This window comes from Stappia sp. P2PMeth1, assembly GCF_900185735.1.
GTDB lineage: Bacteria > Pseudomonadota > Alphaproteobacteria > Rhizobiales > Stappiaceae > Stappia.
The window spans coordinates 1-115343 of the sequence record NZ_FYAW01000021.1; the positions used below are offsets into that span (position 1 = coordinate 1).

Sequence of the window (115343 nt, forward strand, 5' to 3'; positions counted from 1 at the left end):
ACCGGGATGCGGGAACCGGCGGCTTGGCCGTCGCCGGGAACCTGATCGCGCGGCAGTTCGCCACCGATGGCCCGAACCGCAAGTGGGCGGCAGACATCACCCATCTGTGGACCGGTCAGGGCTGGCTCTATCTGGCCGTCATCCTCGACCTGTACGCCCGGCGGATCGTCGCGTGGGAGGCTTCCGACCGGCTGCATGCGGGCGTGGCCCTGTCGGCCCTCGACAAGGCCATCGCCTTGCGCGGGGTGGCGCCCGGCCTCATCCACCACTCCGACCGGGGCAGCCAGTATCGCGCAACCGCCTATCAGGCCAGGCTGCACGCCAACGGCATCGCCCCCTCCATGTCGGCCAAGGGCAACGCTTACGACAACGCCATGGTGGAAACCTTCTTCAAGACCTTGAAAACGGAACTCGTCTGGCGCACCCGGTTCGAAACCCGAAAAGACGCCGTCAACGCCATCGCGCGCTACATCGACGGTTTCTACAATCCCTCAAGACGCCACTCGGCGCTTGGATACATCAGCCCCGTCCAGTTCGAAAAAATGGGCGGATAACAAAACCCCTCTCCACTTTTGCGAAGCAAGTCCAGTGCCCATTGGCTGCCAGAGCGGCTACGAGGGCACACCCGCCCCTCCCGCGTCCTCCCGAACGTCAACCGCTCTCGCGCACCCGTCGCCCGGCACGCACCACCCTCCCGGCGTCCTCCCGGACGGCGCGCAGCGCCGAGCCGGGATCGGCGAGCCGAGGGCCTGTCGGCCGCGCTCCCCGAACGACGCCACACGCACCGTGCCTCTCCGGTTCCGGCTCGCGGCTTCGCCTTGGCCGGAATGACGCCAAGAGAGGTTGGGGCAAAGGAGGGAACGGCGGGGATGCCGACCGCCCCACCCTCGGCCGTCACACCGGGCAAGCGCAGCGCGACCCGGTGCCCATTGGCTCCCAGAGCGGCGGCGAGGGCACACCGCCCCTCCCGCGTCCTCCCGGACGGCGCCCGCTCTCGCGCACCCGTCGCCCGGCACGCACCACGCTCTCAGTTCGTCTTCCCGGACGGCGCGCAGCGCCGAGCCGGGATCGGCGAGCCGAGGGCCTTTCGGCCGCGCTCCCCGAACGACGCCACACGCACCGTGCCTCTCCGGTTCCGGCTCGCGGCTTCGCCTTGGCCGGAATGACGCAAAGAGAGGTTGGCACGACGGGAGGGACAAAGAGCGAAGCAGCTACGCGGAAGAAATCCCCGGGGCGGCAGCGCGAGGCCGCCGCCTCACCCTCACCAAGGTTATCCCCGCGCCGGACACGCCGGAGCGCGGCGCGGGGACGGCCCGCCGGCCGTATCCGGGGTTGACGCGGCTTGAGACGCAAAAATCAAAAAAACGCGATTTTGAGACGGAATTTCGCAAAATCCGTCTCAATTTCAGATCAACACATAACTAATTGATTTAAAATACAAAACCTCAATTCACCTCAAGTCTCGCGCCGCTGTCGCGCTCGAAATAATGTAGGTCCGCAAGATCGTAATCGAGGCTTATCCTCTCGTTGCGGCGCAGCGCCACGGTCGGCGCCAGCCGCGCCGTCAGCTCCTGATCGCCGAACCGGCAGATCGCCATCGTGTCGGAGCCGAGCGGTTCGAACACCTCAACCACCGGCGCGATGGCGCCGTCCCTGTCCCCGGCAAACGACAGGTGCTCGGGACGGATTCCCACGTCGATCCGCGCCCCGTCGGGCGCCGCCACCTCGCCCAGCCTGAGCGCCGCATCTCCCACCCTCAGCACTGGCGAAGCCCCTGATCTGTCGAGGTTTCCGCTGAAGATGTTCATCTGCGGCGAGCCGATGAACTCGCCGACGAAGCGACAGTTCGGCCGGCTGTAGAGCTCGATCGGGTGGCCCTGCTGCACGATGTTACCCCCGCGCAGCACCACCACCCGGTCGGCCAGCGTCATCGCCTCGGTCTGGTCATGGGTGACATAGACCGTCGTGGTCTTCAGCATCGCATGCAAGCGCTTGATCTGCGTGCGCATTTCGACGCGCAGCTTGGCGTCGAGGTTGGACAGCGGCTCGTCGAACAGGAACACCGCCGGCTTGCGGACGATGGCCCGGCCCATCGCGACGCGCTGGCGCTGGCCGCCGGAAAGCTGGCCCGGCTTGCGGTCGAGATAGGGCTCGATCTGCAGGATACGCGCCGCCTCGCGCACCTTCGGCGCGATCTCGGCAGCCTTCAAGCCCCTCATTTTCAAGCCGAATCCGATGTTTTCGGCAACGCTCATATGCGGGTAGAGCGCATAGTCCTGGAACACCATGGCGACGTCCCGGTCGCGCGGCTCGACATTGTTGACGACCCGCTCGCCGATCTTCAGCACGCCGCCGGAGATCTCTTCCAGCCCGGCGATCATCCGCAGCATGGTCGACTTGCCGCATCCCGACGGCCCGACAAAGGCGACAAACTCGCCATCGCGCACATCGAGATCGACGCCATGGATCGCCCGCACCGAGCCGTAATTCTTGACGATCCCTTCCAGCCGGATTTCGGCCATGGCGCTCTCCCTGTTCGCCGCCCTCGTTCCGGGGCTTGCATTATCGATAATTTGGATGTTATCGATATCGATAATGAAGCGCAAGCCCGGTCGGGAGAGCGGATATCCCCGCCGGGTCCCGCCACCGACCTTCCAGCCACGCCGGCAATCTCGGGCCGGCGGACGGCGGCAGCGGGGCAAAAAAGCGCGGAAAAGCTGGGCCGGCGCGGGTCCGGCCGCAGGAAGGAGCCGATGTTCGATGGCCGTTGAGAGTTTCTCGACCGCGTCCGTGATGGATCTTGTCCCCCGCCAGTCGAGCCGGCGCAGCCATGCCGTCTTCGTGGCGCTGCAGCGGGAAATCGTGCTCGGCGACCTGCCGCCCGACTCCGCCCTGACCGAGATGGAACTGGCCCAGCGCTTCCACTGCAGCCAGAGCACCGTGCGCGAGGCCCTGATGCAGCTCTCCGAGGAGGGCCTGGTCAAGCGCCTGCCGCATCGCGGCACGCTGGTCGCCCCCTGCCGCACGGAGGATGCCCGCGCCCTCATCAACATCCGCCGCGAGGTCGAATGCGGCTATCTCGAACGGGTGCTCGGCAATGCCGGACGCGGCCTTGTCGGCCAGCTTCGCGACGAGCTCGACGCCATGCGCAACGCCGCCCGCGACGGCGACGAATACCGCCTTTCGGTTCATGACCGGGCGTTTCACACCGCCCTCTTCGCCGCCGCCGACCTGCCGCTGGTGGTGCCGATCCTGACCCGCTGCCTGATCCACAATCACCGCTACAAGATCATGAATTCGCAGCCGAACCGGGCGCTTGAAGAGACAGCCGAACGGCATGTCCCCATCGTCGAGGCCTTGCGCGCCGGCAATATCGACCATCTGCGCGCGGTGCTTGCGCACCACATCTCGACCATCGTCGACTTCGGCCCGGACCTCACCGGGAGACCCTGCGGATGACCGCCCGCCAGCCCAGCCCGGCGATGCGTGCCCTGCTCGACCGCCTCGCGCGGGAAGATCAGGGCCTTGCCGACCCGACCACGCTGGAGCCGCAGGCCGGGCGCTCGCTCGCCGCGCTCACCAACATCCGCTGGAACGAGGACCTGCCGCCGGTCGCCGAAAGCCGCAACCTGATGCAGGCCGGCCTGCCCGCCCGCCTCGTCGTGCCGAAAGGCGACACGGGGCGCGACGCGATCCTGCATGTCCATGGCGGCGGCTGGGCCTTCTGTTCCGCCGCGACCCACGAGGCCGCCGCCCGGCGCCTTGCCGATGCGACCGGCGCCCGCGTGCTGACGGTCGAGTATCGCCTGGCCCCAGAACACCCCTACCCTCAAGGACTTGAGGACGTGCTGGTGGCCTGGGCCGCGCGCGATCCCGGCTTTCGCTGGTCGATCGCCGGCGACAGCGCCGGCGCCAATCTGGCGCTCGCCGCCATGCTGCGGCTGGTCGAGGACGGCGGCGCGCTGCCGGCCCAGGCGCTGCTGTTCTATGGCGTCTATGGCGCCGACTTCGCCACGCCCTCCTACGAGGCCTACGCGGACGGGCCGGGTCTCACCCGGGCGAAGATGCAGCGCTACTGGAACTGGTATGCGGCGCGCGACCTGCGCGGCCGGCCGACGGTGTCGCCGCTGGCGGCCAGCGACGCGGCGCTCGCCGCCCTGCCGCCGCTCTATCTCAACGCCGCCGGGATCGACCCCCTGTGCAGCGACACCGAATTGCTGGTCGCGCGCCTGCGGGCGCTCGGCCGCGACGACCCTTTCGATCTCATCGAGGGCGTCGTCCATGGTTTCATGCAGATGGGCTCGGCCCTGCCGGAGGCGCGCGGCGCCTTCGAACAGGCCGGCACCGTCTTCAGAAAACGGGCCGCCTGAGGAGCGGCCCATCATCCAGGGAGGAACCAACAAGATGAAAATACTGAGGAAACTCGCTGTCGCCGCCAGCGCGCTGACGCTGATGGCCAGCCTTGCCCATGCCGACAGCACCGTCCGCTTCTGGTATCATTTCGACAATGCCGACAACCCGATGGACGCCCTTGTCGCCGAGTTCGAGGCCCAGAATCCGGGCATCAAGGTCCAGGCCGAGAACATTCCCTGGAACAGCTATTACGACAATCTCTACACCGCGATCGTCGGCGGCAACGCGCCCGACGCGGCGATGGTCAAGATGTTCGCGCAGCCGCGCCTCGTCGAAATGGGCGCGCTGGAGCCGATCGGCGCGCAGATCGACGCCTGGGACGGCAAGGATCGCCTTGAGGACAATCTTCTCGACCTGACCCGCGCCGCCGACGGCAACACCTACTACCTGCCGGTCCAGTATGTCGTGCTCTATCTCTACTATCGCCAGGACATGCTGGACGAGCTCGGCCTCCAGGTGCCCGCCACCTGCGACGAGTTCCGCAGTGTCGCCAAGGCCCTGACCCGCGACACCGACGGCGACGGCCGGCCCGATGTCTACGGCTTCGGATTTCGCGGCGGCAAGGGCGGCCATGACCACTGGGCGAGCTTCGTGCTCGGCCGCGAGGGGGTCGACCTCCAGCAGGGGCTGACCTCGGAGGCGGGGATTGCCGGCAGCCAATACGTGGTCGACCTGTTCCGCGAGGACGGCGTCTTCCCGCCCTCCGCGCCCAATGACGGCTTCCAGGAAATCCTCGGCGCCTTCAAGGCCGGCAAGACGGCGATGACCATCCATCACATCGGCTCGGCCAACGGCCTTGTCGAGGTGCTTGGCGACAAGGTGTCGGCCGCGCCGGTGCCCGAATGCGGCGGCGGCCGCTGGACCGCCTTCGGCGACGAGAGCACCGCCATCCTGTCGTCGGCCTCCGACAAGGAGGCGGCCTGGAAGTGGATCTCGTTCCTGTCCTCGCCGGTCAACAATGCACGGTTCAACGAGGCGACGGGCCAGCTTCCGGTGGTCCGCTCGGATGCGGAACGCTGGTCTCTGCACCCGCGCCGCTTCGTCAAGGCGACGGTGGACTCGCTTCCTCACGCTCACCTGCTGCCGAATGTCTCGCAGACCTCGGACTTCGTGAACACCGTCTGGCCGGTCAACATGCAGCGCGCCCTGACCGGCGAGATCTCGGCGAAAGAGATGAACGAAAAGATCGCCGAACTCTACGCAAACTAGCCGGAACAGGCCCCATCGCCGCCGGGGAGGCTTGCCGCGCGCAGCCTTCCCGGGTCTCCCGCACCCTGGAATCGATCAGCCACGGGACGGCCGGGCGTTTTCGCCCGACCGTCCGCTGATCCAGCCGACGGCCAGACAGACCATGACCGATATCCCCGCTTCCGACGCCGGGCCGACCGGACGGCCGCTCGGCCGGCGCGTGCTCCCCTACGCCATGTTGTCCCCGGCGGTGCTGGTGACGCTCGCCATCGTCTTCTTTCCGATGCTGCAGACGGCCTGGATGAGCCTGCACGACTATGTGCTGTTCCGGCCGCACCGCTTCGAGTTCCTCGGCCTCGACAACTACCGCAAGGCGCTGGCCGACGAGGTGTTCTGGATCTCGCTGCGCCACACCGCGATCTGGATCGGCATCACGGTTCCCGCCCAGTTGCTGCTCGGCCTTGCCACCGCCCTGCTGCTCAATCAGGACTTCCCCTGGCGCCCGCTCGCCCGCGCGCTGATCATCATTCCCTGGGCGCTTCCCTCCGTCGTCATCGCCCTGATGTGGGTGTGGATCTACGACAGCAATTACGGATTGATGAATGATTTCCTGCTGCGCCTCGGCCTGATCGAGCAGGCGATGCCCTGGCTCGCCCGGCCGGACACCGCGCTCGGCGCCATCATCCTGACGCTGACCTGGCAGGGCTTTCCGTTCTTCGCGGTGATGATCCTCGCCGGCCTGCAATCGATCCCGCGCAGCTATTACGAGGCGGCGGCCATCGACGGGGCCAGCGCCTGGCGCCAGTTCTGGCACATCACGCTGCCCGGCATTTCCGGCGTCCTGGTGACGGCGGTGCTGCTGCGGATGATCTGGGTCGCCAATTCCTTCGACGTCATCTTCGTGATGACCGGCGGCGGACCGGGCTACAGCACCTACACGCTGCCGCTCTACGCCTTCGTCAAATCGCGCACCAATCTCGACTTCGGCTACGGCTCGGCGCTCGCCGTCCTGTTCACCCTGCTGCTGATGGGGGTCGTGCTGATCTACCTGCGCCGCACCGGAAAGGCGGTGAGCCGATGAGACTGCGCAAGCCCCCGCTGTGGCGGCGGATCCTGACCGTCGACCTGCCGATGCTGGCGATCCTCGCCTTCACGCTCGGACCTTATGCCTGGATGTTCCTCACCTCGGTGACGCCGGAGGCCAGGCTTTTCGTGGAGGGGCCGTCGATCCTCGGCGCGACCTTCGAAAACTATGCCCGCCTGTTCCGCACCGTCGGCTTCGGCCGCAACCTGCTCGACAGCCTGATCGTGGCGGGCGGCACGGTGGTCGTCGGCCTGTCGCTGTCGATCACCGCCGCCTACGCGTTCTCGCGCTTCGAGTTCAAGGCCAAGCGCCTGTTGATGATGCAGTTCCTGCTGATCAACATGTTTCCGCTGGTGCTGCTGATCCTGCCGCTCTTCGTGCTGATGCGCGTGCTCGGCCTGCTCGACACCCATGCGGCGCTGATCATCGCCAACTCGACCATCGCCATCCCCTTCTCGGTCTGGATGATGGTCAGCTACATGAACGGCATTCCCCGCTCCCTCGACGAAGCGGCAATGACCGACGGCTGCACCCGCCTCGGCGCCCTGCGCCGGGTGATCCTGCCGCTCTGCGCGCCGGGCATCGTCGCGACCGGCATCTATATCTTCATCACCGCCTGGAACGAATATCTCTACGCGCTGACGCTTGGCGGCCGCAACGTGCGCACCATCACCGTCGCCGTGCAGACGCTGATCGGCGAATACGAGGTCCAATGGGGCCTGCTCACCGCCGGCGGCATCATCGGCGCCATGCCCGCCACCGTTCTCTTCCTGCTCGTCCAGAAACGCCTCATCTCCGGCCTCACCCAGGGCGCGGTGAAGGGCTGAGCTTCGAAAGGACCTTCCCCTTGAAGAACCCGATTGGCATCATCTCGATGCAATTTGTCCGCCCCTTCACCGGTGCCGACCTGCATCATTTCGCAAGGGCCGCGAAGCTCGGCTTCGACTTCGTCGAACTGCTGGTGCCCGAGCCCGAGGACGGGCTCGACCTGGCCGAGACACGCCGCGCCGCCGAGGATGCCGGTCTCTTCCTGGTGCTCGCTGCGCGCGTCTCGCCGACCCGTTCCATCGCCTCCGACGATCCGGCGAACCGCCAGGGCGGGCTCGACTACCTCAAGCGCTGCGTCGAGGTGGCGGACGGGCTCGGCGCCCGGATGATCGGCGGCCCGCTCTATGGCGAGCCGATGGTCTTTGCCGGACGCCCGCCGGTGCCGCGCAGCGATGCCGACATCGCCGCGCGCGCCGAGCGCACCATCGAGGGGCTGAAGCAGGCCGCCGCCGTTGCCCGCTCCGCCGGCAAGGTACTGGCGCTGGAAGCGCTGAACCGCTTCGAGACCGACGTGATCTCCACCACCCGGCAGGCGATCGAGGTCGTCGACGCCGTCGGCGATGCCGGCCTCGCCCTGATGCTCGACACGTTCCACATGAACATGGAGGACCGCTCGATCCCGGACGCGATCCGCGCCGCCGGCAGCCGCATCGTCCATTTCCAGGCCAACGAGAACCATCGCGGCCATCCCGGCACCGGTCATATCGACTGGCCGGCGGTGATGCGGGCGCTGCATCAGGTCGGCTACAAGGGGCCGATCTCGCTGGAGCCCTTCCGCCGGGCCGACGACCGCGTGGCGCTGCCCATCGCCCATTGGCGCGCGCCGCGCGAAGACGAGAGCGACAAGCTGATGGCGGGCCTCGGCGTCATCCGCAACGCGCTGGCGCTGGCGGAGGTCGACCAATGATCAACATCGGCTGGATCGGCTGCGGCCGCCACGCACGGCAGATGCTGCTGCCGCAGCTCGGCCGCAACGGCTTTCGCATCGCCGCCCTGTGCGATCGCGATGCGGCCGCCCTTGGCGAGGCGGCGGCGAATTACGGCGTCACCTCCCTGCATCAGGACTACCGCGATCTGATCGCCCAGCCGGGATTGGACGCCATCGGCATGGCGGTCGGGCCGGAGCTGCACCGCCTCGCCGCCCTCGCGGCGCTCGATAAGGGCCTGCCGGTCTTCATGGAAAAGCCGCCCGCCGCCGATGCGGCCGGCGCCCGCGAAGTGGCGGCGGCCTCGCAGAAGGCCGGCAAGCCCGTCATCGTCGGCTTCATGAAGCGCTATTCGACCGGCAACAGGATCGCTCGCAACGTTCTGGACGGGGGCAGCTTCGGCACGGTGCTCGGCATCACCGGCAGCTACATGACCGCGCCGACCTATTTCGTCGGCGAGCCGGACTATACCGGCTTCTTCCTGCATCACTGCGTCCACTACATGGACCTCATCCCCTGGTTCGTCGGCGAGGACTTCGGCGACATGCTGGTGCGCTCGGTCTGCCCCGCACCGGGCAAGCTGCTGCTGCATGTCAACTTCACCACAAGGGGCGGGGTGATCGGCAATGTGGTGATGGGCACGGTGCAGTCGCGCGGCACGCCGATGGAGGAACTCCGCATCATGGGCGACCATGCGCGGCTCGAAATCGACAACATCATCCATGTGCGGCTCTACCGTGACCCGCCGTTCAAGGCGGACGATCCGGCAGCGACCTTAGACCCGGCCTGCGACACGCTGTCGTGGACGCCCAACTTCACCGCCGCCGCCAACGAGGACCACAAGGGCTATGCCGCCCTGCTGGCCGACACGGCGCGCGCCTTGCGCGGCGAAGCGACCGATGCCCCCGGCATCGAGGCCGGCGTGCGTGCGATGGAGCGGCTGGAGGAGATGATCGCGCAGATCAAGGCGTGAGGCCCCGGGCTCCCGGCCGGGCCCACGGCGCCACGACGGATGCCGGCGGCGAAAATGGTGGGCGGTGAGAGACTCGAACTCCCGACATCCTCGGTGTAAACGAGGCGCTCTACCAACTGAGCTAACCGCCCGCTTGCGGCAACGTTCCCGAAAAGTCCGGGATCAGCCGCCTGGGGATGGCCCTGCGGCCCGCCGCAAGGCTCGTGCCTTGTAAGCCGAGCCGCAGGCGAATTCAACCGGTCAGATCCGCTTGAATTCGCCTTGTCACGGCCTGACAGATGAGGCCCGTTCGCAGCCGTGCGGGATCAGTCCGGCGCGTCGAGCGAGCGGGTGATCTTGCCGAAGCGCGGGAAGACCGGATCGGACAGGACCGCGACCTCCTCCTCGTCAAGCGCCGGGTGCCAGGTGTCGACCGACAGAATGACCCGGTCGCCGCCGCTGCGATGCTCCACCGAATGGGCATAGGCGTCGTCGAAGGCCATGCAGCGCCCGGCAATCCAGGGGCGCGACACCCCGTCGACGGTCATCGCCGCATCGGTGTCCTCGGCCACGGCGAGCGCCAGATGCCGCCGCAGCCGCAGATTGGTCGAGCCGGAATGGGCGTCGATCGACGTGCCCGCCACGGTTCCGGCGAAGAAGACGAAGCCGAAATTGCCGCAGACCGGCAGCGCGTCGATGAGCGGCATCAGATGCGGCAGCCGCGCCCGCAGGCCGGGCGCCTCGCCGCCTGCGCCAATGACGATGATCGCCGGCCAGGCGCCACGGCTGACGATCTCGCCGCTGTCGGGATGCGGCTGCATGGTCTCGCGAATGCCGGTGAAATCGGCGAGGATCTCGGCATGCGCCGCCTCTAGCCGGCGGTCGATCGCATCCGGCTCGAACCAGGGCCGCGTCGGCAGGTCGGGCAAGTGCCAGACGCTCGGCGTCACCTCACCGGCGCGCAGCTCCGGCGCCGGCTTCCAGCCGATCCGCCCGAAGCCATGCGCATCCTGGTGGACGCCGCTCGAGGCGATCAATTCCTCCTGCAGAGCCCGCGAGGAGGCGACCTCCAGCACCGGCCGGCCGAACCAGCGCAGCCCTGCAAGCCGCGCGCGGCCAGGCGCCCCGAGCAGCCGCGCCACATGAGCGCAATCCTCCCGAAAGGCCTCAGCCCAGCCCTCGGCACCGCGCCCTTCGGGCGCCCTCTCCACCTGTGCAGACATCTGCTTTCCTCCGATCCTGTGCGCGGAGCGTAAAAGACAGCCCGCAGCGCCGCAAGCGATCCGCGTGGGTCGCGCAAGGCAGAGCACGGGCGATCAAACGCAAAACGGCCCCGGCGGGCATCCCGCGGGGGCCGTCAGCGGAAGGGTTCGAACGGCCGCGCCAATCAGGCGTTGACGGCGTCCTTGAGGCCCTTGCCGGCCTTGAACTTCGGGGTCTTCGACGCCGGGATCTGGATCGTCTCGCCGGTGCGCGGGTTGCGGCCCTCGGAGGCGGCGCGCTCGGAGACGGAGAAATTGCCGAAGCCGATGATGCGGACTTCATCGCCGCTCTTCAGCGTACCAGTGATCGCGTCGAGCGCCGCGTCGACAGCCTCGCCAGCCTGCGCCTTGGTGAGGCCCGTCTTCTCTGCGACAGCGGCGATCAGGTCGTTTTTGTTCATGGCAGTCCCTTTCCTCGAAACAGCAAGCCCGACGATTCGTGACAGGCTTCGGGGAGGGACACTCTTGCGAAAACCCGCTCGTGGCAAGCTGAAAAGCGCAGAAATCCGCGATTTTCCGGCTTTTCTCATGACAAAGGGGCGCCTGCTTCCGCCGGCGCCCCTTTTCCTGTGAATAAGCGGTGGATCAATGGGCGACGAGCTTGGCCGCCTCATCCTCCTGCACCACCGACTTGGCCGCCGCGGCAGCCGCCGCCTCGTCCCATTCGATGGGCTCGGGGGTGCGCACCAGCGCGGTCTTCAGCACATCCTCCATCCGCGACACCGGGATGATCTCCAGCCCGTTCTTGACGTTGTCGGGGATGTCCGCGAGATCCTTGGCATTGTCCTCCGGGATCATCACGGTGGTGATGCCGCCGCGCAGCGCCGCCAGCAGCTTCTCCTTCAAGCCGCCGATCGGCAGGATCCGCCCGCGCAGGGTGATCTCGCCCGTCATCGCCACATGGCGGCGCACCGGAATGCCCGTCATCACCGAGATGACGGCGGTGGCCATTGCGATGCCAGCCGACGGCCCATCCTTCGGCGTCGCGCCTTCCGGCACGTGCACGTGGATGTCGCGCTTGTCGAACAACGGCGGCTCGATGCCGAAGTCGACCGCCCGCGAGCGGACATAGGACGCCGCCGCGGAGATGGACTCCTTCATCACGTCACGCAGGTTGCCGGTGACCGTCATCTTGCCCTTGCCGGGCATCATGACGCCCTCGATGGTGAGCAGCTCGCCCCCCACCTCGGTCCAGGCAAGACCGGTGACGACGCCGACCTGGTCCTCCAGCTCCGCCTCGCCGTAGCGATAGCGCGGAACGCCCAGGAACTCCTCGACCACCGCCTCGTCGACCTTGATGGCCGGCTTGTCGGACATCAGGATCTCCTTGACCGCCTTGCGTGCCAGGGTCGCCAGTTCGCGCTCCAGGTTCCGCACGCCCGCCTCGCGGGTGTAGCGCCGGATCACCATCCTGAGCGCCGCGTCCGACACCTCGAACTCGCCGGCGCGCAGCCCGTGGTCCTTCTCGGCCTTGGGCAGCAGGTGACGACGAGCGATCTCCACCTTCTCGTCCTCGGTGTAGCCGGCGATGCGGATGATCTCCATCCGGTCCATCAGCGGCGCCGGGATGTTGAGCGTGTTGGCCGTGGTCACGAACATCACGTCCGAAAGGTCGTACTCGACCTCCAGATAGTGGTCCATGAACGACGAGTTCTGCTCCGGATCCAGCACCTCCAGCAGAGCCGAGGACGGATCGCCGCGGAAATCCATGCCCATCTTGTCGATCTCGTCGAGCAGGAAGAGCGGGTTGGACTTCTTCGCCTTCTTCATCGACTGGATGACCTTGCCGGGCATCGAGCCGATATAGGTGCGGCGGTGACCGCGGATCTCGGCCTCGTCACGCACGCCGCCGAGCGACATGCGCACGAACTCGCGGCCCGTCGACTTGGCGATCGACTTGCCGAGCGAGGTCTTGCCGACGCCCGGAGGGCCGACGAGGCAGAGGATCGGCCCCTTCAGCTTGTTGGCGCGCTTCTGCACGGCGAGATACTCGACGATACGGTCCTTGACCTTCTCCAGGCCATAGTGATCCGCGTCCAGCACCGCCTGAGCGTGCTTGAGGTCGTGCTTGACCTTGCCCTTCTTGCCCCACGGAATGCCGAGCAGCCAGTCGAGATAGTTGCGCACGACGGTGGCTTCCGCCGACATCGGGCTCATCTGCTTGAGCTTGCGCAGCTCCGCATTGGCCTTTTCGCGCGCTTCCTTCGACAACCGGGTCTTGATGATCCGATCTTCCAGTTCGGCCACCTCGTCGCGGCCTTCCTCGCCGTCGCCGAGCTCCTTCTGGATCGCCTTCATCTGCTCGTTGAGATAGTACTCGCGCTGGGTCTTCTCCATCTGGCGCTTGACGCGCGAGCGGATACGCTTTTCCACCTGCAGGACGGAGATCTCGCTCTCCATCAGGCCGAGAACGCGCTCGAGCCGACCGGCAACCGAGGTGATCGCGAGGATCTCCTGCTTCTCCGGGATCTTCACCGCCAGATGCGAGGCGATCGTGTCGGCCAGCTTGGAATTGTCGTCGATCTGGCCGATCGCGCCGAGCACCTCGGGCGAAACCTTCTTGTTGAGCTTCACATAGTTGTCGAACTCGGCGACAACCGAGCGCGACAGCGCCTCCACCTCGACCGTGTCGGTGTCGGTGTCGGGCAGCACCGTCGCATGCGCTTCGAACAGGTCGCTGCGCTCCGTGAAGGAGGTGATGCGGGCACGCGACACGCCCTCGACCAGCACCTTGACCGTGTTGTCCGGCAGCTTCAGGAGCTGCAGAACGGTGGCCAGCGTGCCGACCTCGTAAATGTCGGAGGACGAGGGCTCGTCGTCGGAGGCGTTGATCTGCGTCGCCAGCAGGATCTGCTTGTCGGCGCTCATCACCTCTTCGAGCGCGCGGATCGACTTCTCGCGGCCGACGAACAGCGGCACGATCATGTGCGGGAACACGACGATATCGCGCAAGGGGAGGACGGCATGGAGGGTGGTATCGCCCTCGGTCCGCGCATCGAAATCAGTCATGGATCTTCCTTTCCTTGCGAACCCGCCGCCCCGGGGAGTGGCAGACACGACGGGTGCATGCGGAAGCGGTGTCGGGATCATCTCGCCCCGCGCCGGTCGCCGAAGACCGCCGGAAGCTGGCGTCCAGACCGGCCGACCACCCCCGCCCCGTTGGGCACGTTGGCGGTCGCCCCGCTTGCCTGTTATGCCAATAGGTGGCGAGCCCCCTGCAACGTGTCAAGGCACGCTGACCGAACGGCCGCCCCGCGTTGATCTGAGTCTAAGCGCAAACGGCCTTGATTCGCCGAAAATCTGCGCCTCCCACCAGGGCAAACGGTGGAAATCCGGGGAAATCCCCCCATCGCATCCCCCTAAGCAAGATGCTTGCCGCCGCGCCGGATCCTTTGACGGCAAAGGCCCCGATCCGTCGCCGGACCGGGGCCTTCAGCATCATCAGGCAGATATGCGTGGCCTCAGGCCGAGGTGGCGGACGTCTCGGCCCGGTCCTCGTAGATGTAGAGCGGGCGCGCCTCGCCGGTGACGACCTCGGCCGAGATCACCACTTCCTTGACGCCCTTCAGGCCCGGCAGCTCGTACATGGTGTCGAGCAGGATCGCCTCGAGGATGGACCGCAGGCCACGGGCGCCGGTCTTGCGCTCGATCGCCTTGCGGGCCACCGCCTTCATCGCCTCGTCGTGGAATGCCAGCTCGACATTCTCCATTTCGAACAGGCGCTGGTACTGCTTGACCAAGGCGTTCTTCGGCTCGGTCAGGATCTGCACCAGGGCCTCTTCGTCGAGATCGCCCAGCGTCGCGATCACCGGCAGACGGCCGACGAACTCCGGGATCAGGCCGAACTTCAGCAGATCCTCCGGCTCCAGTTCCTGGAACAGTTCGCCGGTGCGCCGGTCTTCCGGCGCCTCGACATTCGCCTTGAAGCCGATCGAGGTCTTGCGTCCGCGCTCGGAGATGATCTTCTCCAGCCCCGCGAACGCGCCGCCGCAGATGAACAGGATGTTGGTCGTGTCCACCTGCAGGAACTCCTGCTGCGGATGCTTGCGCCCGCCCTGCGGCGGCACGGAGGCGACGGTGCCTTCCATGATCTTCAGCAGTGCCTGCTGCACGCCCTCGCCCGACACGTCGCGGGTGATCGACGGGTTGTCGGCCTTGCGGCTGATCTTGTCGACCTCGTCGATATAGACGATGCCGCGCTGCGCCCGCTCGACATTGTAGTCGGCCGACTGCAGCAGCTTCAGGATGATGTTTTCCACGTCCTCGCCGACATAGCCGGCCTCGGTCAGCGTGGTCGCATCCGCCATGGTGAAGGGCACGTCGAGGATGCGCGCCAGCGTCTGGGCCAGCAGCGTCTTGCCGCAGCCGGTCGGGCCGACGAGCAGGATGTTCGACTTGGCCAGTTCCACGTCGTTGTTCTTCGACGCATGGTTCAGGCGCTTGTAGTGGTTGTGCACCGCGACGGACAGAACCTTCTTCGCAGGCCCCTGGCCGATCACGTAATCGTCAAGGACGGCGCGAATCTCCTGCGGCGTCGGAATGCCGTCACGAGACTTGACCAGCGAGGATTTGTTCTCCTCGCGGATGATGTCCATGCACAGCTCGACGCACTCGTCGCAGATAAATACGGTCGGGCCGGCGATCAACTTCCGCACTTCGTGCTGGCTCTTTCCGCAGAAAGAGCAGTAGAGCGTGTTTTTCGAGTCGCCGCCGCTGGCCTTAGTCATCAGGTAAACCCCGCGTGCTTCGGAAGGATCTTGCCCTTCCGCTGTGTCTTGCGAGAAGAACGCATTCGTTCTCCTCTTTTCCGGAACCGGACCAGAGACCCGCCCGCACTCGTCCCGTAAATGTCATCATGCTTCCACCTCAAAAATCAATATACGTTTAAGGCGAAGCCATGGCGCCGGCCTTGACGGTCCGGAGGGACGCCGCACGCCGCCCTGAGGCGGGTCCGGCCTTGGCACCGTTACGTCACTTCGACTTGTCGTCCCCGGCGAGGCTGGTCCGGCTGGAGATGACACCGTCGATGATTCCGAACTCCTTGGCCATCTCCGGCGTCAGGAACTTGTCGCGCTCCAGCGCTTCCTCGACGGCGTCCAGCGACTGGCCGGTGTGCTTCACATAGATCTCGTTGAGCCGCTTCTTGAGGCTCAGGATTTCCTGCGCATGCAGCATGATGTCCGCGGCCGTACCGCGGAAGCCGCCGGACGGCTGGTGCACCATGACCCGCGAATTCGGCAGCGAGAAGCGGCTGCCCTTGGCGCCGGCCGCCAGCAGCAGCGAGCCCATCGAGGCGGCCTGGCCGATGCACAGCGTCGAGACTTCCGGTCGGATGAACTGGATCGTGTCGTAGATCGCCAGGCCCGAGGTCACGTAGCCGCCGGGCGAATTGATATAGATGGCGATCTCCTTGCTCGGATTCTCCGCCTCAAGATAGAGCAACTGCGCACAGACGAGCGTCGCCAGATGATCCTCGATCGGTCCGGTCAGGAAGATGATGCGCTCCTTGAGGAGCCGCGAATAGATATCGAACGCGCGCTCGCCCCGGTTCGTCTGCTCGACGACCATCGGCACGAGTGAGTTCACGGCGAAATCGACTGGATCCTTCATGCCTCGTCCATGCTTTGGAGGAACGTTCCCGGGCTCCGCCGCTCTCGCGGAGCCGCCACCCCTTCACTCAGGTCGCCGCTGGCAGGCGGGCAGGAACGGTCTCTGTCTCGGTCTTGAGTCGAAAAAGCGACACCCATTCATAAGGGATGTCGCCGCGTATCGGAAGATAGGTGCTGACGGGCCGCGAACAAGGGTTAAAGCGCGAGTGATAAGGCTGCCTTTCCTTGCGAATCCGGCCCCGGAGGTCGTCCGGGGCCGGTCCGTCAAACCGTCATGACACCGCGAGGATCAGGCCTCGTCCTCGTCATCTGCCATCAGCTCGTCCTTGGTGACCGTCTTGTCGGTAACCTTGGCAAGCTCGAGGATATAGTCGACGACCTTCTCCTCGTAGATCGGCGCCTGCAGGCTGGCGAGCGCCGTCGGGTTGTTGCGGTAGAAGTCGAAGACCTGCTTCTCCTGGCCGGGGAACTGGCGAACCTTCTCGTAGAGGGCGCGCTGCACCTCCTCGTCGGTCACCTTGACCTGATTCTGCTCGCCGACCTCGGACAGGACCAGACCGAGACGAACACGTCGCTCGGCGATCTTGCGATACTCGCCGCGCGCCTCGTCCTCGGTCGTCTCCTCGTCCTCGAAGCTCTTGCCGGAGCGCTGCATGTCCTGCTCGACCTGGCGCCACACGCCGTCGAACTCGGACTGCACCAGCCGCTCGGGCAGGTCGAACCGGTAGACCTCGTCCAGCTTGTCGAGAAGCTGGCGCTTCACCTTCTGACGGGTCATCGCGCCGTACTGGCTCTCGATCTGGCCGCGGATGATCTCCTTCAGCTTGTCGAGACCCTCAAGGCCGAGACCCTTGGCGAAGTCGTCATCGATCGCCACCTCGCCCGGCGCCTGGACTTCCTTGACGACGATGTCGAAGGTGACCGGCTTGCCGGCCAGGTGCTTGGCCGGATAGTCCTCGGGGAAGGACACCTCGATGACCTTCTCGTCACCGGCCTTCAGACCGACGAGCTGCTCCTCGAAGCCGGGGATGAACTGCTTGGAGCCGAGCACCAACTGGCCGTTCTCGTCGGCGCCGCCGTCGAACGGGGTGCCGTCCAGCTTGCCGAGATAGCTCATGAGGACGCGGTCGCCCTCCTCAGCCGCGCCGTCCTTGGTCTCGAACGGCTTGTTGCTCTCGGCGATCCGGGCGATCTGCTCGTCGATCTCCGCATCGGCGATCTCGACCACCGGGCGCTCGATCTCGACCGTCTTGAAGTCGATCAGCTCGAACTCCGGCAGGATGTCGTAGCTCATCTTGAACGAAATGTCGGCGGAGCCGGACAGGATCGCCTCGGCGTCGCCGTCCGGCAGATCGATCTCAGGCTGCAGCGCCGGCTTCTCGTTGCGCTCCTCGACCGCCTTGCGGGTGGTCTCGTTCAGAAGCTCGTTGAGGATCTCGGCGGTCGCCTGGCGCCCATAGAGACGCTTCAGGTGCGCAGCCGGCACCTTGCCCGGCCGGAAGCCCTTGATCTTCACCTTGTCCTTGAGGTCGTCAAGGTAGGTTTCGAGGCGGCTAGCAAGCTCAGACGCCGGAATGACGACTTTCAGTTCGCGTTTCAGCCCCTCGGCCAGCGTTTCGATTACCTGCATGGTCGTGTGCTTCGTCCTTGATCGAGAACGTCTTTCCGACTGCTCTTGTGATTGTATGGCCCGCTTCGGGATTGCCTGACCGGTTTCGCTGCCAAAACGGGAGCGCATCGCCTGAGGCCTGACGTGGTGCGGGCGGAGGGACTTGAACCCCCACGGCTTGCGCCACCAGAACCTAAATCTGGCGTGTCTACCAGTTCCACCACGCCCGCGACATGCTTTCAAGCGCCCGAAGTCAAGGCGCGGCCTCTATAGCACCCCGCCCGGCGCGGTCAAAGAAAAAACGGGGTCTGTCGACAGGCTTTGCAACGAACTTACGGCCGACTGCAACGACCTCTCAGCGCCCGGCGGAAAAGAACTCCACAAGCGTCTGCCGCAAGGCCGGCTCAAGATCCTCCGCCGTCAGCGCCGCGCCGGCCAGCGCCCCGGCGCGGCCATGCAGCCAGACGCCCGCGCAGGCCGCGGCAAAGCCGTCCAGTCCCTGCGCCAGGAGACCGGTAATGATGCCGGACAGCACATCGCCGGAGCCGGCGGTGGCGAGCCAGGCGGGAGCATTGTCGTTGATCGCCGCCCGCCCGTCCGGCGCGGCAATCACCGTGTCCGCCCCCTTCAGCACCACCACGGCGCCGGCGGCCCTGGCGCCGGCGCGCGCACGGGCCAGCCGCGAGGCTCCGGCATCGGCTGCGGTGCCCTCGCCGAAAAGGCGCGCGAACTCCCCGTCATGCGGCGTCAACACCACGTCCGCCGCCCTCTCACCCGCTCTTGCGGCGACAGCGCCGGCAAGCCTGTCCGCCTGCCCGGCGAAGGAAGTGATGGCATCGGCATCGAGCAGCACCGCGCGCGCGCCGGCAAGGCAGGCAAGCGCAAGCGCAAGCGTCTCCTCCCCGACCCCGGCGCCCGGTCCCAGCGCCACCGCGTTCAGGCGCCGGTCGGCCAGCATCTCGCAGAGCCCCTCGCCGCCCCGGAAGGATCGCACCATCACCGCCGTCAGATGGCTGGCATTGACCAGCGCGGCCGAGGGCGGAGTGGCAACCGTGACGAGCCCGGCCCCGGACCTCAGCGCGGCACCGGCCGCCAGCCGTGCCGCGCCGGTCGACAGCGCCGGCCCGGAGACGACCACCGCATGGCCGCGCGCGTATTTGTGGCCGTCGAGCGCTGGCGGGCGGATCGCCCCGCCCCATAGCGCCGGATCATTGCGCCAGACCTTTCCGTGCTCAGCGCCATGCCCCTCGGCAAGGACCGAAGCCGGGATGCCGATGTCGGCAAGTTCCACCCGGCCGGCGAGCAACCGCCCCGGCAACAGCAGATGGCCGGGCTTGAGGCGGAAGAAGGTCACCGTCCGGCTCGCGCGGATCGCCGCGCCCGGCGCCCCGCCGCTCGCCCCGTCCACGCCGGACGGCAGATCGACGGCCAGCACCGGCAGTCCGGACGCATTGACCCGCTGGATCGCCTCCGCCGCCAGCCCCTCCGGCGCGCGCGAAAGACCGGCGCCGAACAGCGCGTCGACCACCAGCGACGCCTGCCCCGGCACGAGATCCAGCGTGTCATGGGAAAGCACCGCGGCGCGAAGGCCGGCGGCGGTCATATCGGAGAAGGCAAGCCGCGCGTCGCCCGCGAGCCGCTCAGGATCTCCAAGCAGCAGCACCTCGACCCGATAGCCGCGCTGGCGCAGCACCTTCGCCGCGACGAAGCCGTCGCCGCCGTTGTTTCCGGGGCCGGCCAGCACCAGAACCTGGCCGGAATGGCCGACGATCCGGCTGCAGGCATCCGCGACCGCCAGCCCGGCCCGGCGCATCAGCTCGATGCCCGGCACGCCGCCGGCAATGGCCAGCGCATCGGCCCGGCCCATTTCCTGTGGGGTCAGAAGCTCGATCAAGCCCCCCCCCCCGCCGTAGGCGCCGCGCCGGCAATCACCACCGCTTGCGGTTCGGAAAGTTCGATCAGATTGCCGTCGGGATCGCGGACATAGACGGACCGCAGCGGCGACAGCGCGCCGGTGCGCGACACCGGCCCTTCCTCGATCGGCACGCCGGCCTCATGCAGCCGGGCGATGGCGGCGTCCAGCGAGGCAACGAGAAAGCACAGGTCGCCCGCCCCCGGGGTCGGACGCTTTGCCGCCGGCGAGAACTCGGCGCCCGCCAGGTGCAGGTTGATCTTCTGGGCGCCGAAGCGCAGCGCCCGCCGGCCGCCGCCGAACACCACCTCCTCCATGCCCAGCACGCCGCAATAGAAGCCGACGGTCTCGTCGATATCCGCGACCGTCAGAACCAGATGGTCGAGCGCCTCGATCCGCATTCCCCTCTCCCCGTGTTTGCCGACCTCATGCCATGCAGGCTGTGCCGGCACGAGTTTCGCCGATTGCAGCAGCCGTGCAAGCCGCTTTCCACATCCGGGCGGCGACCAGGGCCTGCCCGCGATTTGAGCGGTGCGATCAGGATTGTGGCAGGTTCCATCCCCGCCGCCCTCGTCTCACCCCCCGTCGAACGCACGGAGATTCGCATAAATATTGGGCAATCAGACCAATATTTGGTCATACTCAGATCGACGGTCGCCGGGCCATCGCGAAAACCCTGCGGAGACTGCCCGATTTGCAGGCTCTTTTTTCGGCAGGCAAACTTGGCACGGGGCGTGCTAGTCAGGGGATGGCACAGGCCCGGAACGGCCGGCATTTCGAAACCGAATGACGCGAAGTGGCGGAGGCGATGAAAAAAATCGAGGCAATTATCAAGCCGTTCAAGCTCGACGAGGTCAAGGAAGCCCTCCAGGAGGTCGGCCTCCAGGGCATCACCGTGACCGAGGCCAAGGGCTTCGGCCGCCAGAAGGGCCATACCGAGCTCTATCGCGGCGCCGAATACGTGGTCGACTTCCTTCCCAAGGTGAAGGTCGAGATCGTGCTGACCGACGACCTTGTCGACAAGGCCGTCGAGGCGATCCGCAATGCCGCTCAGACCGGGCGCATCGGCGACGGCAAGATCTTCGTCTCCACCATCGAGGAAGCCGTCCGCATCCGGACCGGCGAGACCGGCACCGACGCGATCTGAGGCTCCGGTCGAATTTTCGGCCACACTTCCGGGCAGCCCGGCCGGCCCTTGCGGGCCTCATGCCACAGCCGCCCTCTGCAAGACCCCCAACGGGACCGACCCCAAGGAAAACAGGGAACATCTTAAATGACGAGCGCCAGCGACATTCTCAAGCAGATCAAGGACAAGGACATCAAGTTCGTCGACCTGCGGTTCTCCGATCCGCGCGGCAAGCTGCAGCACGTGACCATGGATGCGGGCCTGGTCGATGAGGACATGTTCGCGGAAGGCGTCGCCTTCGACGGCTCGTCCATCGCCGGCTGGAAGGCGATCAACGAGTCCGACATGATGCTCGTGCTCGATCCGGACACGGTCCACGTCGATCCGTTCTTTGCCCAGTCGACCATCTCGATCATCTGCGACATCGTCGATCCGGTCTCTGGCGAGGCCTACAACCGCGACCCGCGCACGACCGCCAAGAAGGCCGAGGCCTATGTCAGCTCGCTCGGCGTCGGCGACACCGTCTTCGTCGGCCCGGAAGCCGAGTTCTTCATCTTCGACGACGTCCGCTTCACGGCCGACCCGTACAACACCGGCTTCAAGATCGACAGCATGGAACTGCCGTCGAACATGGGCTCGGAATACGAGACCGGCAACCTCGGCCACCGTCCGCGCACCAAGGGCGGCTATTTCCCGGTCCCGCCGATCGATAGCTGCCAGGACATCCGCTCGGAGATGCTGACCGTCCTGACCGAGATGGGCGTCACCGTCGAGAAGCACCACCACGAGGTGGCCGCGGCCCAGCACGAGCTCGGCATCAAGTTCGACACGCTGACCCGCAACGCCGACAAGATGCAGATCTACAAGTACGTCGTGCATCAGGTCGCCCATGCCTATGGCAAGACCGCGACCTTCATGCCCAAGCCGATCTTCGGCGACAACGGCACCGGCATGCACGTGCACCAGTCGATCTGGAAGGATGGCAAGCCCGTCTTCGCCGGCAACCAGTATGCGGATCTGTCCGAGACCTGCCTCTACTACATCGGCGGCATCCTCAAGCACGCCAAGGCCCTGAACGCCTTCACCAACCCGTCGACCAACTCCTACAAGCGTCTGGTCCCGGGCTACGAGGCGCCGGTGCTGCTGGCCTATTCCTCGCGCAACCGCTCGGCCTCCTGCCGCATCCCCTTCACCTCCTCCCCGAAGGCAAAGCGCATCGAGGTCCGCTTCCCGGATCCCTCGGCCAACCCGTATCTCGCCTTCGCGTCGATGCTGATGGCCGGTCTCGACGGCATCAAGAACAAGATCCATCCGGGCGACGCGATGGACAAGAACCTCTACGACCTGCCGCCGGAGGAGCTGAAGGAAATCCCGACCGTCTGCGGTTCGCTCCGCGAGGCTCTGGAGTCGCTCGACGCCGACCGCGAGTTCCTGAAGGCCGGTGGTGTCATGGACGACGACCAGATCGACGCCTATATCGACCTGAAGATGGAAGAGAACATGCGGTACGAGATGACGCCGCATCCGGTCGAGTACGACATGTACTACTCGGTCTGATCCGCAAGGCTCCGGCCAAGCGATCATCGCCTCTCGAAGCCCCCGGCGGTCATCCGCCGGGGGTTTTTCGTTTCGCGGTCCTCAAGGGCCAGATCACACCAGCGCGAAGACCCGGCTCGGCCCGCCGGTCGCGCCCTTGATCTTCGGGGCTCCCAGAACCAGCGTCGCGCCGGTGGCCGGCACCTCGTCGAGGCCGGCAAGGCATTCCAGCCCCCAGCGGCCGGACGGCAGCCAGGTGTAGTGCACATCGAAGGTCTTGGACGCGCCGTGGTCCAGCGACAGCGTGTCGACCGCCATGCCGACCACGCCCTTGTCCATCATGTAGAGGCAGGCCTCCTTGGAGAAGCCGGGAAAGTGCATGCCGCCGTCGGCATCGGCATTGCGGTAGCGCTCGCTCGCCACATGCTGCGCCCAGCCCGAGTTCATGGCGACGCAGCCGCCGGCCGGAAGATCGCCATGCGCTGTCTCGAAGGCCCGCAGGTCGCCGATGGAGAGCTGGTAGTCGGGATTGGCCTCCGCCTTCTCGCGAATGTCCACCACCACGAGCGGCACGACCAACTGGTCGGTCGGGATCTCGTCCGCCCCCACCCCATCGGCGGAGAAATGCAGCGGCGCATCGAGATGGGTACCGGTGTGCTCGTCGAGATGCCACTGATACATGTTGAAGCCGTCCTTGGAGAACTCGGCCGTTCTCTCCATGCGCAACTGCGGCTTGCCGAAGAAGGTCGGGAAATCCTCGCCAAGCGCATGAGTGAGGTCGACGACCCGGCTGAACGAGATGTCCGAGGCAAGGGCGGGACGCGGCGGCGGAAAGGCCGCGAACGCCGCGGCGCCCGCCGTCGTGCCGACGAGCCCCTTCAGCAATCCGCGGCGGCTCAGCCGGCGGGCAACGACTTCCTGGCATCCTGGAACGCACATGTCTGTTTCCCCTCTTCTGGAACAGGTTGCCGTCCATGCTAGGCCGCGTTCGCGCCGGCTTGCAATCGACCTTTCGCCGACCTGCCCTTGCCCTCTCCTCCCCCTTGCGCAGGCAGGCATTTCCGGCCATTGATCCGCCCATGCTGCAGATCACCGACCTCACCTACAGGATTGCCGGACGCACGCTGCTGGAGCGGGCGAGCGTCTTGCTGCCCTCGGGCGCCAAGACCGGCTTCGTCGGCCGCAACGGCGCCGGCAAGTCCACCCTGTTCCGCCTGATCACCGGCGAGGCCGCGCCCGAAAGCGGCGAGATCCGCGTTCCCAAAGGCCTGCGCATCGGCCAGGTGGCGCAGGAGGCGCCGGGCACGGAGCAGACGCTGGTCGAGGTGGTGCTGGCCGCCGACACCGAGCGCGCGCGCCTGCTGCAGGAAGCCGAGACGGCAACGGACCCGCTGCGCATCGCCGAGATCCACACCCGCCTTGCCGATATCGACGCCCACACGGCGGAGGCACGCGCGGCCCGCATCCTCGCCGGCCTCGGCTTCGACGCCGAGGCGCAGGCCCGGCCCTGCTCGTCCTTTTCCGGCGGTTGGCGCATGCGCGTGGCGCTGGCGGCCGTGCTATTCTCCGAGCCGGACCTCCTGCTGCTCGACGAGCCGACCAACTATCTCGACCTGGAAGGCACGCTCTGGCTGGAAAGCTACATCGCCCGCTACCCGCACCAGGTGCTGCTGATCAGTCACGACCGCGACCTGCTCAACAAGGCGGTCGATTCCATCGTCCATCTCGACCAGTTGAAGCTGACCTTCTATCGCGGCGGCTATGACAGCTTCGACCGGCAGCGGCGCGAGTCGCTGCTGCTGCAGGAGAAGAACCGCGAGAAGCAGGAAGCCCAGCGCAAGCACATGCAAGCCTTCGTCGACCGCTTCCGCGCCAAGGCGACCAAGGCACGCCAGGCGCAGTCGCGGCTGAAGATGCTGGAGAAGATGGAGCCGATCGCCGCGGTGGTGGAGACGGACGCGCTGCCGATCTCCTTCCCCGATCCGGACGGCCGGCTCGCCCCGCCGATCATCCGGCTGGAGAATGTCGCCGTCGGCTATGGCGACACGACCATCCTGTCGCGCCTGTCGCTCAACATCGACAATGACGACCGCATCGCCCTGCTCGGCTCCAACGGCAACGGCAAGTCGACCTTCGCCAAGCTGATCGCCGGGCGGCTGGAGCGGCAGTCCGGCGAGATCACCCGTGCCACCAAGCTGAAGGTCGCCTTCTTCGCACAGCACCAGCTCGACGAACTGGTGCCCGCCGACAGTCCCGTCGCCCATGTCCGCCGGCTGATGCCGGACGCGCCGGAGGCCAAGGTGCGCGCCCGCGTTGCCCGCTTCGGCCTGCCGACCAGCCGCATGGAGACGCCGGCGCGCGACCTGTCGGGCGGCGAGAAGGCGCGCCTGCTGCTCGGCCTGGCGACGTTCCATGGACCGCACCTCCTGATCCTCGACGAGCCGACCAATCACCTCGACATCGAGAGCCGCGAGGCGCTGATCCAGGCGGTCAACGCGTTCGACGGGGCGGTGATCCTGATCTCGCACGACCGCCACCTGGTGGAGGCCTGTGCCGACCGGCTGTGGCTTGTCGCCGACGGCGGCGTGCGCAGCTTCGACGGCGACATGGAGGACTATCGCCGCCTCATCCTGCAGAAGGACAAGGCCGAGCGCGGCAACGGGCGCGACGCGGCAAAGAGCGCTGTCCCCGCCGAGACCGAGGACGAACGCAAGGCCCAGGACAAGCGCCGCTCGGCGGCCGAGCGGCGCGCCCGCCAGGCCCCGCTGCGCAAGGAGATCCAGGCGGCGGAAAAGGAAATCGCCCGTCTGCAGGAAAAAATCGGCAAGCTCGACGAGGCGCTGGCCGATCCCGACTTCTTCCGCAAGGATGCGGAACGGGCAACGAAGTTCGCCAAGGAGCGGGCCTATCTGGAGAAGAAGCTCACCCGCACGGAGGAGCAGTGGCTGGAACTGTCGACCGAACTGGAAGACGGCTGAGGGCTGCGCGAGGAACGATCATGGTGACGCTGACGACCATCGGCTTCGATGCCGACGACACGCTCTGGCACAACGAGCGGAATTTCCGCCTGACGGAAGAGCGGTTCACCGGCCTGCTTGCCGACTACAGCGATCCGGAGAACCTGACGGAGCGCCTGCTGGCGGCGGAGCGCCGCAACCTGCGCCTTTACGGCTATGGCGTGAAGGGCTTCACCCTGTCGATGATCGAGACCGCCATCGAGGTGACCGAAGGCAAGGCACCCGCCTCGGTGATCGGACAGATCCTCGAGGCCGGCCGCGACATCCTCTCCCACCCGGTGGAACCGCTCCCGCATGTGGAGGAGACGCTGGCCGCCCTGTCCGGCAATTTCCGCCTCGTCCTGATCACCAAGGGTGACCTCTTCGACCAGGAGCGCAAGATCGCGGAATCGGGACTGGCCGAGCATTTCGATGCGGTCGAGATCGTGCCGGAAAAGACCGTCGACACCTATCGCACGCTGTTTTCCCGCCACGGCGACGGCGCCGGGCGCGCGATGATGGTCGGCAATTCGCTGAAGTCGGACATCGTGCCGGCACTCGATGCCGGCAGCCACGGCGTCCATGTGCCTTACGAGATCACCTGGGCGCTGGAACAGGCCGACACGCCGGCCGGCCGCGACCGCTTCCACCAAGTGGCGCATCTGGGAGAGTTGCGGGCACTGCTGTCGCGCCTGGGGTGACATACGGCGCCGCGCGAACTCAACAGGGCGGCGGCTGGCAGGTCTGCTCCATTTGCGGATGATATTCCAGCGCCCGGAACTTGCCCGCTGCCTTGGCCCGGTACATCGCCACATCCGCACGACGCATCAACTCGGCCGGATCGATCGGTTCGGTGATCGAGGCGTGCCCCATGCTGGCGGTGACGCGCAACTCGCGGCTACCGACGGTGAAGGGACGGGCGAAGGCATCGACCACCCGCTGCGCCAGCATCTCCGGCGGCATCGGCTGCGTCTCTGCGTCTGTCTCTGTCAAAGCCTGGGCCGGTTTGCGTTTCGGTACCTGTACGGGCATCTGCGTCTGGGCCAGCGCGAACTCGTCGCCACCCAGCCTGCCGGCGGCGACGAAGTGTCCCCCGAACCCGGCAAGCCTGACTGCCACGGCCGCGATCAGCATGTCCCCGACCGCATGCCCCCAGGTGTCGTTGACCTGTTTGAAGCCGTCGAGATCCAGCATGTGAAGGGACAGCGGCCGGGTCGGCGAAGCTTGCGCCGCCAGCGTATCCAGCATGTCCAGAAATCCGCTGCGATTGAGCGTGCCGGTGAGCCTGTCGCGCTTCGCCTCGTATTCGGCCGCGGTTGCAATCCGCCGCAGGCGCAACGATTCCAACAAACCGGCCGCCAGCACCATCGCCAGGAATACGACCAGCGTCGCGCCGGCCAGCGCAAGGAGCGAGCGGTGATCGTCGAACGCCTGATCGCCGGGCTTACGGCTGGGCCATGAGAGATAGCCAAGCACCTGCCCGGAGCCATCCTCAAGGGCAAGGTTGAGACTGTCCGGCGCCCTCTCCTCTCCAAGGGTCAGACCGGCGATCTGATAGTCGTTGGACATGATCGAGAGGATCGACGCATCGACGAGCTTGAACAGGATAAGGACCGGCCCGGGTCCCTCGGGAGCTGGCGCCGAGAACGGGCGTATGGTCATCGCGGCTGCCGCGGCGATCTCGTCGCCGACGCGCATCAGACCGGTAACGGCCGCGTCCGAGCGCTGCGCGCTGATCGCGTACTCCACCATCGTCCGATCCGCACCACCTGGCGGGGCGAAGGCCGCTCCCTTGAGGTAGGCGGACATCATCGACAGATCTCTGCCGAATACGACCACCCCATCATAAACAGGATAATCGGTACTCGGCCCTCCCCAGTTCTCGCGGATCCAGTCATGACCGCGCTCGGAAAGGACCGCGTCATACGCCTCGTCCCACTCCGCATTGTCGAGCGCAATCAACGAAAGGCGCCGTTCCAACGCCGCGACCGCGGCGCTCGCCGCAGCGATGGCGCGCTGATCGTCTATGTCGTTGGTGGTCTGGCGCATCGACAGGACAACATGGGACACGATGAGCACGAGCCCCAGCGCAACGGCGAAGAAGAGACCGGTCGCGGCAGCTATCGACCAGATCTGACCACGCGTGACGAGCGGATGCAGAACCCTGCGTGGCTTAACAGCGTTCCGAGCCTCACCCTGCCCCATCATCTTGATCCATCTGGCGCCGTCGTCTCAGCCGTCATCAACAGCTAGATAGATGCAGGATCTTGAGGCCGGACGGCAAAACATAAAGCCCTGACACTAATACCTAGTGCGATTCGGCAGGCTCGCCAGCGCCGGCTGGGCGCCGGGAGAAAAAGACTTATCCCACCCGCCGCCAAACGTCGCGGACATGCGGAATGACGCGCTCGCCCTTGCGGATGTCGTAAGCATGGCGGTCGATATGCTCCAGTCCGAGCGATGAGAAGCGCTCCAGTTCGGAAAGCGCCAACGGCCAGGGCGGCCCATCGGGCGTGCTTGCCTCTGGTGCTGTCCGCGTCAGCAGCAGCAGCCGGCCGCCGGGAGCAAGGAGAGAGGCCACGGCGGTGAAGGCGCGCACGCGCAACTCGCCCGAAAGCGCCTGCAGCGTGTAGCACTCGTGCACCAGATCGAAACGGCCGATCCAGTCCGCCGGCAGGTCGAAAAGATCGGCGGCGCGGTAGTCGACGGCACTGTCCGGGAAACGCTGCCGCGCCCACCCGACCGCCTTCGGCGACAGATCGAAACCGGTGGTGCGGTAGCCGGCCTGCGCCAGCGCCTCGGCATTGTCGCCGAGCCCACATCCGACGTCGACGGCGAGCAGCCCCTCGCCCGGATGCGCCTCCAGCCAGTCGACCAGTTCCGCCTTGGGAGCAAGGTCCGCCCAGGGTACCGCCGCCGCATCGCCGCCGGCGGTCTCGTAGACCGCATCGAACCAGGCGGAGCGATCCTCCCGCTTGCCGCCCTTGGCGCCAAACAGCCCGTCGAGCCGCTCGCGCGCAGCATCGCGCCGGTCCATGAAGCCCGCCTTGTCCGGACCTTCCCCGCTCATGCCTTCTTCTCCCATCGGCCGGCCTCGTTCTGCTGCCAGTAGGTGATGTCGTGGCCGGCGTCCTTCATCGCCTTCCAGTGCCGGCGGGCGTCGGCGACCGCCTCCGGGTCCTGCCCGTCGAACAGGAAGACCCCGCGTTGATAGGGAGTGAGGTCCGGCGGGCTCGCCCGGTCGACGAGGAAGCGCACCACCGCGCCGTTCGGGTTCTCCTCACCGTCCGTCAGATAGATCGGCTGCGCTGCGGCATGGCCGTCGGCGGACGTCCCATGCGGCAGGAACGCGTCGTCGCGATAGGTCCACAGCCACGAATCGAGCGCCTCGCAGCGCTCCCGCGAGCCGGTCTGGACGACACAACGCCAGCCGCGGGTCAGGCAGGTTTCCAGAAGCCCCGGCAGCACCTCTTCGAGCGGCCTGCGGGTCAGATGATAGAATAGGACTTCGCTCACGCGGCCCCCCATGTGTGCACTGCGGCACCCATGCAACAGCCCCGGCGCGAAGTGCCGTGGGACGAGAAACGGGCTTTGATTTGCCAGTGATTCACGATTAACGGTTTCCCAACTTCGGCCCGGCAGAGTGACGAGCGGGCCGGACCCGGCCGATTCGGCCGTCGCCGTGTGCGCCTCCGACCCGTCCGTCCTGTGGTCGCCATCACAGTGGAACCGGCAGGACCGAGTTTAGGTTGGGTCTCATGGAAGCGACAGGCGGGACGGTAGAGCCGTAACGGAGCCGGGGCAACGGGAGACATTCGATGGCTGTGCGGATTGCTTTGTTTTTCGGTCTCGTGCTCGGATTGGCGGGCGTGACCACGGCGATGGGGACGGTGGTTGTCGAGCCGACTGCCAGTGACTGCGAAGCCTACAAGACCTGCTGACATCCGACCTGCTTCTGCCGGTCGACAAAGCCCGCCGCAAGGCGGGTTTTTTGTGTCCGCCACTGCGGCCCCCGCGCATCCTCTTGCAGCACCTGCGGCAGGGCCTGGGACCACGGAAGGCTTCTCCCGCGGCCCCAGGCAGCGGCCTTAGCCTTCGTAGTGGTCGCGGACCAGACGATCGAGCAGCCGCACGCCGAAGCCGGAGGCCCAGCCCTTGCTGAGATCGGTCTTCGGGCTGCCCATGGCGGTGCCGGCGACGTCGATATGCACCCACGGCACGTCGTTGACGAAGCGCTGCAGGAACTGCGCGGCGGTGATCGAGCCGGCGGAGCGGCCGCCGGTGTTCTTCATGTCCGCATTCGGCGTGTCGATGAGCTTGTCGTAATCCTTCGACAGCGGCAGGCGCCAGACCTTCTCGTCGGTGGCGAGCCCGGCCTCGGTCAGCCGCGCGGCCAGTTCGTCGTTGTTGGAGAAGATGCCGGCGTGATGGTTGCCGAGCGCGATGATGATCGCGCCGGTGAGCGTCGCCAGATTGATCATGAAGGCCGGCTTGAACCGGTCCTGCGTGTACCAGAGCGCGTCGGCCAGCACGAGGCGGCCTTCCGCATCGGTGTTGATGATCTCGATGGTGGCGCCCGACATCGCCGTGACGATATCGCCCGGCCGCTGCGCCTTGCCGTCCGGCATGTTCTCGACGAGGCCAATGACGCCGATGGCATTGACCTTGGCCTTGCGGGCGGCCAGCGCGTGCATCAGGCCGGTGACGGCAGCGGCGCCGCCCATGTCGCCCTTCATGTCCTCCATCGAGGCGGCCGGCTTGATCGAGATGCCGCCGGTGTCGAAGACGACGCCCTTGCCGATGAAGGCGAGCGGAGCCGCATCCTTCTTGCCGCCGTTCCAGCGCATGATCACCAGGCGCGGCGGGCTTTCGGAGCCCTGCGCCACGCCGAGCAGCGCGTGCATCTTGAGCTTCTTCATCGCCTTCTCGTCGAGGATCTCGATCTCGACGCCGAGCTTGGAAAGCTCGCTGGCGCGCCGGGCGAACTCGACCGTTGTCAGCACGTTGGCCGGCTCATTGACCAGGTCGCGGGCAAGCAGCGTGCCCTCGCTCACCGCATCCGCATCGGCCCAGGCCTTCTTCGCCGCCTTGGCATCCTCCACCAGCAGCGACACCTTGACCGAACCGCTCGCCTCCTCGTCGTCGCCCTTCTTGCTCTTGTAGCGGTCGAAGACATAGGCGCGCAGCTTCATGCCCATCGCGAAGGCGGCGGCGTGATCGGCCGCAACGGTGCCGGCCGGCACCTCCAGCAGCACCTCGGCCACCTTCGCCTTGCCGAGCTTGCCCATCACGGTGCCGCCGAGCGCCGCCCAATCGGTGTCGCCGAGCCCGGAGACCGCATCTGCCTTGCCGAGGCCGACGACCAGCAACCGATCGACGCCGAGGCCGGCCGGAGCGAGCAGGTCCAGCACCGTCTTCGACTTGCCGGAGAAGCCGGCGGCCTCCGCCGCGCGCCGGATGAGGTCCTGCAGCCCCTCGCCGAGGCCGGCCGCGCTGGCGCCGGTCGCCAGCGTGTCGTCGGCGAGGAGGACGGCCACGCCCTTTTGCGGCGCGGCGGACTTTGCGAAAGAGATCTTGGGGAGCAAGGGGAAACCTCATGTCTGGCGGGATGATGGATATCCGGGCCGCCGGAAATCGCGGAATGCGCCTAGAATGGGACCTGTTTCTCCGCTCGGCAAGCGTCCTTGCCCGGCACCGTCACCAGGTAATCTCCGGTTAACCCTTTTTCTTCTCGGAGTATTTACCTAAACTGCTGCCTAATCGGATGCGGACCGGCGCCCGGCCGGCCGCACGATGACGCGGGCCGCGGCTGCCGCCCCAACACCAACGCCTCTGTAGCGGCCGACGACTTTGTGGCAGAAGCCCCCAGGGGCTTACGTGACGCGGACCTGATGACAACGTTCGAGCGGTATGTTTTCCGGCGGCTCTCAGCCGTCTTCCTGGTGACGCTGGCGGCACTGGCCGGCGTCGTCTGGGCAACGCAGGCGCTGCGCCAGCTCGACCTCGTCACCGCCAAGGGCCAGACCATCGTCCAGTTCATCGGCATGACCATGCTGGCCATGCCCTTCCTGGTGCAGGCGATGGCGCCGTTCGCGCTGCTGATCGCCATGCTGGTGGTGCTCAACACCCTGTCCAACGACAGCGAACTGATCGTCATCAACGCGTCCGGCGCCTCGCGCGCGGTTCTGCTGCGCCCGATTCTGGTGTTCGCCACCGTGATCAGCCTGTTCAGCGCCTCATTGTCGCTGCTGCTGGCTCCCGCCGGCCTTGCCGCCCTGCGCGACGAGATCACCCAGGTGCGCGTCGACCTTGTCGCCAACATCGTCCGGCCGGGCCGCTTCATCGGCATCGAGGACGGCCTCACCTTCCATATCCGCAACCGCGGCGGCGACGGCCAGTTGGAAGGCCTCCTGATGCATGACGAGCGGGCCGAGGACACGGTCTTCACGTATGAAGCCGCGCGCGGGCGAATCGTCGAAGCCGCCGACCGCACACTGCTGGTGATGCAGGACGGCACGATCCAGCGGCGCAATCGCGGCAACGGCAGCATCTCGATCGTCCGCTTCCAGTCCTATGCCTTCGACCTGTCGAGCATGGTGCCGACCAGCACCGTCTCCACCTACAAGGCGAGCGAACGCTCCACCCTCGACCTGCTGTCGCCGGACCCTGAAGACGTCTACGCGGCCGAGAACCGCACCCGGCTGATCGCCGAACTGCACGACCGGCTGAGCCAGCCGCTCTATCCGCTCGCCTTTGCGCTCATCATCTTCCTGTTCGCCGGCGAGCCCAAGACCACCCGTCAGAACCGCCACGCCGCAACGCTGGCCGCGCTGGTGTCGGCAATCCTCCTGCGCACCGGCGGTTTCGGCATCCTGACTCTCGTTCCCAGCATGCCGGCGGCCCGTTTCGCCCTCTATCTCCTGCCGCTCGGTGCCATTGTCCTGGTCGGCTGGATGGTCGCGATGGGTCGCAAGCCTCGCTGGATGGCGGCGATCGGCAGCCTGGCCGAGCGCATCGGCGAGCGGATCGAGGCCCTGGTCGCCCGGCTTCAGGGCCAGCAGCAGGGGGGCGCCGCCTGATGCTGTCGTCCCTGCGCTCCGGCCACACGCTCGCGGTCTATTTTGCCCTGCGCTTCGTCAGCGCGATTCTCGGGCTGTTCTTGCTGGCCGCGGTGCTGATCTTCATCTTCGACGCGCTGGAACTGCTGCGCCGGGCGGGCGACCATGAGGGCGCCGGGTTGCTGCGGATCGGCGCCATCTCTCTGCTGCGCGTTCCGCAACTGATGGAACAGGTGCTGCCCTTCACCGTCCTGTTCGGCGCGATCGCCGCCTTTCTCGGGCTCAGCCGCAAGCTGGAACTGGTCGTCGCCCGCGCCGCCGGTGTCTCCGTCTGGCAGTTCACGGCCCCTGCCCTTGTCGTCGGCCTGCTGATCGGCATCAGTGCGGTGCTCGTTTACAACCCGCTGGCCGTCACCCTGCGCACCCAGTCGGACGAACTCGCCTCCGGCATCTTCGGCCGCGAGCAGAACTTCCTGCTGCAGACGACCGGCGACATCTGGCTGCGGCAGGACGGTTCCGAGGGCGAATCCGTTCTGCACGCCAAGCAGATCCTCAACTCCGGAGAGCGGCTGCTGGGGGTGACCCTGTTCACCTTCGATCGGAAGGGCCGGTTCCAGGAGCGCATCGAGGCGGCGGAGGCGACGCTGGGAGACCGGACCTGGCGCCTGGCGGACGCGACGGTCTATACGACCGGCAGCGATCCGAGCACCCATGAGAGCTACGCGGTCTCCACCTACCTGACGCCGACAGAGGTCCGCGAGAGCATCGCGGCACCCGAATCCATCGGTTTCTGGGACCTTCCGCGTGTGATCGAATTGTCACAGCGCGCAGGATTGCCCGCATATCGGTATTCGCTTCAATATCAGACACTTCTGGCAAGACCCGCACTTTTGGCCGCAATGGTGCTGATCGCGGCCTGCGTTTCCCTCAGGGTTTCCAGAATGGGCGGTATCGGCCGCCTGATTCTGGGTGGAATCCTCGCCGGGTTCGTGCTTTACGTTCTGTCGGAGCTCGGCAAGGACCTGGGTGGCGCGGGAATCGTGCCTCCGGTCATTGCCGCGTGGGCACCTGGAGTGTTTGGAGTCTTGATGGGGATCACGATCCTCCTGCACCTGGAGGACGGCTGATGGTCTTGGCCGTTCCTGCAAGCATGACCGATCGGCAGATCTGCCCGCGCCGCACCGGCCGGGCGGGCGCATCCCCGCGTGCGCGCTCGTTGCGCGCCTCCATGCTCGCCGGCACGCTGCTGTCGGGTACGGCGCTGGCACTGGCCCTCGGCCTCGCCGTCACGCTGCCGCCGCGTCCCGCCCTTGCCCAGAGCAGCGCCTTCGATTCGCTCGGCGCGCAGGTCGATTCGGCAGAGCCGCTGCTGCTCGAGGCGGATGAGCTGCGCTACGACTTCGACCGGGACATCATCTCGGCCGTCGGCAATGTGCAGATCTATTATGGCGGCAACACGGTAGAGGCCGAGCGCGTCGATTTCGATCGCCGCAACAACCGCTTGCGCGCCAGCGGCAATGTCCGCCTGACGGAGCCGACCGGCAATGTCCTGCGGGCCGCGTCCATGGACCTGTCCGAGGACCTGCGCGACGGCTTCGCCAGCGCGCTGCAGCTCGACACGCCGGAGCGGACTCGCTTTCTGGCCGATGGCGCGCGGCGCGAGGACGGCAACCGCACCACCTTCGACAACGGTCTCTACACGGTCTACACCAGCGACCAGAATCCGCCGGAAAAGCCGCCTCTGTGGCGCATCCGGGCGCAGACCATCGTCCACGACCAGCAGGAACAGACGATCGAGTTCGAGAAGGCCTCCTTCGAGTTCTTCGGCAAGTCTCTCGTCTACCTGCCCTATCTGTCGCTGCCCGACCCCAGCGTGAAGCGCAAGTCGGGCCTGCTGATCCCCTCCTTCGTCTATGGCAGCCGGGTCGGGGCCGGCATGCGGATTCCCTATTACTTCGCCATCGACCAGTCCCGCGACCTGCTGCTCTCCGCCACACCGCTGACCAAGCAGGGCGTGCTCGGTCAGTTCGACTGGCGCCAGAAGCTGATCGACGGCGCCTATTCGATCCACGGCGCCGGCATCTTCCAGGCGCAGCCCGGCGAATACGTCACGACCAGCGGCGATCGCCGTTTCCGCGGCGTGATCGCCTCGGAGGGCGAGTTCGACATCAACGAGCGCTGGAAATGGGGCTGGGACCTGTCCTGGCGCACGGACCGCTCGTTCCTGCGCGACTACAAGTTCGCCTCGCTCGGCAATGCCAGCGATGTGTCGAAGCTCTATCTGACCGGCCAGACCGAGCGAAACCGTTTCGATCTGCGCGCCTATGCCTTCCGCATCTCGCAGGAGGATTATGCCGCGTTGCCGGGCTTCAACGCGCCGGGCTTCCTGCCCGTCGGCAGTCGCCTGCAGGACAAGCAGCCCTTCGTTCATCCGGTGCTCGACTGGAACTACATCTTCGAGAACCCGATCGCCGGCGGCGAACTGTCGATGACCGGCAATCTCACCAGCCTGACGCGCGACCAGACCGACGCCATCAACATCGGCGGCGTCACCCGCTTCCGCGGTGTCGAGGGCACCTTCACCCGCGCCAGCCTCGAGACCGAATGGCGCTCGACCCTGATCGATTCCTTCGGCCAGGTGTTCACGCCTTTCGCCTATGTGAAGGGCGACCTCTATTTCCTCGCCTCGCAGGACAAGAACGTCGCGGCGATGACCGACGAGAGCTTCGTCGGCCGTGTCATGCCCGCCGTCGGCATCGATTACCGCTTCCCGTTCATCGGCACCTTCCAGGGCGGCCACCAGATCTTCGAACCGGTGGCCCAGGTGATCGTGCGCCCCGGCGAGACGCGCATCGGCGAGTTGCCCAACGAGGACGCGCAGAGCATCGTCTTCGATTCCACGACCCTGTTCGAATACGACAAGTTCTCCGGCTTCGACCGCAGCGAAGGCGGCACCCGCGCCAATGTCGGCCTGAAATACAGCCTGAACCTCGACCAGGGCTACAATATCAGCGCTCTGTTCGGCCGCTCCTTCCATCTGGCCGGCACGAACTCGTTCAAGCAGGCCGATATTCTCGGTGCGACCACCAGTTCAGGTCTTGCCACCAATTACAGCGACTATGTCGGCAGCCTCTATTTCGACACCCGACACGGCTTCCGTCTCGGCGCGCAGGCCCGCTTCGACCACAAGAGTTTCTCGGTGCGTCGCGGCCAGGTCGAGGCAACGGGCATCTACGGTCCCGTCACCGGCAACCTCGCCTATGCCTATCTTTCGGCTCAGCCCAACCTCGGCATCACTACTCCGCGCGAGGAGATCATCGGCTCGGCCAGCCTGCGGCTCCAGGAAAACTGGCGCGTGTTCGGCTCGATCCGCTACGATCTGGAGCGGCGGAACATGGTGCGCGACAGCTTCGGCATCGGCTATGACGACGAGGGCTTCTCGCTCTCCTTCGCTTATTCGCAGGACCGCAGCCGCAACAACGGCCAGACGACGGATACGTTGCTCTATTTCCGCTTTGGGCTGCGCACGCTCGGCGATACTCAGTTCTCGACCACCGGAAGCAACTAGTAGGGCGCATTTGACGTTTGTCCCCGGCCGGCCGCGAGCGCCAGTTCAGATGTCGAGTTGACAAGCCTTACTGGAAACATGGGTTCACTGGTGGCCCCTTTGCTTCCGGCACTTGCTCCCGGACCCGCAACTCCGGGATGCATATTCTGGAATGCGGACCGCTGGCACTTACGGAATGCTGTCGCATCGACGGATTTTGGCCGTTTTCTGGTGTCACAGCAGTCCGGCTGGACGAACTGTGAAGCCGTCCGGGCCAGGGGCAGGTGCACGCGCCCCTCGCCATCGCCACGCAAACCTCGCCACGTCCGCAAGGCCGTGCGGGACAGGCGGAAGACCGCCAGCATAGGCGACGGAACGAGACGACACTGGACGCGGCGATACTCGACGCGACGACAGGGGGAATGAATGACTGCAAAACGCTGGATGCTCGCGGGCCTGGCGCTTCTGATCGCCGCCACCGTTTCCGGCGGACCGCTTTCCGCGCAGACCGCCATCAAGGTGATCGTCAACAACAAGCCGATCACCACCTATGACATCAATCAGCGGGCCCAGCTCCTGCGCCTGACCGGCAGCCGCGGCGGCGCCAAGCAGGCCACCGAGGAGCTGATCGACGAGGTCCTGAAAATGGACGCGGCCGAACGCGCCGGCATCCGGATCAGCAAGGCCGACGTTGACGACGCCTATGCGACGCTTGCCACCCGCGTGAAGCTGACGCCGTCGCAACTGACACAGGCGCTTGGGCAGTCGGGCATCAAGGCCGACACAATGCGCCGCCGCATCCAGGCAGAGATCGCCTGGACGCAGCTCCTGCGCGCCCGTTTCCAGGCAGAGGTGCGCATTTCCGAATCCGACGTGATCGCCGCCCTGCGCAAGCAGGAGGACAAGAGCAGCGACACCAGCATGGAATATCGCATCCAGCCGATCGTCTTCGTGGTCCCCGCCAAGACGTCCGCCGCCAACAAGAGCCAGCGCCGCCGCGATGTCGACACGTTCCGCTCGCGCTTCTCGTCCTGCAACGAGGCCCAGGCGCTCGCCAGCGAGTTCCGCGAGGTGGTGGTGATGCCGATGGTGACCCGCCTGGAGACCGAGCTGCCGCCCACCGTCAAGACGCAGTTGGACAAGACCGCCGTCGGCAAGGTGACCGCACCCGAGGACACGTCGAAAGGGTTCGAGGTCTTCGCCGTCTGCGACAAGCGCGAAATCGCCAGCAATGCGGCGGCGCGCATGGAGATCGAGGACGAATTGCGCAACAAGGAAGGCGAACAGCTCTCTCGGCGTTACCTGCGCGAATTGCGCGGTCGCGCCATCATCGACTATCGCTGAGCCGCCCGGCATGCGCACCAGCCTCCGCCCTCTGGCCGTCACCCTCGGAGATCCGGGCGGCATCGGTCCCGATGTCGCCCTCGCCGCCTGGATGAGCCGCGTCCAGCGCGAGCTTCCTCCCTTCTACATCCTGGCCGATCCGGCCTTCCTCACCGCCCGTGCGATCCGTCTCGGGCTGGATGTGGCCATTGCCGAGGTCACGCCGGAGGAGGCGCTGGAAGCCTGGAGCGAGCGCCTGCCCGTCGTGCCGATCGGCCACGAGATACCGGATCGTCCGGGGGTTGCCGATCCAGCCAACGCCGCCGCCGTGATCGCCTCGATCGACCGCGCCGTCGCCGACACGCAGCAGGGGCGCGCGGCGGGCCTCGTCACCAACCCGATCAACAAGAAAGCGCTCTACGACGCCGGCTTCACCCATCCGGGACATACCGAGTATCTCGGCGAGTTGGCGCGGCGCGCGGGAGCGCAGGACGCGACCCCGGTGATGCTGCTGGCCGGTCCCGACCTGCTGGTGGTGCCGGTCACCGTCCACATCCCACTGCACAACGTGCCGAAGGTGCTGACCAGCGACCTCATCGTCGATGTCGGGCGCATCGTCCACCGGGACCTTGTGCGGCGTTTCCGCATCGACGCGCCGCGCATTGCCGTCGCCGGCCTCAACCCGCATGCGGGCGAAGGCGGGACGATCGGCTACGAGGACGAGGAGATCATCGCCCCGGCGGTGGCGCGTCTGCGCGCCATGGGCATCGATGTTCGCGGCCCCCTGCCCGCCGACACCATGTTCCATGCCGAAGCCCGTGCAAGCTATGACTGCGCCCTGGCCATGTATCACGACCAGGCGCTGATCCCGGCCAAGACGCTCGCCTTCCACGAGGCGGTGAACGTCACCCTCGGCCTCCCCTTCGTGCGCACCTCGCCCGACCACGGCACCGCCCTCGGCATCGCCGGCACCGGCAGCGCCCGGCCAGACAGCTTCGCCGCTGCGGTCCGGCTTGCCGCCGTGCTCGCCGATCCGGGCCTGATCGAATGAGCCAGATCGACGACCTGCCGCCGCTGCGCGATGTCATCCGCATCCACGACCTGCAGGCCCGCAAATCCCTCGGCCAGAACTTCCTGCTCGACCTCAACCTGACGCTTAAGGTCGCCCGCACCGCCGGCGACCTGAGCGATTGCACGGTGCTGGAGGTCGGCCCCGGGCCGGGCGGCCTCACCCGCGCCCTGCTGGTGGCCGGCGCCAGACGCGTCGTGGCGGTGGAGAAGGACCCGCGCTGCCTGCCGGCGCTGGCGGAGATCGCCGCGCGCTATCCCGGCCGGCTGGAGATCCTGGAAGCGGATGCGCTGACAATCGATCTGGAGCGCATCGCAGATGGCGGGCCGCTGAAGATCGTCGCCAACCTGCCCTACAATGTCGGCACCCAGCTTCTCGTCGACTGGATCACCAGCCCGTGCTGGCCGCCGGCCTGGCAATCGCTCACCCTGATGTTCCAGAAGGAAGTGGCCGAGCGCATCGTTGCCGCTCCCGGCAGCAAGGCCTATGGCCGCCTCGGCGTGCTGGCCGGCTGGCGCTGCCACGCGACGCTGGCGTTCGAGGTCGGACCCAAGGCCTTTACGCCGCCGCCCAAGGTGACCTCGGCGATTGTCCACCTCACCCCGCGGAAGGCGCCGCTCGACTGCGATCTGACCGCGCTCGAACGCCTCACGGCCGCCGCCTTCGGCCAGCGCCGCAAGATGCTGCGGGCGAGCCTCAAGCCGCTGGCCGCCGATGCGGAGGCGCGCATTGCCGCAGCCGGCATCGCGCCGACCCAGCGCGCCGAGCAACTGGACATTGCCGATTTCGTGAAACTCGCCAACGCTTTCGCGAACGGATAAGCGAGACGCTCAGGCCTCGCCTGTCTCGCGCTTCAGGTCCTCGACCATGCCCTCGATGAACGGGCCGATGGCGGGGCTGCGTTCGCGCCGCAGGCGTTCGGCGCGCAGGATCGACAAGGCCCCCTCGAAGGCGGTCTGCAGATCGTCGTTGACGATCACATAGTCGTAGTCCTGCCAGTGCTTCATCTCGCCCACAGCCGTCTTCAGGCGGCGCTGGATGACATCCTCGGCATCCTCCGCCCGCCGGTGCAGGCGCGACTTCATCTCGGCGATGGACGGCGGCAGGATGAACAGCGACACCACATCGGAGCGCATCTTCTCGTAGAGCTGGAACGTGCCCTGGATATCGATGTCGAAGAGCACGTCGCGCCCGCCCGCCAGCGCCTCCTCGACCGGATCGCGCGGCGTGCCGTAATAATTGCCATGCACCTCGGCCCATTCGAGCAGTTCGCCGCGATCGCGCATCTGTTCGAAGCGCTCGCGCGAGATGAAGTGATAGTGCACCCCTTCGATCTCGCTCGACCGGCGCGGCCGGGTCGTCACCGAGACCGAAAGCGTGAGGCTGGTCTTCTCGCGATCGAGAAGCTGGCGCGCGATGGTCGACTTGCCCGCCCCCGAGGGAGAGGACAGCACCAGCATCAGCCCGCGCCGACGCGCCTCCGCCTCCCTGGAGGTGACCACCGTTCCGCCATTCCGTGTCGTCATGCCCGCCCCGTCCCCGTCATTCCAGGTTCTGAATCTGCTCGCGCATCTGGTCGATGACCGTCTTCAGCTCCAGCCCGATCGCCGTCAGCTCCGTGCCGTTCGACTTGGAACACAGCGTATTGGCCTCGCGATTGAACTCCTGAGCCAGAAAGTCGAGCCGCCGCCCGACCGGCCCGCCGGCGTCGAGCAGTTCGGTCGCCGCCTGGACATGGGCGACAAGCCGGTCCAGTTCCTCGCGAATGTCCGCCTTGGTGGCGAGCAGCGCCGCCTCCTGATGCAGCCGTGCCGCATCGAGCGCCATGCTGCTGCCGACAAGCGCCTCGACCTGCGCCGCCAGCCGCGCGCGGATCGCCTCCGGCGCCCGGCAGGGCGCGGCCTCGGCCTGGCGGGTCAGCTCGGCAATGGTCGCTAGCTGGCCGCGCAGCACGGTGGCGATGGCCACCCCCTCGCTGCGGCGCATGCGGACAAGCTCCTCGAGCGCGCTGTCCAGCGACGCCTTCAGCGCCGCCAGCATCGCCTCGCGCTCGGCCGGAACCTCTTCCGGTTCCTTCCATTCGATGACGCCGCGCTGCGCCAGGATGCCGTCAAGCGCGACGGGGGCCGCGTCCGGCAGCCGTCGCCGTACGGTCTCCAGCGCGGAGAGAACCGCGTTGAGCGCCGCCTCGTTGATCTGCGGCACCGCTTCGCCCTGACTGCGCTGGTAGCTCAGCCCGATGGTGACATTGCCGCGCGTCAGATGGCGGCCGGCTGCTTCCCGGCAGACGCCTTCCAGCTCTTCCAGCCCGTTCGGCAGGCGCATGCGCAGGTCGAGACCCTTGCCGTTGACCGAGCGCAGTTCCCAGGTCCAGCGGGCCGCGCCAAAGGCACCTTCGGCGCGCCCGAAACCTGTCATGCTGGAAAGCGGACGTGCCATGTCACCACCTGTCTCAAGCGACCCGGAAAACCGCGGCTCTCGCCATCCTCGAGATCAACCGCCGCTGCCGCTGCTCGCGGGCTGGTCCTGGGCTTCCCGCTCCCGGCGCTCGCGCTCCACCTGGCGCCAGCGCGCGACATTGCGCTGATGCTGCTCGTAGGTCTCGGCGAAGACGTGTCCGCCCGTGCCGTCGGCCACGAAGTAAAGATCCTTGGTGCGCGAGGGATTGGCCACCGCCTCCATCGCCGCGCGCCCCGGATTGCCGATCGGTCCCGGCGGCAGACGGTCGATCTGATAGGTGTTGTAGGGGGTTCGGGTGTCGAGCTGCGAGCGGGTGATCGCGGAGCGATCCTGCAGCCAGGCCTCGCCGCCATAGATCCCATAGAGAATCGTCGGATCGGACTGCAGCCGCATGCGCTGGCGCAGACGGTTGACGAAGACGCCGGCGACCCGCGGCCGCTCGTCGGCCCGCGCCGTCTCCTTCTCGACGATGGAGGCCAGCACTACCAGTTCCTCCGGCGTCTCGACGGGCAGACCTTCCGTGCGCCGATCCCAGATGTCGGCCAGCGCCTTCGCCTGTGCGTCCTTCATCTGCTGGATGATCTGGGCCCGCGTCGTGCCGCGCGTGAACGTATAGGTTTCCGGCAGCAGCGAACCTTCCGCCGGGATCTCGTCAAGCGGGCCGGTCAGCACCGGATGCTCACGCACCCGGGCGACGACCTGGGCGCTGCTCCAGCCCTCGGGCACCGTCACCGTGTGGTAGACCGCCTTGCCGCCGACAAGGTCCTCCATCACCTGACGCATCGAGACGCCCGGCGCGAAGGCATATTCGCCGGCCTTCAGTCGGGCGGCGTTCTTGTAGGCCTGGACACCGGCCCAGAACACGTTGGAATCCTCGATGACACCCTGGTTCTCCAGCGTGTCGGCGATCACCCGCAAGCCGCTGCCGGAGGGAATAATCACAGTCTTCTCGACCGTCAGCGGTCCGGGCGAGTCGAACTCCGCCTTGCCCCAATAGAGCAATGCGCCCGTGCCGATCACCACCAAGAGGGCCAGCGACAGCAGGGCATTGATGACAATGACGAACGGATTGCGGACATGCCGCGAGCGCAGCGGCGGCGGCGGAGCCGGCTCGGGCTGGATCGCCTCGCGCGGGCTCTTGGGATTCGGGCGATAGGGCGCGTCCTCCTCGCGGGAGGCGGTATCGGGCTCTCGGCCTGGCGTCTCGGTCATCTGTCCTGTCCGGTCCTTTTGATCGAGGCAATGGACACGCCACTTGGCCCGAAATTATGGCCAAACCGGGAAAGACTGGGCTTCCCGGCGCAAGTGCGGACCAGTTGCGCCGGCGGAACAGACATCCTGCTCCCGCCCGGCGGCGGAAGCTCCTGTCAGGCAGCGACCTTGCGGAACACCAGCGATGCGTTGGTGCCGCCGAAGCCGAAGGAGTTCGACAGCGCGGTGTCGACGGTCATCCGCTTGGCCACCTTCGGGACCAGGTCGATCTCGGTGTCGACGGACGGATTGTCGAGGTTGATCGTCGGCGGGACGATGCCGTCCCGGATCGACAGCAGCGAGAAGATCGCCTCGATGGCGCCGGCGGCTCCCAGCAGATGGCCGGTCGACGACTTGGTCGAGGACATGGTCAGCCGCGCCGCATTGTTGCCGGCCAGCCGCTGGATCGCGCCGAGTTCGATCTCGTCGCCGAGCGGCGTCGAGGTGCCATGGGCGTTGATATAGTCGATATCCGACGCGGCAAGGCCGGCCCGCTTCAGCGCCGCCTGCATGCAGCGATAGGCGCCGTCGCCATCGGCGGCCGGAGCGGTGATGTGATAGGCATCGCCCGACAGGCCGTAGCCGACCACCTCGCCATAGATCGTCGCGCCGCGCGCCTTGGCATGCTCGTATTCCTCGAGCACGACAATGCCGGCACCCTCGCCCATGACGAAACCGTCGCGATCCTTGTCATAGGGCCGCGAGGCGGCTTCCGGACGATCGTTGAAGCCGGTCGACAGCGCCCGCGCGGCGGCAAAGCCGGCCAGCGACAGACGGCAGACGGGCGACTCTGCTCCGCCGGCCACCATGATGTCGGCATCGTCCAGCGCGATCAGCCGCGCCGCGTCGCCGATAGCATGGGCGCCGGTCGAACAGGCCGTCACCACCGCGTGGTTCGGCCCCTTCAGGCCGTGGCGGATGGAGACATAGCCACTGACCAGATTGATCAGCCGGCCGGGAATGAAGAAGGGGGAGATGCGCCGCGGACCCTTGTCGCGCAGCACATGGGCAGTGGCCTCGATGCCCTGCAGGCCACCAATGCCGGAGCCGATCAGGACGCCGGCGCGATTCTGGTCTTCCGCCGACTTCGCGGTCCAGCCGCTGTCGCGGATCGCCTGTTCTGCGGCCGCCATGCCGAAAATGATGAACTCGTCGACCTTGCGCTGTTCCTTCGGATCCATCCAGTCGTCCGGATTGAAGGTTCCGTCCGACCCGTCTCCGCGGGGGATCTGGCAAGCGATCTGACAGGCGAGATCGTCGACCTCAAAATGGCTGATGCGGGAGGCCCCGCTCCTGCCCTCGAGAATTCTGGCCCAGCTCTCCTCGACACCGCACGCCAAGGGCGTGACCATGCCAAGGCCGGTAACGACTACTCGCCTCATCATGAACCTGTATCTGGCGCGTCGGGCGGACACGAAGCCCGCCCGATGCGGAAAACTGTATCAGCCGGCGTTCTTTTCCAGGAACTTCACGGCGTCGCCGACGGTCAGGATCGTCTCGGCGGCATCGTCCGGAATCTCCACGCCGAACTCTTCCTCGAAGGCCATGACCAGCTCGACGGTGTCGAGGCTGTCGGCGCCCAGATCGTCGATGAAGCTCGCCTCCATGGCAACTTTGTCGGCATCGACGCCGAGATGCTCGATAACGATCTTCTTTACCCGATCCGCGATGTCGCTCATTTCAGAATTCCTCAGTTGCTTCCAACGGTTTTCGCTAGTTCAGCGCTCAGCGCCGCACCTCGTACCCGATCTCCGGAACGCGATGCCGGAACGAGGCGAATGGGATCCAGCCCGCACCATGCCCGAGCCGGCAACCTTGGCCGGCCGGACAGGCCGCGCCCGAGCGCCGATCATTCGTGAACGGGTTCGCTGGCCGGCGGGTTCGTAACACACTTTATGGGGCTTGACCAGCCGGCGCGCCAAGCTGCGAAACGCCAGTTCCACAGGGCCCGCTCCGTCCGGGTTTGCCAAGTCAAATCATAGCCATACCGCCGTTGATGTGCAGCGTCTCGCCGGTCACATAGGCCGCTTCCTCGCTGGCGAGATAGAGCGTCGCCGCGGCGATCTCCTCCGCCCTGCCGAGACGGCCAGCCGGCACCGTGGCCAGGATCGATTCCTTCTGCTTATCGTTGAGCGCATCGGTCATCGGGGTCTCGATGAAGCCGGGCGCGATCGTGTTCACCGTAATGTTGCGCGACGCGACCTCGCGCGCAAGCGACTTGGCCATGCCGATGAGGCCGGCCTTGGCCGCCGCATAGTTGCCCTGGCCCGCATTGCCGGTGACGCCGACCACGGAGGCGATGTTGACGATGCGGCCGTAACGGCGGCGCATCATGCCCTTCACCGCGGCGCGGCACAGGCGGAAGCCGGCGGTCAGATTGACCTCGATGACGTCGTCCCACTCTTCATCCTTCATGCGCATGAAGAGGTTGTCGCGGGTGATACCGGCATTGTTGACGAGAATGTCGAGCTGGCCCATGGCCGCCTCGGCGGCCGGCACCAGCGCATCCACCGCTGCCCTGTCGGAGAGGTTCGCCGGCAGGACATGCACACGCTCGCCGAGATCGGCGGCCAGCGCCTCCAGCTTCTCGGCGCGGGTTCCGGATAGCGCGACCGTGGCGCCGCGCGCATGTAGGGTTCGGGCGATCGCCTCGCCGAGGCCACCGGTGGCGCCGGTCACGAGCGCGGTCTTGGAAGTCAGGTCGAACATGGGTCTTTGTTCCTTGTCTTGCGATGCGCGCCTTGCTGTCAGGCGAGCCGCTCCAGCAGGGCTGCGATATCGTCCGGCGTGTTGACGGCAATGCCGGTCATATCCTTGGAGATGCGCTTGACCATGCCGGTCAGCACCTTGCCGGTGCCGATCTCGTAGGCCGTGTCGACGCCGGCCGAGGCCATCCACTCGATGGATTCGCGCCAGCGCACCGTGCCGGTCACCTGCTCCACCAGCCGGCGGCGGATCTCGTCCGGGTCGCTGGTCGGGCTTGCGAGCACATTGGCGACCAGCGGCACGGCCGGAGCGTTGAAGGTAACGCTCTCGAAGGCGGCGGCCATCGCCTCGGCGGCAGGCTGCATCAGCGCGCAGTGGAAGGGCGCGCTCACCGGCAGCAGCACCGCGCGGCGGGCACCGCGCCCCTTGGCGATCTCGATGGCGCGCTCCACCGCCGCCGTGTGGCCGGAGACCACGACCTGGCCCGGCGCATTGTCATTGGCGGCCTGGCAGACCTCTCCCTGCGCGGCTTCCGCAGCGACGGCAGCCGCCTCGGCATAGTCGAGGCCGAGCAGCGCGGCCATCGCCCCCTCGCCCACCGGCACCGCCTGCTGCATCGCCGTGCCGCGAATGCGCAGCAGCCGCGCCGCATCGCCGATCGACAGCGTGCCGGCGGCGGCCAGCGCCGAATATTCGCCGAGCGAGTGGCCGGCCACATAGGCAACGCTCGCGGCAAGGTTCAGGCCGCGCGCCTCGGCCGCGCGCATGGCCGCAAGGCTGACCGCCATCAGCGCCGGCTGGGCGTTGGCCGTCAGCGTCAGCTCTTCGGCGGTGCCGTTCCACATGATCTCGCTGAGCTTCTGCCCCAGCGCCTCGTCCACCTCATCGAACACCGCCCGAGCCTCGGCGAAGCTGTCGGCCAGGTCCTTGCCCATGCCGACAGCCTGGCTGCCCTGTCCCGGAAACGTGAATGCGATACTCATTGGCGCTGGCTCCAACATCCCTTGGCGCGGCCGGATTCGCGTCTGCCCGTCCGCCTTGTCGCAAAATGTGCCGCAAAGAGACGTCGCAGGCACACACTGTCAAGGTGGAGCAGAGAAAAATCGCGCACAATCCCGTCGCTCCGCCTTGCGAAGCCGCGCAACTGGTGTATAAGCCACGCTTCGTTCGGAACTCTGGCCGGGGGCTGAACGGAAGGTCCGCCGCATGCCCGCATCTCTTCAGTATAGAGGAGAGGCAGGCGCCAGGCGGGCAGGACGGCACAGTGCCGCCCGTCTTCCCGTGTCTCCGCCTTCGAAGTTGCTTCGTCCGCCTTTCTTGAGGGCTCGAAGAGGCTTAGCGCCGGGTTCCGGGAACTGAAACGAAAAGAAAGGCGCATCTCATGCCGCTTTACGAGCATGTGTTCCTGGCTCGCCAGGACGTCTCGGCCCAGCAGGTCGAGCAGATGGTCGAGCAGTACAAGTCCCTGATCTCCGAGAACGGCGGCACCGTCGGCAAGGTGGAGACCTGGGGCCTGCGCACGCTGGCCTATCGCATCAACAAGAACCGCAAGGCGCACTACACGCTGATGAATCTGGACGCCTCTCCGGCCGCCGTGGCCGAGATGGAGCGTCAGATGCGCATCAACGAGGACATCCTGCGCTTCATGACGCTGCGCGTCGAGGAGCACGAGGAAGAGCAGTCCGCGATGATGCAGAAGCGCGACCGTGACGACCGCCGCGGCGGCCGTGGCGAGCGCGGTGAGCGTGGCGACCGCGGTGATCGTGGTGACCGCGGTGATCGCGGCGGCCGTGACCGCGGCGATCGCGGCCCCCGCCGCTTCGACGACGAATAAGGAGCAAACGCAATGGTCGATATCGCACAGCTTCCGACGCGCCGCCCCTTCTTCCGCCGTCGCAAGACCTGCCCGTTCTCCGGTGCCAGCGCGCCGAAGATCGACTACAAGGACATCCGCCTCCTGCAGCGCTACATTTCCGAGCGTGGCAAGATCGTGCCGAGCCGCATCACCGCGGTGTCGGCCAAGAAGCAGCGCGAGCTCGCGCGTGCCATCAAGCGCGCCCGCTTCCTCGGCCTGCTGCCCTTCGTGATCAAGTAAGGTCGCGATTTTCCAATCGGCTGGGACAGGCCGGCATGCCGGCCGTCCCTAACCGCGCCAGGCGCGGGACAGACGAAAAGGATTACGACAATGCACATTATTCTTCTCGAGCGCGTCGCCAAGCTCGGCCAGATGGGCGAAGTGGTGCGCGTGCGTGACGGCTTCGCGCGCAACTATCTGCTGCCGCAGGGCAAAGCGCTGCGCGCCACCAAGGCCAACCTGCAGCGCTTCGACAGCGAGCGCGCGCAGCTTGAGGCCCGCAACCTGGAGCGCAAGTCGGAGGCCGAGTCGGTCGCCAAGACGCTCGACGGCCAGAGCTTCACGGTCATCCGCCAGGCTGGCGAGACCGGCCAGCTCTACGGTTCCGTGTCGACCCGCGACATCGCCGACGTGATGACCGAGGGCGGTTTCTCCTCGGCCCGCTCGCAGGTTCGCCTCGACCGTCCGATCAAGACCATCGGCCTGCACGAGGTCGCCATCGTCCTCCATCCGGAGGTCGAGGTTTCGGTGACGCTCAACGTCGCCCGCTCCGCCGACGAGGCCGAGCGCCAGGCGCGCGGCGAGGATCTCTCCGCCCGCGAGCAGGACACGTTCGAGTTCGAAGAGGACGAGGACGAAGAGGCCGAGGGCGAGGAAGCCGCTGAGGCCGAGGCTGGCGAGGAAGAGGCTCTCTGAGCGTTCCCCTCTCGCCCCATGAACGAGAAGGCCCTGCTCCGGCGGGGCCTTTTTGTTTTGGTTCTGCGCTCGCCAAGCGAACCTGTCACTGCCGCGTCATCCGCGCCTGCTACCAAAATTCCGATGTCGGCGCGACCCAACCCTCGCCCGGCCTCGACCCGCAAAACTTCACAGCGGCCGGCCTGTCCGGCCGTTTTTTTGTTCGCGGGTCCCGGAGCCCGTCCGCCGCTTGCGCTTTTTGCGATGAAGCCGCCAGCGGCCTGATTTCTCCGTGATCTTGGCAAGCAGTTCGGCTAAGAGGTGCGGGCCCGGTGCGTCCCGCGCGGGCGGTCCGGGTTTCCACACACCCTTTCAAAATGGACACAAGGGAAATGACCGCTTTCAAATCGGAGTTCTTGAAGACCCTCAGCGAACGGGGCTTCATCCATCAGATCTCGAACCCGCAAGGGCTCGACGATCTGTATCGGTCCGAGACGGTCACCGCCTATATCGGCTTCGACTGCACGGCCAAGAGCCTGCATGTCGGCTCCCTCGTCCAGATCATGATGCTGCACTGGATGCAGAAGACCGGGCACCGCCCCATCGCCTTGATGGGCGGCGGCACCACGCGGATCGGCGACCCGTCGTTCCGCGACAGCGCCCGCCCGCTGCTGGACGATGCCCAGATCGAGGAGAACAAGGACGGCATCCGCAAGGTGTTCGACCACTTCCTCACCTTTGGCGAGGGCCCCAAGGACGCCCTGATGCTCGACAATGCCGACTGGCTGATGAGCATCAAGTATGTCGAGTTCCTGCGCGACGTCGGCCGACACTTCTCGGTCAACCAGATGATCCAGCGCGATGCCGTGCGCACCCGCCTGGAGCGCGAGCAGCACCTCTCCTTCCTGGAGTTCAACTACATGCTGCTGCAGGGCTACGACTTCGTCGAGCTCTACCGGCGCACGGGCTGCCGGGTGCAGATGGGCGGCTCCGACCAATGGGGCAACATCGTCTCCGGCGTCGACCTCGGCCGCCGCATGGAGGAAATCGAGCTCTTCGCGCTGACGACGCCGCTGCTCACCACCGCCTCGGGCGCCAAGATGGGCAAGACGGCGGAAGGCGCGGTCTGGCTCAACCCGGACATGCTGTCGGCCTATGACTACTGGCAGTTCTGGCGCAACACCGAGGATGGCGATGTCGAGCGCTTCCTGAAGCTGTTCACGGTGCTGCCGCTCGACGAGATCGCCCGCCTTGCCGCTCTCGGCGGGTCCGAGATCAATGAGGCGAAGAAGGTGCTCGCCACCGAAGCGACCGCCATGGCGCATGGCCGCAAGGCTGCCGAAGAGGCCGCCGAGACCGCGCGCCGCGCCTTCGAGGAAGGCGCGCTGGCCGAGGGCCTGCCGACGGTGGAGATCGCCCGCGGCGAGCTGGAAGCGGGCCTCGGCCTGCTGGCCGCCTTCGTCACGGCAGGCCTGTGCGCCTCCAACGGCGAGGCGCGTCGTCAGGTCAAGGGCGGCGGCCTGCGCGTCAACGATGTGGTGGCCCAGGACGAGAAGCGCGTTCTTGGGCCGACAGATCTCGTCGAGGACGGCGTCATCAAGCTCTCCCTCGGCAAGAAGCGCCACGTGCTGCTGAAAGCCGTCTGAGCCGTCAAGCCACTGCCGACACGACTGCAGACCCCCGGGCGCGCGCGCCCGGGGGTCTGTCGTTCTGGGGGCATCGCCCTCAACGGTATTCGAAGATCTTGCGGAAGATGCCCGGCGCCATCGCCGAGGCCGGGTTCACCGTCAGCACCGGATCGGCGAGCGACCCCGTCAGCCGATAGGTGACGCCGATCAGCCCCTCGTCGGCCCCGCCGCCAAGCGCAAAGCCCAGGATCGGGATCTTGGCGAAGAGATTGTTGATGGCGAAGGCCGGCACGAACGTGCCCGTCATGTCGAGCGAACGGGTCGCGAGATCGACATTGCCCGAGACCGTGCCGCCGATCGTCGGGCCGGCCAGCGTGCCTTCGGTGACGGTCAGCATGTCGCCGCTGCGGCGGAACACCAGCTCCAGCACGCTGAAACTCGCCTCGCCACGACGCTCCACTCCGGCAAGGACCTGGTTGCGACGCGGGTCGCGCGCATCCAGCACCGCCGGGCTGCGCGCCAGCGCCTGGATCGCCGGATCCTCGGTGATCGCCAGCCGCTTGATCTTGAAGTTCCCGTTCCAGTCATTGGCCGTGGGCATGGCGATCGAGAGAATGCCGACACCGCCCCGCATGCGCTGGTAGAGATTGGCGAAACGCAGGATTGCGCCCGTATCCTGGAAGGTGCCGGTCACTTCGCGGCCCGCCCCTTCCCCGGTCATCCTCACCTGGAACACCGACCTGCCGCCCGACGAGCCGGACAGGTCGAGCGCCCGCAGATCGCCGCCCGTCTTCGACATGGACAGCGACACGCCCGACAAGGTGACGCCGTTGAAGCCGATCAACTGCCCGACCTCGGCGGTGATCTTCAGCGCGGTCTTGTCGCCGCCGCCGGGTCCCCCCTTGCCGCTGAGATTGGCGACCAGCCCGCGCGCGTCGAGCCGGTTCGCCCGCAGGTCGACGGTGATCTGCTTGCCGCGCTTGGACAGCCGCAGGCTGGCATCGTCGCTTGCCCGCAAGGCGAAGCGCGAAAACTCCGCCCGCTCCAGATCGCCCGTTGCAGTCAGGGTGATGTTGCCCTCGACCTCCACGCCTTCCGAGGTCAGCCGGAACCCGCGGATCTCCCGCTGTCCGCCACTCTCGCTCATGCGGAATTGCGCGCGCGCGGCAACGCCGGGGCTCTTGCTCCAGCCCAGATCCGCCAGTTCGATGGAGGCCCGCGTGAGATCCACCTGATAGGACTGCCCGGCCTCCGTCTCCTCGGTCGTCAGCTTGAGCGGACCGTTGACGAAGCCGCGAATGTCGATGCCGCGCTCGGCGAGCTGGGCTGCCGTCGCCTCGATCACCACCCCCTGACGGGCGGCGACCGCCTTGCCGTCGGCGTTGTCGAAGGGCACCACCAGGTCCAGATTCGCCGGCAGCCCGTCGAGCTTTCCGCGTCCCTTCAGCGACAGGCTGCCCTCGTCGACGTCGAATGTGAGATCGGCGCCGCTCAGCTTGTGTCCCCGGATCGCCCGGCTGTTGGAGAAGCCCTTGAGCGAGCCGGACAGGTCCCAGTCGACATCGTCGACACGAACATCCTTGACCAGCGCAAAGCGTGCGTTGAGCGTCATCGCGCCGGATCCGGCGACGTCCTCCGGCGCCAGGTCGTTGCGCGACAGCACCGTGAACGGCTCGGCGTCGAGCAGCGTCGCCAGCGACTTCGCCGGCCCCTTCGCCGTCAGCTTGAGCACGCCGGTCTTGGTGCCGCTCTCGCGCAGATCCGGCACCTGGAACACGGTGTCGCTGATGGCAATCTGCTCGCCCGGCCGCGCCACCATCACGCCCGAGGACGACGTGACGGTCAGCACTTCGTCGGCGACATGGATACGCCCCGACAGGCCCTGCGCCACCGGCACCGTGCCGACCGTGCTGAGGCTCAGATCGGAAAAGGCAATGTCGACCTGCACGTCGTCGCCCGACCACCCGGCTTCCGGATCGTCGACGTCGAAGGCGGCCGGCCGCAGCGAGACCATCGCCCTGCCGCTGTCGATCCGCCCGTCGACCAGATGCTCGATCACCCAGGCCCGCGCCGGCGGCATCATGGTGATCGGCCACAACCGCTTCAGGCTCGCGACCGACATCGGGCCGCTTTCAACCGCAAGGGCCATGTAGAGGCCGTCATCGCCGGCGCGCACCGACCCGGCGCCATCCATCTCGGCCGCACCCGAACGCAGCGCCAGCTTGTCGAAATGAAGCTCTCTCTCCTTGAGGTCGGCGCGCCCCTCCGCCAGGAACGCCTCCATCTCGAAAGGCGGGCCCGCCACGTCCGAGGGGCCGATGCGCGCGTCCCGCGACACGATGCGGAAGGACCACATGTCCTGCCATTCCCGCGGCGGCTCCACCAGCCCCTCGAACGGCAGGACCGTGTTGCCGTACTGGTAGAGGGACGGAACCACGCGAAAGCCCGGGGTTCCGGCCTCCCAATAGAGCTGAATGTCGATCTTGTCGAAACCGACCACGGTGTGACCGGTGTTGATCCAGCCCGGCGAGACAATGACGCCGGCCCGCGTCGTGTCGAACGCCCCGTCCGCGCCCATGGCCACGTCGAGCCGGGCCCGCACCGGGATGCCGAGCCCCTTGCCCGCGTCGACCGAGGACTCGACGGAGACGAACTCGCCCAGCGTGACGTCGTACAGGTCGACCCGCATCAGGCTCTCGCCGGTCTCGGGGTCGACAGAGCGGCGGGCCTTGGCCTTCCACTGGCCGAGCCGGCCGGCGATCTCGGCATCCGCCTGCAGCGTGCCGTCGTCGGCCCTGGTCAGTTCGGCGTCGATGCCGCGCATGCGATAGGTCTTCTCGCCCTCCGCGACGATCTCCGCCGAGACCAGTTCGATCCGGGCGATGCCGCGCTGCGCCAGTTGCGCCGTGGCAAGCCGCGCCATGCGATCGGCCGCCTCGGCGATCACCGCCATGTCCGGGATCTCGCTCGACGAGGCGGAGCGCGCCGCATTGGCAATACTCAGGCGCGCATGTTCGAGCCGGATCTCGGACAGGCGCATCTCGCCTTGCAGAAGCGCCAGCGGGTCGAGCGGCGCGGACACGCGCGGCACTTGCAGCGAGAGGCCGTCATCCGCCTCCGCCTCGATCGACAGGTCCAGCAATTCGGCCTTGGGCGGCAGACCTTCGGAGAGATCGATGGTCACCGCCCCCACCCGCAGCCGCGCCCCCGGCGCCAGCGCGCCCTCGGAGAGATACTGCGCCAGGTAAGGCATGGAGACCGGCCCGCTGCCGAAGGTCACCGCCAGCCCGCCAAGGGCGGACACGGCCAGGATGCCGACGATCACCAGCACCACCCGCCAGGGTCGGCGACGCCGCCGGCCATGCAGCACGTCCCGCAAGGGCCTGTCACGATGTATGAGGCGTTTAAGCAGTGTCCCGGTCCTTTGGGCGTGGCAGGCTGATCATCCGCGAATCGGAATGATCATACTATGTCCGCGAAAGGGGATCCGAGCCCGTCGGTAATACGTATCCGCAACTGGCAGGGATTCGTGGACTATCCCTCCCCCAAATGACCAAAGGAAGGCAGCATGACGGAAATCACGACAGGAATCGCCGCACCGGATTTCGAGCTCGAGCGGGACGGCGGCGGCACGCTGCGCCTGTCCGATCTGCGCGGCCGCAAGGTCGTGCTCTACTTCTACCCCAAGGACGACACGCCGGGCTGCACCAAGGAGGCCATCGCCTTCACCGCCCTGGCCTCGGAGTTCGAGGCAGCGGGCGCGGTCGTCGTCGGCATCTCGCCGGATACGGCGGCCAAGCACGACAAGTTCAAGGCCAAGCACGACCTCTCGGTGATCCTCGCCGCCGATCCGGACGCCGCGGTCGCCACCGCCTGGGGCGTCTGGGTGGAAAAGTCGATGTATGGCAGGACCTATATGGGCGTGGACCGCTCGACCTTCCTGATTGACGGGGCCGGCCAGATCGTCGAGACGTGGCGCAAGGTCAAGGTTCCCGGCCATGCCGAGGCCGTGCTGGAGGCCGTCCGCGCGACCCGGTGAGCCGTCGTGGGGCCCGCCGCCGCGAAGCACTCCGCATGAGAGCCGTGCGGCGGCGCCGCCCGTAACGCCTTCGGAGCTTGCATGCGCGTCTCACCAGGCAAGGCCGACACGGCCGACTTCACTCCCGCATCCCTTGCCTGCGGCGCGCGCCGTGTCGTGGCGGCCCGCTCGCTGGACGAGAAGACCGCCGTGGCCCATGCCACCGCTCGCGCCTGGTTCGGCCGCACCTTGTCGCTGCGCCGGCGCACCGGCGGCGAGCGGATGCCGGACCAGCCCGGCCGTCCCGACACGCCGATCCTGCTGCCGCCCCGCGACATGCCCAAGCGCGCCATCGGCGGCACCTCGGGCCGCATCGCCCTGCTGCACTCCCTCGCCCATATCGAGCTCAACGCCGTCGACCTCACCTGGGACATGGTCGGCCGCTTCGCCGACCGCCCCCTGCCCCGCTCCTTCTTCGACGACTGGGTGCGCGTGGGGCTGGAAGAGGCCAAGCATTTCTCGCTGCTGCGCCGGCGGCTGGAGGAGCTCGATTCGCATTATGGCGCCCTGCCCGCCCATCACGGGCTGTGGGAGGCGGCCGCAAGCACAGGCGATGATCTCGCCGGCCGGCTGGCGGTGATTCCCCTGGTTCTGGAGGCGCGCGGCCTCGACATCACCCCGCCGATGATCGAGAAGGCGCGCGAGCGCGGCGACCCGGAAACCGCAGCGATCCTGGAGATCATCTATCGCGACGAGAAACGCCATGTCGCCTTTGGCGCCAAATGGTTCCGCTATCTGTGCGACCAGGACCGCCGCGATCCCGAAGCCCGCTTCCAGGAGTTGGTGCGCCGCCATTTCAAGGCCGGCCTGAAGCCGCCGTTCAACGACCGGGCACGCTCGGAAGCCGGACTGACGCCCGGCTTCTACCGACCGCTGGTTCGCCTTACCGGCTGAATGGATTCTCGAATTCGGACAGTTCCTTAGCTTTTGTTAACCTTAACGGGCGCATGATCGGAGCCGAACGAGGTGCCGCGTGAGTGTCTGGCACCGCCGGGAACGGGTCCACAGACGCATGACAGGACACGCTGCAAACGGCCGCAGGGACTTCGGCAAGCGCAAGGAGCCGCATCGGGTGATCATCGCCCGCGGCGACCATGTCCGCAGCTTCACCATCTCCCCCCTGATGGCGGGTCTGGCGACGACGGTCGTGGCCGCGCTTGCGGTCGGCTATATCGGCGCCACCGCCTATCTCGTCCTGCGCGACGACATCATCCAGTCTTCTGCCGAACGTCAGGCGCAGATGCAGCTCTCCTACGAGGACCGCATCGCCTCGCTGCGCTCGCGCATCGACCAACTCACCAGCCGCCGCGTGCTCGAGCGCCGCAGCATCGAGGAGCAGCTCGCCGACGTGGTCGAGCGCCAGCGCGATCTCGACACCCGTCAGGCGCGCGTTTCCGGACTGCTCGCCAAGGCGGCCGAAAGCGGCATTCGCGTCGCGGTCGCCGGACCGGTGCCGCCCGCCAAGCCGGCGAGCCTCGCCATTGACACGACCAATGCGCCCACCGGCATCGGCGGCACGCCGGAGCCGATCGAGATCTCGCCGCTGCTGAGCCTGCGCGGCACCCGCTCCGAAGACAATGCCGCCGCCGAGGCCGCCGCCCGTCAGGGGGCCGCCGCCCCAGGCAAGCCGCTGCGCGACCTCGCCCCGGCCGGGCCCTCTGCCGAGGGCGCCGCCGCCGGTCCCGACCGGCGCATCGAGATCATCGAGGACGTCAATGCCGCGCTCGACCGCATGGACAGCGAGGCACACGCGGCGCTCGACGTGATCGCCGTCACCGCCGAGCGCGACGCGGCGACCATCGCCGATGCCGCCGACCAGCTCGGCCTGCAGCTTGCCGGCGCCAAGCATCTGCCGGCCTCCGGCCAGGGCGGCCCGTTCGTGCCGCTCGCCGACACCGATTTCGATTCGCGCATCCAGCGCGCGGAGACGGCGCTTGTCGCCCTCTCCCAGGTCAAGGACGCCGCCCGCGGCATCCCGCTCGCCTCGCCGCTTCCCGGCGCCGAGCTCTCCTCCCCCTTCGGCCCGCGCGTCGACCCCTTCCTCGGCCGCATGGCCATGCATACCGGCCTCGACTTTCGCGCCGCCACCGGCGAGGTGATCCGTGCGCCGGCGCCGGGCAAGGTGGTCTTCGCCGGGCGCAACGGCGGCTATGGCAAGTCGGTCGAGATCCGCCACCCGAGCGGCGTCGTCACCCGTTTCGCCCATATGAGCCGGATTTCGGTGAACGAGGGCGAGACGGTCGCGACCGGCGCCCGGCTCGGCACCGTCGGCTCCACCGGCCGCTCCACCGGCCCGCACCTGCATTACGAAATCCGGGTCAACGACCGGCCGCTCAATCCGGCCCGCTTCCTGCGCACCGGCGAGAAGATCAGCCCGCTGCTCGGCGACTGACCACCGCTCCTGCAGACCCACAAACGCGAAACGGCGCCCGCGGGCGCCGTTTCCTGTTGCCTGGTCTCATACTGGCGAGCGGAGCGGCCGTCAGTCCACGTCCTCGACCGTCTCCGGCGCGCCGCCAAAGGCGCGCTGCGCCAGCGTCGCTTCCATGAAGTCGTCAAGGTCGCCGCCCAGCACGCCGGTCGGGTTGGTGCTCTCGACGCCCGTGCGCAGGTCCTTCACCAACTGGTAGGGCTGCAGCACATAGGAGCGGATCTGGTGGCCCCAGCCGATCGAGGTCTTCGAGGCAGCCTCGGCATTGGCCTTCTCCTCGCGCTTCTGCAGCTCCAGCTCGTAGAGCCGCGCCTTCAGCATCGACCAGGCGGTCGCCCGGTTCTTGTGCTGCGAGCGCTCCGACTGGCATTGCACCACGATGCCGGTCGGCTGGTGGGTGATGCGCACCGCCGAGTCGGTCGTGTTGACGTGCTGGCCGCCCGCGCCCGAGGCACGGTAGGTGTCGATGCGGCAGTCGCTCTCGTTCACCTCGATCTCGATCGAGTCGTCGATGACCGGATAGACCCACACGGAGGCGAAGCTGGTGTGCCGCCGCGCCTGGCTGTCATAGGGCGAGATGCGCACCAGCCGGTGCACGCCCGATTCCGTCTTCAGCCAGCCATAGGCGTTCTCGCCCTTGACCTTGAGCGTCACCGACTTGATGCCGGCTTCCTCGCCGTCATGGAGCTCGAGCACCTCGACCTTGTTGCCGTGCTGCTCCGCCCAGCGGGTGTACATGCGCAGCAGCATGCTCGCCCAGTCCTGGCTCTCGGTGCCGCCGGCGCCGGAGTTGATTTCCAGATAGGCGTCGTTGCCGTCGGCTTCGCCCGACAGGAGCGAGGCGATCTGGCGCTTGTTAACCTCGCTGCGCAGCGCCTTCAGCGCCGCCTCGGCCTCGCCGATCACCTCCTTGTCGCCTTCCATCTCGCCGAGTTCGATCAGCTCGAGATTGTCGGCAAGGTCGGCTTCCAGCTTGCGCACGCCGCTCAGCCCGTCATCGAGCTGCTGGCGCTCGCGCATCAGCTTCTGCGCCTTGGCAGGGTCGTTCCAAAGGGTCGGATCTTCGGACGCGGCGTTCAGTTCATCCAGACGGACAATCGCGTTGTCCCAGTCAAAGATGCCTCCTCAGCAGGCTTATGGCCTGCTTGATTTCGTCGACCACGGCCTCGGTTTCAGCGCGCATCGCCGTCCTTTCTCGCCAGTTGGGGGTTGCAGTTCGAAAAGAGGGACGCGGCGACAGCCAAAGGCCCGGCGGCGCGTCCGTTTCGGTCGCGGACCATAGTTGATCGGCCCGCCGATCGCAAACGCCGCGGCCGGGTCTCCCCCGCCGCGGCGCCGAAGATTTCAGGTCCAGACATACGGCAGTGCCGAAGCGGACGCGTCAGGTCAGTACAGGCCGCCGGTGCCGCTCATCACCGCCTGCCCCGCCTCCGGCGAGACCGTGCGCGGAATGCCGATCTCGTCCTGGAAGCCGATGATCGAATATTCGTCCGGCGGCGCCGTGCCCGGCTTGAAGCCTTCCAGGATCGTGCCCGGCGTGCCGGCGCCCGCGCGCAGGCCCGTCTGCCGGTTGATCGGGATGAGCTGCAGCCCCTTGGGCACGCGGAACTCGACCGGCGGGCTGTCCTTCAGCGCCGCCTGCATGAATTCGGTGAAGATCGGCGCCGCCACCTGACCGCCGGTCGCGCCGCGCCCCATCGGCTTCGGCGTGTCGTAGCCGACGAACACGCCGACCGTCAGATCGGGCGTGTAGCCGACGAACCAGGCGTCCTTCTCCTCGTTGGTCGTGCCCGTCTTGCCGGCGACCGGACGGCCGAGGACCTTGATGCTGGTGGCGGTGCCGCGCTGGACGACGCCTTCCATCATCGAGGTGATCTGATAGGCGGTCATCGGATCGAGCACCTGCTCGCGATTGTCGATCAGCTCCGGCTCGCCCTGGTTCGCCCAGTGATCGGTGGCGCAGGTCTCGCAGATCCGCTCGTCATGGCGATAGACGGTCTTGCCATAGCGGTCCTGGATCCGGTCGATCAGCGTCGGCTGCACCTTGCGACCGCCATTGGCGATCATCGCATAGGCGGTGACCATGCGCATGACGGTGGTCTCGCCGGCGCCGAGCGACATGGACAGAACCGGGGTCATCGCATCGTAGATGCCGAACCGCTTGGCATATTCGGCGACGAGCGGCATGCCCATGTCCTGTGCCAGACGCACCGTCATGACGTTTCGCGACAGTTCGATGCCGACGCGCAGGGTCGAGGGGCCGTAATACTTGCCGCCATAGTTCTGCGGCCGCCACATCGGCAGGCCGGGGCCCTGCGCCATCTCGAACGGCGCGTCCATGACCACGCTGGAGGGCGTGTAGCCGTTGTCGAGCGCCGCCGCATAGAGGAACGGCTTGAACGACGAACCCGGCTGGCGATAGGCCTGCGTCGCGCGGTTGAACTCACTCTGCGAGAAGGAGAAGCCGCCGACCATCGCCAGCACACGGCCCGTATAGGGGTCCATCGCCAGCAGCGCGCCGGAGACGCTCGGGAACTGGCGCAGCTCGTAAGCCCCGTCCGCTCCCTTCTCGACATAGACCACGTCGCCGGGCGACAGCACGTCGCCGACGCTGTTCGGCGAGCGGCCGCTGACCCGCGCCCATTTCATGCCGGCGAGCGGCAGGGACACCCGCTCGCGCTCGCTCGACAATTCGCCGCTGGCCAGCCGGCCCGGCTTGAGGCCGACCTCGGCGCGATCGCCAGACGTCGACAGGACCACGGCAAGCTGCCACTCCGGCACGTCGGACATGCCGTCGATCCGGGACAGGTCCGCGCCCCAGTCGCCCGCGCCGAGCTCGATCTTCTGCACCGGGCCGCGCCAGCCGCCGCGGCGCTGGTCGAAGGCGATGAGACCGTCCATCAACGCCTTGCGCGCGATCACCTGCAGCTTCGGGTCGAGGGTCGAGCGGACCGACAGGCCGCCTTCGTAAAGGCGCGTCTCGCCATAGAGATTGGCGATCAGCCGGCGCACCTCCTCGGAGAAATATTCCGAGGCGAAGAGGTGGGTGCCGCGCGAGCGCAGCTTGACGGTCAGCGGCTTGGCCTTGGCTTCCTCGCCCACGAGACTGTCGATGTAGCCGTTCTCGACCATGCGGTCGATCACCCAGTTGCGACGCTCGATCGCCGCATCGCGCTCGCGGAACGGGTGGTAGTTGTTCGGCCCCTTCGGCAGCGCGGCGAGATAGGCCACCTCCTCCAGCGTCAGCTCGTGCACCGACTTGTCGAAATACAGCAGCGAGGCGGCGGCGACGCCATAGGCGCCGACCCCGAGATAGATCTCGTTGAGATAGAGCTCGAGGATCTCGTCCTTGGTGTAGGCCTGTTCGATGCGCAGGGCGAGGATCGCCTCCTTGACCTTGCGCTCCATCGACACTTCGTTGGTCAAGAGGAAGTTCTTCGCCACCTGCTGGGTGATGGTCGAGGCGCCCTGCGGCCGGCGGCCGCTGCCGTAATTGCGGAAATAGGCGACCGCCGCACGGGCGATGCCTTCCGGATCGATGCCGAGATGGGAATAGAAGTTCTTGTCCTCGGCCGAGATATAGGCCTGCTTCAGCAGGTCGGGGACCGCCTGGATCGGCAGGAACAGGCGCCGCTCCTTGGCATATTCGGCCATCAACTGGCCGTCGGCCGCGTGCACGCGGGTCATCACCGGCGGCTCGTAGTTCTTGAGCGCGGTATAGTCCGGCAGGTCCTCGGACAGGTCCTGCAGGAACAGCCAGATGCCCGCGGCCACGAGCAGACCCAGCACGGCACCGATGCCGAACAGGTAGCCGAAGAGTTTGATCAGGAACTTCATATATCCGGCTCGTCTATCCCGGTAATCTCGATCTTGCGATGCGCTGGCCGGTCTTCCGGCCGGCCCGGACGGAGCGGACTTGCGCCGCGCCGTCATGCCCCCGTTGCGATCCCGGCGCAATAGCGGATCGGGACCGCGCTGCCCCTTGTTCCCTGTCGCGGGCGCCGATCGCGGCCGCGTTTGAGAACCCCCACTCCTTCCGCGACCAATATGGCGATGCTGAGGCGGAGCCCCACCTCACTCCACCTGCTCCTCCGCGTCGGTCTTGGCGGTGACCGCGGTCGTGTGCGAAAGCTTCATCGCGCCATCGCCGAAGCGGCGCCCGAAATAGCCGTCGATCGCCGCGACCAGCGCCTGCGTCATGCGTCCGCGCCACTCCTCGGTGGTCATCAGCTTCTCGTCCAGGCGGTTCGACAGATAGCCGAGCTCGACCAGCGCGGACGGCACGTCATGCGCCGTCAACACGCGGAAACCGGCGGATCTGTGCGGATTCTTGACCAGTTGCGCGGTGCCGCGCAGCTCATCCACCAGCGTCCGGGCGAACAGGAAGGAGAACTTCTTGGTTTCCTGGCGGGCCAGGTCGATGAGGATGTCGGTGACGTCGTCCGGCTCGTTGGCAAGGTCGATGCCGGCGATCACGTCCGAGCGGTTCTCGCGCTCGGCAAGGGCGGCGGCGATCTCGTCGCTCGCCGTCTCCGACAGGGTGTAGACGCCGGCACCGCGCACCTGGTCGCGGCCGATTCGCACCGAATCCGCATGGATCGACAGCAGCAGGTCGGCCTCCAGCTCGCGGGCGATGTGGACCCGCTCGCGCAAGGGAACGAACACGTCTTCGTCCCGCGTCATCCGCACCTCGTAGCGCCCGCTCGCCATCAGCCTGTCGCGCAGCAGCCGGGCGAAGTCGAGCACGATGGCCTTTTCCAGCGTGCCGGTGGTGCCCCGGGCGCCCGTGTCGATGCCGCCATGGCCGGGGTCGAGCACGATCAGCGGCTTGTCGCGGCGGCGGGTGGCGGTGAGCTTGTCGCCCTTGCGCGCGGCCTGGGGCGCCGGCGTCTTCGCCGTCTCCAGGAACGTCTCGCGGCTGGTGCCGACAAGATCGAGCACCAGCCGCGCCGGCTGGTCGGAGACCGGCGGCAGCACGAAGGACTTGTCGACCGCGACCGGCCCGGAAGCATCAAGCACGATGCGCGACTTGCCGGCGGCGAACATGCCGAAGCGCCAGGCGGTGATCAGGCCGCGCCCGTCCTGCCCGGCCGCCGCCGGCAGGTCGAAATTGACATGCGGCAGGTCGATGACGACGCGATAGGGATCGGACAGGGTCGAGACCGCGAAGTCCACCGGCGCGGACAGGTCCATGATGAAGCGGGTGCGCGCCTCGTCGCCGGCGATCCGCGCCTCGCGCGCCACCGCCTGCCCCGACGCGCTCCCGGAGGCCTGTTCGGCCAGGGCCGGACCTCCAGCAAGCACCAGACCGGCGGCCAAGACCAGGCCGCTCGCCAGCACAGGGCCGCGGGCCGGCGCCAAACGGGCAACCAGCGCCAGCAGACCTGTCATGCGCGCGATGATCGTCACTCGATATGCCTCTCGCCGGTCCCTGCCCGCCCCGCCGGTTTACTGCAGCAAGATGTACCTCGGGGCAAGTTAACCTTTCATTGACGATACGACGCCCGCTGCACGGATGCGAGGCAGAAGCGGCCCGATGCAAGCCTGGGTCAGTGTCCTTCCGTCAGCCTACTTGCCATATGCCTTCCGCGACCGTAAAAGAAATGCGACGGGTCCGGGAGTTGAAGCTGATTCAGCCTGGATCGTTCTGGTGCCATCTGGCGGCGTCCGGTCAAGCCAACTGTACTTTCGTAAACAGCGAACGATCAATTGGCAGCGGCGCCCGGCAGGGTGGCCATCGAATTCGTGCGTTCCCGGTCTGCGTGGCGAAGGCCGAACACCGGGAACCGGTCGATGGTGCCGCGTGTCAGCGATGCCTCGTGCCAGCAACGGCGCGCCGCGTGTCGACGACACCCCGCATTCCGGACGCTTGCGTCCCGACCGGCGTTCCGCAGCGCCCCTGGCCCCGCTCATCGGCGGCGCTTCGGGCATCGGCGACGGAACGAGGCGCATGAAGCGTCCGGCAGCGCACTGCGCGGCCGGCACACGATGGCCGCAAGGCTGGCCGGAGCCCCGTCTCGGCTTGCCACCGACGGCCGCCTCAGCGCCCGGCAAGGCAGCCGACAGGACTGACACATCCGGCCCGCCGCAAGGCGGCGGCCGCCGCAACATGGCTTACTGGGCGCTGCAATGAACCAATGCGCGAAGACGATCCTGAAGGGACACGAGGCCGCCGTCACCGGCGTCGCCGGGTCCGGACGGATCGCCGCGCGGTGCAGCACCCCTTCGTCTTTCATCACACCGCAGAACAGGACGGCCGCCTTCGCGCGGATCCGGGCCGGCGTAACAAGCCGCCCGGGCGCGACGGTCGTGGAGACATCCATCAATGGCAAACAAAATGCTGATCGACGCCGCGCACCCGGAGGAGACCCGGGTCGTCGTGGTGCGTGGAAACAGGGTCGAGGAATTTGATTTCGAGGCCGCGAACCGCAAGCAGCTTCGCGGCAACATCTATCTGGCCAAGGTAACGCGGGTCGAGCCGTCGCTGCAGGCGGCCTTCGTCGACTATGGCGGCAACCGGCACGGCTTCCTCGCCTTCGGCGAGATCCACCCCGACTACTATCAGATCCCGGTCGCCGACCGGCAGGCCCTCATCGAGGAAGAGGAGGCCGAGGCCGCCCGCGCCGACGACGACGAGCGCCCCTCGCGCCGCAAGCCGAAGGCCGCCAGGCCCGCCAGCCAGGAGAACGGCGAGGCTGTCGCCTCCGAGGAGAGCGAGAACGGCGAGGACGACGTCGAGTCGGTCGGCGCCGAAGACGCGATGGAGGAGGTTCCCCAGCGCGTCCGCAAGCACCGCAAGCAGTACAAGATCCAGGAAGTCATCAAGCGCCGGCAGGTGCTCCTGGTGCAGGTCGTCAAGGAGGAGCGCGGCAACAAGGGCGCGGCGCTGACCACCTACCTGTCGCTGGCCGGCCGCTATTCGGTCCTGATGCCGAACACCGCCCGCGGCGGCGGCATCTCGCGCAAGATCACCACCCCGACCGACCGCAAGCGGCTGAAGAAGATCGCCTCCGAACTGGAAGTGCCGCAGGGCATGGGCGTGATCCTGCGCACCGCCGGCGCCAGCCGCACCAAGGCCGAGATCAAGCGCGATTTCGAATACCTGATGCGGCTTTGGGAGAACGTGCGCGACCTGACGCTGCAGTCGTCGGCGCCCTATCTCGTCTATGAGGAGGGATCGCTGATCAAGCGCTCGATCCGCGACCTCTACAACAAGGACATCGACCAGGTGCTGGTCGCCGGCGACGACGGCTATCGCGAAGCCAAGGACTTCATGCGCATGCTCATGCCGAGCCATGCCAAGAACGTCCAGCCCTACAAGGAGGCGACGCCGGTTTTCTCGCGCTTCATGGTCGAAAGCCAGCTCGATGCGATGTTCTCGCCGCAGGTGACGCTGAAGTCGGGCGGCTACATCGTCATCAACCAGACCGAGGCGCTGGTCGCCATCGACGTCAACTCCGGCAAGTCGACGCGCGAACACAATATCGAGGACACCGCCGTCCAGACCAATCTGGAAGCGGCGGAGGAAGTGGCGCGCCAGCTCCGGCTGCGCGACCTTGCCGGCCTGATCGTGATCGACTTCATCGACATGGAGGAGAACAAGAACAACCGGGCCGTCGAGCGCAAGCTGAAGGACTGTCTGAAGAACGACCGCGCCCGCATCCAGGTCGGCCGCATCTCGCATTTCGGCCTTCTGGAGATGTCGCGCCAGCGCATCCGCACCGGCGTCCTGGAAAGCTCGATGACGCCCTGCCCGCATTGCCACGGCACCGGCATGATCCGCTCGGTGGAATCGGTGGCGCTGCATGTGCTGCGTTCGCTCGAAGACCACCTGCTGAAGGGCGCGACGCACAATCTGATCGTCCGCACGACGACCGAGGCGGCGCTCTACATCCTCAACCAGAAGCGCGGTCACCTCGCCGACCTGGAGGAGCGGTTCGGCCTCGAGGTCACCGTGCAGGCCGGCCATATGGACAATGGCCAGCACTATGTGCTGGAGCGCGGCGAGCCGATCGAGGCGCGCCCGAACATCGCCCCGCGCATGATCCAGCCCTCGACCGTGATGCCGATGACGGTGGACGAGGCCGACGAGATCGATGAGATCGACGAGATCGAGGAGGACGAGGAGGCCCCGCGGTCGTCGTCCGGCCGCGACGAGAGGGCCCGCGACGAGAGCGACGGCGAGGACGGCGCCCGCAGCAAGCGCCGCCGCCGCCGCCGGCGCCGGCGTCCGTCCTCCGAGGAGGACCAGCAGCGGACGCAGGGCGTTGCCGGCGACCGGGCTGACGAGAGGACCGGCGAGAGCGACGACGAGAGCCTTGAGGACGGCGAGCCGGACGGCGAAGCCGAGGCCGGGGCGAGCGAACGCGGCGAGGACGGCGACGAGGACGAGCGGGCCCGCCGCAAGCGCCGCCGCGGCCGCCGGGGTGGCCGCCGCAGCCGCCGCGACGGCGAAGGCGAGAACGGCGAGAGCGAGAGCGACGAGCCGGTCGCGCAGGCGTCGGAGACCTCCGGCGACGGCGAGAGCGACGCCAATGCCGAGGCCGGGACCGAGGCTGTTGACAGCGTGAGCGAGGCCGCCGACGAGGGGGCGGAGAGCCCCGACGCGCCGGCGGACGAGGCTCCGGCCGAGGCGGTTTCCGAAACGACGTTGGCGGCAGACGAGCCGGTGACCGAGCCGGCCGCGGAGGCAGCGCCCGAGGCCGAAGCCGAGGCCGAGGCGCAGGAGCCGGCCGAACCAGCGGCTGAGATCGCCGCGGAGGCGGAAGCTGCTGAAGAGACGCGCGAAACCGCACCTGAAGACGGTTCTGAAGACGGTTCTGAAGACGCGCCGGCGGAAGCTGTCGCCGAGGAGGCTACGCCGGCGGCCGAGCCCGTGGTTGCGGCCGAACCGGCAGCTCCGAGCGAGCCCGTCGTGGTGCGCGAGACCGTCTCCAAGGACGGCAGCAGCGAGGAAACCGACCCGGACGGCCCGAAGCGGTCCGGCTGGTGGCAGCGCCGCAGCTTCTTCTGATCTTTCATCAATGACATGACGACGGCGCCCGGAGACATCCGGGCGCCGTTTTCGTTTTGCGGAATTTTGAGAAATTTCGAGACGGATTTTGCAAAATTCCGTCTCGAAATCGCGAAAATTCGAGACGCGCGCGCAAATTCGGCCGGCGATCCGGATCGGCCGGCGGCGGGGATAAGCCGGAACCGGCGCACCTCGTCTGCCCCCTCGCGTGATTACTGTGTCCCCGCGCTATCCCCGGGCCACGCGAAACTTGTCCCCGCCCGCGGACCTGCGGCTATAGTCCTTGAGCGAAGGCGACGTCGGCGATCAGCGCCGGGCCGGCGGGCTTGCCCGAGGCGCTGGCGATCTCGGCCAGCGAGGCGGCGGCGAGGTCGCCGTCCGGCGCCACCCGGTAGCCCTTGGCGGCAAGACGCTCAGCCAGCGCCTGCGGCGTCAGGTCGAACAGCGGCGCGACCTCGGCGATGCTCCCCTTCTCCAGGGCGCCGAGGGCGGCGCGCATCGGATTGCCGCCGCTGGTCCCGGCGGTCAGCACCGGCACGGCGAAGGCCAGGGAGGCGGCAAGGCCGAGGGCGGCCGGGACGAGAAGCTGGCGGCGCTTCAGATAGACGGTGAAGCCGTTCCAGTTGCGCCACAGGTGCAGGGCGACGGGCGCGAGCAGCAGCATCGACAGCCATTCGTGCATGCCGTGAAACACCGCGCTGCTCCAATGGAAGAACAGGGCGACGCCGGACACGGCGGAGACGGCGAAAAGGATGATGGTGAACGTGGTTCCATGGGTTTTCAGGACGCGCAACATGGGGCTCTCCGAAACTGATCTGCCTCCTCTGCGGCAAGGCGTGGCAGACCGGCGCGCACCCGGCAATGGCCAGACTGTAACGGAGTGTCGCAAGGCGTGGCGCCGCGACAGATCCGGACAGTTTTGATGACGTGCGGGGGAGAGGTCCGTGGGAGCGAAGCGATGCCCTGGGGGTGAGGCATTGCCGTGGAGGGCGGCTTGTTCTCACGAACGCTCTGGCAGCCAATGGACCCCGGCTCTGCGCTTGCGCGCGGCCGGGGTGACCTCGGAGGGTGGGGTGACGGCAGGGGCACCGAAGGGACGCCCCCGAGGGTAGGTTGACCGGCGCGTGCTTGCGCGCGACCGGGGGTGACCTCCGAGATGGGGTGAGGCCGTGCCTCCCCCACGGAGGTCATCCCGGCCGCAGGCGAAGCCGGAGAGCCGGGAACCAATGGCGCCCTCAGCGGATATTTGTCGCACATGCCTCTCCCCGCGTCCTCCCGGACGAGGCCGAAGGCCGACGATCCGGGACCGGGGAGCCACGAACGTTCGTGGGGACGGCCGGGAGCGTTTCGGGCAGGCCCTCGGCTCGCCGGTCCCGGGTCGCGCTAGCGCGCGCCCGGGATGACGAAAGGAGAGGATTGCGTCCGGGAGGACGCACGGAAACGGACGAGCGCGGAAGGGCGCGCCGTCCGGAAGGACGAAACGCGAGGGCGGAGCGAAATGCGCCCCCCTCACCCGGCCCGGGGCAGCCAGTCGGCGAGGCGGTCGACAGCCTCGGCGATGACCGCATGGTCGCCGGCGAAGGAAAAGCGCATGTAGGAGCGGCCGTTGACCGGGTCGAAATCCGGGCCCGGTGTTGCCGCGATGCCGGCCTCCTCCAGCATCCGCGAGGCGAAGGCGAGGCTGTCATTGGCGAAGGGACGGATGCCGGCATAGAGATAGAAGGCGCCGTCGACGGGGAGCAGTTCGGTGAAGCCGAGCGTCGGCATGCGCTCCAGCAACAGCGCGCGGTTGCGGGCATAGCCGGCCTTCACCGCCTCCAGCTCGTCGCGCGCGCCGAAAGCGGCGGCCGCTGCCCGCTGCGACAGTTCCGGCGGCGAGATGTAAAGGCTCTGGGCGATGCGCTCGACCGGGCGGACCAGATCCTCCGGCAGCACCATCCAGCCGATGCGCCAGCCGGTCATGCAGTAGTATTTCGAGAAACTGTTGATGACGATGGCCTTGTCGGTGAAGGAGAGCGCCGTCTCCTGCTCGCCGTCGAAGACGAGGCCGTGATAGATCTCGTCGGAGATGAAGCGGATATCGAGCGCCTCGCAGGCATCGCTCAAGGCCTTGAGCGCCTGCGGCGTCATCATCGTGCCGGTGGGATTGGCCGGCGAGGCGACCAGAACGCCCTTGAGCGGGCCCTCGCGATGGGCGGCCTCCAGCAGCGCCGGCGTCAGGGCCCAGCGGGTGTCGGCGCCGACCTCGATCTCGACCGGGACGAGACCCAGCGCTTTCAGGATGTTGCGATAGGCCGGATAGCCGGGCGCGGTGATCGCCACGCGGTCGCCGACATCGAAGGCGGCGAGGAAGGCGAGGTTGAAGCCGGCCGACGAGCCGGTGGTGGCGACGATCCGCGACAGCGGCACATCGAGGCCGTGGGTGTCGCGATAATAGCCGGCGATCGCCTGCCGCAGGCCGGCGAGCCCGCGCGCCTCGGTATAGCCGATGCGCCCGCCCTCCAGCGCCGCGCGGGCCGCCGCGAGCACCGGCGTCGGAGCCGGCGCGCCGGGCTGGCCGACCTCCATATGCAGGATGCGGGCGCCCTCCGCCTCCAGGGCATTGGCGCGCGACAAAACGTCCATGGCGAGGAACGGCTCGACGTCGGACCGGCGGGAGGGATGCGGCATGGAAAGGTCCTGTGTACGCTCATGACGGCAAAGTGACGGAAAACGCCCCAGTCTGCCTATCTCGCGCCGCATTTGCCGCGTCAAGACAGGGAGGCAGTCGGGCAGGCAGACGGGTGGGCAGACGGGTGGGCAGGCAGGGGCGCCGGAGCAGTTGACCGCCCGTCACGGGCTCCCTACCCTTCGCGCGGGCCGCTGTCGAGGCTCGCGGCGCGGGAGGAGCGGGATTTTGCCCGCCGGCCCGACTGACAGCAGACAGATCCGGCAGCAGACAGATCCGGCAAGAGGCTGATCCGGCAACAGGCTGATCCGGCAAGAGGCACAACAGGCAAGAGGCAGAAGATGGGGTCCTTCCGCTCGCTCGACCGAACCGGCACGGCATCGCCCGCGGTGCGCCGCACGGATGCAAGCCGCAGCCCGGCGTGCGGGCTGCTGCACAGGCTGCTGCGCCGACCTCTGCACGGACTGCTGCGCGGACTTCTGCGCCGGAGCGCCGCGCTGGCGATGGCCGGCGTGCTGGCGCTGGGGCCGGCGCTGACGCCGATGGGCACGGCCGCGCGGGCGCAGGGCAGCCTGCCCCTGGTGCGCGACGCGGAGACCGAAGCCTTGATGCGTGACTATGCCGGGCCGATCTTCGACGCCGCCGGCATCGCCCGCCAGCAGGTCGACATCATCCTGGTCAACCGCAACGATTTCAACGCCTTCGTCGCCGATGCCCGCCGCATCTTCATCAATGTCGGGGTGATCATCGACGCCGAGACGCCGGGCGAGGTGATCGGCGTGCTGGCGCATGAGATCGGCCACATCTCCGGCAACCATCTGGTGCGGCTGCGCCAGGCGCTGGCCAATGCCCAGGTGATCGCGGTGATCGGCGCGGTGCTGGGTGCCGGCGCCATCGCCGCCGGCTCCAGCTCCGGCTCAAGCGACATTGCCCAGGGCGGCGCCGGCGCCCTGACCGCCGGCGCGGGGCTGGCCCACCGCTCGCTGCTCGCCTATCGGCGCGGCGAGGAATCGGTCGCCGACCGCGCCGCCCTCACCTATCTGCAGAAGACCCGCCAGTCGGCGCGCGGCATGCTGAAGACCTTCTCGCGCTTCGCCGACCAGACGCTGTTCTCGGCCCAGTACACCGACCCTTACGCGCAGAGCCACCCGATGCCGCGCGAGCGGCTGACCCAGCTCGAGACGGTGGCGCGCCAGAGCCCCTACTGGGACACGCCGGAAGACCCGCGACTGCAGGCCCGCCACGACATGGTGCGGGCCAAGCTGATCGCCTTCACCGCCCATCCGAGCACGGTGGCGCGCGACTACCCGCGCTCCGACAGCTCGCTGCCGGCCGAATATGCGCGGGCCGTCGTCACCATGCGCACGCGCAGCCGCAGCGAAGCGGTCGAGGCGATCGACAAGCTGATCCGCCGGCAGCCGGACAATCCCTATTTCCACGAGCTGAAGGGCCAGGCGCTGCTGGAATCCGGCAACCCCAAGGCGGCCATCGCGCCGTTCCGCCAGGCCTTGAGCCTGCGCCCGCGCGAGGCGCAGTTCCAGATCTGGCTCGGCTTCGCGCTGGTCGCGGCCAACGACAACGCGCTGCTGCCGGAGGCCGAGAAGATCCTCAAGGCCGGCCTGCAGGTGGACGAGAACTCGCCGATCGGCCATTCGCAGCTCGCCATCGCGCTCGGCCGCCAGGGCAAGACGGCGGAGGCGGATGTGGCGACCGCGCGCGGGCTGATGGCGCGCGGCGACTTCCAGGCGGCCAAGCGCTACGCCGCCCGCGCACAAAAAAATTTGAAGCCCGGCACGCCCGCATGGCTGCAGGCCGATGATATCGTGTCCTATAAACCACCGCAGCTTCCCGGCCGCTCGTGAGCGCAAGCGACACTGCGACGGCACCCGCCAACGAGGCCGGACCCACCCGGCCGCTGGAGACCCGAATGAAGAAACTCGTACTGGCCGCCGCCGCGACGCTGGCCCTCCTCCTGTCGCCGCTGGCGCTCGCCCAGGACGCGCCGCTGCAGCGCGGCGATGTCGAGGCCATCGTGCGCGACTACCTCGTCCAGAACCCGGAGGTGATCCGCGAGGCGCTGGAGGAGCTGGAGCGCCGCGAGATCGCCGCCGCCAACAAGGCCCGCTCCGACGCGCTGTCGACGGTGGCCGACATCCTGTTCGATTCCACCCGCCAGGTGGAGCTCGGCAACCGCGAGGGCGACGTCACGCTGGTCGAGTTCTTCGATTACAATTGCGGCTACTGCAAGCGCGCCATGGTCGACATGGAACGGCTGCTGAAGGAGGACGGCAAGCTGCGGATCGTCCTCAAGGAATTCCCGGTGCTGGGCCAGGGCTCGGTCGAGGCGGCGCAGGTGGCGGTCGCCGTCAACCTGGTGGCGCCGGAGAAGTATCACGACTTCCACCGCGAGCTGATGGGCGTGCGCGGCCAGGCCAACAAGGCCTCGGCGCTGGCCGCCGCGACGGCCGCCGGCATCGACGCTGCCAAGGTCGAGGAGACGCTGGGCAAGAGCGAGGTCAACACCACCCTCGAGGAGGTCTACATGCTCGCCAACCGGCTCGGCCTGACCGGCACCCCGTCCTATGTGATCGGCGACGAGGTGGTGATGGGCGCGGTCGGCTACGACCAGCTCAAGGGCAAGATCTCGGCCATGCGCAATTGCGGCCAGGCGACCTGCTGAGCGCCGAAGCCATGGGCGCGGGCAGCGGCAAGATGAGGTCTTTTCCTCATCCCCGCTTGTCCCTATAAGAGGCAGGTATCGTGACGCGGCGCCTTGTGCGGCGCGTCGTCCCTTGCGGGCCCCGTTGCGGAGCCTTCAAGGGACCCTCAACGGGGAATCCATGTCCGCCGCCATCTATGTCCTCAACGGGCCGAACCTCAACCGGCTCGGAACACGGGAGCCTTCCACCTACGGAACGGCGACGCTGGCCGATATCGAGCGGCTGTGCCGCGATGTCGGCGAGGATCTGGACCTGGACATCGAGTTCCGCCAGACCAACCACGAGGGCGTGCTGGTCGACTGGATCCAGGAGGCGGGCGACGTCGCCCAGGGCCTGGTGATCAACCCGGCGGCCTATACCCACACCTCGGTGGCGCTTCACGACGCGATCCGGGCGGTGCAGATCCCGACCGTCGAGGTCCATCTGTCCAACGTCCATGCCCGCGAGGCGTTCCGCCACCGCTCCTACGTGTCGCCGGTCGCGCTCGGCGTGATCTGCGGCTTCGGCCCGACGGGCTACCGGCTGGCGCTGGAAGCGCTGTCGACCGTCATCCGGCCATGACCTTCGGGCGCGCGGCGCCCGACCAACCACGAAAAGACCAAGACAAGCCCATGTCGGAAAAGAAAGACCAGATCGACCAGGACCTGATTCGCCAGCTCGCGATGCTGCTCGACGAGACCAATCTGACCGAGATCGAGCTGGAGCGGGACGACTTCCGCGTCCGCGTCGCCCGTCAGGTGACGGTCGAGGCTCCGGTCTCCTTCGCCCGCGCCGCTGCCGCCGCGCCGGCGCCGGTCGTCGCCACCCCGGTCGCCGCCGCCGAGGCGGCAAGCCATCCGGGCGCGGTGCTCTCGCCGATGGTCGGCACCGCCTACCGCTCGCCGGAGCCGGGTGCGCGCACCTTCGTCGAGATCGGCGACACGGTCGCCGCCGGCGACACGCTGCTGATCGTCGAAGCCATGAAGACCATGAACCAGATCCCGGCGCCGCGCGCCGGACGGGTGACCGCGATCTTTGTCGACGACGGCCAGCCGGTGGAGTACGGCGAGCCCCTCGTCGTCATCGAGTGACGGGGACAAAGCCCATGTTCACCAAGATCCTGATCGCCAATCGCGGCGAGATCGCGCTGCGGGTGCTGCGCGCGTGCAAGGAGCTTGGCATCCAGACGGTGGCCGTGCACTCGACCGCCGATGCCGATGCCATGCATGTGCGCCTTGCCGACGAAAGCGTCTGCATCGGCCCGCCGCCGGCGCGCGACAGCTATCTCAACATCCCGCAACTGCTCGCCGCCTGCGAGATCACCGGCGCCGACGCGGTGCATCCGGGCTACGGCTTCCTGTCGGAAAACGCCCGCTTCGCCGAGATCCTCGAAGCCCATGACATCGGCTTCATCGGCCCGACCGCCGAGCATATCCGCATCATGGGCGACAAGATCGCCGCCAAGCAGACGGCGCGCGACCTGGGCATCCCGGTGGTGCCCGGCTCCGACGGCGCGGTGACGCCGGCGGACGACGCCCATGCCATCGCCCGCGAGATCGGCTATCCGGTGCTGGTCAAGGCGGCGGCCGGCGGCGGCGGACGCGGCATGAAGGTGGCGCTCAGCGAGAAGGACCTCGACACCGCGCTGTCGACGGCCCGCTCGGAAGCCAAGGCCGCCTTCGGCGACGATGCGCTCTACATGGAGAAGTATCTCGGCAAGCCGCGCCACATCGAGATCCAGGTGCTGGGCGACGGCCGGGGCAACGCCATTCACCTCGGCGAGCGCGACTGCTCGCTGCAGCGCCGCCACCAGAAGGTCTGGGAGGAAGCCCCCTCCCCGGCGCTGAACGCGGCGCAGCGCAAGGAGATCGGCGAGATCGTCGCCGCCGCCATGCGCAAGCTGAAATACCGCGGCGTCGGCACGATCGAGTTCCTCTACGAGGACGGCCAGTTCTACTTCATCGAGATGAACACCCGCCTGCAGGTGGAACATCCGGTGACTGAAATGATTACCGGTATCGACCTGGTCAACGAGCAGATCCGCATCGCCTCCGGTGCCGAACTGACGCTGCGCCAGGAGGATGTGGTGTTCGAGGGCCATGCCATCGAATGCCGGATCAATGCGGAGAACCCGCGCAGCTTCGCGCCTTCGCCGGGCAAGATCACCTATTACCACCCGCCCGGGGGTCTCGGCGTACGCGTCGATTCCGGCGTCTATCAGGGCTACCGGATCCCGCCGCATTACGACAGCCTGATCGGCAAGCTGATCGTGCATGGCCGCAACCGGGTGGAGTGCATGATGCGGCTGCGCCGCTGCCTCGACGAATTCGTGGTCGACGGCATCGAATCGACCATTCCGCTGTTTCGCGACCTGGTCGACAACCAGGACATCGCCAACGGCATGTACGACATCCACTGGCTGGAGAAATATCTCGCGGCCAAGACGGATACCTGAGAAGACGGATACCTGAGAAGATGGGCACCTGAGGAGATGGGCGGCGACCGGCGCCGCCCGCCTTCCGACCGCCCGCCTTCGATCGTCCGCCGAGGAAAGGCAGCCATGGGCAGGAACACCCGCGATCCGCTGGTCATCACGCCGCAGGTGCTGCTCAAGGCCTATGCCTGCGGCATCTTTCCGATGGCCGAGTCGGCCGAGGACCCGAACCTCTTCTGGATCGAGCCGGAACATCGCGGCATCCTGCCGCTCGACGGTTTCCATATCCCGCGCCGCCTGCGCCGCACCCTGCGCCAGGACGTGTTCGAGATCCGCATCGACCACGATTTCCAGGGCGTGATCGACGGCTGCGCCGCCCCCACCGACGACCGCCGCAAGACCTGGATCAACAGCGAGATCCGCCGCCTCTATGGCGCGCTCTACGACATGGGCTATTGCCACACGGTGGAGGCCTGGCGCGACGGGCAACTGGTCGGCGGGCTCTACGGCGTGTCGCTGGGCGCCGCCTTCTTCGGCGAGAGCATGTTCGCGCGCGAGCGCGACGCCTCGAAGGTGGCGCTGAGCCATCTGGTGGCGCGGCTGATCGCCGGCGGCTACGAGTTGCTGGACGCCCAGTTCGTCACCGAGCACCTTGCCCAGTTCGGCGCGCTGGACGTGCCCAAGGCCCGCTACGACAGGCTGCTTGGCAACGCGCTCGCCCGCTATGGCGATTTCCTGGCCTTGCCCGACCGGGTGAGCGGTGCGCAGGCGCTGGCCGTCATCGACGGCGCGCAGGATGACGCGGCCGGGGGCTGACCGCTTCTAAACCTCCAGGCCGAGCAGCCGCGCGACCTCTTCGGCAAGCAGGCGGGCCTCATCCGCGCCCTTGCCGCGCGCCTCCGTCTCCAGGATCGTCAGCCCCTCGCCCATCGAGGCGGCGAAGGCCGTGCGGTTGCCGAGCCGGGCGGCGGCGACGGTGAAACCGTTCTCGCCGATCAGCCCCATCACCTCGGCGGTCAGCGCGGCGCGCGGCGGAACGCGGTTCAGCACGACGAGCGCATCGGTGCCCTCGCGGCGGGCGATGTCGACCGTCTGGCCGGTGGCCCACAGGTCGACCTGCGTCGGCTGCATCGGCACCAAGACGAGGTCGGCGGCCTCGATCGCCGGGCGCACGTCGGAGTCTGTCTTGGGCGGCGTGTCGAGGATGACGAGACCGTGGTCGCGGGCGAGCGAACGCGCCTCGCGCCGGGCGCCCCAGCCGCTGGAGGTGCGGAAGGAAAGACCGGTCGCGCCGTCGCCGAGCGAGCCCTCGCGGGCCTCGTACCAGGTGCCGAGCGAGCCTTGCGGGTCGATATCGACCACGGCGACCGGAAAGGCGCCGCGCGCGGCCAGCGCCACGGCAAGATGCGCCGCCAGCGTCGTCTTGCCCGAGCCGCCCTTTTGCTGCGCGACCGAAATGATACGCCCCGTCATCGTCCGCTCCCACAGGTCTCGTTCACGCTGTTGTTGCCGCCATTGTTGCATTGCAAAAAAACAAAGACAATCGTCATCGCCACATAGCCGGCGCCGCCCCGCCAGGCATGCTCCGCCGCCCACTGGACCGGCTCCCGGCAAGGGCGTAAACAGGAGCGCCCCGCATGCCGGAGCGGAGCTTCGCCGGCGCCCCGCACGCGGCCCCCCGAGAGGAGACTTTCCGTGACCGACTACGTGATTGCCCCGCCTCCGGCCGCCGATGTCGCGGTCGAGGGGACGGACGCACGCTTTCCGATCCGCCGGGTGTTCTGCGTCGGGCGCAACTATGCCGCCCATGCCCGCGAGATGGGCAAGGACCCGGACCGCGAGCCGCCGTTCTTCTTCACCAAGCCCGCCGACGCGGTATGCGATGCCGGCGGCACCCTCCCCTATCCGCCGCTGACGGCGGACCTGCATCACGAGGTGGAACTGGTCGTCGCCATCGGCCGCGGCGGGCGCGACATCGCACCGGAGGATGCGGAAAGCCACATCTGGGGCTACGGCATCGGCCTCGACCTGACACGCCGCGACCTGCAGCAGCAGGCCAAGGACCTCGGCCGGCCCTGGGACTGGGGCAAGGCCTTCGACCGCTCCGCCCCCTGCTCGCCGCTGGTGCCGGCAAGCCGCATCGGCCACCCGAAGAGCGGGCGCATTGCCCTGAAGGTCAACGGCGAGCTGCGCCAGCAGGGCGACCTTGCCGACCAGATCTGGCCGGTGGCGGACATCGTCGCGATCTGCAGCGCCTCGGTGGAGCGGAAGCCGGGCGACCTGATCTTCACCGGCACCCCGGCCGGCGTCGCGGCGCTGCAGCCCGGCGACCTCCTGGAGGGCGAGATCGAGGGCGTGGCGCGGCTCAGCCTTGCCATCGGCGCGCCGCGGGACCGGGACTGACCCCATGGCCACAGACGGAGCCCCGGTGCCTGCTCCAGCCGTCTGGACACCGCCGCGCGCGAGCGCGCGCGTGGTCTTGCGCTCGCTCGCCTTCCAGGGGCTGGTGATCGCCAGCCTGGTGCTGCTGGCGCCGGCCTGCATCCTGATGCTGCTGCCGCGCGCGGTGACACGCAAGGTGGCGCGCCTCGTCGTGCATGGCTGGCTCGCCCTGCTGCGGCTGACCGTCGGGCTCGCCTACGAGGTGCGCGGGCGGGAAAACCTGCCGGAGGGGCCCTGCCTGATCGCCGCCAAGCACCAGTCGGCCTTCGAGACGCTGGCGCTGCAGGTGATCCTGACCGACCCGGCCTTCGTGCTGAAGCGCGAGCTGACGCTGATCCCGGTCGCCGGCTGGGGCATGTGGCGGCTCGGCCATATCGCCATCGACCGGAACGCCGGCGCCAGCGCCCTGATGAGCCTGATCCGCCAGGCGAAGCGGCGCATCGCCGACGGCCGGCAGGTGGTGATCTTTCCCGAAGGAACGCGCAGCGCGCCGCTCTCCGCCCCGAACTACCGTCCGGGCGTCGCCGCGCTGTACCGGGCGCTGCAGGTGCCCTGCGTGCCGGTGGCGCTGAATTCCGGCCTGTTCTGGCCGCGCAACAGTCCCTGGAAATTTCCCGGCCGCATCACCATCGAGATCCTGCCGGCGCTTGCCCCCGGACTGTCCAGCGGCGCCTTCATGGCCGAGTTGCAGCAGGCGGTGGAGCCGTGCTCGGCGGAGCTTGCCCGCGCGGCGATGGCAACGCCCCGGCCCTGACGGATCAGGCGCCGGGACTCAGGAACCAAGGATCAGGCGCCCCGGATCAGGCGACGGGAGCGCGATCCGGCGGCGAAATCGCGGGCCATCCGGTAGATCTCCGGCGCATAGAGCATGAAGTGGACGATATAGGCCGAGATGGTGACGATCTCCTGCACCGTATAGGCATAGTAGATGTCGTATTCGGGGATCGGCAGGTCCAGCCCCTTGACCAGGAACAGCAGCACATAGAACCCGGCAAGGCCGGCGGTGACGAAGGCAAGGTCGCGGCGCAGGCGCGTGTAGCGCGAGCCGAGGCGCAGATAGGTCGGCCGTCCCGTGTCCGGCAGGCGAAGCAGCCGGGTGGTGAGAATGCCGCTCATCAGGATCGACAGCGCCTGGAACACGAAGAACAGGTAGCTGCCGAGCATGTGCAGGTCGTGATCGTGGCGGAAGGTCACCTGGGTGCAGATGACCATGCCCGTGGTGCCGAGCGCCTGCATCACCAGGAACACCGCCATCAGCCGCCGCAGGCTGGTCGCAACGCGCGGCAGATGGCCGGCGCGCGCGGAAATCGCCCCGAGGAAGGCAAAGGACAGCGGCACCATCGCCAGCGCGATGACGATGGCGACGGCAAGGATCGCGGCGGCGAAGGGGTCGCCGATGGCCGGATCGGTGATGGCGCGGCTGACCGTCGGCGCGCTGCGCAGGATGTAGTCGGGGTGGCGCTCGTAGAAGGCCCAGCGGGCCCAGACCATCATGTAGATGGCAAAGCCGGGAATAATCACCACCGGCAGCGCCGCGACCCACCCGGCGAGCCGGGCGCCGCGCGAGGCGTCCGCCGTCGACGAACCGTCGGGCCCCGCCTCCCCCGCTCCGGCTTCCAGAGACTGTTCCATGCCGTGCCGTTGCCCCGATTCTGCCTCGTCTCGCGCCCGGCTTGCGGCCCGGCCGTGTCGCCCTAGCCATAGGGACAGGACGTCAATAGTGGAGCCGCCGCGATCCCGCAAGCCGCGCGGCCAGGCGCGCGAAGGGAGGCGGCCTGCCGGCACCCGCCGGGAGGGGCGCCGGGGCGCGACCTTATTTTCACTTTCCTGCTGGAACCAAGTCGGCTTACCCCTTATGACATCGGCAAAACACGTTGCAAATCGCAGGTACGAGGCTGACATGGCACAAACGGCCGAGGGGATGGATAGCGCAACGATCGAGCGCCTGCTCGATCTGGTGGCGAAGGAAGGCATGGTCGGGCGCGAGGCCTTGGTGCCGGAAGCCAGCTTCGAGGATCTCGGCATCCAGTCCGCCGATATGGTCGTCATCCTGATGGCGATCGAGGAGGAATTCGGCGTCTATATTCCCGTCGACGGCGATCTGGCCGAGGCCAGCACGGTGGGCGACTTCCTCAAGGTGCTCGCCGCGCGGATGAAGGAAGCCGCCGCGTGACGGCGGCAGGCCGGCGCGTCGTCGTCACCGGACTGGGCGCGATCACCGCTGCCGGCTCCGGGGTGCCCGCCCTGTGGGAGGCCGCGCGCGAGGGTCGCAGCGGCGTGTCGGACTTCCGCCTCGACCGCTATCCGCGCCAGCGCATCACCCGCGCCGCGCATATCGCCGGTTTCGATCCGGCCGCGCATCTGAGCGAGCAGGAGCTCAAGACCACCGACCGTTTCGCGCAGCTCGCGCTGGTCGCCGCCGACGAGGCGCTGAAACACGCCGGCCTCGACACGGGCGCGCCGCTCGGCCCCCGCTTCGGCGCGATCATCGGCTCGGGCATCGGCGGCTCCTGGACCACCGACGACGGGCACTATGCCTTCTACGTCACCGAGACGCGCACCGACCTGCTGACCATCGCCAAGGTGATGCCGAACGCCGCCGCCTCGCAGATCAGCATGCGCTACGGCGTGCGCGGCCCCTCGCTGGCGATCTCCAGCGCCTGCGCCTCCGGCACCCAGGCGGTCGGCTACGGCTTGCAGATGATCCGCGCCGGCATGGCCGACGCCATGCTGGTGGGCGGCAGCGAGGCGCTGCTGACGCCGGCGACCTTCCGCGCCTGGGAGGTGCTGCGGGTGATGGCGCCGGAAACCTGCCGGCCGTTCTCCGACAAGCGCAACGGCATGGTGCTGGGCGAAGGCGCCGCCGTGCTGGTGATCGAGGAGCTGGAGCACGCCTTGAAGCGCGGGGCGACGCCGCTGGCCGAGATCGCCGGCTACGGCACGACCAGCGATGCCGGCGACCTGCTGCGCCCGACGGTCGAGGGACCGGCCGCCGCCATGGCCAATGCGCTGGCCGATGCCGGCCTGACGCCGCGGGACATCGGCTATGTCAACGCCCATGGCACCGGCACGGTGCTCAACGACATTTCCGAGAGCGAGGCGCTGCGCCAGGTGTTCGGCGCCCATATCGGCGAGGTTTCCGTCTCCTCGACCAAGCCGATCCACGGCCATGCCTTGGGCGCGGCGGGCGCCATCGAACTGGTGATCACCGTCCAGGCGCTGCGCGACAACATCGCCCCGCCGACGATCAACTGGCTGGCGCCGGACCCCAAATGCCTGGCCGACCCGGTGCCCAACACCGCGCGCGCCCGGCCGATCGATGCGGCGATCAGCAATTCCTTCGCCTTCGGCGGGATCAACGCCACCATCGCCATCCGGAGGGTGTGACCGATGGGCGGAGCGGGCGACACGGGCTGGACCGGGATCGCCGAGCTGGAGCTTGCGACGGACCGTGCCGCCGTCGCCGCCTTCGCCGCCGCGCTCGGGGCCCCCGCCGAGCCGGTGCCTGCCGAACTGGTGCCGGCAACCTATGCCTTCACCGTGTTCTCCCATCCCAAGGTGCTGGCGCAACTGGCGGACCTCGCCGCCGAGCGCGCCGCCGCGCTGGTCCACCAGGCGCAGGACTTCGTCTTCCACGCGCCGCTGCAGATGGACCGCCGCTACACGGTCGCCGTCGACTGGAAGCGGCACGAGGAGCGCGCCGACCGCCTCACCCTGCGCGGCCGGGTGCGCGGCGAGACGGAGGGCACGTTCCTGCAGGAGTTTCGCGCCGAGATCGTGCTGTTCGAGAATCGCGAGCGCGCGCCATGAGCACCCTTGCCGTCGGCCACCGCTTCGACGACACGAAGCTTGCGATCCTCGATGCGGCGGCCGTCGCCGCCTATGCGCAGGCCTCCGGCGACCGCAACCCGATCCATCTCGATGCGGCGGCCGCCCGCGCCGCCGGCCTGCCCGGCCCCATCGTCCACGGCATGCTGGTGATGGGCCGCCTTGAGGGCGCGATCCGGAACTGGCTGCCGGGCGCGCGGCTCAAAGGCCTCTCCACCCGCTTCGTCAAGCCGCTGGCGGTCGGCGACGGCATTGTCATCGGCGGGCGCCTCGCGCGGATCCGTCCGCTGGAGGGCGGAGGCACGGAGCTGGTCCTGCGCCTCACCATCGCCAATGGCGCCGGCACGATGATCTGCATCGGTGAGGCCGTGCTGGAAAGCGTCGCGCTGACGGGCTGAGCCTTACGCGTCCTCGGAGACGGTGGCGACGGCGGCATCCGCCCAGGCCGCGATGGCCTCGACATCGGCCGGCAGCCGGGTCGCCATGTCGCCGCAGAAGTCGAGGAAGGCCGGCAGGTTGAGCCCGTTGACGCCGACGATGACCGCCATGCCGGCGGCCAGCGCCTCGGCGATCACGTCGCGAAAGCCCCTGCCCTCGGCCTCCTGCTTGCCGAACTTGTTGATCATCAGCACGTCGCCGCCGCCGGCGAGCCGTGCGGCGGTCTCGCCGACCGCCTGTTCCAGCCCCTGCGGATCGAGACGGCAGCCGCGCGACTGCGGCCCCAGCGACTGCGAGATGCGGATCAAGGGCCCGTCCGGCAGCACCTTGACGTCCATGTCGCAAGGGCGGTCGTCCTCGCAGGCGGTGTTGATCTGGACGACGCCGAGGACCCGCAAGCCGCGCCCCTCGAGCCGCTCAGTGACCCGGGCGAGCACCGTATCCATGTCGCCGCGTCCGGCAGACGTCGTGTAGGCCAGTCGCATGGTAAGGTCCGCTTCCCGTCCGCAGGCTGTCGATCCGCGCCGTGGCGGATCCCTTGCACGGACAGGTATCGCAGACCTTGACCGGCCGAGGCAAGAGTATCGGGGGCGGAAGACCCGTTTACAAGCTCGGCAGCAGCGCCGCGACGGCCCGCTCGACGCCGCGAAGCTCGGCAAGACCGCGCAGCCGGCCGATCGCCGGATAGCCCGGCGTCGACACCCGGCGCAGGTCGTCGAGCAACTGGTGGCCGTGGTCGGGCCGCATCGGCAGGGCAAGGTCGCGCCGCCGCTCGAGGCGCACCACCTGCGAAATCACCGCGACCATGTCGACATCGCCGTCGAGATGGGCGGCCTCGTGGAAGCTGCGCCCGTCCGCCTCGCGCTTCGTCGCCCGCAGATGCAGGAAATGCACCCGCTCGCCGAACCGCGCCAGCATCGCCGGCAGGTCGTTGTCCGCCCGCACCCCGTAGGAGCCGGTGCAGAAGGTGAAGCCGTTGGCCGGGCTCGCCGACATTGCCGCGATGGCCGCCATGTCGGCCTCGCAGGAGACGATGCGCGGCAGGCCGAACAGCGCACGCGGCGGGTCGTCCGGATGGATGGCGAGCACCGCCCCGGCCCGCTCCGCCGCCGGCAGGACGATGGCGAGGAAGGCGGCAAGCTGGCCGCGCAGGGCGGCCGCGTCGATGCCGGCATAGGCGGCAAGCCGCGCGCGGAAGCTCTCCAGCGAGTAGCTTTCCTCCGAGCCCGGCAGGCCGGCGATGATCGTATCGGTGAGCCGGGCGATCTCGCCAGCGTCCATGCCGGCATGCAGGCGCCGGGCGGCCTCAATCTCGGCCGGCGCATAGTCGGCCTCGGCCCCCTCGCGCGCCAGGATGAACAGGTCGAAGGCGGCGAACCGCGCCTGGTCGAAGCGCAGGCAGCGGGCGCCGTCCGGGAGTTCATGCGCAAGCTCGGTGCGGGTCCAGTCGAGCACCGGCATGAAATTGTAGCAGATCGTGCGCACGCCCTCGGCGGCGAGATTCTCGACGCTTCTCGCCCAGGCCTCGGCATGGCGCTGCCAGCCGGGCGCCGCCGTCTTGATGTCCTCATGCACCGGGATGCTTTCCACCACGGCCCAGACGAGGCCGGCCGCCTCGATCATCTCGCGGCGGGCGCGGATCGCCTCGCGCGGCCACACGGTGCCGTTCGGCATGTCGTGCAGGGCCGTGACGATGCCGGTCGCGCCGGCCTGGCGGATGTCTGTGAGGGTGACCGGATCGGACGGGCCGAACCAGCGCCATGTCTGCTGCATTGCGTTCGTTTCCCTCGGGCGAGGAGATGAATGGGATCGACGGCGGCGGTCAGGTGCTTGCGGCGGCGACCGGCCCGCTGTCGAAGAGGTAGCCGTCGAATTGCGGATCATCGACATCCGACAGTTCGAGCAGGGTCTGGCGGACGTTTTCCAGGTGCTGCCACATGGCCTGGCGCGCGGCGCGCGGATCGCGGCATTGCAGGGCGGTGAGGATCGCCTGGTGATCCTCCAGCCACTGGCCGCGATAGCCGCTGTCGAAGATGCGGCTGTGCAGGCGCGCCCACATCGGGCTCTGTTCGCGCTTGCGCCACAGCTCGTCGATCATGTCGACCAAGACGCTGTTCTGCGTCGCCTCGGCGATCAGGTGATGGAACAGCTCGTCGCCGGAATAGTCTTCCGACCCGGTCTCGATGGCCTTGCGTTCCATGTCCAGCGCCTGGCGCATGCGCAGGATGTCGGCCTTGGTGACGGTCGAGGCGGCGAAGGCGGCGATGCTGCTCTCCAGCACCTGCCGGGCCTGCAGCAGCTCGAACGGGCCGATATCGCCGCCGCTGGTCGGGCTCTCGCCCGACGGCAGCCGCGCCACATAGATGCCCGAGCCCTTGCGGACATCGACGAAGCCCTCGATCTCCAGCATGATGACGGCCTCGCGCACCAGCGAGCGGCTGACGCCGAGTTCCTCCGACATCTGCCGTTCGGTCTTGATGCGGTCGCCGACCTTGTAGCCGCCGCTCGCCAACTCCCGCTTCAGGGCCTCCGCGACATCCTCGTAGCGCCGCTTGCCGCCCGCATCTCCGGTCATGCCATCTCCTCCCCGCCCGCCTCCGCGTCGCGGCGCTCGGCATAATAGGCCGACAGCACCGCGAAGGCGTCCTTGCGCGTCGCCTTGTCGGCGGCGATCAGGCCCTTCTTGTTGAAACCACGCTGGAAGATATTTTGCCGGCGTTCAACCCGGAAATCGTAGAGAATCCAAGGCGACATGCCCTTGACATAGGAGAGCGCGCGCAGGGTCTCGATCTGCTTTTCGTAGACCTCAGTCATATAAGCTTCGCTGAACAGGCCGCGCGCCGGGGCGCCCTCGCCGATGGCGCCGTCCGCCCCGGTCTCGGAGATGACCACCGGCTTGCCCGGATCGGAATTGCGGCCGATCTCGACGAGATCCTCGAAATTCTCCTCGTACCAGCCGTAATATTCGTTGATGCCGATCACGTCGATATGCTCGGCGAGCCGGTCCTCGATGCGGTTGCGGGCGTGGTTGACGAGGCAGGCGGCCGAGGTCAGGCGCGTCGGATCGAAGGCCTTGGCGGTGTCGGCGAGGCCCTTCATGAAGTCGAGCCGCGCGTCGGTGTCCGGATTCTCGTTGCCGACCGACCAGATGATGACGCTCGCCCGGTTGCGGTCGCGCTTGATCAGCTCGATGAGCTGGTTGCGCGCGTCGCGATAGGTCGCCGGATTGTCGAAGGCGATCGCCCAATAGACCGGGATCTCCTCCCACAGCAGGAAGCCGAGTTCGTCGGCCAGCCGCGCCGCCATCTCGTGATGCGGATAATGGGCAAGGCGCAGGTAATTGCAGTTGAGATCACGGGCATCGGCGAAGCGGCGGCGCAGGTCCGCCTCGCTCGTCACCTTGCCGAGCTCGCGGTCGTCCTCATGCACGGAAATGCCGCGCAGGAACAGCGAGCGGCCGTTGAGGCGGATCTCGTCGCCGACCCGCTCGATCTGGCGGAAGCCAATGCGGTCCTCGACCCGGTCGTCGCCGGCGGCAAGCGACACGGCATAGAGCCTCGGGCTCTCCGGCGACCACAGCTCCGGGCGCGCCTCGACGAGGGCCTCGCCGCGGCCGTCGGCGCCGAGCGCGATCGTCTGGCGGATGCCGAGTTCGGCGATCTCCAGCACCGCCTCGCGCGCCCCGCCATCGACCTCGACGGCGGCGCGGATGCGGCGATAGCTGCCGTCCGGCACCAGATGCACGAAAAGGTCACGGATCACGCTCGTCGGCGTCTCAAAGAGCGAAACCTCGCGGTAGAGGCCGCCATAGTTGAACCAGTCGGTGTTGCGCATCGGCACGCGGTCGAGCGTGCGCGTGTTGTTGACCATCAGCATCAGCCAGTTGCGGCCGGGGCGCAGGTGGCCGGTCAACTCGCAGAAGAACGGCGTCGAGCCGCCATAATGGTTGCCGAGGAACGCACCGTTGAGGAAGACCTTGCAGTCGTACTGGGCAGCACCGACGCGCAGGAAGCGGCGGCCGGAGCCGAGGTCCTGCGGCATGTCGAGCGGCCGGGTGTACCAGGCGCTGCCCTCGAAGAAGTACCACGTCTCTTTCAGCATCTGCCAGCAGGAGGGCACCGGCACGGTGTCGCCCTCATAGGGATCGTAGTCCCAGGGCTCGCTTCGCTCTTCCGCCGGCATCGGCTGCATGGCGAACCACTTCTGGCGCAGGCCGGTGTCGAGCAGGTCGACGCAGAAATTCCAGGCGCCGTCGAGGCTGACGGGCGTGCGGCCGCCGACGAAGATCATCGTCTCGTGATTGAGCGCCTGCGTGTTGTAGGGACGGTCATAGTCCTCGTCATGCAGAGCCTGCAGGGCGTTTTCGGCAAGGGCGGAACGTTCAAGCACGAGCGAACTCCGGAACGGCCCCTCTCGTCGGGGATGGGGGCAGGCGCGGACGGGGAAGGCCCGCGCCCCGGCACGCGGCCGGGACGCGGACAGCTTTCGGATGACGCCTTATTCGGCGGCGGCCTTGATCCGCTTGATCAGGTCGGCGACGCGCTCGGACTTGGCGGCGGCTTCCTCATGCATCGGCAGGACCTTCTCGACGAAGGGGGCCTTGTCGACCTCGATGAAGGTGACGCCGAGCTCGGACTTGGCGAGCTCGATGCCCTCGGCGACTTCCCGGTTCCAGTTGTCGCGGTGGAAGTCCATCGATTCGCGCGCGGCCTGCCGCAGCGCGGTCTGCTGCTGCTCGGTGAGCCCGTCCCAGGTCTGGGTGGAGACCATCACCACCGACGGGATCATCGTGTGCTCGTTGTTGGAATAGATCTTGGAGACCTCGCCATGGCGGGCGGTGGTCAGCGCCAGCGGGTTGTTCTCCGCGCCGTCGACGACACCCTGCTGCAGGGCGCTGTAGAGCTCGCCCCAGGCGATCGGGGTCGGGCTGGCGCCGAGCAGCTCGACCATGCGGATGGCCGACGGGCTCGGCTGCACGCGCATCTTCATGCCCTTGAGGTCGTCCGGCGTGCGGATTTCCTTGTTGGCGTAGAAGGAGCGGGCACCCTCGACATAAAAGGCGATGCCGACGAAGCCCTTGTCGTGCGAGGCGGCGAGAATGTCGTCGCCGATGTCGCCGGACAGGACCTTGTAGTAGTGGTCGTCATTGGCGAAGATGAAGGGCAGGTTCAGCGCCGCATAGGACTCCTCGAAGGCCTCCAGCTCGCTGGCGTTGGAGCGGGCCATGTCGAGCGTGCCGTTCTGCATCAGCTCCATCGACTCGCGCTGGTTGCCGAGCTGGGCATTGGCATAGACGCGGATCTTGATGTCGCCGCCGGTCAGCTCATTGACCCGCTCGGCCATGAATTCCATCGACTTGTGCAGCGGATGGTCTTCCGGATTGTTGTGGTTGAGCCGCAGCGTGCGGGCCTCGGCGGCGGACGCGAAGGCGATCAGGGCCGCGCCGGCGATGGCGGCGGCGCGAAGGGACATGCGCATGGGGTACCTCCCGGTTGTTGTGCGGCCGGAGCGGCAGTGCCGCCCCCGGCCTTGCGGGCCCGCGACTGGTCTGCCGGCCACACAGATTGGCCGACCAATTCAGGTCAGCTCGCCCCTGAGACTTCTTCAGAGCCGTCCTCATGTCAACCAGTTTTGAAAATTGGTTGACCAATTTTTGGAAATCGGCGATGTCAGAAACACCGCAGCCGTCTGTCGGCCAAGCGGACAAGACCGGCCCGCATGGACGGGCCGCAGACGGGAGGACACCATGGCAGCCACCGGCCTTTCGGCCCCGCCAAGGCGCGTTTCGCCATGAACGCCCTGAAGACCCGGATCGACCGGATCCTCGGCCTGCTGATCGCCGCCGTCTTCGCGGTGCTCGTCGCCTGTGTCGTCTGGCAGGTCGTCTCGCGCTATGTGCTCGGCACCCCGAGCACCGTCACCGACGAGATGGCCCGCTTCCTGTTCATGTGGACCGGCCTCATCGGCGCCGCCTATACGCTCGGCCAGGGCCGGCACCTGGCCATCGACGTGCTGCCGCTGATGGTCAGCGCCCGCGCCGCCCGGGCGCTCGCGGTCCTCGTCATGCTGCTGATCGCCGGCTTCGCCGCCCTCGTCATGGTCTATGGCGGCATCCAGTTGATGTCGCGGACCCTGGCGACCGGCCAGGTCTCGCCGGCCCTGCGCATCCCCATGGGCTATGTCTACGGCGCCATCCCCTTCTCCGGCGGGATGATCCTGTTCTATTGCGCCTGGTTCCTCGTCGGCTATGCCCGCGGCGAGCCCCACCCGACCGATACCGACGCCGATACCGACGCTGATACCGATCCTGGCACGCCCGCCGGCGGCCGGCGGGACTGAGGAGCCGACCAGATGGAACTGCAGAGCGCACTCACCCTGTTCGGGTCCTTCGGGCTGCTGATGGCGGTCGGCGTGCCGATCGCCTTCGCCATCGGCATCGCCACGGTCGTGACCTTCATGCTGTTCATGACCTTCAACCAGTCGGTCTACATCACCGCCCAGCAGATGGCCTCCGGCCTCGACAGCTTCACCCTGCTGGCGATTCCCTTCTTCATCCTGGCCGGCAACATCATGAATCGCGGCGGCATCGCCCTGCGGCTGATCGAATTCGCCAAGGTGCTCGGCGGCCGGCTGCCCGGCTCGCTCGCCCATTGCAACGTGCTGGCCAACATGATGTTCGGCTCGATCTCCGGCTCGGCCGTCGCCTCGGCCGCCGCCGTCGGCGGCGTCATGGCGCCGCTGCAGAAGAAGGAGGGCTACGCCCCCTCCTACTCGGCCGCCGTCAACATCGCCTCCTGCCCCACGGGCCTGTTGATCCCGCCCTCGACCACCTTCATCGTCTATTCGCTGATCACCAACGGCACCTCGATCGCCGCGCTGTTCGTCGCCGGCTACGTGCCCGGCATCCTGATGGGCCTCGGCATCATGACGGTGGCCGGCATCATCGCCAAGAAGCGCGGCTACCCGGTCGCCCCGCGCCCGAGCCTGGACGAGGTCGTGCGCAAGACGGCCGACGCGATCCTGCCGCTCGGCCTGATCTTCATCGTCATGGGCGGCATCATCGGCGGCGTCTTCACCGCCACCGAGGCCTCGGCCGCCGCCGTGGTCTACACCCTGTTCCTGGCGCTGGTCTGGTACCGGGAGATCAAGATCTCCGACCTGCCCGGCATCATCCTGGAATCGGCCGTCACCACCTCCATCGTGCTGCTGATGATCGGCTGCTCCATCGCCATGTCCAAGGTGATGGCCTTCGCCGACATCCCCTACACGATCTCCGACATCCTGCTCGGCCTGTCGGACAACCCGATCGTGCTGCTGCTGGTGATCAACCTCGCCCTGCTCGTCGTCGGCACCTTCATGGACATGACGCCGGCGCTGCTGATCTTCACGCCGATCTTCCTGCCGGTGGTGGCGGGCCTCGGCATGGACCCGGTGCATTTCGGCGTGGTGATGACCTTCAACCTGTGCATCGGCATCTGCACCCCGCCGGTCGGCTCGGCCCTGTTCGTCGGCTGCTCGGTCGCCAAGGTCTCGATCGGCGACGTGCTGAAGCCGCTGCTGCCCTTCTACGGCGTGCTGATCGCGATGCTGCTGCTGGTCACCTTCGTGCCCGAGCTGAGCCTCGCCCTGCCCCGCCTCCTGCTCGGATACTGATCCGCGGAGCCAGACAATGAAACCGCTGAAGACCTTCCGCCTCGAACGCCGCTTCGAGGACGGCATCGACCTTCGCGTCGATGGCCGCCACCTGATGACCGTCTTCGTCCTCGACGAGGCGCTCGTCCGCGTCACCCTGCGCAAGGACGGCGCGTTCCGACTCCCGCGGAGCTGGAGCGTCGCGCCGGAGCTTGCCCGCGGCGGCGCCGACGTGCCGTGGCAGGGTCGCGACCGGCTCGACCTGTCCGGCCATCCCTGCCCTCCCTTCACGCTGGAGGAGACGGAGGGCGGCCTGCGGCTTGAGACCTCCGTGCTGCGGCTCGACATCGCCGCCCCGCTCGCCTTCACCTGGTCGGCGCGGCAGGGCGACGGCCATTGGGCGGTGTTCGCCGAGGAGCGCCCGACCGGCGCCGTGCTGCTGGGCCTGCGCGACCACGCCCATGCGCATTTCCTGCTGCGCCATCCGGGCGAGAAGGTCTACGGGCTCGGCGAGAAGGCCGGCGACCTGGAGCGCTCGGGCCGCCGCTTCGAGATGCGCAATCTCGACGCCATGGGCTATGACGCGCGCAGCACCGACCCGCTCTACAAGCACATCCCCTTCACCGTGACCCGCACGCCGCAGGCCGGCAGCTTCGGCCTCTTCCACGACAATCTGGCGGGGTGCTGGTTCGACCTCGGCAACGAGCTCGACAATTACCACCGCCCCTACCGGGCCTACCGCGCCGCCGACGGCGATCTCGACTATTACATGAGCTGGGCGCCGGACGTGCTCGGCATCGTCAAGCGGCATGTGACGCTGACCGGCGGCACCGCCTTCCCGCCGCTGTGGACGCTCGGCTATTCCGGCTCGACCATGCATTACACCGATGCGGAGAACGCGCAGGAGCAGCTTCAGGGCTTCGTCCGGCTGATCGAGGAACACGATATTCCCTGCGACAGTTTCCAGCTTTCCTCCGGCTACACCTCGATCGGGCCGAAGCGCTACGTCTTCAACTGGAACCACGCCAAGGTGCCGGACCCCAAGGCGATGTCGGCGAGTTTCGCTGCCGCCGGCCTGCATCTCGCCGCCAACATCAAGCCCTGCCTGCTGCAGGACCATCCGCGCTACGCCGAAGCGGCCGAAGCGGGCCTCTTCGTGCGCGACAGCGAGACCGGCGCGCCGGAGCGCTCGCCCTTCTGGGACGACGAGGGCTCGCATCTCGACTTCACCAACCCGGCGACGGTGCGCTGGTGGCAGGACAACGTCACCGCCAAGCTGCTCGACAACGGCATCGGCTCGACCTGGAACGACAACAACGAATACGAGGTGTGGGACGCGCAGGCGCGCTGCCACGGCTTCGGCGAGGAGATCGGCATCGGCCTGATCCGCCCGCTGATGCCGGTGCTGATGACCCGCGCCAGCCGCGAAGCGCAACTGGCGCATGCCCCGCACCGGCGGCCCTACCTGATCTCGCGCTCCGGCGCGCCGGGGCTGCAGCGCTACGCCCAGACCTGGTCCGGCGACAACCGCACCGACTGGGCGACGCTGCGCTACAACATCCGCATGGGCCTCGGCATGTCGCTGTCCGGCCTCTACAATATCGGCCACGACGTCGGCGGCTTCGCCGGCCCGCGGCCTGACCCGGAACTGTTCGTCCGCTGGGTGCAGAACGGCATCTTCCACCCGCGTTTCACCATCCATTCCTGGAACGACGACGGCACAGTCAACGAACCCTGGATGTATCCGCAGGCGACCGACCTGGTGCGCGAGGCGATCCGCTTCCGCTACCGCCTCGTCCCCTATCTCTACACCGCCCTGCACCAGGCGGTGGCCGCGCATGAGCCGATGCTGCGCCCGACCTTCCTCGACCACGAGCACGATCCGCGCTGCTTCGAGGAATGCGACGAGTTCCTGATCGGCCGCGACCTCCTGGTCGCCAGCGTCGTCGATCCGGGCGCGGCGGAGCGCCGCCTCTACCTGCCGGACAACGGCAGCGGCTGGTGGGACTTCTGGACCGGCACCTGGCATGCCGGCGGCCGCGAGGTGACGGTGCCGGTGACGCTCGCCTCCATGCCGCTCTTCGTGCGCGCCGGCGCGGTGCTGCCGCTCGCCGACGGCCTGTCGCGCGCCGACGCCGCGCGCGACACGCGGCGCACGCTGGCGCTGTTCCCCGCGCCCGGCCCCCATGCCGGCGTCAGCCTCGAATATGCCGATGACGGCCTGACCGTCGACGCGCCCCATGCCCTGACCCGCATGGAGCTGGCAAGCGATGCGGATGGCCTGCGCCTGTCGCTGGCGCGCAGCGGAGATTACCGCCCGGCCTTCGACACGGTGACCGTCGTGCTGCCGGCCGGCGAGACCCGCCCGCTCACCGTCAACGGGCGCCCTGCCGCGTCCGGCGACAGCGTATCCCTTGCCGGAGACTGAGATGCCGCATCCCGCAAGCGCACCCGCGGGCGATGCCGTGCGCATCGTCCATCCGATCCATGACCGCGGAGCCTTGCGCGGCCGCATCCTGCATCTCGGCTTCGGCGCCTTCGCCCGCGCCTTCCTGTCGACCATCCTCGACGAGACGCTGGACGCGATGTCGGCGGACGGCGCGGCCGATTGGGGCCCAGACTGGGGAATGATCGCGGTGCGGGTCAACTCCGGCGTCGAGGAGCTCGACGCGCTGGAGGCGGCCGACCTGCACCACTGGGTGGTCGCGGCCGACGACAGCGGCATGACGGCGCGGCGCGTCGAGGCGCTGGCCGGCACCTGCCATCCGCTGCGCGACGGGAGCGAGGCGCTGTTCGCGCGCTTTACCGCGCCGGAGCTTGCCATCGTCACGCTGACCATCACCGAAAAGGGCTACTGTTCGCGCGGCGGCCGGCTTGATACCGAGCATGAGGGCATCCGCCTGGATCTCGCCGCGCCGAACACCCCGCAGACCGCCGTCGGCGTGCTGGTCGAGGGGCTGGCGCGGCGGCGGCAGGCCGGCCTTGGCGGCCTCACGCTGCTGTCCTGCGACAACCTGCCGGAAAACGGCGCCGTCTGCCGCGCGGTGGTGGAGGAGTTCGCCGCCCGCCGCGATCCGGCGCTGGCCGAGTGGATCGCCGCCAACGTCACCTTCCCCTGCACCATGGTCGACCGGATCGTGCCGGCGCTGGACGAGGACGGGCGGGCGCTGCTCGCCGAACTCGGGCTCGGCGACGCGCCGGGCATCGTCTGCGAACCGTTCCGGCAATGGGTGATCGAGGACGATTTCGCTGCCGGACGCCCGCCGTTTGAGTTGGCCGGCGCCGAATTCGTCGCCGACGTGCGCCCCTTCGAGGAGATGAAGCTGCGCATGCTCAACGGCAGCCACTCCTTCCTCGCCTATCTCGGCGCGCTGGCCGGCCGGCGCACCATCTCCGACTGCATGGCCGACCCGCTGCTGGCCGGCGCCGCGCGCGGGCTGATGCTGGCCGAACAGGCGCCGACCCTGTCGATGCCGCAGGGCGTCGACCTTGCCGCCTATGCCGAGGCGCTGCTCGCCCGCTTCGCCAACAGCCGGCTGAAGCACCGCACCACCCAGATCGCCACCGACGGCAGCCAGAAGCTGCCGCAGCGCCTGCTCGCGCCGATCCGCCATCACCTGGAGACCGGCACGCCCTGGCCGCGCCTGGCGCTCGGCGTCGCCGGCTGGCTGGCCTATTGCCGGGGCGTGGCGCAGGACGGCACACCGCTGCCGCTGAACGATCCGCTGGCCGAGCGGATCCGCGCCATCTCGCAGGCGGCCGGCGACGAGCGCGCCTATCTGCGCGAGATGCTGTCCTTACGCGAGGTGTTCGCCGCCGAGCTTGCCGGACGGGCGGATTTCGCCGGCGCCATCGAGGCGGCCTATCTGGAACTGCGCGAGCACGGGGTAGAGGCCGCCCTTGCCCGCCTTGCCGAGACCCCACGGGAGAGCGAGCGGTGAAGACCTTCCTTGGAGACGATTTCCTGCTGTCGAGCGACAGCGCCGCCTGGCTCTATCACGAGGTCGCGGCGCCCCTGCCGATCGTCGACTACCACAACCACCTGCCGCCGGCCGACATCGCCGCCGACACGCGCTGGGACACGCTCGGCCGGATCTGGCTGGAGGGCGACCACTACAAGTGGCGGGCGATGCGCTGGGCCGGCATCGACGAACGGCTGATCACCGGCGAGGCGGATTTCGCCGAGAAATACCAGGCCTTCGCCGCCGCCATGCCGCGCTTCGTCGGCAACCCGCTGTATCACTGGTCGCATCTGGAGCTGGCCCGCTGTTTCGGCATGGCGGGCGTGGTGCTCGATGCCCGCAGCGCCGGCAAGGTGTGGGACGCGGCCAACCGCCAGCTCGCCGCGCCCAGTCACTCCGCCCGCGGCCTGCTGCGCGCCATGAAGGTCGAACTGGTCGGCACCACCGACGATCCCTGCGACACGCTGGAGCACCATATCGCCCTCAAGGACGATCCGGCCCTCGGCTTCCGGATGGTGCCGAGCTTCCGCCCGGACCGGGCCTTCAAGATCGAGCTCGACGGCTTTCCCGCCTATCTGGAGCGGCTCGGCGCGGCGGCCGGAACTCCGATCCGCAGTTTTGAGGACCTGATCGGCGCGCTGACCGCCCGGCTCGACCATTTCGTCGCCGCCGGCTGCCGGGCGAGCGACCACGGCATCGAGATCCTGCGCCAGGGCCGCGACAGCGGCGCCGCCCGGCTCGACGCGATCCTCGCCAAGCGGCTGGCGGGCGGAGCGCTCGCCGAGGACGAGATCGCCGATTTCCAGACCTCGGTGCTGCTGGCGCTGGGGCGCGCCTATGCCAGCCGCAATCTCGTCATGCAGCTCCATATCGGCGCGATCCGCAACACTCGTTCGCGTCTGTTCGCCGGCATCGGCCCGGATGCGGGCGGCGATTCCATCGCCGACCTGCCGCTGGCCGGCCCGCTCAACGCCCTGCTCGACGGGCTCGACCGCACCGGCGAACTGCCGCGCACGATCCTTTACTGCCTCGATCCGACCCGCAACGAGGTGATCGTCACCACCGCCGGCAATTTCCAGGACGGCACGGTGGCGGGCAAGGTGCAGGCCGGCTCCGGCTGGTGGTTCAACGACCAGATCGACGGCATGGCGCGGCAGATGACCCAGCTCGCGCAGATGGGGCTGCTGTCGACCTTTGTCGGCATGCTGACCGACAGCCGCTCCTTCCTCTCCTCCCCCCGCCACGAATATTTCCGCCGCCTGCTCTGCGACATGGTCGGCGGATGGATGGAACAGGGCCTGATGCCGCCCGACCGGGAGATGGCGGCCGGCCTCGTCGCCGACATCTGCTACGACAATGCCAGGCGCTGGTTCGTCGATCCGGCATGACAGGATGACGGCGTAACCTGCTGACTTTCCTAAGCTTCAAGATGCTCCAAGGGCCGGACGGCGGGTGCTGTCCGGCCCTTGTCGCGTCCGGCGCGCGCTTTCATTCAACTTTTCGGTTGACTCATTCGCCGGGACGGTCTTAATTCAACCTCATGGTTGAACAAGAAACACACCGGCTCGACGCCGTCTTTCACGCACTCGGCGATGCCACCCGCCGGCAGATGCTCCGCGCCCTCGCTGGGGGCGAGCGCAGCGTCAGCCAGCTTGCCGAGCCCTTCGACATGTCGCTGGCGGCGGCCTCCAAGCACGTCAAGGTGCTGGAAAAGGCCGGCCTGATCCGCCGCGAGGTGCGCTGGCGCACCCATACCTGCCGGCTGGAGCCGGGGCCGCTGGCCGGCGCCCATGACTGGCTCGGCTTCTACGAACGCTTCTGGACCGACCGCCTCGACGTGCTCGACGCGCTGCTGCGCGAGGAAAACGCCGGGAAACCGACTGCCAAACCGAAGGAAGGAGACACGACATGACATTGATGGAAAAGCCCGACGCCCATGGTGTGCTGACCGCGCCCGACACGCTGGAGATCCGCCGCGTGCTGCCCGCCCCGCCCGAGCGGGTCTGGGCCTGGCTCACCGACAGCGAATTGCGAAGCAAGTGGCTGGCCGCCGGCGAGATGACCCTGGTGCCCGGCGCCGAGTTCGAGTTCGTCTGGCGCAACGACGAGCTCACCGACCCGCCCGGCAAGCGGCCCGACGGCGCCAGCGAGGAACACCGCATGACCTGCCGGGTGATCTCGGCCGATCCGCCGCGCAGCCTCGCCATCACCTGGGGCACGGCGAGCAACGTGACCTTCACCCTCGCCCCGCGCGGCGAGGGCACGCTGCTCACCATCGTCCATGCCCGCCTGCCCGATCGTGGCTCGCTGCTCAGCGTCAGCTCCGGCTGGCATGCCCATCTCGACGTGCTGGTGGCGCTGGTCGAGAACCGCAAGCCCGCCCCGTTCTGGGACGCCTGCGCCGCGCTCAAGCAGGACTACGAGCGCCGCCTGCCCTGATCGCGCGGGGGACGCCGACAACATCCGGCCGGCGGGAGCCCTCCCCGCCGGCCGCCTGCGTTTCGGCGGCCGAATCTTCCGCTGCGACAACCTGAAGTCACCCTTCTCGAGACTTGACACCCCCAGCGTTCTCGCGCCCCATCTGGGCACGCCTTGCGGCCCGCGAGAATCGCACTCGCGGGAACCGGGCCCCAAGACCCGGCATCCACGCCCCGGCTCAGAGAGCCGCGGCACCGCAAGACGCGGCCCAACGGGCCCGAACCAAAGGGAGGCTGTCATGTTGCGTGCGCTTTCACGTCCCGCCGTCGTGCTGATGGATCGCTATCTGCCCGACCCCTTCATCTTCGTGCTGCTGCTGACGATCATCGCCGCCGCCGCCGCCATGCTGTTCGAGGGCGCCGGCCCGGTGGCGGTCGTGCAGATGTGGGGCGACGGGTTCTGGGGGCTTCTCGCCTTCTCGATGCAGATGCTGCTGATCCTCGTCACCGGCTACATCCTCGCGTCCTCGCCGCCGGTGAAAAAGCTGCTGGCCAACCTGGCCGGTCTTGCCAAGTCGCCCGGCTCGGCGATCGTGCTGGTGTCGCTGGTCTCGCTGGTCGCGTCCTGGGTCAACTGGGGCTTCGGCCTCGTCGTCGGCGCGCTGTTCGCCCGCGAGCTCGCCCGCCAGATCCGCGTCGACTACCGCCTGCTGATCGCCGCCGCCTATTCCGGCTTCGTCGTCTGGCATGGCGGCCTTGCCGGCTCGATCCCGCTGACCATCGCCACGGCGGGCCATTTCACCGAGGCGCAGATCGGCGTCATCAGCACGGTTGAGACGATCTTTTCCAGCTTCAACCTGATCATCGTCGCCATTCTCTTCGTCGTCATCCCGCTGGTGAACCGGCTGATGGTGCCGCGCGAGGAGGAAAGCGTCTATGTCACCCGCGAACAGCTCGGCGAGGAGGAGCGCGAGGCCTTCGTGCCGACCCGCCCGGCCGAGCATCTGGAAAACAGCCGGCTGCTGATGTGGGTGGTCGGTCTTGCCGGCCTCGTCTTCCTCGCCCACTACTTCTTCGTGCGCGGCGCCGGGCTGAACCTCAACATCGTCAACTTCCTGTTCCTGATGCTGGGCATCGTGCTGCACGGCACCGCCCGCAACCTGCTCGATGCGCTGCAGGACGCGGTGAAGGGCGGCGCCGGCATCGTCATCCAGTTCCCGTTCTATGCCGGCATCATGGCGATCATGACCCAGTCGGGCCTGGCGCAGAGCATGTCGGCCTGGTTCGTCTCGATCTCGACCGCCGGCACCCTGCCGTTCTGGACCTTCATCAGCGCCGGCATCGTCAACCTGTTCGTGCCCTCGGGCGGCGGCCAGTGGGCGGTGCAGGCCCCTGTCATGCTGCCGGCAGCCGATGCGCTCGGCGCGGATGTCGCCCGCGTTGTCATGGCGGTCGCCTGGGGCGATGCCTGGACCAACCTGCTGCAGCCGTTCTGGGCGCTGCCGATGCTCGGCATCGCCGGGCTGAAGGCCAAGGACATCATGGGCTTCTGCCTGATCCACCTGGTCATCACCGGCGTGATCATCGGGACGCTGCTGGTCATTCTGTAGCATTGACCCGAACTGCCAATGCCGGCCGGCCCGCCCAGCGGTGCCCGGCCGGTTTTTCGCAAGTGGACTATCGCGAATGGACTGTCGCGAGTGGACTGTCGCGAGTGGACTATAGAGGGAGGAAGACATGCTCAGCCATGTGATGGTGGGAACCAACGACATCGAGCGCGCCAAGCGCTTCTACGACGCGGTGCTGGGGCTCTTGGGCGCCGGCGAGCCGGCGCGCAACCAGAACGCCACCGGCCAGACGCGGCTGTTCTACCGCCACGACGGCAGCACCTTCTGCGTCACCGAGCCGCTCGACGGCCAGGAGGCGGTGCCGGCCAATGGCGGCACCATCGGCTTCAAGTGCAACTCGCCGGAACAGGTGCAGCAATTCCACGACGTCGCCGTTGCCCATGGCGGCACCTCGATCGAAGGCGCGCCCGGCCCGCGCACCGGCCCCTCGGGCACGCTCCATCTCGGCTATGTGCGCGACCCGGACGGCAACAAGCTCTGCGCCCTCCACCGCCCGGCCTGACGGCTGGGCGAGGCAGCTCAGAGCGGCAGCCCCTCCCCGCTAGACCGTGGGCACCGTGCCGCCGTCGATGACGAACTCCGTTCCCGTCACCGCCCCTGCGCGCGGAGAGGCGACGAAGGCCACGAGGTCGGCGATCTCCGCCGGCCTTGCCGGACGGCCGAGCGGGATGCCGCCGAGCGCATCCATGACGATCTGCTTGCCGCCTTCGTAGTCGGTGCCGGCCTGCTCGGCCAGGCGCTCGGCCATGGCGACCGCCGCCTCCGTCTCCACCCAGCCCGGCGACACCCGCACCACCCGCACCCCGTGGCGCGCCACCTCCTTCGACAGGCTTTTGCTGTAGGTGGAGAGGGCCGCCTTGGCGGCAGCATAGGCGGTGGTGGACTCTGGAAGCGGCAAGCGGTTCTGGATCGAGGTGATGTGCACGACCGCGCCGGAGCCCTGCGCGATCATCCCGGGCACGAGCGCGCGATCGAGCCGCACGGCCGGCATCAGGTTCCAGTCGAGCTCCAGATACCATTGCGCATCGTCCAGCGCGGCGAACCCGCCGCCCGGCGCAGACGACCCGCCGACCACATGCACGAGGATGTCGACGCCGCCGAGGTGATCGAGAACACCGGCAACGGCGGCGGCGCACCCTTCCGCCGTGGTGAGATCGGCAGCGACGAAATGGACGCCGTCCGCAGGATCGGCGGAGAGGCTGCGCGCCGTCGTCACCACGCGCGCGCCGGCATCGCGCAGCCGTTCGACCACGGCCGCGCCGATGCCCTTGGTCCCGCCCGTCACGAGCGCGCGCTTGCCTTCAAGGCCGAGATCGAAGCTCATGCGGTGATCTCCAGTTGCGCGATCTGCTCGCCCTTCAGCACGAAGGCGTAGCGCAGATCGACCGGGCTGCCGGGGAAGTTTCCCGCAACATGGGCGCGGACCACGATGGCGCCCGCCTCCTCGTCCACCGCGAAAGGCTCGGTCGTGTAGCTGAACTTGCTGGAAGCCTCCGTCTTCCATCGGCGGATGGCCTCCCGGCCGACATGGGTCCGGCGCTCGTCCGTGACGACCGCGTCCTCGGCGAAGCAGCGGGCGACGGCATCGCCGTCTCCCTGGTCGGCGGCGAAATAGGCGGCGACGGGGGCCGGCAGGGAAAGGGAGAGGGACAGGGACATGGCAGGGTCTCCGATTTGCATTGTCTCGACCCTCAGATTGCCCTAGCCTGACTGAATGACAAGAACAGACGAAAAAGTAAGGTACGAACCTGAAAGTAAGCCCATGGAATACACGCGGGAAACTGCGGCCGAAGGCGTCGAGAACGCGCTGAAGCTGCTCGAGGGCCGCTGGAAGCTGATCATCCTGTTCCACCTGTTCGGCGGCAACGTCATGCGATTTTCAGATCTCGAGCGCGCGATCCCGGCCGTCTCGCAGAAGATGCTGATCCAGCAGCTCCGCCAGATGGAAGGCGACGGCATCGTCCGCCGCATCGTCCACCACCAGGTGCCGCCGAAGGTCGAATATTGCCTGACGGAGTGGGGCCAGGCCCTGTGCCCGGCGCTTGACGCGCTGCTGACATGGGCCGCCCAGCGCGAGGCCATGAGCCCGCCTGGCGGTTCCGCCGAGTGACGAGACTGGCACGACTGTTTCAAGACCTTCAACGCCGGTGGAGAAGCGCTCGCCCATGGCGGCACCTCGATTGAGGGCGCGCCCGGCCCGCGGAATGACCCGACGCCCGGATCAGTCACGCAGAAGACCGATGCCTCTCCCGCGCCGCCCGCTTTCCACGGCAGCGCCTGCGCGGGAGGCGGCGTCGGCGTTTACTTGAGTTTTTTACTCATGTATTAGCCCGCCAGACCATACCCCGGCGCGCCCTTGCGCTGCGGGACGGATGCGGCGGATGGCGATGGATCGACAGGAACAGGCGGGGGCGCCCGCCCATGTGATGCTGGCGCTGGCGGCCAATGCCTTCCACCAGGCCGCGCTGGTGGCGATGGTGCCGGTGCTGCAACAGATCTTCGGCCTCGGCCTGACCCCGCTCGGTCTTCTCGTCGGCGCCGGCCTGGCGCTGGCCGCCATCGCCGTGCCGCTATGGGGCGGGCTCGCCCGGCGGCGCGGCGTCGACCTTGCGCTGCGCGCCAGCCTGATCGGCGCCTGCACCGGCGTCGGCCTGCTGGTCGCCAGCGTCTGGGCGACGGCGGCGGGGATGCTGCCGGTCGCCGCCGGCCTCGCCCTGCTGATCCTGGCGCGGCTGGTCTACAGCCTGACGGCGCCCGCCGCCCTGCCGCTGGCCCAGGCGATGGGAGCCCAGCGCGCGGCGGCGGCAACGCTGACAGCCATCGGCCGCGCCAATGCGGTCACCGGCCTCGGACGGCTGGCCGGCAACGGGCTGGTCGCGCCGCTGCTGCTGCTCGGCCCGGCCCTGCCGCTGGCGCTGCCGCTGCCCGTCTATGTCGCCGCGCTGATCGGCAGCTTGCGCCACGCCGCCGCAAACGGGACCGGCCCCGGCCGCAGCGCCGCCGATCCTCAGGCCGTCGCCGGCGAGACGGGACGCGCAACCGGACGGGGAATCGCAGGCGCGCGCAAGCGCATGCCCCTGCCGCTCGCGCCGCTCGCCACCGCCTTCACCCTGCAACTGGCGCTGGGAGCCGCTTCGGTGCTGCTGGCGCCGCTGATCCGCGACCGGCTGGCGCTGGCGCCGGATGCGGCGGCCGGCGCCGCCGGCCTCTGCCTGATGCTGGCCGTCGCCGTCGGCATCGTCATGCAACTGATGCTGCGGCGGCTGGCCGGGGAGCGGCTCACCGGCGCCCTGCTTGCCGGAACGGTGGCGGCCGGGCTCGGCCTTGCCGCCCTCGGCCGCGCCGACGCCCTGCCGGCAATCGCCCTTGCCATCGCCCTCGTCTCCGCCGGCGCGGTGCTGGCGCTGGGGGCGAACACCGCGCGCGCCCTCCTCGCCGCTGGCGCTGCCGCGCCAGAACCGGAGCCGGGAGCGGACCAGCCGGCCGGACGCGGAAGCCGGGCGCAGGCGGCAACCTGGATCGCCAGCCTGCAATTCGCCGGCCTTGCCGCCGGAGCGGTGGTGGCCGGCATCCTCGGCGACATCGGCTTCCCCCTCGCCTTCGCCGTGCTGACCGCGACGCTGGCGGCCCTCGCCCTTGCCCTTGCGGCAGGCGCGCTCGCCGCAAGGCGCGGCCGGCCGGCGCCTCGCGCCTGATCGCCAGACGGAGCGCCTCCCCGCCGGCGGAGCGTCATCCACAGGGCTGTTTCATCTTCGCAACACTGCGCTTTCGGATCTGTCAATTCCCGCAATAAAACTTGAGAATTAGACTCATGTATGATCCAGTCGCGGCCATTCGGAAGCCAGCGACCCTCCCGGTCCAGCCACCACATCCTCCTGAAATCATGCAAGGATCGGGGCGTCCTCCATGCGCATTACACCCTTTTTGATCACCGTTACGGCGGGCCTTGCGGCCTTGCCGGCCCAGGCTCAGGACGAGGCGGCGGAAGAGCGCGCGACGCTGCTCGACCGGATCGTCGTCACTGCCGGCCGCGCGCCGGCCGAGGTTGGCACGCTGGCCCAGTCGGTCATCGTCATCGACCGCGAGCAGATCGAGGCGGTCCGCTTCGGCTCCACCGACCCGGCCGACATCATCGCCCGCCTGGTGCCCGGCTTCGCCCCGTCCAACCAGACCCTGTCCGGCGCCTCCGAGACGTTCCGCGGCCGCAGCGTGCTGATCATGGTCGACGGCGTGCCGCGCAACACGCCGCTGCGCGACAATTCCCGCATCCTGTCGATGATCGACCTGGAGACGGTGGAGCGCATCGAGGTGGTCAACGGCGCCTCCAGCCTCTACGGCGCCGGCGCCACCGGCGGCACCATCAACTTCATCACCAAGCGCGGCAGTTCGGAAACGCCGAAGGTGACGCTGCGCACCGAGGCCAGCACCTACACCAAGGACCTCGGCGCCTCGATCGCGCCGAGCGTCAGCGCCAGCGTCGAGGGCCGGCTGAAGAACTTCGACTACTTCTTCTCCGCCTCCGGCGACATGACCCGCAAGACCTTCGACGGGCGCGGCAACGAGATGGCCTCCGACGCCATGCTCGGCCAGGGCGGCGGCGACCGCACCAAGCAGGGCAACCTCTTCGCCGCCCTCGGCTACGAGGTCGACACCCGCCGCTTCGAAATGAGCTTCGACTGGACCTATCTCGAGCAGAAGCCGAAGTGGTTCACCACTTACGCCACGACGCCGGTGTCGCCGGACTTCAACGATCCCTATGTCGGCGATCCGCTGAAGGAAGATTCGCGCTATGTCACCGCCCGCTTCACCGAAAGCGACTTCCTGCTCGGCGCCCTCGAGCTGAAGGCCTATTACAACGGCATCGAGAAGCAGGCGCCCTTCGCCCGGCTGTCGAGCGTCAACTCCATCGTCTATTACTCCGGCGACCCGACCAATCCGGTCACCTCGCAGAACCAGACGGTGCTGCGCTCCGACCGGATCGGCGTGAGCGCCACGGTCAACAGTTCGCTCGACGCCATCCGCGACGGGCTGAGCCTGACCTGGGGCCTCGACTACACCTATGACCACACCACCCAGGAGATGGTCGACGGCACCACCGTCATCGCGCCGATGACCCAGCACCAGATCGGCGCCTTCGCCCAAGCCGAACTGCCGATCACCGAGCGCTTCCGCCTGCAGGGCGGCGCCCGCTTCGACCAGTTCTTCCTCAAGGTCGACGACTTCCGCCGGCCGGCGGCGATCCAGTTCCCCGGCACGCTGTGGCCGGCGGTCAACGTGACGGGCGGCAGCTTCACCTACAACTCGCCGACATTCAATGGCGGCGGCGTGTTCGACCTGACCCGCAACCTCCAGGCCTTCGGCAACTTCTCGCAAGGCTATTCGCTGACCGACATCGGCGGCTTCACCCGCCGCGCCGGCGTCAACAGCCGCGCCGAGATCTGCGCCGCCTACGGCGCCCTCGCCGCTGCCTTCGGCTGCTCCGGCACGCCGACCTATGCCATCAACTATTCCGACATCGCGCCGGAACCGCAGCTCGTGAACACCTATGAGGCGGGCCTGCGCGGCGACTGGGGCCGGGTGCGGGCAACCGCCAGCGCCTATATCTCCACCTCGGACAACGGCGTCAGCTACGACGTCGCCTCCAACCGGGTGTCGCAGCAGAAGGAGCGGATCTGGGGCGTGGAAGTCTCGGGCGCGGTCGACGTCACCGACCGCTTCACCCTCGGCGGCCTGTTCTCCTATCAGGAAGGCCTCTACGACGCCAATGGCGACGGCACGCTGAGCAGCAACGAGCACCTGCCCAACAACCGCATCCCCAACACGATCAAGGCCAATCTCTACGGCGAGATGCGCTTCGCGCATGACATCACCACCCGCGCCGAGGTCGAGTTCCTGTCCGGGCGCGACAAGGTGCCGGGCGAGCGGCTGGACGGGGCGACCCTCTTGCACCTGCAACTCGCCAAGGATTTCGGCAATGCCGGCAACCTGGCGCTCGCGGTGCGCAACGTCTTCGACACCTATTATGTCAACCCGACGGCCAGCGCCACGCGCGGCGGCGAGGTCCCCGGCCTTGGCCGCACCATCGCCCTGTCCTACCGGGTCACCTTCTGAACCAGGACCGGCCGCGGCGCCCCGGCGTCGCGGCCACCCAGGGCGGAGTTTGCCATGGACGCCACAGCCCCCTCGCCCGGCCAGGCGCCGGATCGTCCCGCGGAGCCGGACGAACGGGCCGCGCATCCCGCGCGGCTGCCGCTGTTCGTCACCCTGGCCGGCCTCTATCTGGCGCAGGGCATCCCCACCTATCTGATCGCCGCCGCCCTGCCGCCGATGCTGCGCGAGCAGGGCGTTTCGCGCAGCGCCATCGGCTTCTTCTCGCTGCTGATGCTGCCGCTGGTGGTCAAGTTCGCCTGGGCCCCCTTCGTCGACCGGCTGCGGCTGCTGCCGATCGGCCACCGGCGCGGCTGGATCGTGCCGATGCAGCTCGTCACCGCCGCCGGCATCGCCGCCATGGCCTTCGTCGAACCGACCCAGGTGATGGGGCTGTTCGTGCTCTGCCTGATGATCGCCGTCGCCATGTCGACCCAGGACATCGCCACCGACGGCTATGCCACCCGCAGCCTCAGGCCGCAGGACCGGGGCATCGGCAATGCCTGCCAGGGCGGCGCCGTCGCCTTCGGCGTCGTCATCGGCGGCACCCTGTCGCTGATCCTCTACGAACAGATCGGCTGGACCGGCACGCTGCTCTTCGTCGCCGGCCTCAGCCTGCTGCCGCTCGCTGTCACGCCGCTGATGCGCGAGACGGAGACGGACGGCGGCGCCGATGCCGCCCAGCCCGCGCACCGGCCCTCGCTGAAGGCCTTCTTCGCCCGGCCCGAGGCGGTGCGCATCCTCGTCGTCGCGCTGGTGTTCCGCGCCAGCGAGGGCCTGGTCAAGGCGATGGAGGGACCGTATCTGGTCGATGCCGGCCTGCCGCTGTCCTGGATCGGCTATCTGTCCGGCGCCTCGGCGGCGAGCGCCGGGCTGATCGGCTCGGTGGTCGCCGTCGGCCTGATCCGCTGGCAGGGCACCGAGCGGGCGCTGATCACGCTGGGAGGCCTGCGCACCCTGTGCTTCCTGCTGTTCGCCGCCCATGCGCTCGGCCTGGTGCCGCAGATCGAGGCGGTGATGTCCGCCGCCGCCTTCCAGACCTTCATCCGCTACATGGAAATCGTCGTGCTCTATTCGCTGTTCATGGCCGTGGCCTCCAGCGACCAGCCGGGCACGGATTTCACCCTGCTCGCCTGCGCCCAGCTCGTCGTCTATCTGATCGGCTCCAGCCTGTCCGGCGTGCTCGCCGATCGCTTCGGCTACGACACGCTGTTCTTGCTGGCGAGCGCCCTGTCGGGCCTTGCCGTGCTGGTCACCGCCGCCTTGCTGCGCCGCCCCGCCCGACCCCTCCCCCTCCAGTCGCCGAAGGCCAGCCGATGAGGTTCCACGCCACCGCCAGCCTGACCGTGCCCGAGCCCGAGGCGATGCTGGAGGCGCTGGTGAGCGACGTCTCGGCACGCGGCCTTGCGCCGGCCTCGCACTCCACCGACCGGGTGCTGTTCCGCTTCGAGGTCGGCGCCATCGGCATCGCGGCCGAGGGCGAGGCCCTTGCCTTCACGGCGCAGGCGCGCGCCGAGGTCGCCCTGCACCGGCTGAAGCAACTGGTGATCGAACGCCTCGACGAGGTGGCGCCGGGCGAAGCGCTCCGCCTGCGCTGGTCCGACGATGCCGACCGGCCGCAGGAGGCGCTGCCGGCCTTCTTCCACCGCATGACGCTGGCGGGGCGGCGCGAGATCCTGCCCGGCCTGTGGCGGATGACCTTCACCGTCGAGGACATGCCGCGCCTGGGATCGGACGGCATCCATGTGAAGCTGCTGCTGCCGCCGCAGGGCAGCAAGACGCCTCGCAGCGAAACGCCTCAGTGGCCGCGGCTGGCCGCCAACGGCGCGCTGGTGCTCCCCGAAGGCGATGCCGCGCTGACCCTGCGCTATTACACGATCCGCACCCTGCGGCCCGAGGCCGGCGAGGTCGACATCGACGTGGTGCGCCATTCAGGCGGTAGCTTCGCCGACTGGGCGGAAACGGCGCCCCTCGGCGCGGTGATCGGGCTGCTCGGCCCCTCCGGCGGCCAGGACCTGCCGCTGTCCGCTCCCGCAACGTCTGAGGTTTCGTCCGGGGGAGCCTGCCGGACGGGCCTGCTGCTGCTCGGCGATGCCACGGCGGCCCCGGCCATCGCCCGGATGATCGAGGCCCGCGCCGACACGCCGGCAGCGCCCGAGGTGGCGGCGCCGGGCGGCCATGTCATCCTTGGCCTCGGCGATGACGCGCTGGCGCGCTCCTATCTCGACGAGGCGGCGGTGGCAGCGCTCGGGCTGACGGTGCATGGGCTCGCCGCGGGCCGCTTCGACGCGGAGGCGGAGGCGCTGGCCCGCGAGTTGACGGCGGCAGCGCCCCCGGCCTTCGCCTGGTTCGCCGGCGAGCGCGACACCGCCCAGCGGCTGCGCGGCCTGTTCCGGCAGCAGTTCGGCCTCGGCAAGGGCGAGCAGATGGCGATCGCCTACTGGACGCGCGGCAAGGCCGCCGCCGACCGCGCCTGAGACATTCGCGCCTGAGACATTCGCACCTGAGACGACCGCATCTTGGGCATGCGGATCATTCGCCGCCGCCGGCGGGCGCCGGCTTGCCCGCCTCCACCGTCAGCGCCGCAAGGCGGAAGAAGCCGTGCACCATCTTGGAAAACGGCATCAGCAGGAACAGCACCATGACGCAGGCGAGATGGATCGCCAGCAGCGGGCCGGTCAGCCCGGTACCTGTGGCCGCGTAAAGCGCAAGACCGGTGAGGGCGACGGCCCCGAGCAGCAGGATGAAGGCCATCTCGCCGCCCCACACCCGGGCAGCGCCGAGCGTGCGCTCGGCCCGCAGCTTCAGCCAGACCAGCCCGGCCGCCCCCGCCACCATCATCAACCCGCCCGGCACGCCGAACAGCTTGGGCAGGGAGAACAGCGGATAGGGCGCCTCCCAGCCGAAGGCGTAATGCATCACCGTGCCGCTGGCGGTCGCGGCGAAACACAGCAGGAAGCCGTACATCATCAACTGGTGGAACACCCGGCGGCGGTCGCTGAAGCGGTCGCCCTGCTCGAAATTGCAGCCCTCGCCATGGCCGCCGGAGAGGTTCTTCATCCGCGCGGCGCTGTCGAGCGCGCGCAGCACATGGATCAGCCGGACGCGGCCGCCGCCGGTCTCGCGCCAGTAGTCGCGGATCGACAGGGCGATGAGGCCGAGCGGCGCGAGAAACGCCGGCACGAAGATGGCGACCATGGTGTTATGCGCCAGATGGGCATAGAAGCCGGCGCCGCTCTCCGGCTTCAGGGCGGCGAGCGCCCAGAAGAAACCGGCCAGCGCCACGGCCAGCAGGCCGGCCATCGCCACCCCGTGGCTCTGGAACAGCCGGGCAAGCGCTTGCGGGCGGGCAAGCCGCTCCCAGCTTTCCGCCCGCACCTCGCCGAGCGCCGCCGGGATGTTCAGGGCGAATTCGTGCGGGGCGGTGTACTGGCAGGCGTAATAGCAGCCGCGGCAGTTGTGGCACAGGTTGGCGAGTTGCGTCAGGTCGCCGTCGGCAAAGGCCTTCTGGCGGGTCATCGCCGGAAAGACCGAACAGAAGCCCTCGCAATAGCGGCAGGCGTTGCAGATCTCGATCTGGCGGCGCGCCTCCTCGAAGCTGCCGAGCGAAGTGTCAAGCGACATGGGCGGCGGCCTCCTTGCCCGCGATACGTCCGAAAACAGTGCCGATGGTCATGCCGAAGCCGGCGAGATAGCCCTGGCCGAGGATCGACCCGGCCATGATCTCCCCCGCCGCCCACAGGTTGCGGATCGGGCCGGCCTCGCTATGCACCTGCGCGCGGTCATCGACCTTCAGCCCGAGATAGGTGAAGGTCACGCCGGGGCGCAGCTCGTAGCCGTAGAAGGGCGGGGTATCGAGCGGCCGCGCCCAGTTGGTCTTCGCCACCGCCAGCCCTTCCGTGCTGAGTCCGTCCAGTTCGGTCGGATGGAAGGGGCCGGGACGGCAGGCGGCGTTGAAACCGTCGACCGTGCGGCGGACGGGCGCCGGATCCAGCCCCAGCTTGGCGGCCAGTTCCTCGATCGTGTCCGCCTTCACCGGCGGAAACACCGAGGGCATGAACAGGTCGATCGACTTCGCGTCGATCAGCGCATAGCCGACCTGGTCGGGCTGGGCGGCGACCAGGCGGCCCCAGATCGCATAGCGCTTCGGCCAGACATCCTCGCCCTCGTCGTGGAAGCGGTCGCCGTCCCGGTTGACGACGATCGAGAACGGCACGCAGTCCAGCCGGGTGACGATGCCGCCGTCGAATTTCGGCGCGCGCCCGTCGATGGCGACCGCATGGCACTGCGTCGGATCGCCCACCGACTCGGCACCCTGGTCCAGCATGTCGCGCAGCACCACGCCGCGATTGTAGGGCGTGCCGCGGATCAGGAAGTTGCGGGCGGCCGGACCCCAGGCGCGGGCCAGCCAGTCGAGATCGGCCTGGAAGCCGCCGGAGGCCAGCACGAAGGCCCGCGCCGTGACGGTGACCGGAGCGCCGGCGATGTCGGCATGCAGATGGGTGATCTGGTCCCCGTCCAGGTGCACATGCGTCACCTGCGCGTCATAGGCGACCGTCACGCCGAGATCGGCGGCGGTGTTGTAATAGGCGTTGACCAGCGCCTTGCCGCCGCCCAGGAAGAAGGCATTGGTGCGCGACAGCGACAAGGTGCCCGAGAGCGAGGGCTGGAACCGCACGCCGTGCTGCTGCATCCAGGGCAGACACTCCTCCGAGGAGCGGATGGCGAGACGCGCCAGCCCCTCATCCGTCTTGCCCTTGGTCACCAGCATCAGGTCGTGGAGATACTCCTCCTCCTCATAAGCGCCGGTCAGCGGAAACACCGGCTGGCGGTGCATGCAGCGGAAATTGCGGGTGTGACGCGAATTGCCGCCGCGATAGGGCTGCGGCGCGCCCTCCAGGATCAGGACGGTGCAACCGGCCTCGGCCGCGGTGATCGCGGCGCAAAGGGCGGCATTGCCGCCGCCGACGACGGCAAGATCGAACGTTTTCGGCCAGTCCTTCATACCTCGTCCTCCAGCGGGATTTCCCGGCCGCGCATTCCGCGGATGCGGGCCAGCAGCGCGGCCTCCACGTGGCCGCGCATCGCCGCCTCGGCGGCGACGCCGTCGCGGTCCTCCAGCGCGGTCAGAACGGCGGCATGTTCGGCGACGGCGGAGGCCACGCGGTCCGACTCGACGAGGGTCGACGGGCCAAGGATCAGCAGGGTTTTCTGCAGCGCGCTCATCGACTTCAGCAGGAAGCGGTTGCGCGCGGCATCGAGCAGCGTCCGGTGAAACTGCCGGTTCAATTCGCGCGCCTGCGGGCCGGCGGGCGCGGCTGCAAGCTCGCTGTTGAGGGCGGAAAGTTCCGCCAGCTCCATGTCGGAGGCGGCGCGCGCGGCAAGACGCGCGGCCGTCCCCTCCAGCACCGCGCGCATCTCGTACAGCTCCACCACCTCGGCATGATCGAGGGTCCGGATCGTCGCCCCCTGCCGGGCCAGGTGGATCACCAGGCCGTCGGCCTCCAACTGGCGGATCGCCTCGCGCACCGGGGTGCGGCTGATGCCGAGACGCTCGGCAAGATCAGTTTCGCGCAGGCGCGCCCCCGGCGCCAGCGTGCCGGAGCGGATGTCCTCCAGCAGGCGGCGATAGGCGACCTGCCCTTGCGGAATTTCGCTGTCTTCGGCCATCGGCAATCTCTCTTGCGCTAAATTGTATCCGGACGTATACAGTCGGATACGAAATCATGCAAGGAGATTGGCCGTGCCGGCCTACTTAACAAAAAGACTGATGACGCTCGCCATCGCCGGCCTCGGCGTGGCGGTGTTCATGCTGCTCGGCCTGCCTCTCCCCTTCCTGTTCGGACCGATGACGGCCTGCCTGCTCGCGGCGCTCGCCCGCGCGCCGCTGAAGGGGATGGGCACGGTCTCCATCCTCGCGCGGACGGTGCTGGGCGTCGCCGTCGGCGCATCGATCACGCCAGAGGTGGTCGCCCGCATCCCGCAGATGGCGGGCAGCGTCGCCCTGGTGCCGGTCTATGTCGTCATGATCGGCATCGTCGGCGTGCCGTTCTTTCGCCGGCTCGGCTACGATCCGGTGACGTCCTGGTATGCGGCCATGCCCGGCGGCCTGCAGGACATGGTGATCTTCGGCCAGCAGGCGGGCGCGGATGTGCGGGCGCTGGCGCTGATCCATGCGACGCGGGTGCTGGTGATCGTGACGCTCGCCCCGCTGATCCTGACCGGCCTCTATGGCGCCAGCCTGACCGGCGCCGTCGGCGCGCCGATCCGCGACCTGCCCGGCGGCGAACTTCTGCTGATGGCCGCCGCCGCCCTGATCGGCTGGAAGGGGGGAGAGCGGATCGGCCTGTTCGGCGCCTCGATCCTCGGTCCGATGATCCTGACGGCCGCCCTCTCGCTCGGCGACCTGATCCACACCCGGCCGCCCGCCGAGGCGATCCTCGCCTCGCAGTTCTTCATCGGCATCGGCATCGGCGTTCAATATGTCGGGGTGACCCTCAGGGAGCTGCGCAGCTTCATCCTGTCGGGGCTGGCCTTCGTCCTGCTGCTGGCCGCCCTCGCGGCGATCTTCACCGAGATCGTCACCCTGTCGGGCCTTGCCCAGCCGGTCGAGGGCTTCCTCGCCTTCGCGCCCGGCGGCCAGGCGGAGATGACGGTGCTGGCACTGGTCGCCGGTGCCGATCTCGGCTTCGTCATCCTGCATCACCTGACGCGGATCGTCGTCGTCATCCTCGGCGCGCCACTGGCGGCGCGCCTGCTGAAGGTCAAGCCACCTCCGGATTGACCAGATGGATCGGCTTGCCGGCGGCAAAGGCGGCCACCTGGTCGAAGACGTCGGCGAATTGCAGGTCGAACTCCTCCTCGGTGACGAAGCCGATATGCGGCGTCGCGATCACCCGCGGATGCGACAGCAGCGGATCGGCCGCATCCGTGAGCGGCTCCTTGTCGAAGACATCGAGCGCGGCAAGGCCGGGCCGCCCCGCCTCCAGCGCCGCCAGCAGGGCGCCGGGCGCGATCAGTCCGGCGCGGGAGGTGTTGACCAGCACCGAGCGGGGCCGCATCAGGGCGAGATCCTCGGCGGTGACGATGCCTTGCGTTGCCGGTGTCAGGCGCAGATGCAGCGTCACGATATCGGCCTCGGTGAAGAAGGCCGCGCGGCTTGCCGCCACCTCGCCGCCCTCGCCCGCCGCCCGCAGGCGCCCGGCCTCCGACCCCCACCAGATCACCCTCGCCCCGAACGCCGCCGCATAGCCGGCGATGAGACGCCCGATCCGGCCATGACCATAGATGCCGATGGTCTTGCCCCGCAGGGTGCGGCCGACGCCGGCCTGCCAGTGGCCGGCCTTGGCGCTCGCCATCTGCCCCGGCAGATCGCGCAGGGCGGCAAGGGTCAGCGCGAAGGTCAGCTCGGCCGCCGCGTGGTTCGGCGCCTCGGCGGGCTTCCTCGAGGCGAAGGCGACGCCGCGGGCCGTACAGGCCGCCACATCGACATGCGGCCAGGCGCCCCGCCCCGAGATCAGCCGCAGATGCGGCAGCGCCGCCAGCAGATCGGCGGTGATGCGCGTGCGCTCGCGGAACAGGCAAAGGGCCTCCGCCGCCTGCAGCCGCTCTGCCAGAGCCGCGCCCTCGACATGATCGGTCCACACGGTTACGTCGTGGCCGGCCAGCCGCGCAAAGCACGGCAGGCCGCGCAGCGTGTCCGACCAGTCGTCGAGGATATGGACCCTCATCGGCCGGCCCAGACCCCGGCCGGCACCATCACCTCGCCCCGCGCCAGCAGGCGGGCGGTGCGCAGCAGGCCCGCCGACTTCAGGACGAAGCCGTCCGGCCCCGTCTCGTAGTCGACCGTCACGTCGATCGCCCCGCCGGGATGCTCGATCAGCACCAGCGCCGGGCTGCCCTCGGGCGGGGTGAACAGCCCCTCGGCAACGGTTCCGGGCGTCAGCACGCAGGAGGCGAGGCACTGCGCGCCGGTCACCGCCATCGTCGGGTGGCAGTTCCACGGCATGAAGTAGCGCGCGGTGACCGTGCCGCCATTGCGCGGCGGCGCCAGCATGGCGAATTTCGGGGTGACGGACTTGGACACATCGCCCATCCCCATGCGCCGCCCGGCCTCGAGCCGGATCGGCTCCATGCGGGCGTAGAAGTCGCGGTTGGCGTCGAGTTCCTCGATCGTCTCATAGCCGGTCAGGCCGAAATCGGCGGCGCGGGCGATGCAGATCGGCATCGCCACGTCCATGCAGGTGACCTCGATCCCGTCGATCACGTCGCGCAGCGCGCCGGTCGGCAGCAGCGCCCCCGTGCTCGATCCGACCACATCCATGAAGTTGAGGAAGATCGGCGCCGCCGTGCCCGGCACCCCGTCGATGGCGGCATCGCCGTCATACTCGACCTCGCCGCCCGGCGTGCGCACCACCGCCTCGACCTTGGCGCCGGTGTTGACCGAGCGGATGCGGATACGGGTGACATCGCCCTGCGGCGCGATCAGCCCCATCTCCAGCGCGGCCGGGCCGACGCCCGACAGGATGTTGCCGCAGGTGGGCTTGAAGTCGACCAGCCCGTCCTCGACGCTGACCTGGGCGAAGAAATAGTCGATGTCGCAGCCCTCCGCCTCCGAGCGCGACAGCATGGCGACCTTGGTCGTCACCGCCGCGCCGCCGCCGATGCCGTCGATGTTCAGCTTGTGACCCGACCCGATGGCGGCGACCAGCACGCGGGCAAGCGTCTCGCGGTCCTCGGGCAGATCCTCGCGCCGGAAATACGGGCCGCGCGACGTGCCGCCGCGGAAGAAGTGGAAGGGAATGGCGGTCTGGACCATCGTCATCTCCTGAGCTCGGAAGACAAAAGGCCCGCACCCGAGGGCACGGGGCAGGCCGGAAGACAAGAGCCCGCGCCTTGCAGGCGCGGGCCGGAACACGATCAGCGGAAGGGCCAGGGCAGGTCCACGGCATCCTGCAGCACGCCCGAAGGGAAGTTGAGGGCCAAGGCCCAGGCCAGCAGCAGGATCGCTCCGGCGACACCGGCGGTCATCAACCCGGTCATGACCGGACCAGCCTTGGCACGGACCGTCAGGAAGATCGGGAAGAAGACCAGCATGGCCGCGTAGAAGCCGATCAGCGCCGTCAGGGCGACGAGACCGGCGATCCATACCAGCCCGCCCCACAGATTGCCAACCCCCTCCTGGCCGACATGCTCGCCGGTCAGTTCGGCATCGAAATGCGAATGATGCCCCGTCTTGCCGCGCGCCAGTTGCGGGATCAGGATCACCAGCATCGTCAGGCCGACCAGCGACACCGACAGCGGGAAGACCTGCGCCAGGAACCCGTGCTTCAGCGAGTCCGTCAGGGCCACCACCAGCAGCACCGCCATCGCCGCGGCAAAGCCGATCTGCGGCAGATGCGCCTTGAAGGTCGGCACGTCCGGCGCATCGTCCGCGTTCGGCACCACGTGGCCATGCTCGTCCACCCGGTTGCGCAGGCCGAACCAGATCGAGGCCAGCGTCATCAGGGCGATGACGATGACGCCGGGCCGGAAGACGAAGTCCCAGCCGTTGAACTGCAGCGCCTGGTAGAGATAGGTCTCGGCCTGCGGCGCCAGCACATAGCCGATCAGCAAGGCCGGACGCGGCCAGCCGAAACGCTTCATCAGCACGCCCAGCACGCCAAGCGCCAGCAGCGCCACCAGATCGGCCAGCGAGCGCGTCGCCTGGAACGCGGCGAAGCAGATCAGCACGATCATGAAAGGCGCCAGCCGCTGGAACGGCACCTGGGTCAGCTTGGAAATCGGGATCGCCAGCGCCAGGCAGATGCCGGCGCCCATGACATTGGCGAGGGCCAGCGACCAGATCACCGAATAGGTGATGTCGAGGTCGGTGCCCACCATCGACGGGCCGGGCTGGATGCCCAGCAGCACCATGCCGCCGAGGAACACCGCCATCGACCCGGAGCCGGGGATGCCGAACAGCATGGTCGGCAGCAGGGCACCGCCCTGCATCGCGTTGTTGGAGCTTTCCGGCGCGATGACGCCGCGGATGTCGCCCTGGCCGAAATGCGGATCCTTCTTGACCGTCTGCACCGCATGGCCATAGGCGATCCAGTCCACCACGGACCCGCCAAGGCCCGGAATCGCCCCGATGATGCAGCCGAAGCCGGAACAGCGCATCGACAGCCAGACATTCGCCCACCAGTCGCGCAGACCCTGGAACCACCCCGAGCCCAGCGCATTGCCCGAGGCGATGGCCGAATTCCGGCGCAGCAGGTCGGCGATCTCCGGGACGGCGAAGAAGCCGAGGCCGACGATCACCAGCGGGATGCCGTCATAGAGATAGTCGAAGCCGAAGATCATCCGGAACTCGCCGGTGGCGGGCGCCCCGCCGATCGCCCCGATAACCAGGCCGATGCAGCAGGCGGCCAGCCCCTTGGCAAGGCTCCGCCCGGCCAGCACCGCGACCATGGACAGGCCGAACAGCGCCAGCATGAACAGTTCCGCCGAACCGAAGGACAGGATCAGCGGCCGCGCGATGACGACGAAGCCGGTCAGGATGATGGCGCCGAAGATGCCGCCCGCCATCGACGAGATGAAGGCCGCCGACAGCGCCCGCGCCGCCTGCCCCTTGCGGGCAAGCGGAAAGCCGTCCAGCACCGTCGCCTGACTGGCCGAGGACCCCGGAATGCCCATCAGCACGGAGGCGAACGTGTCGGAGGTCGGGATCACGGCGACGAGGCCGATCAGCATCGCCAGCGCGGAAATCTCGTTCATTCCGTAGAGAAAGGGAATGAGCAGCGACAGGCCGGCGATGCCGCCGAGGCCGGGAATGACACCGACCAGCAGCCCGACCGAGACGCCAATCAGCATGTAGAAGAGATGCTGGAACGACAGCAGCGTTCCGAGCGCGGACAAGAGGGTGTCGATCACGGTGAGCGCTTCCGTGTTTGCCGGGCAGTCGCAACAAGGCCACCCTTCGGCGAAGGGAGAAGGCGGGCCCCTGTCAGGGCCCGCCCCGTCTGGTCGGAAGGAGTGGGATCACTCGCCGAGCTTGACGCCGTATTCGCTGCTCAGCATGTCCGCCACCTGGGCGCGCACTTCCGGCGCGATGGTGGTGCCCTTTTCGAACAGCGCCTGGGCCAGCGCGCCGGTGACCTGCCCATAGGTGCCGAGCACCGCTTCGGCATTGGCCTGGTAGTCCGGATCGGCCTTCATGTCCTCGAAGGCCTTCTGATAGGCCGCGACGATCTCGTCCGACGTGCCCTTCGGCAGGAACACCATCTTCTGCGCCGGGAAGCCGGCGGTGAAGAAGGCGAAATAGGCCGCATATTCGGGGCTCGACGGCGCGACGCCGGTCAGCATCTCATAGGCTTCGACGAAGGACGGCAGGTCGGGGAAGGTCGGATCGCGGACCACGTTGCCGGCCTCGTCGAGCACGCCCCAGCTAAACAGCGGCACCGCCTCGCCGGCATCGACCAGCGGCTGCACGTTCTTGAGATAGGCCGACGAGGTCTGATAGTCGATGTTCACCTCGCCCCGCTCGAAGGCCAGACGGCCGTCGCCGCGCCCCTTGAAGCCGAAGACGTGCTGCACCTTGAAGTCCATCAGGCGGAAGCCGAGCAGCGGCACAAGGTCGAGCGAAGTCGCGCCCTGGCTGGCATAGACCAGCTCCTTGTCCTTGAGCATGGCGATGTCTTCCGGCCCCTTCAGACCGAGCTTCGGCGTCGTGTAGACGACACCGCCGGTGGGGCCGGCCATGGCGATCCGCCAGTCCTTGTACTCGTAGCGCACGCGCGGATCGCCCAGGAGATAGGGGAACTGCGTCGAACCGGAGGTGCCGAGGATCATCAGCCCGTCGGGCTTCGCCCGCGCCGCGAACAGGTTGGTGCCCTTGGTCGAGCCGCCGCCGGACTCGTTCACGACGACCACGGTCGGGTTGCCCGGCAGATACTTGGACAGCAGCGGGGCGTTGAACCGCGCCCAGGTGTCCGAGCCGCCGCCGGCCGAGAACGGGATGATCCATTCGATGGTCTTGCCGGCAAAGCTGACTTCGGCCGTGGCCGGTCCGGCCAGAGCGAAAGTCATTGCGCCGGCGGCAAGCCCGAGCGCCACGCGCCGCGTGATAGTGAGTTTCATTGTCATGTCGTCCTCCCGTAGAGACAGTAGCACACCCCCCTGCCCCTTCGGGCAGTATTGTGCGAAACCGCGCTTGATTTCTCCTCCCAAGCGCGGCCTGATCGCGGAAACTAGGCGCGGTTCCTGTCCGCAACCTGTCGTGCTTGCAAAAAGGCGTTTCATGCGCGTGATCTTGATCGAGGATAATCTCGACCTCGCCAAGGGAATAACAAATGCCTTGAAGGATCAAGGGCATGCCGTCGACCATATCGACGACGGGCTGGATGCCGACGCCTTCCTGTCGACGCTGGCCAGACAGACCACCGACGTGGCGATCATCGACCTCAACCTGCCGCGCCTGTCGGGAATCGACATCATCCGCCGGCTGCGCGCCCGCGGCGACACGACGCCGGTGCTGATCCTGACCGCGCGCGGCAAGACCTCCGAACGGGTGCAGGGGCTCGACGCGGGCGCCGACGACTATCTGGTCAAGCCCTTCGACATGGAGGAACTGATCGCGCGCCTGCGCGCCCTGTCCCGCCGCCGCCCGCAGGTCGCCCCGGCGCAGGAGGTGATCGGCCAACTGGTCTATGACCGCCAGAAGCGCATCGTGTCGCTGGTCGGGCAGAGCCTCGACCTGCCCCGGCGCGAGCTGGCGCTGTTCGAGCTGCTGCTCGACAAGCGCGGCCGGCTGATCGAGAAGGACCGGATCGCCGATGCGCTCTACGGCACCGGCGCCCCGGTCGATCCGAACGCGGTCGAGCTTCTGGTCTCGCGGCTGCGCCGGAAGATCGACGGCTCGGGCGTCGTGATCCGGACCGCGCGCGGCCTCGGCTACATGCTGGACGAGGGCTGATGTTTCAGCGTCTTTCGCTGCGGGGGCGGCTGTTCCTGCTTCTCATCCTGCCGCTGGTCTTCGTCGCCGCTGCCGCGTCCCTCGCCCGCTACCAGTTGGCGACGCGCCTGTCGCAGGAGCTCTACGACAACACCCTGCTGGCGGTGGCGCTGACGATCTCGCGCGACGTGGTGATCTCCGAAGGCGACGTGCTGACCGAACGGCTGCTGGACGAACTGACCACCGCCCTCGGCGATCCGGTCTACTACCGGGTGAGCGGGCCCGGCGGCAGCTTCGTCACCGGCTATTCCGACCCGCCCGACAAGCCGGCCGGCGCACTCGTCGACGGCGGGGCGCCGCTGTTCTTCGACAGCGAGTCGCTCGGCCAGCCGGTGCGGGCCGTGGTGCTGCGCGAGTTCATCAGCGAGCCGCAGTTCGGCGGCTGGGTGACCGTGGAGGTCTGGCAGACGGTGCGCCAGCGCGAGGCCCTGTCGCGCTCGCTGGTCTCGCAATCGGTCATGGTCGTCGGCTCCATCATCCTGACGGCCGCGGTGATCCTGTGGTTCGGCATCCAGATCGGGCTGAAGCCGCTCCTCGATCTGCGTCACGCGATCGGCGAGAGAACGCCCGACGACCTGCGCCCGATCCGCCGCTGGGTTCCGCCGGAACTGCGCCCGCTCGTCGAGACCGCGAACTCGCTGTTCGACCGCCTGTCGCAGGCCTTCGCCCTGCGCGACGGCTTCATTTCGGATGCCGCGCACCAGATGCGCAATCCCGTGGCGGCGATCCAGGTCCAGGCCGAGGCGGCGATCAGCGCCCCGACCGAGGCGGAACTGCGCGCCCGCGTCAAGGATCTGGCCGCCACCGCGCGGGCCACCAGCCGGCTGACCTCGCAGTTGCTGTCGCTCGAACGGGTGCGCGGCCGCAGTCTCAAGACGCTCATCCAAAAGGTCGATCTCGTCGACCTGATCCGCAACAAGGTCCTGCCTTTCGCCGAGACGCAGTTGCGGCGCGACGTGGACGTGTCCTTCGTCGTCACCGGCGAGGCCCGCCCGGTCGACTGCGACCCCGTGCTTGTCGAGGAGATGACGGTCAACCTGCTGGACAACGCCGACAAATACGCGCTGCGCCCGCAAGGACGGCTGCAGGTCTCGATCGACTTCGAGCCGCACTCGGTGCGGATCCGTTTTGCCGACGACGGCCCCGGCATTCCGCCGGAGCTGCGGCAGCGGGTGTTCGACCGCTTCTTCCGCATCGACGAGGACCATTCGCGCGGCTGCGGCCTCGGCCTTGCGATCGTCAACGACGTGGCCCGCGCCCATGACGGAACGGCCCGCTGCTTCTCCGACGAGACGGGCAT

At 68.0% G+C, this 115343-nt stretch carries 99 protein-coding genes and 2 tRNA genes (1 of these 101 running past the window's edge); 56 read left to right on the forward strand and 45 right to left on the reverse strand.

Annotation, left to right across the window (positions count from 1 at the left end; genetic code table 11):
• Positions 1-554, forward strand: a 554-nt coding sequence (locus tag P2PM1_RS13830; protein ID WP_208985278.1) for an IS3 family transposase, incomplete at its 5' end; no start/stop codon positions are given.
• Positions 555-1445: 891 nt separating this feature from the next.
• Here P2PM1_RS13830 and P2PM1_RS13835 read toward each other — a convergent pair.
• Positions 1446-2522, reverse strand: coding sequence for an ABC transporter ATP-binding protein (locus P2PM1_RS13835; RefSeq protein ID WP_186389311.1), 1077 nt, complete (start codon positions 2520-2522; stop codon positions 1446-1448).
• A gap of 238 nt (positions 2523-2760) precedes the next feature.
• Between P2PM1_RS13835 and P2PM1_RS13840 the strand changes: the two genes are divergently transcribed.
• The 7 genes from P2PM1_RS13840 (at position 2761) to P2PM1_RS13870 (ending at position 9412) form a co-directional block, all read left to right on the forward strand.
• The gene (locus tag P2PM1_RS13840; RefSeq protein ID WP_186399461.1) at positions 2761-3459 is read left to right on the forward strand and encodes a GntR family transcriptional regulator; all 699 of its coding nucleotides are present in this window, start codon (positions 2761-2763) and stop codon (positions 3457-3459) included.
• Positions 3456-4370 carry an alpha/beta hydrolase gene (locus tag P2PM1_RS13845; protein WP_186399462.1) on the forward strand — a complete coding sequence of 305 codons (915 nt, stop codon included), beginning with the start codon at positions 3456-3458 and terminating at the stop codon, positions 4368-4370. Before P2PM1_RS13840 ends, P2PM1_RS13845 begins: the two co-directional genes overlap by 4 nt.
• A gap of 34 nt (positions 4371-4404) precedes the next feature.
• On the forward strand, positions 4405-5622 hold the full coding sequence (locus tag P2PM1_RS13850; protein WP_186399463.1) for a sugar ABC transporter substrate-binding protein: 1218 nt from the start codon (positions 4405-4407) through the stop codon (positions 5620-5622).
• 142 nt (positions 5623-5764) lie between these two features.
• Positions 5765-6682, forward strand: a complete 918-nt coding sequence (locus P2PM1_RS13855; RefSeq protein ID WP_186399464.1) for a carbohydrate ABC transporter permease — start codon at positions 5765-5767, stop codon at positions 6680-6682.
• The gene (locus P2PM1_RS13860) at positions 6679-7512 is read left to right on the forward strand and encodes a carbohydrate ABC transporter permease (protein ID WP_186399465.1); all 834 of its coding nucleotides are present in this window, start codon (positions 6679-6681) and stop codon (positions 7510-7512) included. Before P2PM1_RS13855 ends, P2PM1_RS13860 begins: the two co-directional genes overlap by 4 nt.
• A 20-nt stretch (positions 7513-7532) precedes the next feature.
• Positions 7533-8420, forward strand: a complete 888-nt coding sequence (locus tag P2PM1_RS13865) for a sugar phosphate isomerase/epimerase (protein WP_186399466.1) — start codon at positions 7533-7535, stop codon at positions 8418-8420.
• Positions 8417-9412 (forward strand): Gfo/Idh/MocA family protein, encoded by a 996-nt coding sequence (locus P2PM1_RS13870; protein ID WP_186399467.1) that lies wholly within the window; start codon positions 8417-8419, stop codon positions 9410-9412. Before P2PM1_RS13865 ends, P2PM1_RS13870 begins: the two co-directional genes overlap by 4 nt.
• Before the next feature lie 55 nt (positions 9413-9467).
• Here the strand turns inward: P2PM1_RS13870 and P2PM1_RS13875 are convergent.
• The 10 genes from P2PM1_RS13875 to P2PM1_RS13920 form a co-directional block, all read right to left on the reverse strand.
• Positions 9468-9543: transfer RNA gene (locus P2PM1_RS13875), tRNA-Val, on the reverse strand.
• A gap of 174 nt (positions 9544-9717) precedes the next feature.
• A complete protein-coding gene (locus P2PM1_RS13880; RefSeq protein ID WP_186389303.1) occupies positions 9718-10614 on the reverse strand; it encodes an aspartyl/asparaginyl beta-hydroxylase domain-containing protein in 897 nt (298 codons plus the stop codon).
• Between the two features lie 164 nt (positions 10615-10778).
• Positions 10779-11054 (reverse strand): HU family DNA-binding protein, encoded by a 276-nt coding sequence (locus P2PM1_RS13885; protein ID WP_186389302.1) that lies wholly within the window; start codon positions 11052-11054, stop codon positions 10779-10781.
• A 184-nt stretch (positions 11055-11238) separates the two neighbouring features.
• Positions 11239-13662: an endopeptidase La gene (gene lon / locus P2PM1_RS13890; protein WP_186395499.1), complete on the reverse strand. Its 2424-nt coding sequence runs from the start codon at positions 13660-13662 to the stop codon at positions 11239-11241.
• 452 nt (positions 13663-14114) lie between these two features.
• On the reverse strand, positions 14115-15380 hold the full coding sequence (gene clpX, locus P2PM1_RS13895; RefSeq protein ID WP_186389300.1) for an ATP-dependent Clp protease ATP-binding subunit ClpX: 1266 nt from the start codon (positions 15378-15380) through the stop codon (positions 14115-14117).
• 244 nt (positions 15381-15624) lie between these two features.
• Complete coding sequence (locus tag P2PM1_RS13900) at positions 15625-16263, reverse strand: ATP-dependent Clp protease proteolytic subunit (RefSeq protein WP_186395498.1); 639 nt, start codon at positions 16261-16263, stop codon at positions 15625-15627.
• A gap of 288 nt (positions 16264-16551) precedes the next feature.
• Positions 16552-17892 (reverse strand): trigger factor, encoded by a 1341-nt coding sequence (gene tig, locus P2PM1_RS13905; RefSeq protein ID WP_186399468.1) that lies wholly within the window; start codon positions 17890-17892, stop codon positions 16552-16554.
• A 124-nt stretch (positions 17893-18016) separates the two neighbouring features.
• Positions 18017-18101: transfer RNA gene (locus P2PM1_RS13910), tRNA-Leu, on the reverse strand.
• Positions 18102-18226: 125 nt separating this feature from the next.
• Positions 18227-19762 carry an NAD(P)H-hydrate dehydratase gene (locus P2PM1_RS13915; RefSeq protein ID WP_208985293.1) on the reverse strand — a complete coding sequence of 512 codons (1536 nt, stop codon included), beginning with the start codon at positions 19760-19762 and terminating at the stop codon, positions 18227-18229.
• Positions 19762-20184: a VOC family protein gene (locus tag P2PM1_RS13920; protein WP_186399469.1), complete on the reverse strand. Its 423-nt coding sequence runs from the start codon at positions 20182-20184 to the stop codon at positions 19762-19764. The genes P2PM1_RS13915 and P2PM1_RS13920 overlap by 1 nt, the downstream gene beginning before the upstream one ends.
• A 407-nt stretch (positions 20185-20591) precedes the next feature.
• On the opposite strand from P2PM1_RS13920, the gene P2PM1_RS13925 reads away from it, so the two are divergent.
• Both P2PM1_RS13925 and glnA read left to right on the forward strand, forming a co-directional pair.
• A complete protein-coding gene (locus P2PM1_RS13925; RefSeq protein ID WP_067218098.1) occupies positions 20592-20930 on the forward strand; it encodes a P-II family nitrogen regulator in 339 nt (112 codons plus the stop codon).
• 126 nt (positions 20931-21056) lie between these two features.
• Entirely contained in the window at positions 21057-22466 is a 1410-nt protein-coding gene (gene glnA / locus P2PM1_RS13930; RefSeq protein ID WP_186395495.1) for a type I glutamate--ammonia ligase, read from the forward strand.
• A gap of 93 nt (positions 22467-22559) precedes the next feature.
• On the opposite strand, the gene P2PM1_RS13935 is transcribed toward glnA, so the two are convergent.
• Positions 22560-23384: a cyclase family protein gene (locus P2PM1_RS13935; RefSeq protein ID WP_186399470.1), complete on the reverse strand. Its 825-nt coding sequence runs from the start codon at positions 23382-23384 to the stop codon at positions 22560-22562.
• Positions 23385-23524: 140 nt separating this feature from the next.
• Here P2PM1_RS13935 and P2PM1_RS13940 point away from each other — a divergent pair, with 140 nt between their 5' ends.
• Together P2PM1_RS13940 and P2PM1_RS13945 are read left to right on the forward strand one after the other, a co-directional pair.
• Positions 23525-25423: an ABC-F family ATP-binding cassette domain-containing protein gene (locus P2PM1_RS13940; protein ID WP_186399471.1), complete on the forward strand. Its 1899-nt coding sequence runs from the start codon at positions 23525-23527 to the stop codon at positions 25421-25423.
• A gap of 20 nt (positions 25424-25443) precedes the next feature.
• A complete protein-coding gene (locus P2PM1_RS13945; protein WP_186389292.1) occupies positions 25444-26142 on the forward strand; it encodes an HAD family hydrolase in 699 nt (232 codons plus the stop codon).
• A 19-nt stretch (positions 26143-26161) separates the two neighbouring features.
• On the opposite strand, the gene P2PM1_RS13950 is transcribed toward P2PM1_RS13945, so the two are convergent.
• The 3 genes from P2PM1_RS13950 to P2PM1_RS13960 all read right to left on the reverse strand — a co-directional run bounded on the left by P2PM1_RS13950 (position 26162) and on the right by P2PM1_RS13960 (position 28957).
• Positions 26162-27649 carry a diguanylate cyclase domain-containing protein gene (locus tag P2PM1_RS13950; protein WP_186399472.1) on the reverse strand — a complete coding sequence of 496 codons (1488 nt, stop codon included), beginning with the start codon at positions 27647-27649 and terminating at the stop codon, positions 26162-26164.
• 154 nt (positions 27650-27803) lie between these two features.
• Positions 27804-28511 carry a bifunctional 2-polyprenyl-6-hydroxyphenol methylase/3-demethylubiquinol 3-O-methyltransferase UbiG gene (locus P2PM1_RS13955; protein WP_244301517.1) on the reverse strand — a complete coding sequence of 236 codons (708 nt, stop codon included), beginning with the start codon at positions 28509-28511 and terminating at the stop codon, positions 27804-27806.
• Positions 28508-28957: a DNA polymerase III subunit chi gene (locus P2PM1_RS13960; RefSeq protein WP_186389289.1), complete on the reverse strand. Its 450-nt coding sequence runs from the start codon at positions 28955-28957 to the stop codon at positions 28508-28510. The genes P2PM1_RS13955 and P2PM1_RS13960 overlap by 4 nt, the downstream gene beginning before the upstream one ends.
• A gap of 302 nt (positions 28958-29259) precedes the next feature.
• Between P2PM1_RS13960 and P2PM1_RS25700 the strand changes: the two genes are divergently transcribed.
• A complete protein-coding gene (locus tag P2PM1_RS25700; RefSeq protein ID WP_256376471.1) occupies positions 29260-29382 on the forward strand; it encodes a hypothetical protein in 123 nt (40 codons plus the stop codon).
• Between the two features lie 147 nt (positions 29383-29529).
• On the opposite strand, the gene P2PM1_RS13965 is transcribed toward P2PM1_RS25700, so the two are convergent.
• Positions 29530-31026, reverse strand: coding sequence for a leucyl aminopeptidase (locus P2PM1_RS13965; protein WP_186399474.1), 1497 nt, complete (start codon positions 31024-31026; stop codon positions 29530-29532).
• A 306-nt stretch (positions 31027-31332) separates the two neighbouring features.
• Between P2PM1_RS13965 and lptF the strand changes: the two genes are divergently transcribed.
• The 6 genes from lptF to rsmA all read left to right on the forward strand — a co-directional run bounded on the left by lptF (position 31333) and on the right by rsmA (position 39259).
• A complete protein-coding gene (gene lptF / locus P2PM1_RS13970; RefSeq protein ID WP_186395488.1) occupies positions 31333-32520 on the forward strand; it encodes an LPS export ABC transporter permease LptF in 1188 nt (395 codons plus the stop codon).
• Positions 32520-33626: an LPS export ABC transporter permease LptG gene (gene lptG, locus P2PM1_RS13975; protein ID WP_186395487.1), complete on the forward strand. Its 1107-nt coding sequence runs from the start codon at positions 32520-32522 to the stop codon at positions 33624-33626. The genes lptF and lptG overlap by 1 nt, the downstream gene beginning before the upstream one ends.
• Complete coding sequence (locus P2PM1_RS13980) at positions 33626-36067, forward strand: LPS-assembly protein LptD (RefSeq protein ID WP_244301519.1); 2442 nt, start codon at positions 33626-33628, stop codon at positions 36065-36067. The genes lptG and P2PM1_RS13980 overlap by 1 nt, the downstream gene beginning before the upstream one ends.
• A gap of 405 nt (positions 36068-36472) precedes the next feature.
• Positions 36473-37390 (forward strand): peptidylprolyl isomerase, encoded by a 918-nt coding sequence (locus P2PM1_RS13985; RefSeq protein ID WP_208984612.1) that lies wholly within the window; start codon positions 36473-36475, stop codon positions 37388-37390.
• Positions 37391-37400: 10 nt separating this feature from the next.
• A complete protein-coding gene (gene pdxA, locus P2PM1_RS13990; protein ID WP_186389285.1) occupies positions 37401-38420 on the forward strand; it encodes a 4-hydroxythreonine-4-phosphate dehydrogenase PdxA in 1020 nt (339 codons plus the stop codon).
• Positions 38417-39259 carry a 16S rRNA (adenine(1518)-N(6)/adenine(1519)-N(6))-dimethyltransferase RsmA gene (rsmA, locus tag P2PM1_RS13995; protein WP_186389284.1) on the forward strand — a complete coding sequence of 281 codons (843 nt, stop codon included), beginning with the start codon at positions 38417-38419 and terminating at the stop codon, positions 39257-39259. The genes pdxA and rsmA overlap by 4 nt, the downstream gene beginning before the upstream one ends.
• 9 nt (positions 39260-39268) lie before the next feature.
• Here the strand turns inward: rsmA and gmk are convergent, their stop codons facing one another.
• From gmk to fabD, 7 genes are all read right to left on the reverse strand, one after another.
• Positions 39269-39964 (reverse strand): guanylate kinase, encoded by a 696-nt coding sequence (gene gmk, locus P2PM1_RS14000; protein WP_186395485.1) that lies wholly within the window; start codon positions 39962-39964, stop codon positions 39269-39271.
• A gap of 16 nt (positions 39965-39980) precedes the next feature.
• Positions 39981-40877: a YicC/YloC family endoribonuclease gene (locus tag P2PM1_RS14005; RefSeq protein ID WP_208985279.1), complete on the reverse strand. Its 897-nt coding sequence runs from the start codon at positions 40875-40877 to the stop codon at positions 39981-39983.
• Positions 40878-40931: 54 nt separating this feature from the next.
• Positions 40932-42110, reverse strand: coding sequence for an endolytic transglycosylase MltG (gene mltG, locus P2PM1_RS14010; RefSeq protein WP_186389282.1), 1179 nt, complete (start codon positions 42108-42110; stop codon positions 40932-40934).
• Positions 42111-42265: 155 nt separating this feature from the next.
• Positions 42266-43531, reverse strand: a complete 1266-nt coding sequence (gene fabF, locus P2PM1_RS14015; protein WP_186389447.1) for a beta-ketoacyl-ACP synthase II — start codon at positions 43529-43531, stop codon at positions 42266-42268.
• 60 nt (positions 43532-43591) lie between these two features.
• A complete protein-coding gene (locus P2PM1_RS14020) occupies positions 43592-43828 on the reverse strand; it encodes an acyl carrier protein (RefSeq protein WP_186389281.1) in 237 nt (78 codons plus the stop codon).
• Positions 43829-44120: 292 nt separating this feature from the next.
• Positions 44121-44858: a 3-oxoacyl-[acyl-carrier-protein] reductase gene (gene fabG, locus P2PM1_RS14025; protein WP_186389280.1), complete on the reverse strand. Its 738-nt coding sequence runs from the start codon at positions 44856-44858 to the stop codon at positions 44121-44123.
• 38 nt (positions 44859-44896) lie between these two features.
• A complete protein-coding gene (fabD, locus tag P2PM1_RS14030; protein WP_186395484.1) occupies positions 44897-45838 on the reverse strand; it encodes an ACP S-malonyltransferase in 942 nt (313 codons plus the stop codon).
• A 398-nt stretch (positions 45839-46236) separates the two neighbouring features.
• Between fabD and rpsF the strand changes: the two genes are divergently transcribed.
• The 4 genes from rpsF (at position 46237) to tyrS (ending at position 49250) form a co-directional block, all read left to right on the forward strand.
• Positions 46237-46689 (forward strand): 30S ribosomal protein S6, encoded by a 453-nt coding sequence (gene rpsF, locus P2PM1_RS14035; protein ID WP_186389278.1) that lies wholly within the window; start codon positions 46237-46239, stop codon positions 46687-46689.
• 12 nt (positions 46690-46701) lie between these two features.
• Positions 46702-46950, forward strand: a complete 249-nt coding sequence (gene rpsR, locus P2PM1_RS14040) for a 30S ribosomal protein S18 (RefSeq protein WP_186389277.1) — start codon at positions 46702-46704, stop codon at positions 46948-46950.
• Between the two features lie 90 nt (positions 46951-47040).
• Positions 47041-47625 (forward strand): 50S ribosomal protein L9, encoded by a 585-nt coding sequence (gene rplI / locus P2PM1_RS14045; RefSeq protein WP_186399475.1) that lies wholly within the window; start codon positions 47041-47043, stop codon positions 47623-47625.
• Between the two features lie 371 nt (positions 47626-47996).
• A complete protein-coding gene (gene tyrS, locus P2PM1_RS14050; protein WP_186395483.1) occupies positions 47997-49250 on the forward strand; it encodes a tyrosine--tRNA ligase in 1254 nt (417 codons plus the stop codon).
• A gap of 79 nt (positions 49251-49329) precedes the next feature.
• Here tyrS and P2PM1_RS14055 read toward each other — a convergent pair whose 3' ends face one another.
• Positions 49330-52602, reverse strand: a complete 3273-nt coding sequence (locus P2PM1_RS14055; protein ID WP_244301534.1) for an AsmA-like C-terminal domain-containing protein — start codon at positions 52600-52602, stop codon at positions 49330-49332.
• A gap of 198 nt (positions 52603-52800) precedes the next feature.
• Between P2PM1_RS14055 and P2PM1_RS14060 the strand changes: the two genes are divergently transcribed.
• The 3 genes from P2PM1_RS14060 (at position 52801) to P2PM1_RS14070 (ending at position 55702) form a co-directional block, all read left to right on the forward strand.
• The gene (locus P2PM1_RS14060) at positions 52801-53271 is read left to right on the forward strand and encodes a peroxiredoxin (protein ID WP_186389273.1); all 471 of its coding nucleotides are present in this window, start codon (positions 52801-52803) and stop codon (positions 53269-53271) included.
• An 81-nt stretch (positions 53272-53352) separates the two neighbouring features.
• Positions 53353-54204 carry a ferritin-like domain-containing protein gene (locus P2PM1_RS14065; RefSeq protein ID WP_186389272.1) on the forward strand — a complete coding sequence of 284 codons (852 nt, stop codon included), beginning with the start codon at positions 53353-53355 and terminating at the stop codon, positions 54202-54204.
• Between the two features lie 118 nt (positions 54205-54322).
• Positions 54323-55702, forward strand: coding sequence for a peptidoglycan DD-metalloendopeptidase family protein (locus tag P2PM1_RS14070; RefSeq protein WP_186399477.1), 1380 nt, complete (start codon positions 54323-54325; stop codon positions 55700-55702).
• 90 nt (positions 55703-55792) lie between these two features.
• Here the strand turns inward: P2PM1_RS14070 and prfB are convergent.
• From prfB to P2PM1_RS14085, 3 genes are all read right to left on the reverse strand, one after another.
• Positions 55793-56924, reverse strand: a protein-coding gene (gene prfB / locus P2PM1_RS14075) for a peptide chain release factor 2 (protein ID WP_186389270.1) whose coding sequence is annotated in 2 segments (ribosomal slippage) — positions 55793-56854 and positions 56856-56924 — 1131 coding nt in all. Because the reading frame shifts where the segments join, the coding sequence is not laid out codon by codon here.
• A 203-nt stretch (positions 56925-57127) separates the two neighbouring features.
• The gene (locus P2PM1_RS14080; RefSeq protein ID WP_186399478.1) at positions 57128-59578 is read right to left on the reverse strand and encodes a penicillin-binding protein 1A; all 2451 of its coding nucleotides are present in this window, start codon (positions 59576-59578) and stop codon (positions 57128-57130) included.
• A 237-nt stretch (positions 59579-59815) separates the two neighbouring features.
• Positions 59816-61150, reverse strand: a complete 1335-nt coding sequence (locus P2PM1_RS14085; protein WP_244301520.1) for an N-acetylmuramoyl-L-alanine amidase — start codon at positions 61148-61150, stop codon at positions 59816-59818.
• 916 nt (positions 61151-62066) lie between these two features.
• Between P2PM1_RS14085 and P2PM1_RS14090 the strand changes: the two genes are divergently transcribed.
• On the forward strand, positions 62067-64754 hold the full coding sequence (locus tag P2PM1_RS14090; protein ID WP_186399479.1) for a ribonuclease E/G: 2688 nt from the start codon (positions 62067-62069) through the stop codon (positions 64752-64754).
• Positions 64755-65028: 274 nt separating this feature from the next.
• On the opposite strand, the gene P2PM1_RS14095 is transcribed toward P2PM1_RS14090, so the two are convergent.
• Positions 65029-65550 (reverse strand): DUF4405 domain-containing protein, encoded by a 522-nt coding sequence (locus tag P2PM1_RS14095; RefSeq protein WP_186395476.1) that lies wholly within the window; start codon positions 65548-65550, stop codon positions 65029-65031.
• Between the two features lie 713 nt (positions 65551-66263).
• On the reverse strand, positions 66264-67424 hold the full coding sequence (locus tag P2PM1_RS14100) for a pyridoxal phosphate-dependent aminotransferase (protein ID WP_186399480.1): 1161 nt from the start codon (positions 67422-67424) through the stop codon (positions 66264-66266).
• Positions 67425-67763: 339 nt separating this feature from the next.
• On the opposite strand from P2PM1_RS14100, the gene P2PM1_RS14105 reads away from it, so the two are divergent.
• The 6 genes from P2PM1_RS14105 (at position 67764) to aat (ending at position 73371) form a co-directional block, all read left to right on the forward strand.
• Positions 67764-69284, forward strand: a complete 1521-nt coding sequence (locus P2PM1_RS14105) for a M48 family metalloprotease (RefSeq protein ID WP_186399481.1) — start codon at positions 67764-67766, stop codon at positions 69282-69284.
• A 65-nt stretch (positions 69285-69349) separates the two neighbouring features.
• Positions 69350-70102 (forward strand): DsbA family protein, encoded by a 753-nt coding sequence (locus tag P2PM1_RS14110; RefSeq protein WP_186399482.1) that lies wholly within the window; start codon positions 69350-69352, stop codon positions 70100-70102.
• Positions 70103-70262: 160 nt separating this feature from the next.
• Positions 70263-70703: a type II 3-dehydroquinate dehydratase gene (gene aroQ, locus P2PM1_RS14115; protein ID WP_186389263.1), complete on the forward strand. Its 441-nt coding sequence runs from the start codon at positions 70263-70265 to the stop codon at positions 70701-70703.
• 50 nt (positions 70704-70753) lie between these two features.
• Entirely contained in the window at positions 70754-71212 is a 459-nt protein-coding gene (gene accB, locus P2PM1_RS14120) for an acetyl-CoA carboxylase biotin carboxyl carrier protein (RefSeq protein WP_186389262.1), read from the forward strand.
• A 14-nt stretch (positions 71213-71226) separates the two neighbouring features.
• Positions 71227-72576, forward strand: a complete 1350-nt coding sequence (gene accC / locus P2PM1_RS14125; protein WP_186399483.1) for an acetyl-CoA carboxylase biotin carboxylase subunit — start codon at positions 71227-71229, stop codon at positions 72574-72576.
• Between the two features lie 105 nt (positions 72577-72681).
• On the forward strand, positions 72682-73371 hold the full coding sequence (aat, locus tag P2PM1_RS14130; RefSeq protein WP_186399484.1) for a leucyl/phenylalanyl-tRNA--protein transferase: 690 nt from the start codon (positions 72682-72684) through the stop codon (positions 73369-73371).
• Between the two features lie 6 nt (positions 73372-73377).
• Here the strand turns inward: aat and parA are convergent, their stop codons facing one another.
• Entirely contained in the window at positions 73378-74028 is a 651-nt protein-coding gene (parA, locus tag P2PM1_RS14135; RefSeq protein ID WP_186399485.1) for a ParA family partition ATPase, read from the reverse strand.
• 222 nt (positions 74029-74250) lie between these two features.
• On the opposite strand from parA, the gene P2PM1_RS14140 reads away from it, so the two are divergent.
• Both P2PM1_RS14140 and P2PM1_RS14145 read left to right on the forward strand, forming a co-directional pair.
• Positions 74251-74958, forward strand: coding sequence for a fumarylacetoacetate hydrolase family protein (locus tag P2PM1_RS14140; RefSeq protein WP_186399486.1), 708 nt, complete (start codon positions 74251-74253; stop codon positions 74956-74958).
• Between the two features lie 4 nt (positions 74959-74962).
• On the forward strand, positions 74963-75751 hold the full coding sequence (locus P2PM1_RS14145) for a 1-acyl-sn-glycerol-3-phosphate acyltransferase (RefSeq protein WP_186399487.1): 789 nt from the start codon (positions 74963-74965) through the stop codon (positions 75749-75751).
• A gap of 32 nt (positions 75752-75783) precedes the next feature.
• On the opposite strand, the gene P2PM1_RS14150 is transcribed toward P2PM1_RS14145, so the two are convergent.
• Positions 75784-76629 (reverse strand): hypothetical protein, encoded by an 846-nt coding sequence (locus P2PM1_RS14150; protein ID WP_186399488.1) that lies wholly within the window; start codon positions 76627-76629, stop codon positions 75784-75786.
• Positions 76630-76897: 268 nt separating this feature from the next.
• Here P2PM1_RS14150 and P2PM1_RS14155 point away from each other — a divergent pair, with 268 nt between their 5' ends.
• From P2PM1_RS14155 to P2PM1_RS14170, 4 genes are read left to right on the forward strand one after another with little or no spacing between them, the layout of a single operon-like run.
• Positions 76898-77170 carry a phosphopantetheine-binding protein gene (locus P2PM1_RS14155; protein WP_186389255.1) on the forward strand — a complete coding sequence of 91 codons (273 nt, stop codon included), beginning with the start codon at positions 76898-76900 and terminating at the stop codon, positions 77168-77170.
• On the forward strand, positions 77167-78384 hold the full coding sequence (locus P2PM1_RS14160; protein ID WP_186399489.1) for a beta-ketoacyl synthase: 1218 nt from the start codon (positions 77167-77169) through the stop codon (positions 78382-78384). The genes P2PM1_RS14155 and P2PM1_RS14160 overlap by 4 nt, the downstream gene beginning before the upstream one ends.
• Before the next feature lie 3 nt (positions 78385-78387).
• A complete protein-coding gene (locus P2PM1_RS14165; protein ID WP_186399490.1) occupies positions 78388-78807 on the forward strand; it encodes a hypothetical protein in 420 nt (139 codons plus the stop codon).
• On the forward strand, positions 78804-79223 hold the full coding sequence (locus tag P2PM1_RS14170; RefSeq protein ID WP_186399491.1) for a MaoC family dehydratase: 420 nt from the start codon (positions 78804-78806) through the stop codon (positions 79221-79223). Before P2PM1_RS14165 ends, P2PM1_RS14170 begins: the two co-directional genes overlap by 4 nt.
• Positions 79224-79226: 3 nt before the next feature.
• Here P2PM1_RS14170 and P2PM1_RS14175 read toward each other — a convergent pair whose 3' ends face one another.
• From P2PM1_RS14175 to P2PM1_RS14195, 5 genes are all read right to left on the reverse strand, one after another.
• Positions 79227-79748 carry a DUF2478 domain-containing protein gene (locus tag P2PM1_RS14175; RefSeq protein WP_186399492.1) on the reverse strand — a complete coding sequence of 174 codons (522 nt, stop codon included), beginning with the start codon at positions 79746-79748 and terminating at the stop codon, positions 79227-79229.
• 118 nt (positions 79749-79866) lie between these two features.
• Positions 79867-81036: a mannonate dehydratase gene (gene uxuA / locus P2PM1_RS14180; RefSeq protein ID WP_186399493.1), complete on the reverse strand. Its 1170-nt coding sequence runs from the start codon at positions 81034-81036 to the stop codon at positions 79867-79869.
• Positions 81037-81085: 49 nt separating this feature from the next.
• Entirely contained in the window at positions 81086-81838 is a 753-nt protein-coding gene (locus P2PM1_RS14185; RefSeq protein ID WP_186399494.1) for an FCD domain-containing protein, read from the reverse strand.
• Positions 81835-83652 (reverse strand): glycoside hydrolase family 2 protein, encoded by a 1818-nt coding sequence (locus tag P2PM1_RS14190; protein WP_186399495.1) that lies wholly within the window; start codon positions 83650-83652, stop codon positions 81835-81837. The genes P2PM1_RS14185 and P2PM1_RS14190 overlap by 4 nt, the downstream gene beginning before the upstream one ends.
• A gap of 108 nt (positions 83653-83760) precedes the next feature.
• Positions 83761-84741 carry a TRAP transporter substrate-binding protein gene (locus P2PM1_RS14195; RefSeq protein WP_186389247.1) on the reverse strand — a complete coding sequence of 327 codons (981 nt, stop codon included), beginning with the start codon at positions 84739-84741 and terminating at the stop codon, positions 83761-83763.
• A gap of 240 nt (positions 84742-84981) precedes the next feature.
• Between P2PM1_RS14195 and P2PM1_RS14200 the strand changes: the two genes are divergently transcribed.
• From P2PM1_RS14200 to P2PM1_RS14240, 9 genes are all read left to right on the forward strand, one after another.
• On the forward strand, positions 84982-85602 hold the full coding sequence (locus P2PM1_RS14200; protein ID WP_208985280.1) for a TRAP transporter small permease: 621 nt from the start codon (positions 84982-84984) through the stop codon (positions 85600-85602).
• Between the two features lie 12 nt (positions 85603-85614).
• Positions 85615-86916 carry a TRAP transporter large permease gene (locus P2PM1_RS14205; protein ID WP_186399496.1) on the forward strand — a complete coding sequence of 434 codons (1302 nt, stop codon included), beginning with the start codon at positions 85615-85617 and terminating at the stop codon, positions 86914-86916.
• A 16-nt stretch (positions 86917-86932) separates the two neighbouring features.
• Complete coding sequence (locus tag P2PM1_RS14210; protein WP_186399497.1) at positions 86933-89323, forward strand: TIM-barrel domain-containing protein; 2391 nt, start codon at positions 86933-86935, stop codon at positions 89321-89323.
• Position 89324: 1 nt separating this feature from the next.
• Complete coding sequence (locus P2PM1_RS14215) at positions 89325-90836, forward strand: mannitol dehydrogenase family protein (protein WP_186399498.1); 1512 nt, start codon at positions 89325-89327, stop codon at positions 90834-90836.
• On the forward strand, positions 90833-92245 hold the full coding sequence (gene uxaC, locus P2PM1_RS14220; RefSeq protein ID WP_186399499.1) for a glucuronate isomerase: 1413 nt from the start codon (positions 90833-90835) through the stop codon (positions 92243-92245). The genes P2PM1_RS14215 and uxaC overlap by 4 nt, the downstream gene beginning before the upstream one ends.
• A 152-nt stretch (positions 92246-92397) precedes the next feature.
• Positions 92398-92769: a helix-turn-helix transcriptional regulator gene (locus P2PM1_RS14225; RefSeq protein ID WP_186399500.1), complete on the forward strand. Its 372-nt coding sequence runs from the start codon at positions 92398-92400 to the stop codon at positions 92767-92769.
• Positions 92766-93296, forward strand: a complete 531-nt coding sequence (locus P2PM1_RS14230; RefSeq protein ID WP_186399501.1) for an SRPBCC family protein — start codon at positions 92766-92768, stop codon at positions 93294-93296. Before P2PM1_RS14225 ends, P2PM1_RS14230 begins: the two co-directional genes overlap by 4 nt.
• Before the next feature lie 277 nt (positions 93297-93573).
• Positions 93574-94884 carry a short-chain fatty acid transporter gene (locus P2PM1_RS14235; protein WP_186399502.1) on the forward strand — a complete coding sequence of 437 codons (1311 nt, stop codon included), beginning with the start codon at positions 93574-93576 and terminating at the stop codon, positions 94882-94884.
• A gap of 127 nt (positions 94885-95011) precedes the next feature.
• Positions 95012-95404, forward strand: a complete 393-nt coding sequence (locus P2PM1_RS14240) for a VOC family protein (RefSeq protein WP_186399503.1) — start codon at positions 95012-95014, stop codon at positions 95402-95404.
• Positions 95405-95443: 39 nt separating this feature from the next.
• On the opposite strand, the gene P2PM1_RS14245 is transcribed toward P2PM1_RS14240, so the two are convergent.
• Together P2PM1_RS14245 and P2PM1_RS14250 are read right to left on the reverse strand one after the other, a co-directional pair.
• Complete coding sequence (locus P2PM1_RS14245; RefSeq protein ID WP_186399504.1) at positions 95444-96226, reverse strand: SDR family oxidoreductase; 783 nt, start codon at positions 96224-96226, stop codon at positions 95444-95446.
• Complete coding sequence (locus P2PM1_RS14250) at positions 96223-96561, reverse strand: nuclear transport factor 2 family protein (protein WP_186399505.1); 339 nt, start codon at positions 96559-96561, stop codon at positions 96223-96225. The genes P2PM1_RS14245 and P2PM1_RS14250 overlap by 4 nt, the downstream gene beginning before the upstream one ends.
• A gap of 55 nt (positions 96562-96616) precedes the next feature.
• Between P2PM1_RS14250 and P2PM1_RS14255 the strand changes: the two genes are divergently transcribed.
• From P2PM1_RS14255 to P2PM1_RS14275, 5 genes are all read left to right on the forward strand, one after another.
• Positions 96617-97012 carry a helix-turn-helix domain-containing protein gene (locus P2PM1_RS14255; protein ID WP_186399506.1) on the forward strand — a complete coding sequence of 132 codons (396 nt, stop codon included), beginning with the start codon at positions 96617-96619 and terminating at the stop codon, positions 97010-97012.
• Positions 97013-97283: 271 nt separating this feature from the next.
• Complete coding sequence (locus P2PM1_RS14260; protein WP_186399507.1) at positions 97284-98597, forward strand: MFS transporter; 1314 nt, start codon at positions 97284-97286, stop codon at positions 98595-98597.
• A gap of 211 nt (positions 98598-98808) precedes the next feature.
• Positions 98809-101013 carry a TonB-dependent receptor gene (locus P2PM1_RS14265; RefSeq protein ID WP_186399508.1) on the forward strand — a complete coding sequence of 735 codons (2205 nt, stop codon included), beginning with the start codon at positions 98809-98811 and terminating at the stop codon, positions 101011-101013.
• 54 nt (positions 101014-101067) lie between these two features.
• Positions 101068-102369, forward strand: a complete 1302-nt coding sequence (locus P2PM1_RS14270) for a RhtX/FptX family siderophore transporter (RefSeq protein WP_186399509.1) — start codon at positions 101068-101070, stop codon at positions 102367-102369.
• Complete coding sequence (locus P2PM1_RS14275; protein ID WP_186399510.1) at positions 102366-103526, forward strand: siderophore-interacting protein; 1161 nt, start codon at positions 102366-102368, stop codon at positions 103524-103526. Before P2PM1_RS14270 ends, P2PM1_RS14275 begins: the two co-directional genes overlap by 4 nt.
• Positions 103527-103581: 55 nt before the next feature.
• Here P2PM1_RS14275 and tcuB read toward each other — a convergent pair whose 3' ends face one another.
• From tcuB to P2PM1_RS14290, 3 genes are read right to left on the reverse strand one after another with little or no spacing between them, the layout of a single operon-like run.
• The gene (tcuB, locus tag P2PM1_RS14280; RefSeq protein ID WP_186399511.1) at positions 103582-104673 is read right to left on the reverse strand and encodes a tricarballylate utilization 4Fe-4S protein TcuB; all 1092 of its coding nucleotides are present in this window, start codon (positions 104671-104673) and stop codon (positions 103582-103584) included.
• On the reverse strand, positions 104663-106054 hold the full coding sequence (tcuA, locus tag P2PM1_RS14285; protein WP_186399512.1) for an FAD-dependent tricarballylate dehydrogenase TcuA: 1392 nt from the start codon (positions 106052-106054) through the stop codon (positions 104663-104665). Before tcuA ends, tcuB begins: the two co-directional genes overlap by 11 nt.
• The gene (locus tag P2PM1_RS14290) at positions 106051-106719 is read right to left on the reverse strand and encodes a GntR family transcriptional regulator (RefSeq protein ID WP_186399513.1); all 669 of its coding nucleotides are present in this window, start codon (positions 106717-106719) and stop codon (positions 106051-106053) included. Before P2PM1_RS14290 ends, tcuA begins: the two co-directional genes overlap by 4 nt.
• 100 nt (positions 106720-106819) lie before the next feature.
• Here P2PM1_RS14290 and P2PM1_RS14295 point away from each other — a divergent pair, with 100 nt between their 5' ends.
• Positions 106820-107833 carry an AbrB family transcriptional regulator gene (locus P2PM1_RS14295; RefSeq protein ID WP_186399514.1) on the forward strand — a complete coding sequence of 338 codons (1014 nt, stop codon included), beginning with the start codon at positions 106820-106822 and terminating at the stop codon, positions 107831-107833.
• Here P2PM1_RS14295 and P2PM1_RS14300 read toward each other — a convergent pair.
• The 4 genes from P2PM1_RS14300 to P2PM1_RS14315 all read right to left on the reverse strand — a co-directional run bounded on the left by P2PM1_RS14300 (position 107814) and on the right by P2PM1_RS14315 (position 113169).
• Entirely contained in the window at positions 107814-108779 is a 966-nt protein-coding gene (locus tag P2PM1_RS14300; protein WP_186399515.1) for a D-2-hydroxyacid dehydrogenase family protein, read from the reverse strand. The genes P2PM1_RS14295 and P2PM1_RS14300 overlap by 20 nt on opposite strands.
• Entirely contained in the window at positions 108776-109867 is a 1092-nt protein-coding gene (locus tag P2PM1_RS14305; protein ID WP_186389229.1) for a 4-oxalomesaconate tautomerase, read from the reverse strand. Before P2PM1_RS14305 ends, P2PM1_RS14300 begins: the two co-directional genes overlap by 4 nt.
• Positions 109868-109968: 101 nt before the next feature.
• Positions 109969-111963: a tripartite tricarboxylate transporter permease gene (locus P2PM1_RS14310; protein WP_186399516.1), complete on the reverse strand. Its 1995-nt coding sequence runs from the start codon at positions 111961-111963 to the stop codon at positions 109969-109971.
• A 108-nt stretch (positions 111964-112071) separates the two neighbouring features.
• Entirely contained in the window at positions 112072-113169 is a 1098-nt protein-coding gene (locus P2PM1_RS14315; RefSeq protein WP_244293169.1) for a tripartite tricarboxylate transporter substrate binding protein, read from the reverse strand.
• 160 nt (positions 113170-113329) lie between these two features.
• Between P2PM1_RS14315 and P2PM1_RS14320 the strand changes: the two genes are divergently transcribed.
• Together P2PM1_RS14320 and P2PM1_RS14325 are read left to right on the forward strand one after the other, a co-directional pair.
• The gene (locus tag P2PM1_RS14320; RefSeq protein ID WP_186399517.1) at positions 113330-114004 is read left to right on the forward strand and encodes a response regulator transcription factor; all 675 of its coding nucleotides are present in this window, start codon (positions 113330-113332) and stop codon (positions 114002-114004) included.
• Positions 114004-115343 carry the 5' portion of a sensor histidine kinase gene (locus P2PM1_RS14325; RefSeq protein ID WP_186399518.1) on the forward strand. The gene runs 28 nt beyond the window's last position, so only the first 1340 of its 1368 coding nucleotides appear in the window; the start codon lies at positions 114004-114006; its stop codon lies off the right edge, out of view. Before P2PM1_RS14320 ends, P2PM1_RS14325 begins: the two co-directional genes overlap by 1 nt.

Bases quoted from the DNA above. Each gene is read 5' to 3' on its own strand.
- P2PM1_RS13835 (WP_186389311.1), bottom strand. From the start codon at position 2,522: ATGGCCGAAATCCGGCTGGAAGGGATCGTCAAGAATTACGGCTCGGTG.
- P2PM1_RS13840 (WP_186399461.1), top strand. From the start codon at position 2,761: ATGGCCGTTGAGAGTTTCTCGACCGCGTCCGTGATGGATCTTGTCCCC.
- P2PM1_RS13845 (WP_186399462.1), top strand. From the start codon at position 3,456: ATGACCGCCCGCCAGCCCAGCCCGGCGATGCGTGCCCTGCTCGACCGC.
- P2PM1_RS13850 (WP_186399463.1), top strand. From the start codon at position 4,405: ATGAAAATACTGAGGAAACTCGCTGTCGCCGCCAGCGCGCTGACGCTG.
- P2PM1_RS13855 (WP_186399464.1), top strand. From the start codon at position 5,765: ATGACCGATATCCCCGCTTCCGACGCCGGGCCGACCGGACGGCCGCTC.
- P2PM1_RS13860 (WP_186399465.1), top strand. From the start codon at position 6,679: ATGAGACTGCGCAAGCCCCCGCTGTGGCGGCGGATCCTGACCGTCGAC.
- P2PM1_RS13870 (WP_186399467.1), top strand. From the start codon at position 8,417: ATGATCAACATCGGCTGGATCGGCTGCGGCCGCCACGCACGGCAGATG.
- P2PM1_RS13880 (WP_186389303.1), bottom strand. From the start codon at position 10,614: ATGTCTGCACAGGTGGAGAGGGCGCCCGAAGGGCGCGGTGCCGAGGGC.
- P2PM1_RS13885 (WP_186389302.1), bottom strand. From the start codon at position 11,054: ATGAACAAAAACGACCTGATCGCCGCTGTCGCAGAGAAGACGGGCCTC.
- lon (WP_186395499.1), bottom strand. From the start codon at position 13,662: ATGACTGATTTCGATGCGCGGACCGAGGGCGATACCACCCTCCATGCC.
- clpX (WP_186389300.1), bottom strand. From the start codon at position 15,380: ATGACTAAGGCCAGCGGCGGCGACTCGAAAAACACGCTCTACTGCTCT.
- P2PM1_RS13900 (WP_186395498.1), bottom strand. From the start codon at position 16,263: ATGAAGGATCCAGTCGATTTCGCCGTGAACTCACTCGTGCCGATGGTC.
- tig (WP_186399468.1), bottom strand. From the start codon at position 17,892: ATGCAGGTAATCGAAACGCTGGCCGAGGGGCTGAAACGCGAACTGAAA.
- P2PM1_RS13920 (WP_186399469.1), bottom strand. From the start codon at position 20,184: ATGCGGATCGAGGCGCTCGACCATCTGGTTCTGACGGTCGCGGATATC.
- P2PM1_RS13925 (WP_067218098.1), top strand. From the start codon at position 20,592: ATGAAAAAAATCGAGGCAATTATCAAGCCGTTCAAGCTCGACGAGGTC.
- glnA (WP_186395495.1), top strand. From the start codon at position 21,057: ATGACGAGCGCCAGCGACATTCTCAAGCAGATCAAGGACAAGGACATC.
- P2PM1_RS13935 (WP_186399470.1), bottom strand. From the start codon at position 23,384: ATGTGCGTTCCAGGATGCCAGGAAGTCGTTGCCCGCCGGCTGAGCCGC.
- P2PM1_RS13940 (WP_186399471.1), top strand. From the start codon at position 23,525: ATGCTGCAGATCACCGACCTCACCTACAGGATTGCCGGACGCACGCTG.
- P2PM1_RS13945 (WP_186389292.1), top strand. From the start codon at position 25,444: ATGGTGACGCTGACGACCATCGGCTTCGATGCCGACGACACGCTCTGG.
- P2PM1_RS13950 (WP_186399472.1), bottom strand. From the start codon at position 27,649: ATGATGGGGCAGGGTGAGGCTCGGAACGCTGTTAAGCCACGCAGGGTT.
- P2PM1_RS13955 (WP_244301517.1), bottom strand. From the start codon at position 28,511: ATGAGCGGGGAAGGTCCGGACAAGGCGGGCTTCATGGACCGGCGCGAT.
- P2PM1_RS25700 (WP_256376471.1), top strand. From the start codon at position 29,260: ATGGCTGTGCGGATTGCTTTGTTTTTCGGTCTCGTGCTCGGATTGGCG.
- lptF (WP_186395488.1), top strand. From the start codon at position 31,333: ATGACAACGTTCGAGCGGTATGTTTTCCGGCGGCTCTCAGCCGTCTTC.
- lptG (WP_186395487.1), top strand. From the start codon at position 32,520: ATGCTGTCGTCCCTGCGCTCCGGCCACACGCTCGCGGTCTATTTTGCC.
- P2PM1_RS13980 (WP_244301519.1), top strand. From the start codon at position 33,626: ATGGTCTTGGCCGTTCCTGCAAGCATGACCGATCGGCAGATCTGCCCG.
- P2PM1_RS13985 (WP_208984612.1), top strand. From the start codon at position 36,473: ATGACTGCAAAACGCTGGATGCTCGCGGGCCTGGCGCTTCTGATCGCC.
- pdxA (WP_186389285.1), top strand. From the start codon at position 37,401: ATGCGCACCAGCCTCCGCCCTCTGGCCGTCACCCTCGGAGATCCGGGC.
- rsmA (WP_186389284.1), top strand. From the start codon at position 38,417: ATGAGCCAGATCGACGACCTGCCGCCGCTGCGCGATGTCATCCGCATC.
- gmk (WP_186395485.1), bottom strand. From the start codon at position 39,964: ATGACGACACGGAATGGCGGAACGGTGGTCACCTCCAGGGAGGCGGAG.
- P2PM1_RS14005 (WP_208985279.1), bottom strand. From the start codon at position 40,877: ATGGCACGTCCGCTTTCCAGCATGACAGGTTTCGGGCGCGCCGAAGGT.
- mltG (WP_186389282.1), bottom strand. From the start codon at position 42,110: ATGACCGAGACGCCAGGCCGAGAGCCCGATACCGCCTCCCGCGAGGAG.
- fabF (WP_186389447.1), bottom strand. From the start codon at position 43,531: ATGAGGCGAGTAGTCGTTACCGGCCTTGGCATGGTCACGCCCTTGGCG.
- P2PM1_RS14020 (WP_186389281.1), bottom strand. From the start codon at position 43,828: ATGAGCGACATCGCGGATCGGGTAAAGAAGATCGTTATCGAGCATCTC.
- fabG (WP_186389280.1), bottom strand. From the start codon at position 44,858: ATGTTCGACCTGACTTCCAAGACCGCGCTCGTGACCGGCGCCACCGGT.
- fabD (WP_186395484.1), bottom strand. From the start codon at position 45,838: ATGAGTATCGCATTCACGTTTCCGGGACAGGGCAGCCAGGCTGTCGGC.
- rpsF (WP_186389278.1), top strand. From the start codon at position 46,237: ATGCCGCTTTACGAGCATGTGTTCCTGGCTCGCCAGGACGTCTCGGCC.
- rpsR (WP_186389277.1), top strand. From the start codon at position 46,702: ATGGTCGATATCGCACAGCTTCCGACGCGCCGCCCCTTCTTCCGCCGT.
- rplI (WP_186399475.1), top strand. From the start codon at position 47,041: ATGCACATTATTCTTCTCGAGCGCGTCGCCAAGCTCGGCCAGATGGGC.
- tyrS (WP_186395483.1), top strand. From the start codon at position 47,997: ATGACCGCTTTCAAATCGGAGTTCTTGAAGACCCTCAGCGAACGGGGC.
- P2PM1_RS14060 (WP_186389273.1), top strand. From the start codon at position 52,801: ATGACGGAAATCACGACAGGAATCGCCGCACCGGATTTCGAGCTCGAG.
- P2PM1_RS14065 (WP_186389272.1), top strand. From the start codon at position 53,353: ATGCGCGTCTCACCAGGCAAGGCCGACACGGCCGACTTCACTCCCGCA.
- P2PM1_RS14070 (WP_186399477.1), top strand. From the start codon at position 54,323: ATGACAGGACACGCTGCAAACGGCCGCAGGGACTTCGGCAAGCGCAAG.
- P2PM1_RS14080 (WP_186399478.1), bottom strand. From the start codon at position 59,578: ATGAAGTTCCTGATCAAACTCTTCGGCTACCTGTTCGGCATCGGTGCC.
- P2PM1_RS14090 (WP_186399479.1), top strand. From the start codon at position 62,067: ATGGCAAACAAAATGCTGATCGACGCCGCGCACCCGGAGGAGACCCGG.
- P2PM1_RS14095 (WP_186395476.1), bottom strand. From the start codon at position 65,550: ATGTTGCGCGTCCTGAAAACCCATGGAACCACGTTCACCATCATCCTT.
- P2PM1_RS14100 (WP_186399480.1), bottom strand. From the start codon at position 67,424: ATGCCGCATCCCTCCCGCCGGTCCGACGTCGAGCCGTTCCTCGCCATG.
- P2PM1_RS14105 (WP_186399481.1), top strand. From the start codon at position 67,764: ATGGGGTCCTTCCGCTCGCTCGACCGAACCGGCACGGCATCGCCCGCG.
- P2PM1_RS14110 (WP_186399482.1), top strand. From the start codon at position 69,350: ATGAAGAAACTCGTACTGGCCGCCGCCGCGACGCTGGCCCTCCTCCTG.
- aroQ (WP_186389263.1), top strand. From the start codon at position 70,263: ATGTCCGCCGCCATCTATGTCCTCAACGGGCCGAACCTCAACCGGCTC.
- accB (WP_186389262.1), top strand. From the start codon at position 70,754: ATGTCGGAAAAGAAAGACCAGATCGACCAGGACCTGATTCGCCAGCTC.
- accC (WP_186399483.1), top strand. From the start codon at position 71,227: ATGTTCACCAAGATCCTGATCGCCAATCGCGGCGAGATCGCGCTGCGG.
- aat (WP_186399484.1), top strand. From the start codon at position 72,682: ATGGGCAGGAACACCCGCGATCCGCTGGTCATCACGCCGCAGGTGCTG.
- parA (WP_186399485.1), bottom strand. From the start codon at position 74,028: ATGACGGGGCGTATCATTTCGGTCGCGCAGCAAAAGGGCGGCTCGGGC.
- P2PM1_RS14145 (WP_186399487.1), top strand. From the start codon at position 74,963: ATGGCCACAGACGGAGCCCCGGTGCCTGCTCCAGCCGTCTGGACACCG.
- P2PM1_RS14150 (WP_186399488.1), bottom strand. From the start codon at position 76,629: ATGGAACAGTCTCTGGAAGCCGGAGCGGGGGAGGCGGGGCCCGACGGT.
- P2PM1_RS14155 (WP_186389255.1), top strand. From the start codon at position 76,898: ATGGCACAAACGGCCGAGGGGATGGATAGCGCAACGATCGAGCGCCTG.
- P2PM1_RS14165 (WP_186399490.1), top strand. From the start codon at position 78,388: ATGGGCGGAGCGGGCGACACGGGCTGGACCGGGATCGCCGAGCTGGAG.
- P2PM1_RS14170 (WP_186399491.1), top strand. From the start codon at position 78,804: ATGAGCACCCTTGCCGTCGGCCACCGCTTCGACGACACGAAGCTTGCG.
- P2PM1_RS14175 (WP_186399492.1), bottom strand. From the start codon at position 79,748: ATGCGACTGGCCTACACGACGTCTGCCGGACGCGGCGACATGGATACG.
- uxuA (WP_186399493.1), bottom strand. From the start codon at position 81,036: ATGCAGCAGACATGGCGCTGGTTCGGCCCGTCCGATCCGGTCACCCTC.
- P2PM1_RS14185 (WP_186399494.1), bottom strand. From the start codon at position 81,838: ATGACCGGAGATGCGGGCGGCAAGCGGCGCTACGAGGATGTCGCGGAG.
- P2PM1_RS14195 (WP_186389247.1), bottom strand. From the start codon at position 84,741: ATGCGCATGTCCCTTCGCGCCGCCGCCATCGCCGGCGCGGCCCTGATC.
- P2PM1_RS14200 (WP_208985280.1), top strand. From the start codon at position 84,982: ATGGACGGGCCGCAGACGGGAGGACACCATGGCAGCCACCGGCCTTTC.
- P2PM1_RS14205 (WP_186399496.1), top strand. From the start codon at position 85,615: ATGGAACTGCAGAGCGCACTCACCCTGTTCGGGTCCTTCGGGCTGCTG.
- P2PM1_RS14210 (WP_186399497.1), top strand. From the start codon at position 86,933: ATGAAACCGCTGAAGACCTTCCGCCTCGAACGCCGCTTCGAGGACGGC.
- P2PM1_RS14215 (WP_186399498.1), top strand. From the start codon at position 89,325: ATGCCGCATCCCGCAAGCGCACCCGCGGGCGATGCCGTGCGCATCGTC.
- P2PM1_RS14225 (WP_186399500.1), top strand. From the start codon at position 92,398: ATGGTTGAACAAGAAACACACCGGCTCGACGCCGTCTTTCACGCACTC.
- P2PM1_RS14230 (WP_186399501.1), top strand. From the start codon at position 92,766: ATGACATTGATGGAAAAGCCCGACGCCCATGGTGTGCTGACCGCGCCC.
- P2PM1_RS14235 (WP_186399502.1), top strand. From the start codon at position 93,574: ATGTTGCGTGCGCTTTCACGTCCCGCCGTCGTGCTGATGGATCGCTAT.
- P2PM1_RS14240 (WP_186399503.1), top strand. From the start codon at position 95,012: ATGCTCAGCCATGTGATGGTGGGAACCAACGACATCGAGCGCGCCAAG.
- P2PM1_RS14245 (WP_186399504.1), bottom strand. From the start codon at position 96,226: ATGAGCTTCGATCTCGGCCTTGAAGGCAAGCGCGCGCTCGTGACGGGC.
- P2PM1_RS14250 (WP_186399505.1), bottom strand. From the start codon at position 96,561: ATGTCCCTGTCCCTCTCCCTTTCCCTGCCGGCCCCCGTCGCCGCCTAT.
- P2PM1_RS14255 (WP_186399506.1), top strand. From the start codon at position 96,617: ATGACAAGAACAGACGAAAAAGTAAGGTACGAACCTGAAAGTAAGCCC.
- P2PM1_RS14260 (WP_186399507.1), top strand. From the start codon at position 97,284: ATGGCGATGGATCGACAGGAACAGGCGGGGGCGCCCGCCCATGTGATG.
- P2PM1_RS14265 (WP_186399508.1), top strand. From the start codon at position 98,809: ATGCGCATTACACCCTTTTTGATCACCGTTACGGCGGGCCTTGCGGCC.
- P2PM1_RS14270 (WP_186399509.1), top strand. From the start codon at position 101,068: ATGGACGCCACAGCCCCCTCGCCCGGCCAGGCGCCGGATCGTCCCGCG.
- P2PM1_RS14275 (WP_186399510.1), top strand. From the start codon at position 102,366: ATGAGGTTCCACGCCACCGCCAGCCTGACCGTGCCCGAGCCCGAGGCG.
- tcuB (WP_186399511.1), bottom strand. From the start codon at position 104,673: ATGTCGCTTGACACTTCGCTCGGCAGCTTCGAGGAGGCGCGCCGCCAG.
- tcuA (WP_186399512.1), bottom strand. From the start codon at position 106,054: ATGAAGGACTGGCCGAAAACGTTCGATCTTGCCGTCGTCGGCGGCGGC.
- P2PM1_RS14290 (WP_186399513.1), bottom strand. From the start codon at position 106,719: ATGGCCGAAGACAGCGAAATTCCGCAAGGGCAGGTCGCCTATCGCCGC.
- P2PM1_RS14295 (WP_186399514.1), top strand. From the start codon at position 106,820: ATGACGCTCGCCATCGCCGGCCTCGGCGTGGCGGTGTTCATGCTGCTC.
- P2PM1_RS14300 (WP_186399515.1), bottom strand. From the start codon at position 108,779: ATGAGGGTCCATATCCTCGACGACTGGTCGGACACGCTGCGCGGCCTG.
- P2PM1_RS14305 (WP_186389229.1), bottom strand. From the start codon at position 109,867: ATGGTCCAGACCGCCATTCCCTTCCACTTCTTCCGCGGCGGCACGTCG.
- P2PM1_RS14315 (WP_244293169.1), bottom strand. From the start codon at position 113,169: ATGAAACTCACTATCACGCGGCGCGTGGCGCTCGGGCTTGCCGCCGGC.
- P2PM1_RS14320 (WP_186399517.1), top strand. From the start codon at position 113,330: ATGCGCGTGATCTTGATCGAGGATAATCTCGACCTCGCCAAGGGAATA.